Below are 115,343 nucleotides of genomic sequence, written 5' to 3'. Positions count from 1 at the left end.
TGAGGAATTCCTATGCAACCCCTGGAAACGAGCGTTAATCCGCAATCTGATGAGTTTCGCGGCAACAGCGAGGCGATGACTGCACACATCCAGACGTTCCGGGATGTAGAGCAAAAGGTGCTCGACCTGGCGGAAGCCGCAAGGGAAAAGTTCACCAAGCGCAAAAAGCTTCTGCCCCGGGATCGCATTAACCGTCTGCTGGATCGCGGCACACCCTTCCTGGAGCTTTGCTCATTGGCAGGCTACAAGATGCACGATGACAAAGACGGCAGCTTGGCGGGCGGCAACATCATCGCCGGTATCGGCACCGTCAGCGGCATCCGCTGTCTCGTAGTTGCCAGCAATAGCGCCATCAAGGGCGGGACCATCACGCCCGCGGGCCTTGATAAAACCTTGCGCCTGCAACAGATCGCCAAAGAGAACAAATTGCCGGTTGTCTCGCTGTCGGAGAGTGGCGGCGCCAACTTGAACTACGCCACGGATATTTTTGTTCAGGGCGCGAGGGGCTTCGCCAATCAGGCTCGCATGTCGGCCGCCGGGCTACCGCAGATCACTGTGGTGCACGGCAATGCTACGGCCGGCGGCGCCTACCAGCCCGGCTTGTCTGACTATGTGATTGCTATTCGTGACCAGGCAAAAATGTTCCTGGCCGGCCCACCATTGCTTAAAGCGGCTACCGGTGAAATAGCCGATGACGAAGAACTCGGCGGTGCAGAAATGCACGCCCAGGTTGCCGGCACCGCCGAATACCTGGCCGAAGACGATGCCGACGGGATCCGCCAGGCCAGAAACATCATGGAAGCCCTGCCCTGGAATGAGCAACTTCCCGTGCAGCGCGAATTAAAATGGGACGAGCCTCTTTATCCAGCTGAAGAGTTGTTGGGCGTAATACCCTCTGACTCGAAAAAACCTTACGACGTACGCGAGATATTGGCGCGCATAGCCGATGGTTCAAAGTTCATGGACTTCAAGAACGAGTTCGACGACCAGACCGTATGCGGCACCATCCGCATTGAAGGTCACTCCGTCGGCATTATCGGCAACAACGGCCCGATAACCCCGGCGGGAAGCGCAAAAGCGGCCCAGTTCATCCAGCTCTGCGACCAGGCCGGCACGCCTCTGCTGTTCCTGCACAACACCACAGGTTTCATGGTGGGCACTCACTCTGAGCAGAACGGCATCATCAAACACGGTTCGAAAATGATTCAGGCCGTTGCCAACTGCCGGGTACCCAAAGTCGCAATCGTGATCGGCGGTTCCTATGGTGCAGGTAACTACGCCATGTGTGGTCGCGGCCTGGACCCCAGATTCATCTTCGCCTGGCCCAACAGCCGAACCGCCGTAATGGGCCCAGCGCAAGCCGGCAAGGTGATGCGCATCGTAGCGGAAGACAAACAGCGCCGCGCCGGTATGGAGCCAGACGCGAAAACTCTGGAGTTTCTGGAGCAGGCCACAGCCAAAAAGCTGGAGGACGGCTCCACGGCGCTGTTCGGTACGGCAAGGTTATGGGATGACGGACTGATCGATCCAAGGGATACCCGGCGCGTAGTCGCCCTGGTTCTCGACGTATGCCGAGAAGCCGAAATTCGCCAGTTGCGGCCCAACACATTTGGCGTGGCCCGCCTTTAACTGGTCTTGGGTGAAGCCCGCCTCGTGGATTGCTTGTTTGGGTGGGGCACCGTCTGGGAGGGCGTGTCCAAAAACCGCTACAAGCACATCCGTGTGCGCTTGGCTCCGGCCATCCATGGCCTCCGACATTTTTGGACACGCCCTCCCAGACGGTTCAGCGAAACCACGAGTTAATGCTCTTACAGCACATGAATTTCAACAGCATAAATTAGAGACAACGATGCAATGAGCGGCCTGATACATCAAAGCTCAGAAACTGTTCCAGATAGCAAAAGGTCCCAGATATAAGCGAGTGTGGGGCTGGGCGTTCAGAAAATGTAGAGGGCCATGGACGGCCCGAAACAAGCGCACACGGACGTGCTCGTAGCGGTTTTCTGAACGCCCAGCCCCACACTCGCGACCCCAAGCTAAGGCACATGCACCAAAACAAAGAAAGCACGAACTAGATCCAGGAGAACAAAAAGTGAAATTCACAGCCGAACACGAAGCCCTGAGAAAAACCGTCCGCGATTTCGTGCAGAAAGAAATTAACCCCCACTGCGACGAGTGGGAAGAAGCAGGCAATTTCCCTATTCACGAACTGTTCAAAAAACTGGGCAACCTTGGCCTACTGGGCATTCAAAAGCCCGAAGAGTACGGCGGCATGGGGCTGGATTACAGCTACAACCTCGTAGCGGCAGAGGAGCTTGGTATGGCAAATTGCGGTGGCGTACCCCTGGCCATAGGCGTGCAAACCGACATGTGCACACCCGCTATATCTCGTTTCGGCTCAGACGAACTGAAGCGCACCTTCCTGGCACCGGCGATCGCCGGCGATATGGTGGGATGCATCGGCGTGAGTGAAGTGGGGGCCGGATCCGATGTCGCGGGCCTAAAAACCAACGCCAAAAAAGATGGGGATGATTACATCATCAACGGCTCCAAAATGTGGATCACCAACAGCCCACAGGCCGACTTTATCTGTCTGCTGGCAAACACCAGCGACGACAAACCGCACAAAAACAAGTCCCTCATTGTGGTGCCCATGAACACGCCGGGGATCACCTTCAGCCCGCATCTGAACAAGTTGGGCATGCGCTCGTCCGAAACCGCCCAGATCTTTTTTGACGACGTTCGCGTACCCCAACGCTACCGTATTGGCGCTGAAGGCACCGGTTTCATGATGCAAATGCTGCAGTTCCAGGAAGAACGTTTGTGGGGTGCAGCCAACGTCATCAAGGCGCTGGAAAACTGCATTGATCAGACCATCGAGTATTGCCGCGAGCGCAAAACCTTCGGCACACCGCTGATCGACAACCAGGTTATTCACTTCCGTCTGGCCGAACTGCAAACCGAAGTCGAAGCCCTGCGCGCCCTGACCTACCAGGCTTGCGAGCTCCACATCGAAGGCAAAGATGTAACCAAACTCGCCTCCATGGCCAAACTGAAAGCCGGTCGCCTGGGCCGCGAAGTTACCGACAGCTGCCTACAATACTGGGGCGGCAACGGCTTTATGTGGGACAACCCTGCATCCCGTGCGTTCCGCGATGTCCGCCTGGTGTCTATCGGCGGCGGTGCCGATGAAATCATGCTGGGGATTATTTGCAAACTGATGGGAACCTTGCCTGGCAAGCGCAAAGGCTGAACCCTGTGCAAAGCTGGCAGCCCGGTGTAGTTGTTCAGGACACGCCCATAAGTACGTCCATGTAGGGCTTGAATCGGGCCATCCATGGCCCTCTACAGTCCTGAACAACTACACCGGCCCGCCAGCTCCGGACATCATTCTTGGAGTCTTATCATGGAAACCTTGCCTCACTGCGAAACACTGCTTCTGGAAAAACAGGGGCCAGCCCTGCACGTCACCATTAACCGGCCAGACTCCCGGAACGCCATGAGCCTGCAGATGGTGGCCGAATTGTCCACGATCTTTACCGAAGTGGAATCGGATTCCAGCATACGCGCCGTGGTTATAAGAGGCTCAGGCGGCCACTTCTGTGCAGGCGGCGACATCAAAGACATGGCAGGCGCCCGCAACCAGAAAGCCAATCAAGGTGAAAAAGATCCGTTCTACCGACTCAACCGCGCCTTCGGACAGATGATTCAACAAGTAAACGAATCCTCCAAAGTTGTCATCGCCATCACCGAGGGTGCCGTCATGGGCGGCGGCTTTGGCCTTGCTTGTGTATCCGACGTAGCTATTGCCGGGCCTACCGCAAAATTCGGCATGCCGGAAACCTCCCTCGGCATCATCCCGGCCCAGATCGCGCCATTTGTGGTTGAACGCATAGGCCTGACCCAGGCCCGACGACTAGCGTTGCTCGGATTAAGAATTGGAGCGGAAGAAGCCTGTGCGCTGGGCATCGTTCACCAAGCAGCAACATCCGATACAGAGTTGGAAGACATGCTGGCACATGCAGTGGAACGCGTTCGCCACTGCGCGCCAGATGCCACGGCAAAAACCAAAGCCCTGCTCCACCGGGTCGGACACGAATCCATGGGCGGGTTACTCGACAGCGCAGCCGAAATGTTCACAGCAGCTGTCCGGGGCAGCGAGGGCACCGAAGGCACCATGGCATTCATGCAGAAGCGTGCTCCAGCCTGGGCAGACACGAAATAGATCAGAGGGAGTGAATGGGTGTGGAAGCACTTTCAGGAAATGTCGGAGGCCATGGATGGCCGGAGTCAAGCGCACATGGGTGAGGCAAGCGTTTATGAAGCGAAGCTTCATGCGCAGCCGAACGACAGCAATCTATGATTGCTGGCCGGACCCCGCAAGGGGGGCTCGTAGCGGTTTTCTGGAGACGTCTGTCCCTCCTCACTCGCGGCCTCACACAGAACAAGAGACCAGCACAATGCTAAAAAAGTTACTGATAGCGAACCGCGGAGAAATCGCAGTCCGCGTTATTCGTACCGCCAAAGCCCTCGGATACCGCACCGTCGCCGTCTACTCCGAAGCAGACGCCAACGCCATGCACACAGATCTGGCAGATGAAGCTGTTTGCATAGGCCCCGCACAAGTAGCCGCTTCCTACCTGAACGCCGACGCCATACTCGATGCCGCCCGCAAAACCGGCGCAGACTGCATCCACCCAGGTTACGGCTTCCTCTCCGAAAACGCCGGGTTTTCCAATGCTTGCAAAGAAGCCGGCATCGTATTCGTAGGCCCGCCAGCCGGCGCCATCGAACTTATGGGCAGCAAACGGCGCTCAAAAATCGCCATGCAAAAAGCTGGAGTACCTGTTGTTCCCGGCTACGAAGGCGACAACGCCAGTGACAACGAGCTCATTGCCGCCGCAGCCGACATCGGCTACCCGCTGATGATCAAAGCCTCTGCTGGTGGTGGTGGCCGGGGCATGCGCCTTGTAAACGATGAGTCCGAGCTGGCAGACAACATAAAACGCGCCCGCTCCGAATCCAAACAAGCCTTCGGCGACGACGAACTGATCCTCGAAAGAGCCGTCATCGAACCTCGCCATGTGGAAATACAGGTCTTCGCCGACCGCCACGGCAACGCCGTGTACCTTGGCGAACGGGATTGCTCGGTACAGCGTCGCCACCAGAAAGTGGTGGAAGAAGCTCCCTCACCCTTCGTGACCCCCGAACTTCGGGCCGTCATGGGCGAAGCCGCCGTTAAAGCCGCCCTGGCCTGCGACTATGAAGGCGCAGGCACCGTCGAGTTCCTCGTGGACAAAGATCGAAACTTCTACTTCCTGGAAATGAACACGCGCCTGCAGGTAGAACACCCGGTTACTGAACTGATCACCGGGCAGGATCTGGTGGCATGGCAGCTTACAGTTGCCGAAGGCTTGCCGCTCCCGCTGGTTCAGGATGAAATCAAACTCAATGGCCATGCTATTGAAGTGAGGCTCTACGCCGAAGACCCGTCCAATGGCTTCACCCCACAAACCGGCCCCCTGCATGTCTTCCAACCGGCCGAGGGCGAAGGCCTTCGCTATGACACGGGCGTGCGTTCCGGCGACGAAGTCACTCCGCATTACGACCCCATGCTTGCAAAGGTCATCGCCTGGGGCGAGAACCGGAATCAGGCCCGCCGTCGGCTGATCCGGGCGCTGGAAGATACGATTGTTTTTGGCGTCACAACCAACCGCCACTTCCTCAGCCGAATTATTGCAGACAGCACGTTTGGTGCCGGCGAGGCTACCACGGCATTCCTGCAGCAGGCCTTCAGCGAAGACCAATCATTGCAGCCAGCTAAACCGAGAATCCGCCAGCTCGCTCTTGCAGCCTGCGTTCTGGCCCATGGCAATGCTAGCCAGCAAGCCTGGAGCAACGCACCCGCTACCAATACGCCGATGAAGCTCGATACCGGCGACGAAACTGTTGAGCTGCTGGTACAAAGCAGCGGCAACAAACTTTCCTGCCGCTTTGGTGACGAATGCCATGAAATGGTTGTTACCAGCATGCAGAACGGTGTCCTATGCACTATCGACAAGGGTATCCGGCAGCGTTGCCAGTATCATCGCAGCGGAGATTCGCTATATTTACAGGCGTTCGGAGAGTCGTGGTCAGTCACTGATCTTACTCACCAGCCAGCCGCAGGTACGAACGGCCCGGGCAGCGGGCGCATTCAGGCCTCAATGGACGGCGCCATTATCGACGTACAGGTGGAGCCCGGGCAGGCAGTTCGCCAAGGGGACACCCTGGTAATACTGGAAGCCATGAAAATGGAGCACCCGGTGAAATCCGATTGCGATGGGGTTGTTGGCGAGGTTCTGACCAACAAAGGCAGCCAGGTGAAACGCAGCCAGTTGCTGGTAGAGATCACCATCGGCGAAGCACCCGAACAGGAGAGCGAGAAATGAATACCTTGAACAAGAAAACCGTATTTATTACCGGTGCCAGCCGTGGCATCGGCCGCCAGATTGCCCTCGCCTGTGCCCGTCAAGGCGCAAATGTTGTGATCGCCGCAAAGTCAGACACACCGCATCCAAAGCTACCCGGCACCATTCACACGGTCGCTGAGGAAGTTCGTGCAGCCGGAGGCCAGGCACTGCCTTTAGTACTCGACGTGCGCGACGAAGAACAGATCAAAAAACGCATTGATGAAGCAGCCGAACACTTTGGCGGCATTGATGCCCTGATCAACAACGCCGGCGCCATTCGACTGGCCGGTGTGGAGAAGCTGAAGGTCAGCCGCTTCGACCTTCTGCACCAGGTAAATGCCCGTGCAGTGATGGCATGCAGCCAGGCCGCCTTGCCCTGGCTTAAACAGTCCGAGCGTGGCCATATCCTTAGCATGTCGCCGCCATTGAATATGGATCCCAAATGGTTTGCTCACTTTGGGCCTTACACCTCAACGAAATATGCCATGACCATGATCAGCATTGGGATGGCTCAAGAGTTCAAACGGTACGGTATCGCGGTGAACACCCTTTGGCCTAAAACCGTAATAGCCACCGCAGCGATTCAGCATGAAGCGGGCGGCGAACAATTAATGGCACAAGGCCGGAAGCCGGACATCATGGCCGACGCTGCCGTAAGCATCCTGAACCGGACAGTGGACGAACTGACAGGACAGAACCTCATTGACGAAGATGTTCTCCGTGAAGGCGGCGTGACCGATTTCGAACGTTACCGGTACAAAGCCGGCGACAAGCCCCTGTTGCCCGATCTTTACCTGGACTAGCCTCACGGCGAGGTTATTCCGAGGCCCTGATTCAACTATAAAAATACCAAGGGGAAACCATGAGCCAAGACAGCGTTACCGCGATGGATATCGTGCGCAGCCTCCCGGGAATACTTAAACGATTCCCGGCGATTGCCAAAGGCTATTATTACTACTCAATCAAGGATGCGCGCAAACCCCTTACCCTCGGAACACTCATTGAGAACAACGCAGAAAAGCATGGCGAAAGACCAGCGATTCTATTCGAGGATCGCAGTATCACCTGGGGTGATTTCAATGCATGGTCAAACCGCATCGCCGGTTATTTTCAATCTCAGGGGCTAAAAAAAGGCGACTCCATCGCCGTCTTCCTGGAAAATCGCCCGGAAATTCTGGCCGTGGTTGCGGGCGCTGCCAAGATCGGCGTTGCCTGCGCCATGCTGAATACATCGCAAAAAGGCAAGGTTCTGGAACACAGTGCGAAGCTGGTCAAGCCAACAATGGTCGTGGTTGGTGAGGAGCTGGTACCTGCATTCGATACTGTAAAAGCAAGCCTTGAGCTCAACCACCCCACGCCTTTTTTGTTTCTCGCCGACACCAATACACTCAATGCCTTCGGTGACGCACCCGCGGGCTACGCCAACATGGCGCAACAGGTCAGCACCTTCAACAGCGACAACCCCGATCTGAGCGACCCGCCGAGAACCGGAGATACAGCGATTTACCTGTTCACCTCCGGTACAACCGGCTTACCGAAGGCTGCACCGGGATCCCACAACAAGTTCCTGAAAGCCTACGGTGGCTTTGGCCTGATGTCTCTTTCAATGACACCGGAGGACGTCTTCTACTGCACTCTGCCGCTATATCACGGTACTGGCCTTGTAGTTTGCTGGGGCTCAGTGTTGGCCGGCGGTTCAGCCTTTGCCCTGCGCCGAAAATTCTCCGCCAGCGCTTTCTGGGATGATGTACGCCGTTATGATGCAACGGTTTTCGGCTACATCGGCGAGCTATGCCGCTACTTGCTCAATCAACCGCCAAGCGACCAGGACCGTAACCACCGTCTGACCCGCATGCTCGGCAATGGCCTGCGGCCTTCTATCTGGAAAGAGTTCAAAGACCGCTTCGGCATTGAAACTATCGCGGAGCTTTATGCCTCCAGCGAGGGCAACATAGGCTTCAGCAACTTTTTCAACCAGAACAACACAGTCGGCCTTTCTACGGCAACTTACAAACTGGTGAAGTTCCACGATGGCACCCGAGATCCGGTTCGGGACGAAAAAGGTGTGATGCAGGAAGTAGCCAAGGGCGATCCGGGCCTGCTCATCGGCGAAATCACAAAAAAATGGTCTTTCGAAGGCTACACCCAGAAAGAAGCCACGGAAAAATCTATCCTGCGCGATGCCTTCAAACAAGGTGACGCCTGGTTCAATACTGGCGATGTGCTGAGAGAAATAGGCTGTCGCCACCTGCAGTTCGTTGATCGAATGGGGGATACCTACCGCTGGAAAGGCGAGAACGTTTCAACCAACGAGATCGAAAACATCATCGATGGCTCCGGGATGGTCGAGGAAGCCATCGTTTACGGCGTCGAGATTCCGAAGACCAATGGCAAGGCGGGCATGGTGACGCTGGTACCGAACAAGAGTAACTTCGACCTCAACAAGCTGCTGACCTACTTGCGAGATAACCTGCCAGCTTATGCGGTGCCGGTGTTTGTGCGGGTCACCCACTCCATAGAGAAAACGGGAACCTTCAAGTATCGCAAAGTGGATATCCAGAAAGCGGGTTACGCTCTGGAGCGACCCAATGAGGAAGTTTATGCGTGGCTGCCAAAGACAGAGGGCTACACACTGCTAACTCCGGAGCTGGTTTCGGATATTGATGCCGGGCAGTTTAACTTCTGACTTTGGTGTTGGGGTCTTGTTGAAGCTCTAGCCTATAACATTTGGGGCCTGCGTTGGTGGGAGCCCCCTCCCAAAAACCGCTACGAGCACATCCATGTGCGCTTGGCGTCGGCCATCCTTGGCCGCCGACATTTTTGGGAGGGGGCTCCCACCAACGCGACCAAACTTATCCATTTACCTTGAGCAACACACACTGAGACTCCAAGACAAAGCTCACGTTCAATCGGAGCAATGCCCTTAACTTCAATAATCAGAGTCATTCGGATTTTGATATATCTGAGAAGCCAGCAAGCCGTGGCTGACAGGCCTCCCCAAAAATGTTGGAGGCCATGGACGGCCGGAAACAAGCGCACACGGACGTGCTCGTAGCGGTTTTTGGGGAGGCCTGTCAGCCACAGCATTGCCCCCCCCCCAACCATCAGGCTACAATCACTAAAAAGCAGGCAACTCAAGACCCAACTTTCAGAACCACCTTCCCGGTAGCACGCCGCTCAGTCAGCGCTCCCAGAGCCTTGGCGTAATCCTCGAACTCGAAAACTTCGCTGATTTTTGGATCGATTTTACCCTCAGCATAGAGCTTCATCAGCTCCATCATATTCTGGGCACTTGCCTCCGGCTCACGCTGGGTAAAGCTGCCCCAGAACACACCAACAACGGAACAGCCTTTAAGCAGCGTCAGGTTCGCAGGCACTTTGGGAATATCACCTGCAGCAAAACCAACAATCAGGTGCCGGCCATTCCAGGCCATGGCCCGAAGTGCCTGCTCGGTGAAATCACCACCTACCGGATCGTAGATCACATCCACACCTTTACTGCTGGTCAGGCGCTTTACGGCGTCTTTCAAAGGTTCCTCGGTGTAATTGATCAGCTCATCCGCACCGGCAGCCTTGGCAATCTCCAGCTTCTCCGCTGAACTGGCAGCAGCTATCACACGAGCGCCCATCGCCTTACCCAGCTCTACCGCCGCCAGGCCAACTCCCCCACTTGCACCCAGAACCAGAAGGCTCTCGCCCGGCTGGATGTTTGCACGCTGCTTAAGAGCGTAGTACGAAGTGCCGTAAACCATCGTAAACGCAGCTGCTTTTTCGTCGCTCATACCTTCCGGCACGGGCAGCAGGTTGTGCTCAGGTACGACTACCTCTTCGGCAAAAGCTCCGTAGCCGGTCAGGCCGGCAACACGATCACCGACTTTGAAGCGGGTTACTTTATCGCCCACAGCGACAACTTCACCTGACATTTCACCACCGGGGGAGAATGGCATGGTCGGTTTGAGCTGGTACTTGCCTTCAATAATCAAGGTATCGGGGAAATTCAGACCCGCCGCTTTTACGCGAACTTTAACGCCACGGCCTTTGGCCTCGGGACTTGGTACATCCTCGATGGCCAGCGTTTCAGCCGGGCCATATTCCTTACAGAGAATCGCTTTCATGGGGGCTCCTTTAGTGAACGTCTGTTGTTATTGAATCACGCCAAGCTAAACAGAGTCGGACCATGAAGCAAATAAAGAGCTTTTATCCATATTTATAAACGGTACTTATAAACCGTTGTCTCCGCACTCCAGAGCAGAGATGAATCAGGCGCAGTTTTCAGCTATCCTTCGCGCTTCTGATCCCGGCCGCTCAGATGCTAGCCGATGTCCTTTCAGGGTTGATCATGCTCGACATTATTTACTCACTTGAAATGATTGGAATTATTGCCTTTGCAATATCGGGCATGGTGGTTGCGCGATCCAAGAATATGGACCCGGTTGGCGTTTTTACCATCGCATTCATTACCGCCCTGGGCGGCGGAACCCTGCGCGACCTGATTATGGGGAACCACCCGGTTTACTGGATTAAACATGAGGAACAACCCATCCTCATCCTCGCCATGGCGATCGTATTCAGCTACTGGAAGCGTTCAGAGCGTATTCGCGAATCCTGGATTGTTTTCCCGGACGCAATCGGGCTCGGTACTTTCTCGATATTGGGGGCGCAGCTTGCTCTCGATCTGGGCCATTCATGGTTTATCGCCTCATTGCTCGGCGTGATGACCGGCACCTTTGGAGGCGCTCTGCGGGACACTCTCTGTAACGAAGTACCCTTTATTTTCCGCAAAGACCAAATCTATGCATCCATTTCATTCGCCGGGTGCTGGCTCTATTTCGTGTGTCAATGGGTTCTGCAAAGCGAGGCCCTGTCACTGACAATTGGTTTGCTTTTCATTGTTATCGTTCGGATGGCAGCTGTACGCTTCGATATCCGCTTACAGCGTGATCCAACGCAACACTGACGGCGCCGAGACTTCAATCATTTCTTGGCCTTGGAGCCCTCAACCAGTAAGATTACCGGTTTTTCACGCAACTCTTTTTCAAGTAGCTTTTACAGCTAGGCTTTTTAATTTAACGGTACACTCCCAAACTCCACACTCTGGCATCCTGAGAGGCAGACACCCGTCATGCTTGAACGACTGTTCCAACTCCAGGCCCACGGCACCGATGTTCGTAAAGAACTGGTTGCGGGCATCACCACCTTCCTGACCATGGCGTACATTATCGTGGTCAACCCAAGTATCCTGTCTTCAACAGGTATGGATTTCGGCGCTGTTTTTGTCGCCACCTGCCTGGCAGCGGCCATCGGCACTCTGATCATGGGGCTGTGGGCAAATTATCCGATTGCTCTGGCGCCGGGCATGGGCCTGAACGCCTTTTTCTCATTCACTGTCGTGGGCAGCCTCGGGTACAGCTGGCAAGTCGCACTTGGCGCAGTTTTCCTCTCTGGCCTGATCTTCTTTTTACTGAGTGTTCTAAAAGTCCGCGAATGGATCATAAACAGCATCCCCATGTCTCTGCGCTTCGGGATTTCAGCTGGTATCGGCTTCTTCCTGGCGCTGATTGCACTGAAAAATGCAGGCATCGTAGTGGACCACCCCGCTACGCTGGTTGGCCTCGGTGAACTTAAGTCGGCCGAGAGCATGCTGTTCTTTGGCGGATTTGTTCTGATTTGCGCTTTGTCGTTCCGCCGCATAACCGGTGCCGTCATGATCGGCATTATTGCCGTAACCGTCATCGCAATGATGCTGGGCATGGTGGAATACAACGGCTTCGCTTCCGCGCCACCAAGTCTTGCGCCCACTTTCATGCAACTGGATATTGCTGGCGCTTTGAATATCGGCATGATCAGCATCGTTTTCGCGTTCCTGTTCGTGGATCTGTTCGACACCTCGGGCACGCTGATTGGTGCCGCTCAACGCGGCGGCCTTCTGGACAAGGATGGCAAGCTTCCACGGCTGGGCCGCGCACTGATGTCTGATTCAGTAGCCACCATGTCTGGCGCAGCCCTGGGCACCTCAACCACCACCAGCTACATTGAGTCCACTGCTGGCATTTCCGCTGGAGGGCGAACAGGTCTGACAGCTGTGGTTGTAGCTTTGCTGTTCCTTGCCTGCCTCCTGCTCTCACCCATCGCCAGTATCATCCCGGCCTACGCTACGGCCCCTGCGCTACTTTACGTGGCAGTATTGATGGCGAGCGGCCTGAAGCTGATAGACTGGGACGACATCACAGAAGCCGCACCGGCTGTGGTAACTGCGCTGATGATGCCCCTTACGTTCTCTATCGCTAACGGCATTGCGATGGGCTTTGTCACTTACGCTGTAATCAAAGCTTTGAGCGGGCGCTGGTCAGACCTGAACGTGAGTGTGGTGGTGATCGCCATTGTTTTCATACTGAAATTCATGTTTCTGGACGCAGGTTAAGCTGCGCCCGGAATGAGAGCCTGACTTTTTATGGATTACTTTTCTCAAAGCATCAAACAAGCCATTCGCACCGTGCCAGACTGGCCCAAGCCCGGCGTTGCTTTCCGGGATATCACCACGGTTCTGCAGGATAAGACTGCCTTCCGGAAACTGATAGATGCGTTCGTTCATCGCTACCACGGCCACGATATCGATGCCGTGGCAGCGGTCGATGCGCGCGGATTCATCATTGGCTCTGCGTTGGCTTATGAGCTCAATGCTTCACTGGTACTGGTGCGCAAGAAAGGCAAGCTGCCGTTTGACACCCTGGTGGAAGACTACGAGCTCGAATACGGAACCGCGTCCGTTGAGCTGCATCAGGATGCGTTCAAACCCGGTGACAAAGTAATACTGATAGATGATCTGATCGCCACCGGTGGCACCATGCTGGCCGCCAGTCGCTTGATTCGGCGCATTGGCGCCGAGATTGTGGAGGTCGCAGCGATGATTGACCTCCCCGACCTTGGCGGCTCCGCCAAGCTGCAGGAGGAGGGTCTGAAGGTCTATACTGTGTGTTCGTTTGAGGGCGAATAAAGGCTTCGCCCAATCAGGTGCTGGTTGAAGCACAGATGGCGTTTTGGGAGGTCACTATGGAGCAGTATCAGCATCATTGGGTTGATGGCACACCGGTGCATTTGCCATTGGGGAAAATCGTCTGCATTGGCCGAAACTACGCCGAACATGCCAAAGAACTCAATAATCCGATACCAGAAGAACCCTTGCTATTCATCAAACCGGCTACCTCAGCGGTGCATGTAACACGCCCTCTGAACTTCCCTTCGGATCGTGGCCAGATGCATTTCGAGACCGAGTTGGCGGTGCTGATTGGCAAGCCCCTCACCAACGCAACTCCCAGCGAATCCGAGGCGGCCATTCTCGGCTATGGCCTGGCTCTGGACCTGACCCTTAGGGACCTGCAGAGTCAGCTGAAGGAAAAGGGCCACCCCTGGGAAAGAGCCAAGGCGTTTGACGGTGCCTGCCCGCTGTCACCATTCGTAGCTGCTGAGCACTTCCATAAAGATCACATTACTTTTAGCCTTGATATCGATGGTCAGCGCCAGCAAAGCGGCGACACCCGGGATATGCTCTTTCCTGTCATTCCTCTGCTGGCCCATATAAGTCGCCATTTCACGCTACTGCCCGGCGATGTTGTCATCACCGGCACCCCTAAGGGCGTTGGTCCATTGCACCAGGGGCAAACGTTGGCACTGCAGCTGGAGGATAAGTTGTCTGTCTCCACCAAAGTGGTTTAACTTGGGCTGACACAATCTTTCTTTACACAGAAAACGTATAGTCAGGCATGGCAAAAAAACCAGTTACCTCACGCAGTGGTCGTTTTTTCAAGCTAGCCGGCATGACTGCCTCGGTAGCGGGGCAGTATGCGGGCCAAAAAGCCCGCAGCATGTTCAGCAGCGAAAACGACGACGGCGCCCGCAGTGAAAGCTATACCCGCATGGCTAACCGCATCACCGACACCCTCGGTGAAATGAAAGGTGCAGCCATGAAGGTGGGCCAGATTGCCTCGCAGACCCAGGACTTCCTGCCCAGGGAGTTTTCTGATGCGCTTCAGAAGCTGCAGAAAGAAGCGCCACCCATGCCCTTCGAGATTATCCTTGAGCAGATTGAGACCGAGTTGGGAAAACCGGTTGGAGAGCTGTTTGAGTACCTGCAGGAGACGCCATACGCAGCGGCATCGATTGGTCAGGTTCACCGCGCACGCCTGCACGATGGTACCGATGTGATCATAAAAGTGCAGTATCCGGGTGTTGATGAGTCCTGCGACTCCGACCTGAAGCAATTGCGTCTTGCTTTGAAGCTCGGCGGTCTGTTGAAAATGCCCAAAGAGTCAGTCGACCAGCTGTTCACGGAGATTCGCGAACGTCTGCGGGAGGAGCTGGATTACGAGAATGAGGCCCGGAACATTGAACTGTTCCGCGCGTTTCACAAAAATGATCCCTGGGTGGTTATTCCTTCCGTGGTTCCTGGTCACTCTACGCGTCATGTTCTCACTCTGGAGCTGGAAGAAGGTGACCATGTGAGTGAGGTCACACCGGAGCACTACGATCAAGCGACGATCAACCTGATCGGCCACCGTATGTTTACTGCCATGGCGGATCAGTTATTCCGCTTTCAGTGTATCCACGGTGACCCCCATGCCGGGAACTTTGCGTACCGGCGGGATGGCAGTATCGTTATGTACGATTTTGGCTGTGTTAAAAAACTGAAACCGGAAATTGTTGAAGCCTACCGCAATGCGGTTAATGCGGCACTCGAACAGGACTATAAGGCGCTGGATGCGTATCTGATTGACCTGGGAGCGCGGGTTGGAAGCCAGCCGGCCATTGATGAGGCTTACTACGCCATGTGGCGGGATATTCTTGTGGTGCCGTTTGATTCTGAGCAGCCTTACGATTTCGGCGAGTCAAGCATTCACAAAGATGTGGCCGCCAAGACGAGCACCGTGTTCAAGTATCTGGATTCGTTCAAACCGCCAGTTGAGAGCATTTTTATTGACCGGATGATTGCGGGGCATTACTGGATGCTGAAGCGGCTGGGGGTTCAGGCTGCTTTTGGTGAGGAGCTTCGGAAGTATCTTGCGGAGCCGCCCTAAGCTTCAGCTTCGCTGCTGACGGTCTTGGCGGGATGCGGCTCCCAAAACACGCTATGAATACGTCCATGTACGCTTGGCTCCGCCATCCATGGCTCCGCACAGTTTTGGGAGCCGCATCCCGCCAAGGCCTAGCGTAAAATTGAGCTTACCGCCCCGAAGAACTCACAATTCTTTTTATCTGAACACTTTCGCCAGCTATCTGGCCAAGAAGTTCGCTACCCACTCGGCAACGCCCTCTCCTGCACCTTTACGGATAACCCTTGCCCGGGAAACGCCCGCTGGCTCGCCTGGGTCTATTACCGTGATGGGTACATCTCTCTCAACCTCATGCACCAGCCCTGCTGCCGGGTAGACCTGTAACGAGGTGCCTACGATCAGTAAGTCGTCGGCAGTACGAACCAGGTCAGCTGCCGCGTCCAGCATAGGGACTTCTTCGCCAAACCAGACAATGTGTGGGCGCAGCTGTTCGCCGAGTTCACACTGCTCGCCCAGCTCGATATCCCGGTAGCCCAAATCGTAAATCAGCTCGGGGTTCAGTGAACTTCTGGCTTTGGTGAGTTCGCCGTGAAGGTGTATCACGTGGCTGGAGCCGCCTCGTTCGTGCAGGTCATCTACGTTCTGAGTGATAATGGTGACCCGGTGGCGTTTCTCCAGCTCGGCGAGCAGACGGTGGGCACGATTGGGCTGAGCCGCAGCGAGCTGTTGCCGGCGTTCATTGTAGAACCTCAGTACCAGCTCCTGATTACGCGCGAACGCCTCGGGAGTAGCAACGTCGTAAACACTGTGTTGTTCCCAGAGGCCGCCGTTGTCACGGAAGGTGGAGAGGCCACTTTCGGCGCTGATACCAGCGCCGGTGAGTACTACGATATGCCGTTCCATCAGTCGAAGATCTTGCCCGGGTTGATGATCCCATTGGGATCGAATACCTGTTTGATTCCTCTCAGGTAAGCGATTTCCGCTTCGCTGCGGGTGTATTGCAAGTAAGGCTTTTTAGTCATGCCCACGCCATGTTCGGCGGAGACGCTGCCTTTATATCGTTCGACGATTTCAAATACCCACTTGTTGACCTTCTGGCACTTTTCGAAGAAATCTTCTTTTGCCATGTCTTCCGGTTTGAGGATGTTGAGGTGCAGGTTGCCATCGCCGATATGCCCGAACCAGATGATCTCGAAATCCGGATAGTGGTCAGTCACAACCGCATCGATTTCCTGCAGGAAGCCAGGCACTTTGGAAACAACAACGGAAATATCGTTCTTGTAGGGTGTTCGGGGCGCGATGGACTCCGAGATTCGCTCGCGCAGCTGCCACAGGTTCTGCGCCTGGGTTTCACTCTGGCTTATAACACCATCCACCACCCAACCGTTTTCCATGCACTGTTCGAACAGGCTCATGGCGTTGTCCATGACCTGATCAGACGTTGCCTCAAACTCCAGCAACGCATAGTAAGGGGCCTCGGTTTCAAACGGAGCCGGCACTTGCCCATGGGCCAGGACATGCCCCATGGCTTGATGAGAAAAGAACTCATAGGCAGTCAGATCAAGGCCGCCCTGGAAGGTCTTGAGCACATCCATGGTGTTGCCAAGATCACTCAGCCCGAGCACCAGGACTGTAAGACTGTCAGGTTTACGCGACAGCTTCATGGTGGCTTCGGTGATAAAGCCCAGCGTACCCTCAGCGCCGATGAAAAGGTGGCGCAGGTCGTAGCCGGTATTGTTCTTTTCCAGATCTTTGTTCAGGTCAAGGATATCGCCTTTGCCGGTGACTACCTTGAGGCCAGCCACCCAGTCTCGGCTCATGCCGTAGCGGATAACCTTGATACCTCCGGCGTTAGTTGAAAGATTACCACCCAACTGGCTGGAGCCCGCAGATGCAAAATCCACCGGGTAATAGAGATGGTTTTCTTCGGCAAAATTCTGCAGTTGTTCAGTCACCACGCCTGCCTGGCAGCGAACCAACCGGTCGCTGGCACTGAAATCCAGAATCTGGTTCATGTTATCAAACGCAACGACGACTTCGCCGTTGGCAGCAACAGCGCCGGCACTCAGGCCGGTGCGGCCACCGGACGGAACCAGAGCAACCTGGTGCTCATTGGCGAATTTCACTAGTGCCTGAACCTGCTCGGTGGTCTTCGGGAGCACGATGGCCAAAGGATTAGGGGCGTATATGCGCGTCCAATCCTTGCCGTAGCTTTCAAGATCAGCGGCGTCAGTCAGAACCTTTCCGGGCGTCGCTCCGGTGGCCACCAGCTCTTTGAGGGAAGCAATGATCTGTTCGGATTTCATGAAGGCATCAGTCTCGTCAGGGTTGGGCAGGAAGCTATGGACAAAAGTTTCTCAGTTCAATTGATCCAGGTGAACCCGCACACTGTCAAAAGTTCCTTTTATGGTATCATACCGCCCCTGTTCTGTGAGCTAGCCCATACGATGCCTGGCCACAGGTCACTTCATGCGACGAAAGGTTCGGAAGCAAAGCCCATGTCAACGACGTCTCTCGAAAAGAGCAAAATCCGCATTCTGCTGCTGGAAGGCGTGCATCAGTCCGCACTGGATACCCTGAATGCTGCAGGCTACACCAACATTGAGTACCTCAGTCACTCTCTGGCCGAGGAAGACCTGATTGAGAAGATTGCCGACGCACACTTTGTCGGTATTCGCTCACGCACTCAGTTGACGGAAAAAGTATTCGAGGCAGCCAAGAAGCTGGTTGCGGTGGGTTGTTTCTGTATCGGTACCAACCAGGTGGATCTGCAGGCAGCGACCCGTCGCGGTATCGCAGTCTTCAATGCACCCTTCTCCAACACCCGAAGTGTTGCCGAACTGGTTCTGGCACAGGCTATCCTCCTGTTGCGCGGTGTTCCCGAGAAAAGCGCCATGGCTCACAGGGGCGAATGGCAGAAGTCTGCAAAAGACAGTTACGAGATTCGTGGTAAAAAGCTGGGGATCATCGGTTACGGTAACATCGGCACCCAGTTCAGTGTTCTGGCCGAAGCCTTGGGCATGGACGTATATTTTTACGATGTGGTTTCCAAGCTATCCATCGGCAATGCCACCCAAGTGGGCACGATGCAGGAACTGCTCAACATCGCGGATGTTGTGAGCCTGCATGTTCCGGAAACACCGGCCACCAGGTACATGTTCAAGGCTGAGCAACTGGCCCAGATGAAGCCAGGTTCTATCCTGATGAACGCATCCCGCGGCACGGTCGTTGATATTGACGCACTGGCCGACACTCTGAGAAGCGGCAAACTGCTCGGCGCGGCGATCGACGTGTTCCCTACCGAACCCAAGTCCAACAACGAAGAATTTGTTTCTCCGTTACGGGAATTCGACAACGTTATCCTGACCCCGCACGTGGGCGGCTCCACCATTGAAGCCCAGGAAAACATCGGGCGCGAAGTAGCCGAAAAACTGGCTATGTACAGCGACAATGGTACCTCTGTGTCGTCAGTAAACTTCCCGGAAGTTGCCTTGCCGTCGCACCCGAACCAGCACCGCTTGCTGCACATTCATGAAAACGTGCCGGGCGTAATGTCTGAGATTAACCAGGTCTTCTCCGAAAACGGTATCAACATTTGCGGTCAATACCTGCAAACCAAAGAAGACATTGGTTATGTCGTGGTTGATGTAGACAAGGCTTACGGTGAGCTTGCACTGGAAAAACTGCTCCAGGTCAAAGGCACAATCCGGGGTCGCGTTCTGTTCTGAACAGACGACTAGCTGCACAAAAAAACCGGAGCGATTTGCTCCGGTTTTTTTGTGCCCGGCAGAACCGGGATGCTAACCATCCATGCAGTATCTGTTTACTGCATAGGCACCAACGTCAGCTCAACACGACGATTTTGTTCACGCCCTGCGGAGGTGTCATTGGAAGCAATGGGGTAACGCTCACCGTAACCCACCGCGCGGGTACGGTTAGGCTCAATGCCCTGGTTTAGCAGGAAGTCTCGCACCGAGCCTGCACGACGCTCACTGAGCAGTTGGTTGTAACTATCTGAACCCGAGCTGTCGGTGTGACCCTCAATCTGGATAATGGTCTTATTGAACTCTTTCAACACCAGGGCGACAGATTCGAGGGTGTTAGTGAAACCACCCCGGATGGATGTCTGGTTCAGGTCAAAGGTAATATTGCCGGGCATGATGAGCTCAATCTGATCACCATTACGGACCACACGAACACCACTACCTTCCAGCTTCTGCCTCAACTGGGCTTCTTGCCGATCCATATAGTAACCAATACCACCACCAACAGCCGCACCACTTGCGGCGCCAATCAATGCTCCCTTTCCACGGTCGCTTTTGCTGGAGGTTGCAGCACCAACGGCTGCGCCACCAATTGCGCCAATGATACTGCCTTTGGTCGCATCAGAAGTCTTCTGCTCGCCGGTGTACGGATCATAAGTCATACAACCGGCAAGGCCCATGGTCGCTACTGCTACTGCTACTGCAAGCATTGTTCTCTTCAAAACATTCTCCTGTTGCTGATTGTACTGCAGACGGCTTTAAACTCTCTGGCACTCTTATCAATGAGAATCAGGAGTCTCAGCGACGCCTGCCACTGAATGATCAAATGTATCAATAATGGCATTGAAGACGGTTGCCTGTAAGTCCTTGGCTTCGTTCACCAGATGATGACGCCCGTCGATGATTCTTACTTCCTCTACCGATGCAAACTTGTTACGGATAATTCTCAAATTGTGTTGCCAGTCTACAGTCTGGTCTTTTTCGCCCTGAACGACAGTAACCGGAAAGTCTACGGGGCGAGCTGATTCTATGTGCGGTATCCAGGTGCGCAGAGCGCTTACCCAGTCCACGTGAACGGCTCTTGCCTGCAATGGGTCATGTTCGCGCAGGAAGCGTAAAAAGCGGGTGTTGCCGCTGTTCGCTGCAAATACACGCTGCCAGCGGGTAACGAAGGGCTTCACCATGGTGTGCAATACTTTAGCGCCAAGCCAACCTGCAGGCCGCACCAATGGTGCCAGCAAAACCACTTTGCGGAACTCCGATGTTTCCCGGGAGTGATGGTTCGACAAAAGGTAGTCAATCAGTATGCCCCCACCTGTACTCTGTCCAACCGCAAACCAGGGCCCCCGGATTTTATCGCGGACATGGGCCAGAACTTCTGACAGCACCCCCTGATACTCAAGAAAACTACCAATTGCAGCCGGCGTGCCGCTGGAAAGTCCATGGCCCGGCTGGTCGTAAGTCAGCACATCAAAGCCAGCCGCAAGGCAGCGCTCAATCAATTGGCTATATAAACCTACATGATCAAAGTAGCCGTGCAGGATGAACACAGTGCCACGCTCTGCACAAGACTCCGGTAGCCGGAAATAGTGCACCATTACTTCGTGCTGGCCTGCTGTCACATACCCTTGATGATACGCAACATCCGGATGCTCAACCCAGAGATCAAGTCCATAGAAACGGCAGTACGCCACCATTTCCTCGCTGAGCTCTCTCCGCTCTTCCGGGTCGAATGGCTCTAGCCGGTCCAACAGGGATTTACGATTCCAGTCCGGTATTTCTATGGTATCCGTTTTCCAGTACACGTAGAGTTAAACGCCTGTCATGAATAGATAATACGAATTAAGATGCATAATCCTAACCCATAGCGGGGGCATAACACAGATGTTGCAACATCTTCTTGAAACCGGACTGCGCCAGACCATGAATCGGCTGGTCAGGCCAGCACTTCATCCAGCAGTCCCGGTTTCGGTTCAGCGCGCTTTGATCAGCCAGGCCTACCGAAGCTCCGTACCGCCCCGCGGCTGCCGTTTCCAGACAGCTACATTAGCAGATAGACCTGTCGTGAAAAGTTCTTATGGCCAGACCTCGCGGGGCGCAGTCCTGTACCTTCATGGTGGAGGCTATATCATCGGCTCGGCGGCCACTCATAAAGGGCTTACCGGACACCTGGCCAAAACAAGCGGCTGCATGGTAATTACACCAGACTACCGTCTTGCTCCCGAGCACCCGTTCCCGGCCGCACTGGACGACGCTGAGGCCGCCTGGCTGGCGCTGATTGAAGAGGGGTTTGCACCCGGGCAAATTGCCATTGCAGGTGATTCGGCCGGCGGCGGGCTGGCCATCGCTCTAGCTATGCGCTTGCGTGACAACACTCAATCCTTGCCATCATCAATTACGGTTTTTTCACCGTGGATGGATCTGACTCAGGAAGCGCTGTATTCACCCGAATGCGAACCGGTACTACAACCACGCTGGACCGCAAAAGCCGCAAAGCTTTACGCTGGCGGAGAATCTCTACGCAACCCCCTAATCTCTCCAATTTTCGGTAAGTTTGAGGATTTGCCACCACTATTGATACAGGTCGGCAGCCAGGAAATTCTGCTCAACGATGCAGAACGGCTTGCGGATGCGGCCAGAAAAGCCGGAGTAAAAACTCACCTTGAGGTGTTTAACAGCCTTTGGCACGTGTTTCAGGTTCACAGTGGACAACTGGACAGAGCAACCGCTGCCGTGCAAACCGCTGGCGAGCACATCAGAGAACATCTGGCAGACTGAGCACTCCGAGCACTAGCGCCTCTTTACGTTGTCGTGGCCACCGCTTGATGTGCCACTCCAACTTTGATGCGTGGCTGCGGTCGCCGGCTGGTGAACTGAACACCAGCTCCAGTGGCCCCTTCCCTCTGAGGCTACGGGCGCCCTTCGGCGCGCCAGCCTGATGTTCAGCAAAGCGTCGAGGCACATCTGTGCTAATACCAGTGTAAAGCGCACCACTGGCGGTGCGTACCAGGTAAACAGACCAATCAGTCGCCATTGATCAATACCCGCTCCCTTGCTTTCACTTTTTTCTGCTGTAACCAGAGGCCAGCCATAATGAGCACCAAACCGATGTAGGTCGATGACAGGATCCGCTCTCCAAGAATCAAATAGATAAAAACGAGAGAGAGGAAAGGTGAAATGAAGATCAGGTTGCTCACTCTCGAGGTGTTTTCCGCCTTTTTCATGGCATAGGACCAGAGAACAAAGGCGATGCCCATCTCAAATGTGCCGACGTAGACCGCGGCAGCAATTGAGCCGGTTGCCGGCATGCTCAACCCTTCTGTCCACCAGCAGATCAAAGCAATAACAGGAAGCCCGAACAAAAAGTTGAGAAACAGACCGACCACAGGATCCCGGGTATCGCGGGTCGCAATAATCCAGTAAGAAGCCCAGACAAGCGTGCTGCCGATAGCCAGTGAGACGCCCAGCGGATCTGAGAAGCTGAGCGTAGTCACAGCACCACGGGTTGCGATCACTACGACCCCGGCGTAACACACCAGCCCGGCGACAATATCCAGCCTGCGCAGGCGATGCCCCAGAAATGGCACCGAGAGATAAGCCAAAACCAGCGCCCAAGTATAATTTAACGGCTGTGCTTCTTGTGCTGGCAGCCGGTCAAAAGCGCCAAACAGCAGAAAGTAATACAGGCAGGGGTTGATCAAACCCATACCAAACGACTGGATGTATTGCCTTTTACCTAGCGAAAACACCAGATGCCAACGCTTCTGCAATAACAGAATGCCGCCCATGACCAATACAGATGAAGCGCAAGCAACCAGCAGCATTTGTACGGGGGCGAGATCCGCAAGCGCCAGCTTGAAAGCGGTAGCCACAGTAGACCAGAGCAGCACCGTGCCCAGCCCATACATCATGGCTGTTTTCTGATTCGTCATTACAGCCCCCCTTTCAGCTCCCCTGCATCGGTGCCTTCAGAATGAGATTCATCACTTGTCTTGTCCGCCGCCTGATCTGCTGCCAGCCAACGGTACAAGGTACGTCGGTTAATGCCGAGAATCTGTGCTGCCCGGCGTTTGTTGCCGCTAACCGCCTGCATTACCTCGCGCACATAGTCTTGCTGAAGGTGTTCCAGCGTTGGCCATTCAGAAATGTTTCCAGCGGATCGCGCCGCTTCAGGGTTCACCGATCCGACCCGACGCTTCCTGATGCGCTCAGGCAGATGATCAGGCTGAATGGTATCGCCTTCACAGAAAGTAACCGCCCTCTCGATTGCGCTACCCAGCTCGCGGACATTCCCCGGAAACGGATAATCCATCAAAGTGCGGGAGCTTACCTCACTGAGCTTGAGAAATCCGCGTTGGTGCTTACGAGCTATCTCCCTTAAAAAGTGCATTGCCAGAAGGTCGACATCATCCCCCCGCTCTCTCAGCGGTGGAATACGCAGGCTAAGAGTTTCCAGGCGATAATAGAGGTCTTCCCGGAAGCTTCCTTCGTGCACGGCCTTTAGCAAATCCACATGGGTAGCGGCGAGGATTCGCACGTCCACTGGCTCTTCCTGATCCGCACCTACCGGTTTGACCATGCCTTCCTGCAAAACCCGGAGCAACTTCGCCTGCAACGCCAGAGGCATTTCTCCTATTTCATCAAGCAACAAGGTGCCACCATGGGCTTCTGCGAACAGGCCTTTTCGAGCCTGACGGGCGCCGGTAAACGCACCCGCCTCATGGCCGAAAAACTCACTCTCCATCAACTCGCCGGGTATGCCGGCGCAATTGACAGCTACAAAAGACCCTGAACTCCGCCCGCTAGCCTGATGGATCGCTCTCGCCACCAACTCCTTACCTGTGCCACTTTCGCCGCAGATCAGCACGGCAGCTTCGCTGCGCGCAATTTGCCGGATTTCCGAGCGGAGCCGAACCATGCTTTCATGCTCACCTATCAGGCCAAGAGACTGATCCTCGCCTTTGTGCGCAAGAAACTGCTGCAATTGCCGGGTGAGATCGGCCTGAGTCAGTAACCGGCGTATCTTCAGGCGCAGGTGGTCAGTAGATAAGGGTTTGGTCAGAAAATCATCTGCTCCGGCTTTTAGTGCATCAACGGCCTGATCCACGGTCCCGAACGCGGTAATGATGATAAAAGGCAGGCTACGGCCGTCAGCCTGAGCTGCCTTTAGTAGCTCCAGCCCATCGCCATCCGGCAGACGAAGGTCAGAGACAACCAGATCCGGTGTTTCTTCAGCAAGCAGCCTGCAGGCCTCATTTACTGTACCGGCCCGAGTTACGCTATAGCCATCCAGCTCGAGCTCTTCGCTCAACAGCAAGCTCAGGCTGACATCATCTTCCAGAAGCAGGATAGTTGCCTGTTGCTCTTTCATTCCGCTACCTCCGCGGGCCAGAACAGACTCATCCGGCACCCGCCTGTTTCATTGCTGCCGATTTCAATCCGGCCACCGTGCTCCTTCAATACACTACTGACGACCGCAAGCCCAAGCCCTGTACCCTCTCCAGCTGGCCGGGTACTGTAAAACGGCTCAAATACAGACTTCCGCTTCTCCGCCTCTATGCCTGGGCCGTCGTCGTCTACCCGTACCTCCCACTCGTTATTGCTGCAAAGCAGCGATACGATCACTTCAGAACGGGCGGCCTGGCAGGCGTTGCGGACGACATTAAGACACGCCAGTTCCAACCTCATGGGTTCTGCCCTGACCCTCGCGTTCACATCAAGGCCTTCACTCAGCAAGCGCTTGCCGCGGCATTTATCATCTTCAGTAGCGCGCTCCAGTGCGTCCCGGAGAACCGTACTGAGGCTGATTGGCCTTCTTGAATCCGGCACATGACGAAAGCAATCCAGGAGTTGCTGAATAATCGTGGTCATACGCCCAACCTGATAACCGATATCATCCAACTGCCGACGCTGATCTTCCGTAAGCGTCTGTCGTGCCATGATATTTGCGCGCCCCTGAATTACATTCAATGGGGCGCCAAGTTCGTGTGCGACGCCTCCGGCCACGCGCCCGATCATGGCAATTTTCTCCTGGTACTCAAGACGCTCGGCCAATTCGCGTTCCTTGATCACGCGCTGTTGTATTTCCTCTTCCGCCCGAGCCATGCGCTCTCCCATGTCCCGCACACCACCGTATATCTGCCGCAATTCACGGGGGCCGGACGCTTCCGCACCAAGGCGCCATTGCCCGGGAGCCAGGCTTGCCATGGTATTCAATAGCCGGCTTACATGCCGCCCCACCGCACCATAATGCCCGAGCACCACCACCAGAATGATCGTGATCGCAAGAGCCGACCAGATAGACACAGCCCACAGGCGCATTGAGGCAAGAAGGTCATGAAAGTCACTGCGCCTGCGAGTTACCTGCAGCAACCCCTGTATCCGGCCATCGTCGGCTACCAGCGGCGTGAAGTGCGAAAATACTGATTGCCCGTCGACCCAGCGAAAAGCGCCCCCCAATTCGCCGCTATTGATGACCTGTTCAGCGCTGGCACTATTACCCACATCGGTATCTGCAAGGCCCAGGCTGGAGACTCGCGCGCCATCCTTGTCAAACACCGACGCTCCTGAAACACGGCCAATCCGGAAGATCGACTTCAGGGAGTCGCTCATCACTAATTCATCTTTTTCCTGCATCGCCCGGGAGAGCGGACCGCTGGCCGCACGGGCAACCAGTTCCAGGTCTTCACGCAGGCGGTCATTCAAGGCTCGTTCAACCGCACCAAACCCCAGGTAGATGGCAAGCCCGCTGATGAGAAGCAGAGGGACAACAATGCTCAATACCAGTGTTAACTGTATCGATCCAAAAACCTGGCCGGCGTTTCTGAGTAAAGGTTTCATCCTGGCTCCCACGACATAATTGCCACACCTTTCTGCCACATGTGACATTTCGCCACAACCTTCATTACCTCAGATTAACCGGAATTTTCTCGTAAGTTTATGTTTTAAATACATAAAATAAAAACCAAAGAAGCTGGCACGGTGCTTGATACATCAACAATGAACCTACACGAAACAGGAGAAGTCGATTATGAATATGAACAAAGTACTCGTATCCATTACCGCATCCGTTGCCCTGCTGGCCGCAGCTCCCGTTATGGCAGAGCAGGCGCAGCAAAACCCGGCCGCCACAGATTCAAGCGGCTACTCAAACCCTGCAGCAACAGGTACTCAGAAGACCGATTACAACGATGCAGAACTGAAAAAGTTCATCGACGCCCAGGAAGGCATTACCGAAGTGCGCGAGGAGTATATCGATAAAATCGAATCAGCGGATTCCCAGCAGAAAGCTCAGGAACTGCAGATGGAAGCTAACGATGAGATGGTAACGGTTATCGAAGAGGCGGGCATGGACATCCCGACCTATAACGCCATCGCCACCGCTTACAGCAGTGAGCCGAAGGTACGTAACCGTATTGAAGCGCTGATGTAATCGCCGGGCGAAACCGGACAAGCTGTTCGTCAGTTTAGCCCCGCCAAGTGCGGGGCTTTTTTACAGAAATCTGACAACCCTTACTGCAAATCTCTCTGTCCATTGCCAGGTAGTCTTAGCTCAGCGTGCGAAAAGGAAATCGCTAATCCTTATCTCTTACCCAGCGGTCCCCTTCTTTATGATATTCCTGCTTTACTGCAGCCCAAGCGACTTTGTGAGCGGTTTCCTCGCGTCCTGAGTCGTCCCGGCGGTCGTCTGGATCACTGTATTCGTCCCACGCTGAGTTAAACGCTTTGCGATAGATTTCCTGAGCATGAGAGGGAAGGTTGTCGGTAACCTGTTCTGGCAACTCCGATTTACTTGAATACGGCATAAATACCTCCCTGAATGAGGGGTTGGCTACGCGCCTTGCCGGCGCACTCCGCCAACATAATTAACAATCTTTGCGACTGCCTTCAACGCGCAAATAATGACAGCAGCCTTAAGAATTATTCACAACCGCTCCTTCCAGCATTATTCACACTAGACTAACTCCGGTAACTGTCGATATCGCGAAAGGAGACATTCTATGACTCATAATTCCGATCATCCAAAACACTCCGCCGCTAAGGGCGGTGAGTGGCATCAGCTTTCTGACAAAACGCACCCGACGCTTACAACCCAACAGGGCGTACCCATTGCCGACGACCAAAACTCTCTACGCGCCGGAGCTAGAGGACCGGGGCTGCTTGAAGATCAGGTCATGCGGGAGAAGATCTTCCATTTCGATCACGAGCGGATTCCGGAGCGGGTTGTTCATGCCCGCGGCGTTGGTTTCCATGGCTACTTTGAGAACTATAAAAACCAATCGGAGCTCACGACAGCAGATCTGTTTCAGCGCCCTGGCGAACAGACCCCCGTCTTCGTAAGGTTTTCAACCGTCGCGGGAAATAAAGGCTCCGCCGACCTGCCTCGTGATGTCCGTGGGTTTGCGACCAAATTCTATACCCAACAAGGCAACTGGGACCTGGTAGGCAATAACATTCCGGTCTTCTTTATTCAGGACGCAATGAAGTTTCCGGATCTGGTCCACGCCGTAAAGGAAGCACCGGATCGCGGTTTTCCGCAAGCCCAATCCGCCCACGACAATTTTTGGGATTTTGTCAGCCTGATGCCCGAAAGTACTCATATGCTGATGTGGGCCATGTCCGACCGGGCAATACCCCGCTCTCCCCGATTTATGGAAGGCTTCGGCGTACACAGCTTCCGCTTTATTAATGCTCGGGGGGAGTCGCGCTTCGTGAAGTTTCACTGGAAACCGAAACTGGGGCTTCAATCAGTTGTCTGGAACGAAGCTGTGAAGATCAACGGTGCAGATCCCGACTTTCATCGCCGGGACATGTGGGAGGCCATCCAACGCGGCGATTACCCTGAATGGGAATTAGGGGTACAGATTTTTGACGACGCCTTTGCGGACGAGTTCGAGTTCGACATATTAGATCCCACAAAACTTATTCCGGAGGAACAGGTTCCGGTAACACCACTTGGCAAAATGGTGTTGAACCGCGTGGTCGATAATTTTTTTGCTGAAACGGAGCAAGTTGCCTTCTGCACGCAAAATATCGTCCCAGGTATGGATCATTCAAATGACCCTCTCCTTCAGGGCCGCAACTTCTCCTATCTGGATACCCAGACCAAACGCCTGGGCGGGCCAAACTTTACGCACATTCCGATAAATGCACCCAAATGCCCGATGCATCACTTTCAGCAAGATGGCCACATGGCGATGACCAACCCCAGAGGCCGGGCAAATTACGAACCCAACAGCTGGGATGACAACCCAGGGCCCCGGGAAAACCCTGAGCTAGGGTTTCAGAGCTTTCCTGAGGAGATATCTGGCACCAAAGTGCGCGAGAGATCCCCCACTTTTGCCGATCACTATAGCCAGGCGTGGCAGTTCTATATCAGTCAGACCGAAACGGAGCAAAATCATATTGCCGATGCGTTCGTATTCGAGTTGAGCAAGGTGGAGAGGGAGGATATACGTAACAGGATGGTGAGCCACTTGTTAAACGTGGATGACACCCTTGCCAACAAAGTTGCCGACGGACTCGGGCTGGAATCGCTGCCAGACGCAGCTGCCGCCGCGGTAGAGCCGAGAAAAGACCTTGCCCCCTCTGACGCCCTGAGCATTTTAAAGAGCGGACCCTCGAGTTTTGCTGGCCGCAAGCTTGGAGTGTTTGTCAGTGAAGGCACGGATGCAAAGATCTTCGATGCCCTGAAGGCTGCAGTAGAGCATGAGGGCGCAGTGCTTGCTGTAATTGCGCCGGTCATTGGTGGCGTAACCGATAGCAGTGGCCGAAAAATCAGCGCGAACGAGAAAATTGATGGAGGACCGTCTGTGCTTTTCGATGCCGTCGCTCTCTTGCCTGGCGACAAGGGCATTCAAAAACTCGCACGCCACAGCCCGGTTCGCGATTTCATCAGTGATGCTTTTGCCCACTGCAAGTTCATTGGCTATAACACAGCCGCTGAGCCTTTACTGGAAAGCGCTGGCCTTGCTGAGAGTAAAGATGACGGATGCATAGAGATCGATATCATCGAGGACTCTTGTGCACGTTTCATCGAACGCTGCCGTGATTTACGTTACTGGCCACGTGAAGATGCAGTTAACAAAGTATGAAAACCTGACACTCAGGGCGAAGTGATTAAAGTTGGCCGGGTTTCGCGGCCAACTTTAATCTACAGCGACCGGCACCGAGACAAACTTGACGCCCTGGCGCGCCAATTCAGCAGAACCACGTGCCGTAAGTTCGGAGATAAACTGAAACTGCTCTTTAGGGGCGAACGGGTAAGCCTTCAATCGATAATGCATACCCCACGGCTTGTTGAATACAATCACGACCACAGGCTGCCAGGTTTTTGTTCTCGGGCTAGTAAAAGCCACATCTCTGAGCAACTCACGCACCCGGCCGACATCATGGTTCGACTCAAGATGAAAATCGGCCACGCACATCAAGTTGTCGGTGCCATCGTTACCGTTGGCAATCAATGAGTTCCACAATTTGTTATGAGGGATAATCACAACCGTGTCATCCGGAGTAACAATCTCCGCCGCACGCGTTCCTATGGCCCGCACTTCACCGTACTGCCCGTCTACCTCAATCCAATCACCTGGCCGGTAAGGCATCTCATAGAGGGTCACAATGCCAGCGATCAGGCTGTTCGCATAATCCTTGAAAGCAAAGCCCAGAGCCAACGCCAGGGCGCCAAAAATAGCCACCATATTTTCAAACGATGGCTCCACCAGAATCGGAACCACGACCACAATCGTGGCGAGAATGATTAACAGCCGAAGCAGTGGCACAGACGCCAGCAGGTAAAGGCGCGCCTTGCCACCCAGCTTTTGCGCAACCCGCGGAAGCACCTTCTGAATCGCTACGGTTAACAGGGAGGCGAGAGCAATAACAAGCACAGCCTCCAACAGCGCCTGCCCGGTTATGGAGGCAAAGGCGTCCTTGATACCAAGGTCATCGATCATGGTCGCTCCTAAAACTGATCAAGCGGGAATCCCCAACTCTGCAGGTGGCGCCTGACCGTGGGATACCCGATGGGTGTTACTCGCCAGCGCTCGCCGGGCTGTTCACAGATCACCAGTTCAGCACGCTTCAACCGTGACAGCACCAGGCTCAGCTCATAGGCGGAAACACCAGTGACCACCTCCAAAGAGGCTATATCGAGGCTGTTGTGCAGCAACAACCCATGCAGCACGAAACCGGTGACACTCTCCTTGCTCTGCGGCATGGTCGGAAGGCTCAACCGCTCCAGCGGCACAACCCAGCAGTCCGCCGCCCGGCTTTGTTTCTCCGACATTTCGCCGTCACCTTCCAGCTTGGCGTCATCATCTGGCTGTGCACGCAAGGATCTCTGCCAGATGGCCAGGGCCACGCCGGGATTGCCGCGAGATGTCGCCGCCAGGTCACGCAAAAAATTACTGTATTTGCGCTTCTTACTTCTCTTCTTTTTTTCAATATCATCTGGCTCAGGCTGGGGCAGCACGTAATGACCATCACCGGTCATCCTTACGACCACCGACGATTTTCTGCCTTTCGAAGCCAGATAAGTAAACCAGACACCCAATCGCTCAGAGTTCATTGGCGCAGGCGTCCAGGGTGACATTTGGGCGTTTTCAAGATAGTGCCCCCAATATCGCCAACACCAACTTGAGCACCCCACAATACCTGCACCCGCATTGCCATTTGCGATCCTGCGAAACAGCTCCTTGACCAAGGCCAGACCTGAAAGACGTCTCAACCAGAATTCTGCAAGCTCAGTGATTACCCAGGGGCGAGACAAATCCTGGTTGTCCCACCATTCACTGGCTTCCTGATCGCTGAACGCCAAGGTCTCAGGCGGCGCAATAATAGTCCATTCGCCAGTCCCACCAGGGATAAAGCCCGACGGCCCAGACTCAGAAAAACAAGCTAGCGACTGCTGCACTCCAGAAAAAGGCGGCGCCACCAGGCAGACAACTTCGCGGCTGAGCGCGCCTTCGGAGCGTGCGTGATCAAGACTGGAGGCAATAACGACCGCCTGGCGTGCATAATCCGGCTCCGGGGCGAGCCGATGTTGCTGGGCGATGGAAAGTTCGGGTAGGTCGTCCATGCTCTCAAAAGGCTCTTCGGCCTGAGACACACCGGCCCGCAGCTGTGTAAGTGCATGGCTAATTGCATCTTTTAGCGAACGCCGCACAGAGGTCTCAGGCAACGCCCACTGCTCAGCAGACATCAAACCACCAGGAAGACACGGGTCAGCATTATTCTCGTTGGTTGTTTCCTTCAAAAACAGCTCCTCCATGGCGAGCGGCTACCCGGTCTACTCAGGCAGCAACCAGCCCTGTTCGTGGGAAAGACCCAGCACAGACTCTCCGGCGATATCCCCAATCATGGCAGAAAATCGTTTATCAAACCCCCAAGGCGGGTTGACCACCAACATGCCGGAACCGGTCATGCCCCGCTCCGGAGGCGTTTTCAGATGGACCTCGCTGCACCACACTTTACTCATCGGGCTGTTTTCCAATGACTGCTTCAACGCAGTATGCAAACCACTGGTAAGAATCGGATACCAGACAAGATAGACCCCATGACGGCATTTTTGCCATGCTTTCTGCAAAGTGGTGGCAACATCAAGATACTCGGATTTGATTTCGTAAGAGGGGTCAATCAACGTGATCAGCCTGGGTTGAGCGGGCGGCAGGTTCCGCAACAGGCCTTTCAAGCCATCTTCATGCAGAACCCGCACACTCTTACCCTGCCCCCGGTCCGCAGCCCAGCCTTCAAGCTGGCCGCTTTCAGAAGGGTGAAGCTCAAACGCCGTCAACGAATCACCCCGGCGCAGGGCATGACGAAGCCAGGCCGGGGAGCCCGGATAAACTGTCAGTGGGCCTTCGCCGGCATTGAAATGCGACAACAGATCCACAACTGGCTGCCAGTCTTCAGAAGTAAAAGCGTTCCGACTGGTCCAGAATTTTTGCACGCCCGAATCCGCTTCTGCAGTTTTCCGTGCGCGCTCACTCTTGAGGTCATAGACGGCGCTACCCGCGTGGGTATCAAAGCAGGCAATGGCAGAGGGCTTCGCCTGCATCATGGAGATGGCAAGCATTAATGCACCGTGCTTTTGCACATCCGCAAAATTCCCGGCGTGAAAAGCGTGAAGATAACTCAACATAAATCAGCTCCCTGTAAACAGGAGCTATTAGGCCCGAGCGCGCACTCGCTGTGCAAGCTAACGCCTGCAAAAGCCTCGCAAAGTGAACAGAAAAATGGGGATTCTGCCGGATGTCAGCCAGAACGGCTCCCACTTGAGGAGGCCTGACCTGAACCACAGCACTCGGGCCGACCCTGCGCAACATTGCCTTTATCGACCGACTTACGGAGCGATTGCCACGCAGAGAACACACTTTTTGAGGAGCCTGCTAGTCGAACCACTGATCCACTCATGCTTTTCTCCAAATTAAGAGCACGTTTGAATCAGAATTTAGCATCACAAATTGTAATTGCAAATGATTATCATTAAAAATTGATATCGAGCAGGTTTTTGTCCTACCTTGGCCCGCGCTAAAGCATGCTTGCGTTAAGACACTTTAACAAACATAATTACGAACGATAATGCCTCCCATTTACATAGCCGCTTCTCAACTTTCGGAGTTCTCAATGAAAGCAATGTTCCGACCAGCCCCTCTGGCACTTACCGTCGCAGCGGTTTTAACCGCTGGTTGCGCCAACACTACCCAGACAGATTCTGCTGCGTCCCAACCAGCCACGAAAGCATCGGTTGTTGAACACTATGCCGATCTTGCACATGCAGGGTACGAAGACGCACTGATCACAGCAAAAACACTGAACAAAGCCACAGACCGTTTACTCGCAAACCCTACAGAGGCCAATTTGCAAGCAGCTAAAGAAGCCTGGCTTGCAGCCCGCGTACCCTATCAGCAAACAGAAGTGTTCCGCTTCGGCAACACGATTGTAGATGACTGGGAAGGCCAGCTGAATGCGTGGCCTCTGGATGAGGGCCTGATCGACTACGTGCAGGCAGACGATTATCAGTATGAGCTGGGCAACGCAGGCGCAACTGCCAATATCATTGGAAGCGACAGCCTCAACGTTGGTGGTGAAACCCTTGATGTAACAAATCTTTCTGCCGAACTCCTTGCCGACCTGAATGAAATTGGCGGCTCGGAAGCCAACGTTGCAACCGGCTACCACGCCATCGAATTTCTGCTATGGGGCCAGGATTTGCACGGCTTTGAGCCTGGCAGTGGCGAACGCCCGGTAACCGACTACGCCACCGGTGCCGACTGCACCAACGGCAACTGCGAACGCCGGGGTGAATACCTCGATGCCGCCACGGACCTTTTGATTTCTGATCTGGAGTGGATGGTCGCACAGTGGGCGCCAGGCGCCTCAGACAACTACCGCAGCCAGCTTGTAAATGCAGACGCCAACGAAGGCGTGCAGAAAATGCTGTTCGGAATGGGTTCTTTGTCGCTGGGAGAGCTCGCTGGCGAACGCATGAAAGTGGCCCTTGAAGCCAACTCCTATGAAGATGAACACGACTGTTTCAGCGACAACACCCACAATTCCCACTATTACAATGGTCAGGGCATCCAGAACGTATACACTGGCACCTATCGGCGCGTAGACGGAAGCCTGGTAACAGGCCCATCGCTGTCTGATCTTGTAAAACAGGGCAATCCCGAGCTGGATGCACGCCTGAATGCACAACTGGATGCTTCAATGAAGGCGCTGGGCGTAATGAAATCCAAGGCCGAATCGAGCCAGAACCCCATGCCATTTGATAGAATGATTGCACCGGGCAACACCAGTGGCGCAACCGTTGTTAATGGCGCAATCATGGCGCTGGTTGAACAGACTGGCTCCATAGAGCAGGCTGCTCGTCAACTGGGCCTTGAGGCTCTGTCGCCAGACGACGCCGGCCACTCTTTCTGACGGGAAATCAGTAGGGTATAGATATCCGGGGGCAAAACTTGCCCCCGGTCATCAAGGAACCGGAACAAGCCATGGAAAGCCTGCTTTGAGATGAGCAGATTTTCCATGGCTTCTTCAATTGTGTGGTAAGAAATAATGAACAGAAACAAATTAATGACTGCATTGCTGCCCTTGCTGCTCGGCTTCGCGTTACCAGTTAATGCCGACACCCATGCTGGCTTTCCGTTGCAGAAGTCACCAGGCACCGGAGGAGAGGGTACTGTGGAGCAGTTTGATACCAACGCCTACTCCCTGCCCCAGAGCAACCTGTCGATGACCAAGCGCCTGGACTTCAGCGTTGGCAACAGCTTCTTCCGCAACCCATGGGTAGAAGCACCATCCAGCACCGTAGCACGGGACGGTTTGGGCCCCCTGTTCAACACCAACTCCTGCCAGGGCTGTCACATAAAAGACGGCCGCGGACACCCCCCCGGAATTGATGAACCGTCGGTATCCTTGTTTCTGCGCCTGGCTGTTCCGGCAGACCCCGACGCTGACGCCGAAATGTTGCTTACCCATGGATTCAAACCTGCGCCTGTCTATGGCAGCCAGTTGCAGACGGCTGCCCTGCCCGGTGCGCAACCAGAGGCAGATTTGGTGTTAACATGGAAAAAATTGACCAAAACTCTGGCTGACGGCACCAAAGTGGAGCTGCGGGAGCCCGTGTACCAGATAGAGAACCCCAATTACGGTCCCTTGCCCGACGGCCTTCTGGTCTCCCCTCGTGTCGCACCACCTATGATCGGCATGGGGCTTCTGGAAACCATTCCAATTACCGATATTGAGGCCCTGGCTGACCCGGAGGACGCAGACGGAGATGGCATTTCCGGCAAACTGAATCAGGTATGGGATCTGGCAACTAACCAGACAAAACCGGGTCGGTTTGGCTGGAAAGCTGCCGAACCAGACGTACACCAACAGAGCATGGGCGCGTTTGCCGGCGATATGGGTCTGACCTCCAGCCTGAAACCCACTACGGATTGCACACCAGAACAGGAATGTGATCGCTTTCCCGACGGCGGCCAACCGGAAGTCAGCGACAAGATCGCAAACTTTGTAACCTTCTATGCCAAGAGTCTGGCTGTGCCGGCACGGCGTAATATGGAAGAGCCATCTGTGCAAAAAGGCGCACAGCTATTTAACGACACCGGGTGCGCCGGATGTCACACTCCCCGGCACACCACAGGAACAGATCCGGAACGGCCAGACTTGAGCAAGCAGACCATCTGGCCCTATTCCGACATGCTTTTACACGACATGGGCCCTGCCCTTGCCGATGGCCGTGATGAGTTTTTGGCCAATGGCAACGAGTGGCGCACACAACCTCTGTGGGGCATTGGTCTGGCCCAGACCGTCAATCCGCAAGCAGGATTCCTGCATGACGGGCGAGCGCGAACCCTGGAAGAAGCCATACTTTGGCATGGTGGTGAAGCCGCACCAGCCGTAGCACGCTTCAGCCAGTTCAGCGCCGACAACCGTCGGGCTCTGCTCGATTTCCTGAACTCACTTTAAAAGGAGCCTGTTATGAAGCGACTGACACTAACGCTTTGCCTCGCCTCAACTCTGGCCACCGCGCCGTTGATGGCTGCGAGCACCAAGAGTACCGATACGGACTATCGAACGCAGTGGCACAGCGACATTCTCACAGGCTACGAGAGCTTGTCGACACAAAGCCAAGCCCTGGCAGAACAGGCCGAGACATATTGCCAGAGCCCAACATCCGAAGGGCTTGAGAAGACCAAACAGGCCTGGCTGGAAGCGTTCCTCGCCTGGCAGCAGGTTCGATTCGTAGACTTTGGCCCTGTAGAGCATGGAAACCGCGCCTGGCAATTCCAGTTCTGGCCGGATCCCAAAAACCTGGTGGCTCGCAAAGCTTCCTACCTGCTGAAAGATAATGCTGCGATCACACCTGAGGCAATCAACGAATCCGGCGTTGCAGTTCAGGGCTTTCCCATGGCTGAGTACCTGTTGTACGACCAGACCTTCAACAGCAGCGAAAGAGCGCTGCCAGTAGACCATACCTGTGAGCTACTGGTGGCCGTAACCCGTCATATCGCTGGTAATGGTGAAACCCTGGCTCATGACTGGAATAGCTTTCAGAGCGACTACCTTGGCAATGACCAGTACACAGACACAACGATTCGTGCTGCCATGGCCGGGCTGGAGATCCTTGAAGAGCGCCGCCTGGCCACCCCTATGGGGTTGCGCGGCAACGGCAAACGCTCGGTATACAGCGCCGATGCATGGCGCAGTGGAGCCAGCCTGATTGCTGCTGACGCGAGCGTTCAAGGGCTTAAAAACCTCTTTCTTCCGGGCTTTTCTATACTCCTCAAAGAGAAGGGGCAAGCCGACCTGGCTGAGGATATAAATCAGCAGTTTAACGAAGTTCTCGAAAACTTCCCGGAACTCGACCGCCCAATGGCTCCATTACTGGCTGACGACAATGCCTTCCGGTCCTTGCAAAGCCTCTATATTGACGTGACTCAGCTAACCGCACTGGTGAACGACAGGGCAGCCGTTGAACTAGGCGTAGTGCGCGGCTTTAATTCCAGCGATGGAGACTGAGACAAAGCCATGCCTGAACTGACCCGCAGAAGCCTGATCAAACTAGCCTTCACAGGCAGCGCCGCGCTCACACTATCCGGTTGCAACATCTTGCCCCGAAAAGCCGGCAGTGACGGCCCGCATCAGTACACAGGTGCGGTTGGCCTGGCCGACGGCAGTTTTGCTGTGAGTGCCATAAAGCCGAATGGGAAAATACTCTGGCAATCTCCTGTACGAACCCGCTGCCACAGCGGCTGTAAACGCCCGGGTACAGCGGAGGTGTTGTTTTTTGAACGACGGCCCGGCTGGGCGTTCTACGCCATCAACAGCAAAACAGGCGAACAGCTCCATCGTATTGAAGCCGCTGAAGGCGAGCATTTCGTGGGCCACGGTGTGTTTTCACCGGACGGTCGATTCCTGTACGCCCCCGCTAATCGCTACGAGCCCGGAGAAGGCATCATCGCGGTTTACGACAGTCATCAGCAGTACCAGCGAGTCAATACCTTTGATCTGAAAGGTATAGGCCCACATCAAATCACACTGCACCCGGATGGCCAGACATTGGTCGTCGGGCTGGGTGGTATTCTCACCCACCCGGATTACGACCGTATCAAGCTCAATCTTGACACCATGGAGCCAGCGCTGATCTTGATGGACAGGCATTCCGGTGAGATTCTTGCCAGATTCCAGCCAACCCATCATCAACTGAGCACGCGGCACGTGGATGTGGCGCCAGATGGCACCATTTATGCCGCCTATCAATATCAGGGAGCGGCCCATGAACTGCCACCGCTGGTAGCAAGATACCGCAACGGGCGCTATGAAGAGATAGCCTTTGATGAGGCCGTTCACCGGGAACTCGGTAATTACATCGCCAGCATAGTCGCACACCCGGAAAACGATCTGGTTGCCATTGCCTCACCGATTGGAGGCACAGCGCTGATCTTTAACAGCCGCACAGGCGCGGTTGTCGAGAAGGCCGCCATCGCAGACTGTGCCGGCGTTGAAGCGCTGGCAGGGGGCGACTTTCTGATATCTTCAGGCCGTGGCAAATTGGTTCGCTTGGGCCAGCGCACGCCCGCCAAAGAAATTGCCAGCTTGCCGGTTCAGTGGGACCATCATCTGGTGTAAAGGAAACGCTGATCTGCATTCCGAGGTTCAGGGGTGCCGGCCCGGCTGGTATCCTTGGCTATCCATTTCCCGGAGGACTGCGGCTTGTCCCAGCAACAGACACCCTTACAGAACAACACTTCGTCACCAGAGCGCGCCCAAACAACCGGCGCACTCGATCGATCGGTTGACCGGCTATACGGCCTGATTGCAAACGAGGAAGATGCCCGAGTCTGCAAAGACATTCCGGCGGAAGCCTGCCAAGTTGTGCCGCGCAACTTTTTTCTGATTCTGGCCGCCAACGTACTGACCAAGCTGGGCGATCTCCTGATTAGCCCCAAAACGGTACTGGCGTGGCTGATGAGTGCCATTGGAGCACCGGCACTGGTGGCCTGGCTTGTCCCCATCCGGGAGTCCGGCTCCATGGTACCCCAGATGATGATTGCAGCCTGGGTTCGCCGCAAACCTGTGCGTAAATGGTTCTGGACCCTCGGCAGTTTTGGTCAGGCGATCAGTGTTACAGCCATGGCTGCGTGCGTCTGGTTTCTTGAAGGCTATATCGCAGGTGGCGGCATCATAGCCGCGCTGGTGGCATTCTCCCTGTCACGGGGCTTCTGCTCTGTCGCCATGAAAGACGTTCAGGGAAAGTGCGTTCCGAAAACCCGGCGAGGCAGGCTTTCAGGCCTTGCGGCCACCATCGGCGGCACGGCGACCGTTATATTAACGGTTTTGCTGTTCCGGGATCAGGGCGATCCGACCCTCGCATTTTACAGCTTGCTACTCTTGCTTGCTGCCGCCCTCTGGATCATTGCAGGTTTTTTGTTTGCTGGTGTGGATGAGTATGAAGGCGAAACCGGCGGCGGTGGCAACGCCCTCAAAGAAGCAATCGATAGCCTGTCGCTTTTGCGCGATGATGTGCCTTTTCGCAACTTCGTTATTACCCGGGCGCTTCTGCTGTGCTCAGCCCTGGCATCTCCTTATTTCGTGGTGTTGGCCCAGAAAGAATCAGAAACGGGCTTGATGCTTGGAGTATTTCTTCTGGCAAGCAGTCTCGCCAGTTCAGTGTCCGCAAGCTTCTGGGGCTGGATGGCTGATTCATCAAGCCGTCGGGTGATGATTCGCGGTGCCGCTATGGCCAGTGCTGTATGCCTTGGTGTCGGGCTGACAGCCATGCTTGCAGGTACAGGGGTAGGCAACGGCTGGTTTTACCCACTCGCCTTCTTCGTGCTCAGCATTGCCCATGCAGGCGTGAGACTGGGTCGAAAAACCTATCTGGTAGATATGGCAGGAGGCAATAAACGTACAGATTACACGGCCGTCAGCAACACTGTTATCGGCTTTTTGCTGCTTGCGACCGGTGGACTAACGGCCCTGCTCTCACTGATATCAAACTCTGCCGTGATTGTCGTGCTCGGATTGATGGGGTTGGCTGGAACCTTCAGTGCCATTCAGCTAAAGGAGGTAACTGACGACTGATTCCCCAGTCGTCAGACTGCCACTTCAGACAGGTGCCTTGCCATCATTCAACGCCAGGGCACCTTTCACGATGCGATAAATAACCCATATCGAAATCCCCAGCAGTATGAGCCACCCGATAATCAGGAAGGTGGTTACAACCCCGATAACTGTCCACAACAACCCTATCCAGAAAGTGCGGATCTGCCACCGAAAATGAGGTTCCACCCAGGTGCCGCGAACATCGTCCTGTTTTACGTAATTGATGATCACGCCAACCAGCCCGGTGATGCCTCCCAGGAAAAAAGACAGGCCTTGAAGAATATAGACCACAACCGCCAGGTTACGAGCGGGGTCGGAGCGACGGGACAGCTCATCCGCCTGTGCGTTGGCAGGAATGAATTCCGAATCAGCCAAGTCGTATCTCCTTTTTCTGCATGAGCCACCAGTTTAACACAGGCTCTGACGGCGCTTTCAGGCTTCGGTAGTCAGTGTTTATCCGGACGATACCCAAGCCGGAACCCGCCCCAGTGTCGGCCATTTACATAGATCGGCACAGAGAGGTCGTGCATGATTTCACCTGTGTCGCGGCGATAGGTTTGCAACAACATCTTCTCTTTGTGGTTACCACAGCGAATAGCCGTGCGATCATTAAACAGGCGTTTGCTTCTGCTGCGCATGAGATCAACTTCTGGCTCGCCAGTGGGCGGGTGGGCGAATTCACGGTTATGAGTGGGTATATAACCATCCGGTGACTGCGCAGCGGCATACACCAGAGAGGGATGTGAATCTTTTACCCGCTCCTGAACAGCAGGTAAATTGTTGTCAGTAAACGAATCAAAGCTGCTTGTATATTTGGGCGGCTGAGTACCCTGGATTGGCGTTCTGGTTTTGTCAAACAGTTTACTTTCAGCCAGCTTGCCATCGCGGATCGCCTTTTCAAGTAACTGGCCGATCTGCACAGCTCCATCACGCGCCTGATCGTAGAAGAACCTGTGGTAACTGGAACCACTGTTCAATGCAAACGCCGCGTTGGCAACTTCCGCAAGCTCCATCAGTGTACTCGCTTGCTCTGCAAGCGACGTAACGCTGTTATCGCTCTCAGAGATCTGATCCCTGACAGTTTCGATAGCTGAGAATACGTGGGTGAGGCTAACCTCGTTAGCCTGATCTATCTCGGCAATGCGCGCCACCTGCTGCTGCACCCGGTCTGACTGATCACGGATCTGATCGAGCCGTTCGCCGACAGTCTCCACAGAAGCAAGCCCCTCCTCGACACTGCGTGCAAGGTCTTCAATACGGGTGACGATCAATGCAGTATCGGAACGAATCTCGTGCAAAGTCTCCGCGACCTCACCCGTAGCTTGAGCGGTGCGACCAGCCAGTTGCCTGACTTCATCCGCAACCACCGCAAAACCGCGACCCTGGTCTCCAGCCCGGGCGGCTTCAATCGCCGCGTTGAGTGCCAGCAGGTTAGTCTGCTCTGCAATACTCTGGATGGTGGTGGTCACACCCTGAATCTTGTTGGACTTCTCGTTCAGCTCCTGGATCAGGCGCAGGTTTTCACCGGATTGCCCATGCACCACCCGTATGCTGTCAATTGCGGTTGTCAGCGCCTCGCGCCCTTCAGTACTGGCATTTCGGTTCTGCAAGGCCATTGCAGCGGCATCGGTAGCTTGCTGAGAGGATTCCCTAACGGTTTCAGTGATCTGGCCGGCGTAATCTGCCATCTGAGCAGTTTCCTGCACCTGAAGATCCAGACGCAGCTTGAGTTGGTCAGCGGCATAAGATACCTGAGCTGCGGAGATTGCATTCCTGTCGGCGCTTCCGGAGAGGGTTTCTGTCAGGGAGCGCCCGGCCTTGGCATCGGATAACAGTTGTTGGCATTGCGACTGGAGCGGATGACCCTCGGCCAGGGAGCCATCATTCAAAGCCTTGAGACCGCGCTCCGCAGGCTCCAACACCCGAACGATCATAAATCCGCTTGCGGTCACCAGGCCGACCACAAGCCCGATCAGGATTGACGCAGGCTCTAATCCTAGCACCATCGCCACCACTGTACAGGCGACAGCAACAATGGCGGCAACTGCCGCCCCCCATAAAATTGAAGTTCGGTCCAGTAACGCCATAAAAACCTCTGCTTTATCGTTGCTTCCGCAATCATTTTGTTATTCAAGGCCACGATGAACTAGAGAAGTCTAAAGAATGAGTATGAATTAATAACCCATACTTTAGGTTAGTTGTTTTGCTTATCGGCAGAGGAAGGTGTTTCTGAAACAAAAAAACCGCAAACCCGACTCACACAATGACCATGTGAGCCGGGTTTACGGTTTTCAGGCAACCTGAAAGCGGAGAATCAGGCTCCCACTACACCATTGTCGTCACGAGTGACAATCACGGTGGCGTCACGAGGGCGATCCTCACTGGCAGTCGGCCAGTTGCCACGTGGATGCTGGATATTCACGAACATGGTTTTGCTGTCCGGAGTGGTTACAACACCGGTTACTTCGCAACCAGACGGGCCCACGAAGAATCGACGGATCTCGCGCGTCTCCGGATGTGCTGCCAGCATCATCTGGTTACCAAAGGTGTCGTTGCTGTAGCCGTCAGTCTGGATCCAGAGCACACCATTGTAATCAAACCAAAGACCGTCCGGGCTGTTGAAGATGTTGTCGTCTGTAAGGGAAACGACCACTTCACCATCGGCAACGGTTTCCATGCCCTGTTCACCGGCAAACACGAAAATATCCCACTCAAAAGTGGTTGCCGTGTGATCGTTACCCGCTTCCGCCCAACGAATAATGTGTCCGTTGCGGTTCTCTACAATCGGGTTCGCAGCGTCAGTTTCCTCGTCAGTCCGCTGGCTGTTATTCGTGAGGGTGAAATACACCTCGCCAGAGTTGGGATCGACAGCGCCCCATTCCGGGCGATCCATCGGAGTCGCGCCGGCAATATCAGCGGCAAGACGAGTATTGACGGATATGTCAGCCTGGCTCTCAAAGCCATCAAACAGAATTCCACTGCGTCCCACTTCTGTACCTTCGGCAGCGGCCACTTTGGCGGCGAAGTCAGCGTCATCCAGTGACAGAGGCAACCATTCGCCAGAACCATCGTCATTGAACCTGGCAACATACAGGGTACCCTCGTCCAACAGCGATCCATTCGCCGTGGCAGCACTATAGGGCTGGGCAGTGACAAACTTGTAGATGTATTCGAATCGGGAATCATCGCCGGAATAGCAGACAACCGGCTGGCCTTCCGTAACAGGCGCAAAGATCACACCTTCGTGGCCAAAACGGCCAAGAGCAGTGCGTTTCTGAGGTTTGCTCTCTGGTGCAAACGGGTCAATCTCGACCATGTAACCGAAGGTGTTGGCCTCGTTCCGGTAGTCAGTCTCGGCTGAGCCTCCGTCGTTTGGAGTCACGTTGAAACGCTTATACTGGTCCAGACCGCTATCCGCCAGCTCCCAATCATAACGTGAACTGCTTCCTACACCGTGGCGAACGTATTCACGGGGACGCTCTGCTGCACTGGTGGCGAAATATCCGTGCCAGTTTTCTTCAGCAGTCAGATAAGTGCCCCAAGGTGTTGGTCCCATGGCGCAATTGTTCAGCGTACCGCGGGTTTCAGTGGCGTTCAGGCTGTACGGTGTTACCAGTTTGCTGTATCCGCGAGCGGGCCCCCGTATATCCATGGCCGTGCCGCCGGTAATACGCCGGTTGTAAGCGCTGCCGAAAACGACGTCCCACTTGCCGTTGCTGTCTTGCTTGATGTGCACGACAGAAACGCCGTGAGCCGCAATTTCCTTGCGAACCTCATCCGCGGGGCGAACGCCACCGTTATCTGCTGAACGAGTCGGACCATTGGCGTGCAAGGCGCCCTGGTTGATGTACTCATGGTTCATCACCAGAAGACCTTCGGTAGAAGAGTTCCCACCACTCTTCTGATCGATCGGGTAGAAATGCAAGCCATCATGATGCATACCTACCTGCTGTTCTTGCTCAGCGCCGGTATTGGTGCCGTCGGCACGGTATTCGGGGTAGGAGCCTGTAATCGGAGTTCCCCAGGGAAGGAAAGTCTCGGAGCTGTAGCCCTCAGGAACAACTACACTGTTTTCGCTGGAAACCGGAACCGCCTTGAAGCCCAGCTCGGGTGTCTGTGAGCTATTGCCTGAAGTTGACCCAGAGCTATCGCTGTCACTATCGCTATCACTTCCACAACCAGCAAGACTAACGCCCATAAGGCTAGCCAGCGCAGCACCCACGCTACCTTTCATAACAGTGCGTCGCTGCATGCGAGCCGCAAGAATTTCATTGAAAGGGGTATTGCCAGAGTGGTTAACTACCGGCTCGTAGTTGGGGTCCAGATAATTTGAATCAAGGTCGTGCTTAGCCATTTTTTATCTCTCTCTCGATGCGAATCAAACGGGTAAAACCGAAAGGGCAGTGTCGGAGAGAAGCATGACAATGTGGAGACAACTAAAAGACAGGGTTATTAAGGCTTTATGACAGCGCAAAGTTCACTCTGCTCTATACGGAGATAGTACCCGCGAAGAGCTAAAAACAAAAAAGGCGGCCTGAAAATTCATGGCCGCCCTCATACTCAAGGAAAGAGACTATATAACCTTATTGGGTTATTTCGTCATAACCTTCTTCCATAGCGTCGCCTGCGTCGTCTGCGGCGTCACCGATTTCTTCACCAGCGTTTTCGGCACCTTCTTCCATTTCGCCCATTACGCCTTCATCCTGACCAGTGGCCTCCTCGTAAGTCTCTTCAACCGAGTTGCCAGCATCGTCCACCATTTCTTCAGCGTTGTCAGCGGCCTGATCAAAATCAGCTCCCTCATTATCCTCGGAGCTGCAAGCAGCAAGACCCAAAGTCAAAAACATAAGAAGCGCGCTGAGAGTAAATTTATTCATAACATGTCCCTCTGTCGGTAAACGTTTGTAACCCTGCACAGGGTACGGCCATGTCCTGCACCATACAATTACCTACCGGTTACCCTTTGTTTAATCAACCGAGCCAGAGATCTGGCCACCGTCAAGCATGAGGACCCGCTCGAATGGCAACATGGTACCTCGACCAAGAAGAATAAAATCCTGCCCTGCACGGCTGAAAATATCCCGCACGACATCATGAACAGCGCAGACCTGCCCTGCGCTATCACGGTATACAATTTCAACAAGCCGCGCATGAGACACGTATTCCTGAAGCCTGTTTAAAACCTCCCCAGGCGCGGCAGAAGGCAAAGCGCTGGAAGCTGTCATAACCGTCCATCCCTGTTTTTATCTTTTTTGTGCTGAAAGTCTGGTCCAGATTTGCGGACTCCGCCAATTAATTGCTTTTTGTCATTTCGAGCCAACCTCCAAAGCCGTCACTTATAATTGTTGTATTGTCAGATTGTCCGACATAAATTTGAAGTGCACGCACAACAATGGAGAGACGCCGTGAACGCCAAAACCCGTGACCGTCTGGACCCGCAAACCAAAACAGATGCGGTCGATAGCCTTGCAACGCCTACCCGTCGCATCGAAAAGTGGAAAGATCCAAAACGCTACCTCTGGCTGTTGGGGCCGGCCTTACCCGGCATTGGTCTGGCAGCTCTGACAGGTTATGCAGTGGCACCAAAAAAACTCAAAGCCCTCGCCTGGACGGGCCCAACGCTGGTGCACGGTATTATCCCGGCTCTGGATCGGGCCATTGGTGAGGACAAGAGCAATCCGCCGGAATCTGCGGTTGGCCCACTGGAGCAAGACAAGTATTACAGCCGCATAGTAAAGGCATTTATACCCACCCAGTATGCAATGACAGCCCTGGGAGCATGGCTGGCTAGTCGCAAGAACACGCCGGTCGAGGACAAGATCGGTTTGACGCTGACGGTTGGCGCCATCAATGGCGTTGGTATCAACACGGCCCATGAACTGGGGCACAAATCCAACAAGTTCAACAAACTGATGGCTATGGCCGCCCTGGCACCAACGGGCTACACCCACTTTGTTGTCGAGCATAATTTTGGCCACCACAAACGGGTAGCGACCCCGGAAGATCCGGCGAGCAGTCGCATGGGTGAGAGCTTCTGGAAATTTTTACCCCGCACCGTGTTCGGTGGCATGAAATCCTCCGTGAAGATCGAGCGGGCTCGTCTGGCACGGAAGGGAAAAAGCTTCTGGAGCCTCGAAAACGAGCTGTTGCAAGGCTGGGCGATGAGTGCGGGCTTTTTCGGGGCGACAACGCTGGTTTGCGGGCCACGGGCTCTGCCTTTTCTCGCGGCGCAAGCGGTTTATGGCGCCAGCTTGCTGGAGAGCGTGAACTACATTGAGCACTACGGACTACTACGACAGAAAGACGCTAACGGCAAGTATGTGCGAACACAGCCGGAGCACAGCTGGAACAGTAATCATATTGTGACGAATTTGTTCCTGTATCAGCTACAGCGCCATTCCGATCACCACGCCCACCCGCAGCGCAGTTATCAGGCTTTACGTCACTTCGAGAAGGCGCCCCAGCTGCCTGGCGGCTACGCCTCCATGTTAGCGCCTGCTTATGTGCCGCAGTGGTGGTACGAGACTATGGATAAGCGGGTGATTGATCATTACGAAGGCGATCTGAGCAAGATCAACTGGGATCCGGACCGCAAGGCGGAGCTGATGGCGAAGTATGCGGATTACGCGGCTGAAGTGGCTGCCAAGGCTGAGGCTCGCCGGGAGAAAGAGGCTGGTACCGCTTCGGAGAAGGCCGCTTAGTAATAACCATCAAAACTCTTGAGCCTATAGCCTTCAGATTCAGGTGCAGGCCGCCGGTGGGCCAAGGTTCTCAGGACACGCTGTAAATACATCCCTGTACGCTTGACCGCAGCATCCATGCTGCCGACAGCGCTGAGAACCTTGGCCCACCGGCAGCTTGGAGCTTGGTAGGGGCTGCCCTATTTTCCTTTGAAAACTGCACTTCTCCGCTCGAGAAAAGACTGAATACCTTCCTTTACATCCTCGCTAGCCATCACGGGTTGCAGATCCGGGAACAAGCGCTGTTTAGCTGCTTCCTGGCCCTCGCTTACTGCGATTTTGGAGGACTTCAAACTACCCCGCACACCCAGGGGTGCGGCACTTGCGATCTTCTCAGCGATTTCCAGTGCTGCGTTGAATTGCTCACCCGGCTCAACGAGTTCCTGTATCAGGCCCCATTTATATGCCTGGTCAGCAGTCCATTCGTCACCGGTCAGCAGATAACGCTGGGCATTGCCCCACCCGATTTCCCGTTGCAGCCGGATGGTCGCACCACCGCAGGCGAAGATGCCGCGTTTTACTTCCAGTTGCGCGAAGCGAGTGCCTTTGGCCGCTACGCGGATGTCTGTATTCAACATCATTTCGACACCGCAGGTAAAACAAATGCCTTGAGCGGCAAAGACTACCGGTTTGTTGAGGCCGTCTCCGGTTATATGAAACGGATCCAACTCGCCTTCACCCGGTTCTATACCTTTACCCCTGGCGAACACGTCTGCCCAGTCGTCCAGCTGCAAACCGCTGGTGAAGTGGTCGCCCTCCGCGTACATCAGGCCCACTCTTAAATCGTCATCGTGTTCCAGCTGGTAATAAGCCGCAGCGATTTCATGATACATGGCCCGATTCATGGCGTTCATTTTTTCCGGGCGGTTTAATCCAATGAGCAGGATGTGGCCGTTCTTTTTAACATTAACCAAGCCCATCAGAACCACTCCGTCTTCATGTTCAGACAGGTGTCATCCATATTCCGCAACAACACCAAATCCTGCGCCACTGTCGGCAGCTCCCAGTGGAAGAAATACTGAGCCGCCTGCAGCTTGCCCTGATAGAAATTACGTTCCTCGTCACTGTTAGCGGACGCCAGTGCTTGAGCTGCCGCATTGGCTTGGCGCAGCCACATCCAGGCAACAATGATGTGTCCGAACAGGTGCAAATAGCAGGACGCGTTGGCGAGGGTTTTATCCACTTCACCGCTCATCAGGGATTTACCCAGGTTCTGGGTCACTTTCACGGCCTGCTGCAAAGTCTCGCTGAGGGACAGGGCCCATTGCTGGCAACGGTCGGTAGTTGCAGCTTCCAGATCCACCTGCATTTCCTTCATCAGCAGCTGTAAGCCATGGCTTTGGTCCTGCCAGATTTTGCGGCCCAGAAGGTCCAGACCCTGAATACCAGTGGTGCCTTCATGGATCGGGTTCAGGCGATTGTCACGCCAGCACTGCTCCACCGGGTACTCTCGGGTGTAACCGGCGCCGCCGTATACCTGAATAGCCAGATCGTTGGCTTTCGGGCCATGTTCAGAAGGCCAGGTTTTGATAACCGGCGTAAGCAGATCGAGTAATTTTCCAGCTTCCGCGCGTTTCTGTTCGTCCGGGTGGGTGTGCTGGTCGTCCATCAGGCGAGCGCCGTATAGGCAAAGAGCCAAGCCACCTTCACTGTAAGCCTTCTGCGCCAGTAGCATCCGACGTACGTCTGCGTGGTCGATGATGGGTACCTGGGGGCTTTCCGGGTTCTTTTCGGAGGCCTTGCGACCCTGCAACCGGTCTTTGGCGTATTCCAGGCTGTGCATGTAACCGCGATAGCCGATCACCGCGGCCCCAAAACCGACACCAACACGGGCTTCGTTCATCATCTGGAACATGTACTTCAGGCCCTGGTGCGGCTCTCCCACCAGATATCCGTGGCAGGGTGCATCGTCGCCAAAGCTGAGTGCCGTTGAGGTAGTGCCGCGATAACCGAGCTTGTGGATGAGGCCTGCGAGACTGACTCCGTTGCGGTCCGTCGGATTGCCTTCGCTATCTACGCGGAACTTGGGAACGACGAACAGGGAGATACCCTTTACACCAGCCGGAGCGCCTTTGATTTTGGCCAGCACCATGTGAACAATGTTTTCAGTGATGCTCTGTTCACCACCGGAGATATAAATTTTCGCGCCTTTGATCAGGTAATGGCCATCATCCGTTGGCGTGGCGGAAGTACGAATATCTGCCAGCGATGAGCCAGCATGGGGCTCGGTAAGCGCCATGGTTCCGGAATAACGGCCGCTGAGCATGTTAGGAAGAAAGCGGGTTTTCTGTGATTCGTCACCGAAAACCCGAATAAGGTTGGCGGCCGCTGTGGTTAAAAACGGATAGCCAGCCGTGCCCGGATTGGCTGCGGTAAAGAAGCCGTTGCAAGCAGCCATAACCGATTCCGGTAACTGCATACCCCCCAGCTCGTAGTCATAACGCCCTGCGATAAAGCCGGCTTCCGCGTAGGCATCAAAAGCTTCTTTCACTTCCGGCAGCATTTCGACCTGGCCGTTAACGAATTTGGGCTCGTCTTTATCCGCCGCGCTGTTATGGCTCGCAAATTTTTCCCGGGCCATTTTGTCTGCGGTTTCAATAACAGCGTCGAAAGTATCACGATTATGTTCGTTAAAGCGGTCACGGCTGAGCAGGCTTTCGGTATCAAGCACTTCGTAGAGTTGGAACGCCAGATCGCGGCGGTCTATCAGGGTATCGGTCATCTATGCAGCTTCCTGGTGATTGGCTGGAGCCATCTTTTGGTTACCTACAGGCTCTCATAACAGGGTTTTCGTGGGAACCGGCGTTTATGACATAATTATGGTTATATTCGCCACTTTGCCGACTGATGCCAGGGCGATGCTGGTGCCACTGCCCAGGACTGTCGGCAGCATGGATGCTGCCGTCAAGCCTACAGGTATGTATTCACAGCGTGTCCTGGGCAGTGGCACCCGCATTGCCCAACTCCAGAGCTACAGTCCGGAGGCTTCATGCAAAAAGTTTCAATCATTGGGTTTGACGGCGCTTTGGCCAGCGCCATCACCGGTGTGATCGATTTGTTTCGTTTGGCCGGCGTGACCTGGGCGCGGATTCATGGTGAGCAACCAGTGCCGCACTTTACTACTCGACTGCTAACACGCAACGGCGATCCCTGCCGGTGCATTAATGGCATCACCCTGCTGTCAGACGGCAGTTGGGACGAGCTGGATACGGACAATGCTGATCTGGTCATCGTGCCGACTATCGGTGCGCCGATTGATCAGGTGCTTTCTTCCAATAACGACCTGATTGCCTGGCTTGGCCAATTCAACAATCAGAACAATAGCTCTGCAGGACAGGTTCGTGTGGCCAGTAACTGCACCGGCGCCTTCCTTCTGGCAGAGGCGGGATTGCTCAATGGCAAGGAGGCTACAACCCACTGGGGCTTCAGCAACGGTTTTCGCCAGCGGTACCCACTGGTAAACCTGCACCCGGACAAGCTGGTAACCGTAGACGGGGATATTGCCTGTGCCGGAGGCGGCATGGCGTGGTGGGATCTGGGGATACATCTGATCGAACGCCATGCAGGCGCTCAGGTTGCCAGGGAGTTGGCGAAGGCGTTTGTTATCGACGCAGGACGTAACAGTCAGGCACCCTACAGCGCACTTCAGAGCAAGCGGTATCATTCAGACCCGATAATCCTGGACCTCCAGGACTGGCTAGAGACGCACTATAGCGAAACCATTACCCTGGCTTTTCTGGCCACTTTGAGCGGCCTGACATCGCGCTCGCTAATGCGACGATTCAAGCTTGCCACCGGGGACACGCCAACCGGGTATCTTCAGGCCATTCGAATAGAAGCAGCACGTGCCCATCTGGAAAACTCTCGCGTGCCAGTAGAGGAGGTCACCCGCCTGGTGGGTTACGAGGATGTCAGTTCGTTCAGCCGTCTATTTCGCAAGCACACAGGGCTCTCTCCCGGGGCTTATCGTTCACGGTTTGGACGTTGATGGGAGCAGACATCATTTGGCCCGGGTTATGCATCGGATCGACTTAACGGCCTCTGGCCGGATGTTTCTGTAAACAATACTGACAGGTGTCATATGGGAGAAAACGCCATGAACGCACCCGTTCAAAAAACTCAGGTTGAAGTTCTTAACCGGCTGTACACCATGAAACTTGAGCAGATCGAAGCGGCCAGCAGACAAGGCAATAGTTTGCGCAGCCAAGTGCTGGAGGCCGAAGCCGAGGCCATTTTTAATGCTCTCAAATCAGCCCGGTGATACTCCAACAACCGTGAGGCGTTGGCAGAAAGCGGCCGAATAGTGCCGCTCCACGTCACTTTTAAATGCAATTTCTGCACTTGATCCATCACAAGTTGACTTGACCTGCGAGCCCGGGCACGTATCATCGGTTTCCAGGTTTTACTAACGGAGCAACCATGACCGCCAGGTCCGTCGGCTGCATGCAGATCAATCGCCCCCCAATTACCGCTGACATCGCGCGGCATCGCGGGCGTTTACCGTACTTCCCAGACCCACCAGCACTCTGCTGACCCTAGCCCAGGCACCCATCACGACGGTCTAGAAGAGACGTGTGCAGGGTGGCCAACCGGAGACTAGACTCAGGTTCAAACGCTATCTCCATTCATAAGAACAGAAAACCGCTAACGAGGTTGCGATGTCGCTACCGCTGGTTGTACTACTGCCATTTTTGGGGGCCATAGCCGCCCCCCTGTTTGCCCAGGGCGGGCGAACCGCTATTGCGATAGCATCATCCGTTCCTGCACTGATCGCACTGGCAGCGCTGTTTCCCCACTGGTCCGTTCTTTCCGCAGGTGGCACGGTATTGCACAACTACGAGTGGCTTCCTGTGCTTGGGCTATCGTTCAGTTTTCGACTCGACGGCTTGGCGCTCCTTTTTGCGCTGTTGATACTGGTCATCGGCCTGCTGATCATTATCTATTCCCACTACTACCTTAAAGCCAGTGAGAATGTAGCCAAGTTTTACTCCCTGCTCCTTTGTTTCAAGGGCTCGATGCTGGGCATAGTGCTCTCCGGCAACCTGTTGCTGATGCTTATTTTCTGGGAATTAACCAGCCTGACTTCGTTCCTGCTGATCAGTTTCTGGACGCACAAACAGGATGCGCGGCGCGGTGCACGAATGGCTCTGGCAGTTACTGGCGGCGGTGGGTTGGCTCTGCTGGCCGGCATTCTTCTGATCGGCAACATTGTTGGCAGCTTCGAACTTGATGATGTGCTTGCCGCCGGCGATCTGATCAAGGCCCACGCTTTGTACCCGGTTGCACTGACACTCATTTTGCTCGGCGCCTTTACGAAGTCGGCTCAGTTCCCGTTTCACTTCTGGCTGCCGCACGCCATGCAGGCGCCGACACCAATTTCTGCCTACCTGCACTCTGCCACCATGGTCAAAGCGGGGATATTTCTCATGGCCCGCCTTTATCCGGCGTTGGCGGGAACTGAGCAATGGTTTTACATGGTCAGCTTCACCGGCATGGCCACGCTGCTTCTTGGCGCCTATATCGCCATGTTCAAGCATGACCTGAAAGGTCTGCTCGCTTATTCAACCGTAAGCCACCTGGGCCTGATCACCCTGCTACTAGGCATGGGAACTCAGTTGGCCGCCGTCGCTGCAATATTCCACGTTATCAACCATGCCACTTTCAAGGCCTCTCTGTTCATGGCCGCCGGCATCATTGATCACGAAACCGGTACCCGCGATATGCGCCGGATTAACGGCCTTTGGCGTTACATGCCCCATACTGCCACTCTGGCGATGGTTGCTGCCTCATCCATGGCTGGCGTTCCTTTGCTGAACGGATTCCTCAGCAAGGAAATGTTTTTTGCCGAGTCCCTGGAACTTAACCTGCCCGGTCTCTGGGCCTGGCTACCTCCGATTATTGCCACCTTGGCAGGCATCTTCGCCGTTGCCTACTCGGCTCGCTTCGTTCACGACGTTTTCTTTAACGGCAAGCCTGTCGACCTGCCTAAATTCCCGCCCCATGAACCTCCCAGGTATATGAAATTTCCGGTGGAGATCCTGGTATTCGCGTGCATCATGGTGGGCGTATTCCCTACCATCGCCGTCGGCCCACTGCTTTTCGCGGCAGCGTCTGCAACCCTTGGCGGTGATGTTCCTGACTATCAGTTGGCGGTAATCCATGGCTTTAACCTGCCGCTGCTGATGAGTTTTATGGCTTTCTTCGGTGGTCTTCTGATGTACAGCCAACGTCAGCGCTTTTTCGATTTCCATGCCCGGTTCCGGGAGATTGACGAGAAAGCGGTGTTTGAGGCCGTGGTCTCAAAATTCGTACTTCTGGCAAACCGCTGTACCAGCTGGCTTGAAAATGGCTCCCTCCAGCGCTACGCCATGCTTCTTATTGTGAGCGTCATCGCTGTTACTGTGATGCCTCTGGCTGACATCGGCTTTGATATCGGCGAGAACGGGCTTAGCGCCGTTGACGGGGCCACGGCACTCGCCGCGGTCATACTCATACTCTCTGCACTGGCAACGGCCACCTGGCACAGAGAACGCTTTTACGCGCTGGTACTGCTGAGCGTTGTAGGCCTGATAGTGGCGCTCACATTTGCACGATTCTCCGCGCCGGATTTGGCCATGACACAGTTGTCGGTGGAAGTTGTGACCATCGTTCTGCTGATGCTGGCACTTTTCTATATGCCTTCCTGGACACCGCTGGAGAGCTCAAAAGCCCAGCGCACGCGCGACATTCTCATAGCCCTTGCCGCGGGCGCCGGGATGACACTGATCACACTGGCCATTCTCACCCAGCCGTTCAGCTCCATTTCCGACTTCTTCCTGGCAAACAGCAAGCCCGGCGGCGGCGGAACCAATGTGGTTAACGTGATTCTGGTCGACTTCCGTGGTTTCGATACCTTGGGCGAAATAACGGTACTCGCCATAGCAGCGCTCGGCATATACGCCATGCTTAAAGACACTGCCCTGACTCCTCCCCCGGGAGACGGCTTGGGCCATGCGTGGACGCGGGATCATTACCCGCTGATGCTGAGACAGATTGCCCGGCCCATGCTACCGCTGGCGCTGATGGTGTCTGCCTATATTTTCCTGCGCGGGCATAACCTGCCCGGCGGCGGTTTTATCGCCGGCCTGATCACCTCTGTAGCGCTGATTCTTCAGTATATTGCCAGCGGCATGATCTGGACCCAGGATCGCATTCGGTTCCGGTACCATAATGTTATTGGTCTCGGCCTTCTGTTTGCGACCATTGCCGGTTCCGGCAGCCTGGCCTTCGGCTACCCCTTCCTGACGACCACATTTGGCTATATTACCTGGCCCATTGTTGGCAAATTCGAAGTTGCGTCGGCTCTGGTGTTTGACCTGGGTGTATATATGGCGGTGATCGGCGCCACGCTGCTGGCACTTGTGAGCATTGGCCGGTTATCACCTCACTCCGCCATCAAGAGTAAAAAGGAGGGCGTGTAATGGAACTGTTATTTGCACTGGTTATCGGTGCCTTGACTGCATCCGGCGTATATCTTCTGCTGCGCGCCCGCACTTTTCCCGTTGTTATGGGTCTGACTTTGCTGTCTTACGGCGTCAACCTCTTCCTGTTCGCCACCGGGCGCCTCGCAACCGGTGAGCAGCCGGTCATCGGAACTGCCGCAGGCTATTCAGACCCGTTGCCACAGGCTCTGGTGCTCACAGCTATCGTTATCGGCTTTGCGATGACGGCATTTCTGGTTGTTCTGGCTCTGCGTAATCTGGCAGACAATGAAAACGACCATGTGGATGGACAACACGAAACACCTTCCGAGCAAACACAGGACCAGGAGGTAACCAGCAAATGACCCACTGGCTTATTGCTCCGATTCTGATACCGCTGCTCGGCGGCATTCTTCAGGTTTTCATGGGATATGCTCCTATCAGCCTGCGCCGAACCCTGGCCATCGCCACCACTGTGCTTATGCTGGTTTCAGCTGTGGTGTTGCTAATGCTCGCCAATGATGACAGCTACCGCATCTATGCGTTCGGCAACTGGCAACCACCCTTCGGCATTGTGTTGGTTCTTGACCGGCTAGCCGCACTGATGCTGGTTTTGACAGCTATTCTCGGATTGTTCTGTCACATCTATGCCTGCGGGGGTGCCGATGAGGGGAACCGGCAGTTCCATACCCTGTTTCTGTTCCAGTTGATGGGCCTGAACATTGCGTTTCTGACCGGCGACCTGTTCAACCTGTTCGTTGCCTTTGAAGTTCTGCTGATCGCCTCCTACGGTCTGCTCATGCACGGTGGAGGCAGTACACGAACCGTCCCCGGGCTTCACTACGTCGTTCTCAACCTGACGGGTTCAGCGCTGTTTCTGATCGGTGTGGGCATGATCTACAGCGCTACAGGAACACTGAACATGGCAGATCTGGCGGTGAAAATCCCACAGGTATCTGGCAGTAACGTGAACCTTGTAAAGGCTGGTGGCATGATGCTTCTGGTGGTGTTCTGCCTGAAAGCGGCGCTTCTTCCGCTATGTTTCTGGCTGCCCAAAGCCTACGCGAAAGCAACTGCACCGGTTGCAGCACTTTTTGCCGTTATGACCAAGGTGGGCATCTATGCAATTGTCAGAATTTACCCACTCATCTTCGGAGAGGGCGCAGGAGAGTTAGCATACCTGGGCATGGACTGGCTATTCCCTCTGGCCCTGGTAACTCTGGGCATGGGAGTTATCGGGGCCCTTGGAGCAGACAACCTGAAAACTCTGGTCGCCTGGCAGGTTATTATTTCCGTTGGGACACTACTTGCACCTATCGCACTCGGCTCTGAGGCTGGCTTGTCGGCAGCGCTGTTTTATCTGATTAGTACAACATGGACGGTCGCGGCTCTGTTCCTGGTTTCCGAGTTGGTCGCAAGCCAACGAGGCCAGGCCGGAGACAGTATCGTCACTGCACCAAAAATGCGCCACAGGACGTTCCTGAGCGTGCTGTTTCTTATCGGTGCTGTGGCCGCCGCCGGCCTGCCTCCCCTGAGCGGCTTTTTCGGCAAACTGCTTATTCTCCAGTCGGTTGAGCCTGGAGCCGAAATGGCCTGGCTATGGGGTGTACTACTCGTTGGCAGCTTTCTCACCCTGATAGCCTACAGCCGTGCAGGAAGCATTGTCTTCTGGTGGAACGTAGATGGCCAAATTGAAAAACCGGAACCAATGAGTAACAGAGCATCCATTTCCACCGGGATGCTTACCTGCCTTACTATGGCGATCGTTGTGCTGGCAGGACCGGTGAGTGACTACACCCGTGCCACCGCCGAGCAGTTGTACGACAATCGAGGCTACATCAATATTCTTCAGACGCCCATGCATGTCCCACAGAGCCCATTAGTTGGGGAGGCAAACTGATGTTTGATCGCCTGAGTTTTCCTCAACCCTGGCTTAGCCTGGTTCTGTTCACGACTTGGCAGATACTCAGTGATGGTGTATCCGGTGGCAGTGTCGTTCTCGGGTTCATTCTGGCCTGGCTGATCCCCCAGATGACCCACGGTTTCTGGCCAGAGCGCCCGGCCTTTGTAAAAACCTGGCGCATGCCCTGGTATATCCTGCGGGTACTGAATGACATCATAGCCGCCAGCTTTTCGGTGGCGTGGCTAATACTCAGCCCCCGCAAGCCGCAACCGGCTTTCATCAGCTACCCCCTGAAGCTTGAACACCCGCTCGCCATATCGATTCTGGCGAGCACCATCTCACTCACTCCCGGAACTGTGAGTGCCGATGTCAGCGATGACAACAAGACCCTGTTAATCCACGCATTGGACTCCTCAAGCGATGAGGAGATTATTGACGCTATATTCAACCGCTACGAAAAACCGCTGATGGAGATGTTCCAATGATTACAGTTGCACTGTATCTCACCATCGCCATGGTGACCTTGGCGGCTCTGCTCAACGTATATCGCCTGATCCGGGGGCCGGATGAACCAGACCGGGTTCTGGCGATAGATACACTCTATATCAACGCCATCGCTCTCATCATCTTGCTTGGTATCACTCTGAACACACGCATGTATCTTGAGTCCGGTCTGTTGATCGCAGTCATGGGGTTCGTAAGCACTGTGGCCATGGCCAAGTATCTGAAACGAGGTAGTGTCATTGAATAACTACCTCACCCAACTAACCAGCCCCCATCAGCCCTTTCGCAGAGGAGAGAACTCATGAGCCCGTTTGCGGAATACGCTATCTCCGCCCTGTTACTTTTTGGGGGAGCATTTACACTTGTAGGCGCCATCGGCCTGGCCCGGCTGCCAGACTTTTATACCCGACTGCATGGGCCTACCAAGGCAACCACCGTCGGGGTGGGAGCCATCATGCTCAGCTCGGTCATCTACTTCAGTGCCATCGGCGAAGGCATAGGTATTTCTGAAGTCCTCATCACGGTATTCCTGCTGATGACCGCACCGGTGAGTGCCAACATGCTGGCCAAAGCGGCCATGCATATTGGCGTGGAAACAGTGAAAGACACCAAAGGCAAACCCTGGGAGCAGTAGGTGGCATCACCTTACTGTTCTTGCAAGTGTTAGTAACGGCGTGCCCCAAGCTTTCGATTTCGCTCGTTTTATGTCAGATTTCGTCAACCTCTCAGACAAAACCAACAATCGTTATAGAGGATTCCAGACATGGTACAAACACGAATTTTACCTGCAGCTGAAAATGCCCATCAATACCCACTCCTGATCAAACAGCTACTGCGCTCGGGGCCGAGGTATTCTCCGGATCAAGAGATCGTTTACGCCAACCGGAGCAAGTACACATACACAGATCTGGTAGAACGCATTCATCGCCTTGCCAATGCGCTCACCGATGCCGGCGTTAAACCGGGCGATACAGTTGCGGTTATGGATTGGGATACGCCCCGCTATCTTGAATGTTTTTTCGCGATTCCCATGATGGGAGCTGTTCTGCACACGGTAAACGTGCGCCTGTCACCGGAGCAGATCGTCTACACCATGAATCATGCGGAAGACGACGTGGTGCTGGTACATGACGATTTCATACCTATCCTGGAGGGCGTTCAGGACGAAATTAAAACAGTCAAAACCTACATCCAGCTTACCGACGAAAAAACCGCCAAGGATACAAAGCTCGAAACCAGCGGCGAATACGAAGAGCTGCTCGCGAGCGCATCGGCAGAATTCGATTTCCCGGATTTCGACGAAAACAGCGTCGCAACTACCTTCTACACCACAGGCACTACCGGCAATCCAAAAGGTGTTTTCTTCAGCCACCGCCAGCTGGTGCTGCACACTCTGGCCATGACCGGCTCGCTTTCCGCCTACGATGAAGTGCCACTGTTGCGTTCGTCTTCGGTGTATATGCCGGTAACGCCCATGTTCCACGTTCACGCCTGGGGTGTTCCTTACGCAGCCACCATGATGGGCATAAAACAGGTGTACCCTGGCCGCTACGAGCCGGAGTTGCTGGTTGATCTCATCAAGGAACACAACGTCTCCTTCTCGCACTGTGTTCCGACCGTCATGCAGATGATGATGGGCACAGAGTCCATAAAAACAGCGGATCTCAGCAACTGGCAGGTATTGATTGGCGGCAGCGCACTGACCAAGGGTCTGTGTGATGCGGGCGCGAAACTTGGCATCCGCATGTACACAGGCTACGGCATGTCCGAAACCTGTCCTTTGCTCAGCGCAACCCATCTCAAGCAAGAAGATCTGGAGCTACCGCTCGAGCAGCAAACCGCTAAGCGGATCAAAACCGGCATCGCAGTCCCCATGGTGGAACTGGAAATTGTTGACCCATCCGGTAAACCTGTCGCTCACGACGGTGAAGCCAAAGGCGAAGTTGTTGCCCGGGCCCCCTGGCTTACTCAAAGCTACTTCAAAGAACCGAAAAAAGGCGAGGAACTCTGGGAAGGTGGCTGGTTGCATACGGGTGACGTTGCCTCCATGGAGCCTGACAACACGCTGACGATCAAGGATCGCATCAAGGATGTCATCAAGACCGGTGGTGAATGGCTGTCATCCCTGGACCTGGAAAATCTGATCAGCCAGCATTCCGCGGTAGCAGGTGCTGCTGTAGTGGGCATTCCGGATGAGAAATGGGGCGAGCGGCCCTATGCCCTGGTCACCCTCAGACCTGGCGAGCAGGCCAATCTGGAAGATATACAGCGCCACCTGCAAGAATATGTCGATCGAGGCGAGATCAATAAATGGGCGATACCGGCACAGATCGATTTTGTTGAAGACATTCCGAAAACAAGTGTCGGCAAGATCAATAAAAAACTGATTCGTGACCAGCTTCAGTAAATAGACCGGATACTAAAATGGCCCGCAAGGCTTTCCTGCGGGCCATTTCAGGTTTTCGTGCACAATTCTAGTTAAAGACTTTTCCCACCAAATGCTGCGTAAGAGCTCCAACAACATCAGCTTCAGCCACCTGAACGCTTAACAACCCAGCCCTTTTGCTCGAGAAGGGGCACGAGCAGATCACGTTGATCACCCTGTATCTCCACCACACCGCCCTTAACCGTGCCGCCGGTGCCGCATTTGGCTTTAAGCACTTTTGCGTAGGCTTTGAGTTCTTTCTCATCCATGGGGATGCCGGTAATCAGGGTGACACCTTTCCCCTTCCGCCCTTTGGTCTCACGGCTTACACGCACAATACCATCACCTTCCGGGCGCATTGCCTGGCCGCAGGTACAACTGGCAACCGGATTACGGCACTCAGGGCACATCCGCCCCTGCTCGGTTGAAAACACTAGGCCGCCTGTAGATCGCTTCGCCATTAATCCTCCATATGCAGGGCCGTTGGGACTATGCCATCGAAACGGCCCTGGTTTTTCAATCCAGATCGGGAGGATACTTGGTAAACATCTCTTCAACCACTTCGTCGATCAGCTTCCCGCGTTTTTCAGGAGACTGATCTTCATTGAGGTAGCGGCGGCTGGCTGCACGCCAAACAACTTCCTTCGAACTACTACTTGCCAGCTCGACCACCAACTTGCCTTCTTTGACTTCACGCACAGGAGGTGGTGCCGAAAGCCCCCAGCCAAAATTCCCTGTACCAAAGCCAATGCCAAGCCCGACGCCTGATTGCTCAAGTCGCTCCTCTTCCACAATTCGCCAGCTCACTAGAAGGTCAGCCTCCGACTCTTCCACCTTACTTAAGGATTTAAGGCTCAGTTCCCGCTCAATCGCGCCCTGTACACGACTTCCATCCAGAGAAATGAACGAGGAATCACCTGCACTGGGCGCGAAGGCCCAGGATGAATAGTCGCTAAAAGCCGCGGTTGAATTGTAATCAGTCACTACATTACTGGCGCACCCGGTCATTGCTATTGTCACCAGCGCTACCATCAGAAAACGAGCCATAACCTACCCCTTAATTTCCGGAATCCTTAACCCAAGTATACGCACAAGACACTTATCCGATGCGTTTTTGTCCTTTCATGTTTCAAAACGGTAATCCAGTTTGTGAGCGTCACAAAACGCCGTAAACGCTTCAGACTGGTCTTCCGGAACGAGAACCCGTGCAGTTACCGAAGTGCCATAGGTGATTGCATCCAGCTCGGCCGCATGGGTGTCGCACCAGTGTCGCAATGGCTGCTCATCCGCAAACCCCATTATGACGTTTGCAGCACTGACAGGCTTGTGGAATACCCTGCCGACTTCTGACAGTACACTCTCGGCTGCACCGGCATAGGCTCTCACCAGACCTCCTGCACCAAGTTTGATGCCACCAAAATAACGGATGACCATCACAAGGACATCCCCCATATCCTTGTGCTGAATCACGTTTAAAATCGGCTTACCTGCGGTTCCGGCCGGCTCACCATCATCGTTCATGGCGGCTTCCGCCGCTGAGCCCGGGCGTCCGATCTGGTAGGCCCAGCAGATATGGCGAGCATCGGGGTGATCCTGATGTGCTTTTTCTAGCCAGCCTTTCACATCGTCCCGGGAAGCCACAGGCGCAATTCTGGCAATAAAGCGGCTTTTCTTCACGTCTGTCTCGCGCTCAAGGAAGCCGGCAGGTACTGGATAGTCTTTTTTCATGAGGTGGCCTGTGTGGTCATCAGTCGACCGCAAATACCGGGAGCCGGACCAGAATCTGCAAACCGCCGCGCTGACTATTGTTTGCAGTGATTTCTCCGTCATGGGCCAGAATGATGTCTTTGGCGATCGCCAGCCCTAGCCCCCAGCCTTCGCCGCCCCGGGATTTGTCGCCCCGAAAAAACGGCTCGAAGAGATGATCGAGAATCTCACCTGGGACGCCAGGCCCTTCATCCTCAATCGCCAGGCTTATCCAACCTGAAGACACCTTCAAAGCTATATGCACCACTTTCCCTGGCGGGGTATGATCCAGAGCATTCTGCAAGATATTGTCAAACGCTCTCTGCAACAGTCCGGCGTCGCCTAACACAGAAACACCAGTGCTCTCAGGCATTGAATCCAGCTTACAATCTACTCGCTGATGCTCGGCATAGTCTGCGGCATCCCGCAAAACCTGATTCACCAGATCCACAGGTCGCACTGGCTCCCGCGCGATATCACCACCCTGTTCGGTAACCCGATACAGGGTCAGGATCTGACCAGTCATTGAATCAAGACGTTCATTCTGACGTAGAATGCTGGCCATTAAATCGTCTTCTACCCCGCCTTCGCTGGCCAACTCAATAGCAATGCGTTGACGTGCCAGCGGCGTACGTAAATCATGGGAAATATCCCTCAACAGATGTTTCTGGCGATCCAGCAGTTTACACAGCTGGTCGGTCATTCCATTAAATGCCGTTGCCAACTGCCCGACCTCATCCCGGCGGTTAGCTATGCGCTCATCGACCCGCAATTCCGTGTTGCCGCCCGCGATAGCCCGAGCCGTCCTTTCCATATGCCTCATGGGCCGCGACACAAAGCGCGCGATCAGCCAGCAAGCCAGAGTGATCAGAACAAACGCCAACCCCATCTCCATAAACCGGAAAACCCGGGGTTCCAACCAGCCCTCTCCATGCATTTTAGGCCAGGCGATCAGGCGATAACCGTCGCCCAAATCCACAATGGCAGGCTTTTGCCGATACCATCCGGATTCAATTCGGGATCGAATGGCAGGCGGTAAACGCTCGCCGCTATCCGCACTGATCATCATCAGATGCAGCCCCAGTTCATCCCCCTGGGAACTGAGAAACCTGTGAGCCTCCCGGCGCCCCTGGCGCTCCCTAATCGCGGCCACGTCGAACCCGAGATCCCGTAACTCGAGCTGCCGCTCAATGGCAGCTCGCTCGCGATCGAGCAACACCTGGGAGGCAAGATTACTCACCACAACGGTTACGGCCATGGCCAGCCAGATCAACAGGAAAATCCGCCAGAATAGTGGAAACGTTACCCGCCGATTCATGCTGGCACCCGGTAACTGTAGCCAAGACCACGCACCGTTTCGATCCTGGGCGGATCATCGCTACCCAGTTTCTTCCGGAGATTGCTGATATGCATGTCCAGGGTACGGTCGAAGGCTTCAAGGCGGCGCCCCAGGGCCCATTGCATCAGATCCGTCTTACGGACCACACTTCCGGCATGTGCAAGCAACACCTGCAGAATTTCGTACTCGGTGGCTGTCAGCTCAAGTGGCTCACCATGATGGTATATACGGCGGTGGTCAGGTTCGACGCGTAAATCTCCATAATGCCTTTCTGTCGTCACTTCCGCTTTCTGATCCCAGGCCACCCGACGCAGGATCGCCTGGAGCCGTGCCACCAGTTCACGGGGGTTGCACGGCTTGGGTATATAGTCGTCAGCACCCACCTCAAAGCCAACAATGCGGTCTGTTTCATCGCCTCGAGCTGTCAGCAGCACCACCGGTAAGTGCGTGGCCGCACGTAATTCCCGCAACACCTCAAGGCCACTGATATCCGGCAGCATAATATCCAGCACCACAATATCGCAGTGCTGCCCGAGTGCCAGCGCCAAGCCATCTTTACCATTGGCCGCTTCGCGTATGGTGAACCCCTGTCCACTCAAATAGCGGGCAAGCAGTTCGCGTAGCTCGTCGTCATCTTCTACCAGCAAGACTCTGTTCTGCATCGTTTGTCTCTATCCGGGCTTGTTCAGTCATCGTGTGCATGGTGTGATGCCCTGAAGTTTAACACGCCCCCCTGAAACTGACGGCGCCACTCAGTATTCCTTTGCAGAACCTTTACATACCCTTGACGCTCATTTACCAAGATTCGCCTTACTATGGGGGCGAATCATGCTTATGCCGAAACCGGCCAAGCAGCTAATCAACTGTACGAGGAATTATCATGAGCAAACGCAGAACCTCTATTATCGCCGCCAGCCTTTTGGCCACGACTCTTTTTGCAGCCAGCCCTGCAGTATTTGCCGACAAGCATTCCGATCATCGCGGCGACGGCCCCCGTGATATGACCGAAATGTGCGAGAACATGCGCGAAGGCAAAGGGCCTTTCAACAAAGCTGAACGCCAGGAAAAGATGGCCGAAAAGCGCGATGCTATGGCCGAGCGCCTTAAGCTGAACGATGAGCAACGCAAAATCTGGAACGATATTCATGAAGAAAGGCGCGAAGAGCAGGAAAAGCGCGCAGAAAAAATGATGGAGAAGATGAAAAAACGCTGCGATCAGCAGAAGAAGTGATCAAAAGCCGGGTTTTGACGTAAGGTAACGGGAGCGATCAAGGAGTACGCCCCAGCCATGCCAGAACCCGCAGTATCAAATATTACGATCGAGGCCTGCCATTCCCTTTCCGACATTCCCAGGGAGACCTGGGATCGGCTGGCAGGCACCGATAACCCGTTTCTCCGGTACGAGTTTTTTGAAGCGCTGGAAACCTCCCGCTGCACCAGCGAAGAAACCGGTTGGAAACCCTGCCACCTTGTCTTCCGGCTAAAAGGTGAGATTGCTGGCGTCGCTCCGGCCTACCTTAAATCCCACTCAATGGGCGAATATGTGTTTGACTGGGCCTGGGCAGACGCCTACCGTCGCTATGGTCTGGATTATTACCCGAAGCTTCTGATCGCCATTCCCTTTACGCCTTCCCAGGGGCCCAGGCTACTTCTTGATCCACGGCTGCGTGACACTCTGGACGCTCTTCAGGCTCATGACCTTCTTGATACGCTGGCAGCCCGTCTTGGCGCGCATTCATGGCACATTCTGTTTCCGAACACTGAAGATCAGCAACTATTAAACCATGACAAACAGCTGCACCGGATTGGCTGCCAGTTTCACTGGCGAAACCGCGGCTATGGATGCTTCGAGGATTTTCTGGGCGAGCTGACTTCCCGCAAACGCAAATCCATACGCAAGGAACGCCGACAGATTTCGGAGCAAAGCATCAGCTTCCGCCGCTTTCACGGTCGGGAGATTCCCGGTCACGTTCTTGCTGCATTTTATGTTTTTTACCAGGCAACCTATCTGAAACGTGGGCAAAGGCCTTATCTGACCCAGCAGTTCTTTGAGCAGCTGCGTGAGAAAATGCCTGATCACCTGCATGTCATCATGGCGGTGAAAGACGGCGAAATGATTGCAGGGGCCCTGTTTCTCAAGGGAAAAGACACACTCTACGGTCGCTACTGGGGCTGTCTTGAAGAGTACAACCACCTTCACTTTGAAACCTGCTATTACCAGGGCATTGAACTAGCCATAGAGCTGGAGCTTCAGACCTTTGATGCCGGTGCACAGGGCGAACATAAGCTCGTTCGCGGCTTTGAACCTGAACTCACGCATTCATGGCATGGGGTCGCCCATTCCGGGTTTCGAGAGGCCATTGCAGAATTTACACAGGAGGAGGCAGAGCAGGTGTTGGCTTATTTTGACGACGCCAAAACGGCGCTTCCGTTCCGGCAGAACGACGGAGCCTGACAAGAGGCGCCTTTGCGCCCCAGGCTCCGAATACAGGTCAGCTCTCCTTGATCCGGAAACCTATGCTCAGCGACACCTGGTAGTGGCCAACCTTGCCATCAACAATGTGCCCGCGGGTTTCCGTAACCTCAAACCATTCCATATTGCGGATAGTCTTCGCAGATTCCGCGAGCGCATTTTCAATCGCACCCTCAATGCTGGTTTCTGACGAACCGACAATTTCGACTTTTTTGTACACGTGATTATTGGACATAGTAAAGCTCCTGATATTCGGTGGCTTTCACAAAAAGCCTATAAGGCTCGTTGCGGTCTGGCAAATCACGATCTTGTAATCTTGAGGAAGTCCCATGAAACCTCCTTAAATCCAGCAACCATTCATTCAAGTCAGGCGATGACGACCCGATTGCGGCCGCGGCTCTTCGCCTGATACAGGGCGTCGTCTGCTTTTCTGATCAAGCGCTGATAATCCGGGTGACCGTCGAAGCAGGATACCCCTGCACTGATGGTCACTCTCAACGTGTTCTCCTCGGGCAGCCGGAACAACTCCCGCTCAACACTCACCCTGAGCTTTTCCACAAGGCGCTGGACCTGCTCTTTGTTGATGTCTACCGCAACCAACAGGAACTCTTCTCCTCCCATTCGGAACAAATAGTCACCAGACCGGCTGTTATTCAGAAGAATCAGGGCAAGCTGCTGCAAAACGACATCTCCAGCCTGGTGGCCGTATGTGTCATTAACCTGCTTGAAGTGATCAATATCCAAAGCTACAACACCAAAGCAGGTATCCTGTTTTCTCGCCTGGTCAATCTGTCTGGTGAGAACCACTGGCATGAACTTTCGGTTAAGTAAACGTGTCAGTACGTCCCGCCCGGATTCCAGCTCATTGCTTTGCTCAAACAGACTGTCCAGATGAAACAAAATGCTTCTTACATTGTCCCGCAGGTCATGCAACAAGGACACACGCTTCGCCTGGCCCTCCAGGTCGTGGCCGCCGGCACCAAACAATGGGAGCACCGTATGGTCAATAGCATCCATGGCATCCAGAATTGCAGTAGCCTCAACCGATCCTTCGAATGCATGAGCCCCTTTATGACGAAACCAAAGCCCGAACTCGGATGTCTGAATACGAGGCAGCTCTGAACACTTTTTGCCAACAGCCTGGCCAAACATCAGCTGGTTTTCCCAATGAAGCACAGCTGCTCGTTGCTGATCTTTCTCGTTTGCAATATTTTGGGTAATCGCAAAGAGCCGATAAGCCTCTTCAGCTCGAGAATTTCGGTCGTGGGAGAGAGAATAAGCCTGCCCCATGACTTCCATAGCAAGATCGATCGTGTCAGAAGCCAGGTGGATTGCCAGAACCCGCTGCTTATCACTCAATAACCCATCATCAATCAGGGCTGTAAATTGATTCTTCAGGCAGCGCGCTCCCCTCAATACCAGATGGAGGGGAATATCGATTCTGGCGTGCACCTCACCAATTTTGCGCTGCTCTGCAATCAATTTAAAAACAGAGTCCTGATCCGAAGACCCAAATAGCCCGGACAACCAGCGCTGCATGGAATTCCCGAGCCGTTGCTGAACATCCTCATTCGATAAGAATTTTGAGGCCTCTGGATTGGAAAGCATCACCTGATAGAAATATTCAGAGAGTATGCTCGCGTTGTTCTGAAAAAAACCTCGAACAAATTGGTGAGTTTCTGACGGAAATTTCTCGTTGAGCGCAAGCCACTCTGAGGAAACGAATTCAAGGGACAAGTGAGGCATGGTCTTACCAGTTTCAATAACAGCGGTGCGTTAGCTATTGCGTTGATTACATATAAACATACGCAATAAGCGACACATTCTATGGCAAGGCCAAACACGAGAAATAGGTATATTCCCCGGAAACCTACAGGTAGCGAGCATGTTCAGGGCGAAACTGACAGATTCACTTGCCGAAACACTGAAAGTCGAGGGCAGTTCAATAGGCGACTGTACGCAGCTTGATCGTGTGCGGTATGAGGAGCATGATTATTGAGCTTTAAATGCAGGCGGAACCATCAATGTTCCTGCCAGCATAAACTTGCCATTTATGTAACCTAAACAAGGAGTCACAAATGGAACGTCTGGGAAACAAGGTCGCTTTAGTTACAGGTGCAGGACAAGGGATTGGTCGAGCAATCGCATTGCGACTCGCACGCGATGGCGCCGACATTGCCGTTGTTGACCTTAATGACGAGAACATGCAGGCCGTTGCCGACGAGGTTCGAGCACTGGGGCGCAAGGCCACAATCTTCAAAGCCGATGTCTCCAAACGCGACGAAGTTTATGCTGCGATCGATCACGCAGAGAAAGAGCTGGGCGGCTTTGACATCATCGTCAATAACGCGGGCATCGCCAACATTCAATCCATCGCCAATGTTACACCGGAAGAAGTCGATAAAATCTTCAAAGTGAACGTTGAAGGTGTTTTGTGGGGCACTCAGGCGGCAGCCGCGAAATTCAAACAACACGGAACCAAAGGCAAGATCATCAATGCGTCGTCCATTGCCGGCCACGAAGGTTTCCCGTTGTTGAGCATATATTCGGCCACGAAGTTTGCAGTGCGGGCTCTGACACAGGCATCTGCCAAAGAGTTCGCGAGCGACGGCATAACGGTCAACGCCTACTGCCCAGGGGTGGTCGGCACCGATATGTGGGTTGAGATTGATAAGCGCATGGCGGAGATCACTGGTGCTAAAATCGGCGAAAGCTATGACAAGTTCGTCGGCGGCATAGCTCTTGGTCGCGCCCAGACGCCCGAAGATGTGGCGGCTTTCGTCTCGTTTCTCGCAGGACCCGACGCCGACTACATGACGGGGCAGGCCCCACTGATCGATGGCGGCCTTGTTTATCGGTAGGAAAAGCCCGACATTTCTGCCATTCAATAAGGGCGGTTGCGGTGGTTAAGGTTATCGGCCTGCCAACAACCAGTTTTCGGGGTTGGCAGGCTAAGGCAATTACGACGCAATCGCCCGGCAATTCAATATAGACTCTTTCATACGAGAGGCGGCTCTCCGCCGCAGACGTACAATCTCATCCTGTCCTACCCTGTGCAGGATTACACCCTGGCAAACTCAAGGTACCGACTCGCGGCCTGCTTTTTCTCATCCTGGCTGTTCAGCAGTTCAAGCCGCAACTGGTTGATGATATTCATGTACTCATCCAGAGGGGATTTTGCTTCCCCCAAGTTCTTGGTCTCTTCGATAAAAGCTTGTTGTTTTACCCGAATGTCATTGAGCTTCTCCAATGCACCTCGAATGGCCTCAATCCGTGCGCCCAAAAGCCCGCCGACTTCGTTGCCGTCTCTATCAGGTCCACCGCTGCCACCGAGACTCTGCATTGCGGGTGGAACTTGCTCCGTATTCTGTTCAGCCAAAGTAATTTCCTCGAGCGTGCGAACTTCGCCGTCGGTGGTCAGGTAAATGCCTGAAGCCTGAATCTGTCCCAAAGGAATGCCCTGGCTATTCGTGAGGGTAAAGCTATCCTCAGCGCTGCCTACATATAACGCCTGTACCCCAACGTCTTCCAGCGACCTCAAATCCTGCGAGCCGTCAGCAGTCTGCACCCAGACCGATAGCGATGAGAAGACTTCATCGCTGACATCAATCCACTGGTTACCGTCATCATCAAACGTTGCCAGTTCGCTGAATCCAGAACCGCTTTTGGGGCCAAACAGCTCAGTGCCGTCATCCACCTCGCCGTTCTCATTGCGATCGAATACCAGATAACCACTGCCGCTACCCAAGGTAGCAAACTGCCCGGATTCGCCGTTTCCGTTCAGGTCGAACTCGAACAGAGTGTCGTTAAGCTGAGCCGTTGCACTGCCGAAGTTGATAACCAGTGGATCGGTCATCGGGCGTTCCTCTATGCGAAGACTTTCAGAGTATTCATATGTCCGGGACTGTGATTGACGAAGTGACAAGGTGAAATCAATGGTCTCGCCGTTCTCCAGAGAAATACTTCCGGTCGAGGCAAAGGAGCGGGTTTCACTCTCGGAATAGAACATGTAGCGGTTGGCCTCAACGGACATACTGCCTTGCGTCTGGGTGCCAGAGTCGCCAGCCAAAGCAGCACGGCCTACGCTGATGGCCTGCTGGCCCCGAAGAAACAGTTCTGCGGTTTTCTCCGCCAGCTCCGCGCTGGAAAATACCGCACTACGATCAGCGCCGCTGACGGTGCTGGAACCGGAGTAGCTCAGGCGCTCCTGACTCGTGTAACGATAGGCTGCATCGCGCGTTATATTGACTTGCGCCCCACCCGGCTGATCGCTTGCCGGGGCGCCGGATAGCGGTTGTTGGTTAATCCGGAGCTGGCTCTGGTCGAAGGCCGTTTCCTGACGGGAACTTCCCTGAAGAAAGGAAATCTGACTGGACACGATCATGGCGCGGGTTTACCTCTCAATAACTCGAATCTCTATCCGTTTATCGGCTTAGAAAAGGCGAACTTGAGAGGGGTTACGCAAAATACCGGACAAGAGCAGCCGCGAGGATACCCGACGCAATGGCTGGCAGCGGCTTCTTGGTAGCAAGCATGACAACGGCAGTCACAGACAGGGCCGCAATCGCGCCGGCATCACCACCAAACGCCATGGGCACGATAATGGCAATGAGCACGGAGCTGGCCATGGTATTGATAAAGCTTTCAATACGCGGGCTTATCCGCACATAAGACATGATAAACACGCCCCCGAACCGGGTTGCCAGGGTTACCAGTGTCATGATCAGTATCAGCGCCAGAACGCCGGTTGTGGTTGTTTCAATAGTCATGCCGGCTCCTCGACATGCTCGTCAACCGGCTTTTTTTCTAGCCAGAAGAAGCCAACCACACCACCGGCAAGGGCGCCGGCAACCACATGGGTATTGGCCGGCAGCCACTTCCATGCCGCAAAGGAAGCAATCGCGGCAAGCGACCATGCAACCAGTACTCGAGGGTTTTTCTTTCCGCCCAGCGCCATAGCCAACAAAAAGCAGCCCAGCACCATGTCCATCCCCAGGCTTTTCGGATCCTGCAAAAGCCCACCGAAGTACACACCAAGCCAGGTCCCGACAATCCATGCCAGCCAAAGAGCCAGGCCGCCGCCCAGAATCACCTCAAGGTTACGCCTGCCACTTTGGTATTCCTGAGCAGATACCGCCCAGTTCGCGTCGGTGAGAAGCAACATAAGACCATAACGTTTAGCGGGAGAAACATCTTTCAGCATGGGGTACAGCGAAGCCCCCATCAACAGGTGTCGGGAGTTGATGGCAAATACCACGACCATAACGGGAAGCACGGAGACTTCAGCTCCCCACATATCAATTGCCGCAAACTGCGAGGCACCGGCAAACACCAGAGTGCTCATCAGAATGGATTCAAGAGGCCCCAGCCCTTTCTGCACAGCCGCCAGACCAAAGGCAGCGCCGAACGCTACCACGAACAATGAGATAGGAAACATCCGGATAAGCTCGGAACGAACCTTTGCGGACTGAAATTGGTAGGGATATAGGGTGTTTATCATCTACGCAAGCTAAGGAAATTTTCCGGCCACGCGAATAAGTAGTTTCCGCAGGCGTGAGTTGTTGATCTGCCAACAAGTTTTGTAAATGCAACTAACTGCAAGGAGGCTAAAGACTGCATTCGGGACAAGCCCCACGATTGACCTGCCCGGTTACAGCGATTAGTTTAACTCCAGTCCGGCCCCACAAGGGCAATCCCCTTCGGGAAACCCGGACACCTGAAATCAAACCGCCGGCCACAAGCCGGACGACAAAAACAACACCGCCACTGCCGCCGAGATCCGGCCAGGTGGAGAGGATTTCAAAATGTCTATATCTGCACGCCCCCAGGGCGCCGTTTGCAATGTGCAAACGTGTCCTTCGTTTGAGTTCGTCACCTCAGCTTCCGAAAAACGGCGCCCACCAGGGCCAGGAAAAAGAGGTGAACCGCAATGAACGTATTCAGCCATCCCGAGTTCGATAACCACGAACATTTATCGTTTTTCTGCGATCCCGAAACCGGGCTAAAAGCCATTGTTGCCATACACAACACCTCCCGCGGACCAGCTCTTGGCGGCTGCAGGATGTTCCCCTATGCCAGCGATGAGGAAGCTCTGCGCGACGTATTGCGTTTGTCTCGGGGCATGACATACAAATCCGCACTTGCCAACCTGGACCTCGGCGGCGGCAAATCGGTCATCATCGGGGATCCACGAAAGCAAAAAAGCGAAGCCTTGCTGGAAGCGATGGGCAAGCACCTTGAGGGACTTGGCGGCCAGTACATAGCGGCCGAAGACTCCGGAACCAGCGTGCCAGACCTGAAAGTCATGGGGCGGCACACCAAACACGTTGCCGGCATAATCGAGCGCACGGCTTTTGATGGTCAGCGCAGCAATGGTGACCCCTCCCCCACCACCGCTTACGGCACGTTCGTAGGTCTGAAGGCCGCGGTGAAACACAAGCTCGATCGCGACGATCTGACCGGTTTGAAGGTTGCCATCCAGGGCATTGGCAACGTGGGCTATCGACTAGCCCGCCACCTGAAAGAAGCCGGCGCTGAACTCTGGGTGTATGACATTCACCAGGAGAATATGCAGCGTGCTATGGATGAACTGGGCGCTCATGCCGCATCGGCTGAAGACATTCTGTTTCTACCGGTAGATGTGGTGGCACCATGCGCCATGGGTGCCGTGCTGAATGACGACAGCATTACCCGCCTGAAAACAACGATCGTTGCAGGCGCAGCCAATAACCTCCTGCAACGTCCGGATCACGACCAGGCGCTCAAAGACCGGGGCATCCTCTATGCCCCGGACTTTGCCATCAACGCCGGCGGCATCATCGATGTTTTCTACGAACGCACAGGCGCGTCCCCGGAAACCGTGCGAGCCCACGTAGAGAGCATTGGCCAAACACTTACAGAGATTTTCAAGCGTTCGGACCGCAGCGGCATGCCAACTGGCGCAGTCGCCAACACACTCGCCGAAGAGCGCTTCCTGAAACACTCTGGCGCAAATGGGCCCGCGCGTGAGCGGCACACTGGTACAGGTTAACCAACGACAGCCCGATTTCGGGGGCCGTGATCAATTCACGGCTTCCGCTCTTACCAACAAAAACAAGTATCTGTCAGGAGACAGTCATGTCTGAATCAAATGCGCCCTATTCCGGGGCTTTAGAAGGCTCAAACGCCAAACGGGGACTCTGGTCATCTCGCCTGGCTTTTATTCTTGCGGCTACCGGCTCTGCCGTTGGCCTGGGTAATATCTGGAAATTCCCCTACGTCACCGGTGAAAATGGTGGTGGTGCTTTTGTGCTCGTGTACCTTCTGTGCATCGCGGCAATTGGCTTGCCTATCATGATGGCCGAGGTACTTATCGGCCGCCGTGGCGGGCACAGCCCGGTTAACAGCCTGAAAGCCATCGTCAGGCACGACAAACTGAACCCCGCCTGGTGGATTGTCGGTGCAATCGGTGTCGTCGCGGGTTTCCTCATTCTGTCGTTCTACTCGGTGATTGGCGGCTGGGCTGTGTCCTATGTTGGTACAGCGGCGAGCGGACAACTCACAGGCCAGTCCGCTGACGCCATTGGCACCATCTTTTCTGATCTGCTTGGCGACCCTGCAACCTTATTGATGTGGCACACTCTGTTTATGGGTCTGGTAATGCTGGTGGTAGCGAAGGGCGTTCGTTCCGGGCTTGAGCGCGCGGTCAGCATCCTGATGCCCGCTCTTTTTCTGTTGCTTCTGATCGTCGTTGGTTACGCCATGACGACCGGCGAATTCGGACGGGCGATGACTTTCCTGTTCCAGCCAGACTTCTCCAGACTCACCACTTCCGGCATTCTGGTGGCCCTGGGCCACGCCTTCTTCACTCTGAGTCTCGGCATGGCGGTAATGATGGCTTACGGCTCCTACTTGCCCAAAAACGTATCCATAGCCAAAACCTCCATAGCGGTTTGCGTTATCGATACAGGCGTGGCTCTGCTTGCGGGCCTGGCGATTTTCCCCATTGTATTCGCAAACGGCCTTGAGCCCGGCGCCGGCCCCGGCCTGATCTTCCAGACCCTGCCGCTCGCTTTCGGCCAGATGCCTATGGGCAGCCTGTTCGGAACCCTGTTCTTCGTGTTGCTGATATTCGCTGCATGGACGTCAGGCATTTCCCTGCTGGAACCCATTGTGGAATGGCTGGAAGAGCAAAAAGGCATGAATCGCACCATCAGTACATTGGGTGCCGGTTTTGTATGTTGGGCTCTGGGTATTGCATCGATTCTTTCCCTGAACCTGTGGTCAGATTTTGCACCCCTGGGCTGGATCGGCATGCTTGAAGGCAAAACCATCTTTGACCTGCTGGACTTCTTTACCGCCAACATTCTGTTGCCTCTGGGCGGCCTGCTGGTTGCAATATTGGCTGGCTGGGTAATGTCACGCAAGGCAATGGAAGAGGAGCTGGCGCTGTCGGAGCCCATGTTCCGTCTCTGGTACGTCACTGTGCGCTACATTACACCGGTAGCTGTGGGCGCGGTATTTGTCTACAACCTGTTCGGATCTTGAGCTATATCAAATCGGAGGATGAGGGGTAAAAATCCGGGAATTTTGACGTCGACTTCAAATATATTTGAGCTATATCGACGTGTATGATGGGCCTGTGTTGATCTAAGGAGAGGCCCAATGACCCGTCGCCCCGTCAAGGATCCATCTGGCCCCAAGTGGTTTGCACTTGGGGAGGACGAGGTTTTCAGGAATGTGGGCTCAGGCCTTGATGGCCTGAGCTCCAAAGACGCAGCAGACAGGCTCAACAGTACCGGACCAAACCGTCTACCCGAAGTTCAGCCTGACGGCCCGCTACGCCGGTTCCTCAGGCAATTCCGCAACCTTCTTATCTATGTACTGCTGGCCGCAGCAGCCGTAACGGCCGCACTTGGGCATTTGGTCGATACCGGTGTGATTCTGGCCGTCGTGCTTGTCAACTCAGTAATCGGCTTCGTGCAGGAGGGGCGAGCCGAGCAGGCTCTATCGGCAATCCGCGACATGCTGGCTCCAGAGGCAGAAGTACTGCGTAACGGGCGCCGCGCGACAGTGCCTGCCGAAGAACTGGTGCCCGGGGATATCGTGCTTCTTGACGCCGGCGACAAGGTCCCCGCCGACCTTCGATTGGTTGCCGCCAGGGGCCTGCGAATTCAGGAAGCGGTTCTGACCGGTGAATCCGTCCCGGTCGACAAGGCGACAGATCCCGTCGCATCAGACGCACCCATTGGCGACCGACGCTCAATGGCCTACAGCGGTACTTTGGTCGCCGCTGGCACCGGGCGTGGTGTTATTGTCGCAACAGGGGCCGAGACCGAAATCGGGCGAATCAGCGGGCTGCTGACCAGCGTCGAGACAACAACCACGCCACTTCTCCTGCAGATGGAAGTATTCGCCCGCCGCATTACCGGCGTCATTCTAGTGCTGGCAGCTATGATCCTCGCCTTCGGGTATGGCGTGGCCGGCATGGGCTTCGGTGAGGTGTTTGTTGCCGTGGTGGGTCTGTCGGTTGCGGCGATTCCCGAGGGACTGCCGGCAATTCTCACCGTAACACTCGCCATCGGCGTGCAAGCTATGGCTCGACGCAACGCGATCGTGCGTCGGCTTCCCGCCATCGAGGCTTTGGGCTCTGTCTCAGTCATCTGTACGGACAAAACAGGCACCCTGACCCGCAACGAAATGACAGTGACCAGGGTCGCCACCGCCAGACAAAGTTTTTCTGTAACCGGCACAGGGTATACACCCGATGGTTTCATTATGCTCGACTCCCAGGAGATCGAACCGGGAACCCATCCGCTCCTGAGTGACCTTGCCCTTGGCGCCATGCTTTGCAACGATGCAGAACTGAAGCAAACGGAAGCTGGCTGGACCGTGCAAGGCGACCCAATGGAGGGTGCACTGGTCGCCTTTGCCTGCAAAGCCGGCCTGATGACAGGCGACACCCGATCCGCCAATCCGCAAACTGACGCGATTCCCTTCGACGCCCAGCACCGGTTTATGGCGACACTGCATCATGATCACAACGGCCAGGCAACCATGCACGTGAAGGGAGCTCCCGAGCGCATCCTGGCCATGTGCACCTGCCAGCACGAGGACGAAAACGGAGCCACACCTTTAGATACCGAATACTGGAGGCGCACGGCGTCGGAGATAGCGGCTGAAGGCCAGCGGGTTTTGGCCATCGCCACAAAGCGTGCACCGGAAGGAGCTCAGACACTGTCCTTCAGTGAAGTGGAAAGCGGGCTGACCATTCTTGGGCTCGTCGGCCTGATCGATCCACCCCGTGAAGAAGCCATTGCCGCCGTGGCCGAGTGTCAGGCCGCAAGCATCCGGGTCAAAATGATTACCGGAGATCACGGAGGTACGGCCCTGGCGATTGCTCGACAACTGGGGCTTGAGAATACCGAGGAGGTGCTGGAAGGGTCTCAGATCGACGGGCTGAGTGCCACAGAACTGCAGGAGAGCGCCGCCCGCATCGACGTGTTTGCGCGCACCAGCCCCGAGCACAAGCTGCGGCTGGTCGAAGCATTGCAGGCTGATGGACTCGTCGTGGCCATGACCGGCGACGGGGTAAACGATGCACCATCGCTGAAACGCGCTGATATTGGCATCGCGATGGGTAAAACCGGAACCGAAGCGGCGAAGGAAGCGGCCGAGATAGTGCTGGCGGACGATAATTTTGCCACCATTGCAGCCGCCGTTCGAGCCGGCCGAACCGTTTACGATAACCTGCAAAAAGCCGTTGTCTTTCTACTGCCCGTCAACGGCGGCGAAGCCATGGCACTGATCGCAGCGCTTCTGCTGGGCCTGACATTGCCAATTACCCCGGTGCAGATCCTTTGGGTTAACATGGTCAGCTCGGTCGTTCTGGCCATGGCTCTGGCGTTTGAAGGGCCAGAACCTGGCATCATGCAGCGCCCGCCTCGTTCTTCCGCCGAAAGCCTTCTGTCCCGCTTCGTGATATGGCGCGTGGCATTCGTGTCGGTTCTCTTATGCTCGGGTATCTTCGGGATGTTTATCTGGGCGCAACAGCAAGGTGCACGTATTGAAGAGGCACGCACGATCGCAGTCAACACCCTGGTGGTGATGGAGATCTTCTATCTTTTTTCTGTACGCTTCCTCAATACCACGTCGCTGTCGCTCAAGGCCGCACTCGGGACGCGACCGGTGCTTATCGCCATAACCGCAGTCACCGCATTACAGTTCCTGTTTACCTACGCTCCGTTTATGGAGGCTTTCTTCGATACCCGGCCTTTAACCATTTCCCAGGGCCTGGCTGTCGTTGCCGTAGGGCCAGCACTGCTAGTAATTCTGGAAATAGAAAAGCGGGCTCTGCGCTACAGGACAAAACGTCCGGGCACCGCAGGGCAACCATCAAAAACCGAAAATAAAAGCGAGACATTGTGACCGAAGCGCTTCAGGGCTACATGTTCTACGAGTTCGCAGCACTGCTGGTGCTGGCCGCCGGCGTAGGCTTTATCGGACTTCTTCTGCGCCAACCATTGATCGTAAGCTTCATTGCAGTAGGTATCGTAGCCGGCCCTTCGGTGCTGGATATCGCGCGCTCTGACGAACAGATAGACCTCCTGGCCGAGCTGGGCATCGCGGTTCTATTATTCCTAGTCGGCCTGAAGCTTGATTTCAATTTGGTGCGCACGCTGGGACCCGTGGCACTGGTCACGGGGCTGGGACAGGTGATTTTCACAACGGTCTTCGGCTTCGTCATCAGCCTCGTGCTTGGGCTGGATGCGTTGACGGCGGTTTATGTGGCGGTTGCATTGACGTTTTCGTCGACCATCATCGTCGTCAAACTCTTGTCTGATAAGCGCGAGATCGACTCACTCCATGGCCGCATCGCGCTTGGCTTCCTGATCGTACAGGATGTGGTTGTTGTGGTTGCAATGATCGTGCTGTCTGCCATCGGCGTGGGAACCGGTGAAGATGCAGCATTGACCGATGTGCTGGTCGTTCTTGGTTATGGCCTGGCCATGCTTTTTGCCGTGGCGCTGTTCATCCGCTATGCCGCCAACCCACTGGTCGACCGGCTGTCGCAGGCTCCGGAATTGCTGGTGTCATTTACCATCGCCTGGGCCGCACTGTTGGCGGCGATTGGCCACTACCTGGGCTTCGGAAAAGAACTCGGCGGGCTTCTCGCGGGTGTTTCACTGGCATCCACGGCCTACCGCGAGGCAATTGCAGCACGTCTCACGTCGCTAAGGGACTTCCTGCTACTCTTTTTCTTCATAGCGCTCGGAGCTTCTCTTGACCTGTCAGTTCTCGGCGCCAGCGTAGGGCCGGCCGTTGTTCTGTCGCTTTTCGTGCTGATCGGCAACCCCCTGATTGTACTGATCATCATGGTAACTATGGGCTACCGAAAGCGCACAGGCTTTCTTGCAGGCCTTACGGTGGCGCAGATCAGCGAGTTCTCCCTGATATTCATGGCAATGGGCGTAACCATAGGCCATGTCAACGATCAGGCACTTGGCCTGGTGACCCTGGTGGGACTTATCACCATCGCTGCCTCAACTTACATGATCACCTATTCACATCAGATCTATGACCGGTTGGAACCACTTCTGAGAATCTTTGACCGGCGAATGGCTTCAACTCCGCGCGAAGATGCACCATCAAGCTCGCAGGGGCACGATGTCATCCTGTTCGGGATGGGGCGTTACGGCCTTGGCATTGCGTGTGTGTTGAGAGAGGCTGGTCTGAGAGTGCTTGGTGTCGACTTCAGCCCCACAGCGGTTCGCCATGCCCGGATGGATGGATACGATGTCATTTTCGGAGATGCAACCGACCCGGAATTTCTCGCACACCTGCCACTTGGGGCGGCAAAATGGCTGGTACTGGCTGTACCCGAACACGAAACCGGACTGACCCATGACGATCCGCGACGTGCGCTGCTCAGATCTGTGCAGGACCTTGGTTATCATGGCAAGGTCGCCGTTGCTGCACACAGCATACAAACGGCGTCCGCGCTCACGCACGCAAAAGCCGACATAGTGCTAATGCCCTACCGCGATGCGGCTATTGCTGCGGCGCGTATGATACTGAGCGGAGGAAATTCAGCGGACGTTGCCATGGAAGACCCGACTGGTCAGAAGGAGTTAGTCGGCTGAAAGACCAGTTGATCGATGCCATAGGGCCAAAGATAAGTCACTAGTCTGGGAGAGACCTTTGATGGAGTTTGTTTAACGTGTCAATCCCACCGACCGAAGGCTGGACTCTATTGCAGGGTGGCCTGGTATTTTGTGTATGTGCGGCCATCATCGCGATCGCCGGAACACGCATTACCCGAGTAGTCGACCAACTGGCTGACCGCACCGGAATTGGTGAGGCAGCCGCAGGTGCGGTGCTGCTGGGCGCATCAACGTCTCTGGGCGGCTCGGTTCTCTCGGTCACGGCAGCCTGGAATGGCCATGTCGAGCTGGCCGTCAGCAACGCGCTGGGCGGTATCGCAGTACAAACCTTTTTCCTGGCGGTTGCCGATATGGTCTATCGCAGGGCCAATCTGGAACATGCCGCCGCATCGGTTCCGAATATGATGCAGAACGGGCTGCTGATCTGCCTGCTGGCACTGATTCTGTTTGCACCCTACTTGCCAGATGTGACCATTGGCGGCGTCCACCCTGTAACGCCAGTGCTGCTTGTAGCCTATTTTTACGGCATTTATCTGGTTCGTACGGCATCAGAATCCCCCATGTGGTTGCCATCCATGACCCGGGATACCCGCGAAGACAAGCCCGATGATGTAACGGCCATGCCTCCCATGTCGCAATTATGGGGCGAGTTTCTGGTGTTGATGGCCATCCTGGGTATCGCCGGCTGGATGCTGGAACCTGCTGCTACGGTCATTGCCACCGAAACCAACATGACTCAGACAGTGGTCGGTGTACTGCTTACCGCCATCAGTACCTCGATTCCTGAACTGGTCACTTCGGTTGCTGCGGTTCGCCGTGGAGCACTCACGCTTGCAGTGGGCGGGATCATTGGCGGCAATGCGTTTGACACGCTGTTTACCGCTGCATCGGATATTGCCTACAGGAACGGTTCGATCTACCACGCAATGCCCGAAGACTCGAAATTCTGGGCAGCTCTCACCTTGCTGATGTCGGGCGTGCTGATGATGGGGCTGATCCGTCGCGAACGCCACGGCATCGGTAGGATCGGCACAGAAAGTGCGGTTATTATGGTGTTGTATATTTTTGGGGTCGTGTTGCTGTTTGATGGCATTCCGGCTTGATGGAGCCCTGGCCCCTGCCTACAACCGAGTGAGGGTCGCCTGCAAGGTCTCCCCGATTCTGGCGTTCAGTTTCAGATCCGCCAATTCCTCCGCACGAGTGCGGCCCAGGTTCAGGGTGGCAACCGGCTTGCCAAATTCCTGGGCGTAGCGGCAGAAGCGAAAACCCGAGTAAACCATCAGCGACGACCCGATTACCAGCAGCCCATCACTGGCCTTGAGTGCATCCAAAGCTGAGTGCACTCTTTGCTTGGGCACATAATCTCCAAAAAACACCACATCCGGCTTCAGAATACCACTGCATTTAGGGCAGTCTGCCAGCTGAAATTCGGAGAAATCGATATCCAGGTCTGCATCGCCATCCGGTGCTGTATCGGCTTTATACTGCCCGAAACCTGGATTAAGGTCAGCACAGCGTTCGTGAACGTCATCCCTTGGGCAACGGTAGCCGCAGCTCATGCACAGAACTTCGTCTGCACGTCCATGCAGGTCACTCACAGCGTGAGTGCCGGCTTTCTGGTGCAGGCGATCCACATTCTGGGTAACGACAAGGCTGGAGTGGTTACGCAACTCCAGATCAGCAATGTGATAATGGGAGGGGTTGGGCGCGGCATTTCGCATCACAGGCCAGCCAATCAGGCTTCGCCCCCAATAACGCTGGCGGGTTTCGAAGCTTTCCATGAACTCACGGTGCTGAACCGGCTGTTTGCGCTTCCAGGCACCTTCGCCATCACGATAATCCGGAATACCTGAGTCCGTACTCACACCAGCGCCGGTCAGAATCAGCAGTTTGGGGTAGCGATGGATAAAATCCGACAGCAAATCACCCGCCTGTTCAGGTTCGTGCAGAATCATCGGCCCATCCCGTTCCGGGAGGCGCTGGTTTGAACTGAAAGGACGAGTGCGATGGGTCGTCACTGGCATACAAGCTCCGGCAAATTCAGCCCGGTTTTCGGGCCACGTAGACGGTGTTGAAAGATTCTCTGTTCTGGAACGGATTGTAGAAGCTTACAACATGGCAGACGACTTCGGTAAACGCGTCCCGCAGTACTTCCATGAATACGGCGTCTTCGCCCTCATTGGACCACATGGCAAAAATCCCACGAGGTTTGAGCTGCCCGGCCATGCGACGGATATTATCGGTGGTGTAAAAGCTGGCGTTCGAGTCGCTCAGCAAGGCTCGGGGCGAGTGGTCGATGTCGAGCAGAATGGCATCAAACTTTCTGCCCGGCGCGTCGGGATCAAAGCCGCCGCTGTTTGGGTCGGCAACGGCCAGGTCAAAAAAGCTGCCGTGAATGTAGCGGCTGCGGGCGTCGGCGTTAATGTCTTTGCCAAGGGGGACGTGTTCTTGCTGGTGCCAGCGAATGACGGGCTCAAGGTATTCGACAATCAGCAACTCCCCTACCCGCTCATGCTTGAGCGCGGCCACGGCCGTATAACCAAGCCCGAGGCCACCCACGACAACGCTGAGGTTGTCGCCTTCGGTTTCACCTAGCCCGAGATCAGAGAGAGCGACTTCGGCGTCCACAAACATGCTGGACATCAGAAATTCTTCGCCGAGCTTTACCTCGAAAATGTCTCTCTCGCCCAGTGCCGGGATGCGGCGACGGCGGAGTGTGATTTCGCCGATTTCGGAGGGTTGGCTATCTAGTTGCTCGAATAGTCGTGCCACTGTGGTGCCTCTTTAACGTCGTTAAATTGTCTATCGTCGGGCCTGCGACAATCCTGGCTAAGTGCAGTCGCCGGTGGGTAACCCTCTCCCAAAAACCGCTGTGAATACTTCCCTGTACGCTTGGCTCCGCCATCCATGGCTCCGCACATTTTTGGGAGAGGGTTACCCACCGGCTCTTTGGCCTACTCCCCTGCTTCAGGCGAATTCTGATGACAAGCGAAAACCACTTCTCGCATCTTCTCTACACCGAGCTTATTCATCAGCTCAATATTACGCGGTGGTATCCCGTCTACATCCGGATGACTATCGATCGCAGCTTCCAAACTGGCTTCCCGCAACAGGTGGAGCATGGGGAACGGGGAACGGTTGGTGTAGTTCTCAGCTGCATCCGGTTCAGCGTCCGAAAACTGGTAATCCGGATGGAAACTGGCGATCTGGTATACGCCTTCCATATCCAGATACGCGAGCAGACCATCGGCTGCATCCAGAAACTCGTTGTAGTCCGCGAAGCTCTGTAGAGCATGAGGGTGAATCAGAAGCGTGGTTTCGGTTTCTGGTTCATCATCCAGCCGCAGGAGTTCAGTTTGCAGGGCCTGAAGCAGTGAGTCTTCGTTATCAGCGTCAGAAACCACAAATCGAACGCGATCTCTGACCAGTTCCCGTTTGGCGAACGGGCAAAGGTTGTAGCCAACAACGACGTCTTCGACCCATTTACGGGTTGCTTCAATTACTGATAGCTCTTCCAAAGCAGTTTCCTTCACTGAATCGAGGCCACCCCAAAGTTCGGGCGGGGGCGCGGGTGGGGCGCTCCAAAAATGTGCGGAGCCATGGATGGCGGAGCCAAGCGTACACGGACGTATTCACAGCGGTTTTTGGAGCGCCCCACCCGCGCCCCCGCTTCTCACAAGTAACCTTGGCTGCGGAGATAGTCATCGTAGGTACCACTAAAGTCAGTAACACCCTCAGGCGTCAGCTCTATAATCCGAGTCGCCAATGAAGACACAAACTCACGGTCGTGGCTCACGAAAATCAGTGTACCGGGATAGTTCTCCAGCGCCAGGTTCAAAGCCTCGATGGACTCCATATCGAGGTGGTTGGTGGGCTCATCCAGCAGCATCACGTTAGGCTTCTGCAGAATCAGCTTGCCGAACAGCATGCGCCCCTGCTCACCACCGGAAATCACCCGCACCGATTTACCAATATCATCGCCAGAGAACAACATACGCCCCAAGGTGCCGCGAACCAGTTGTTCGCCACCCGTCGTCCACTGAGCCATCCACTCCGACAACGTGTCGTCGTCAGCAAAATCATCCGTGTGATCCTGGGCGTAGTAGCCCACTTCCGCGCTGTCCGTCCACTTCACCTCACCACTGTCTGGCTCATAAGCACCTGCCAAACACTGTAACAGCGTGGTTTTACCAATTCCGTTAGGGCCAATCACAGCCACTCGCTCGCCGGCCTCAACCTGCAGGTTCAACTTGTTGAACAGCGTATTCCCGTCAAAGCCTTTTGTCAGATCCCGAATGGTGACCGCCTGACGGTGCAATTTTTTGCCCTGCTCAAAACGAATGAAAGGGCTCACACGGCTGGAGGGCTTCACTTCGTCCAGCTGAATCTTGTCGATCTGGCGTGCGCGGGAGGTGGCTTGTTTGGCTTTCGAAGCATTGGCAGAGAAGCGGCTAACGAACTGCTGCAATTCCGCAATCTGAGCCTTTTTCTTGGCGTTATCCGATAGCATACGCTCACGGGCCTGGGTGGCGGCCGTCATATACTCATCATAGTTACCCGGGAACAGCTTCAGTTCACCGTAGTCCAGATCCGCCATGTGGGTGCACACGCTGTTCAGGAAGTGACGGTCATGCGAAATGATGATCATGGTGCTGCTGCGCGCTACCAGAATATTTTCCAGCCAGCGGATGGTGTTGATATCCAGGTGGTTGGTGGGCTCATCCAACAGCAAGACATCCGGGTCCGAGAACAGGGCCTGTGCCAACAGAACACGCAGCTTCCAGCCAGGCGCGAGGTTGCTCATCGGCCCATCGTGCTGTTCCAGGGGGATATCCAGGCCAAGGAGCAGTTCGCCCGCCCGGGATTCGGCGGTATAGCCGTCCATCTCGGCAAACTGAACCTCCAGGTCCGCCACCGCCATACCATCTTCTTCAGTCATCTCAGCCAGCGAATAGATGCGATCGCGCTCTTTTTTTACGTTCCACAGTTCTTCATGGCCCATGATCACAGTGTCCATGACAGAACAGGTCTCATAGGCGAACTGATCCTGACGCAGCTTACCCAGGCGAACGTTCGGCTCAAGCATAACCTGCCCTGCGGAAGGCTCAAGGTCACCACCGAGGATCTTCATCAGGGTGGATTTGCCGCACCCATTAGCCCCGATCAGGCCGTAGCGATTGCCGTTACCGAACTTGGCGGAAACATTTTCAAAAAGGGGTTTAGCCCCGAATTGCATGGTGATATTGGCAGTAGAGATCAAGAAACAAACCTATAGATGTGAGGGCCGACGCTGCGCCAGCTAAATAAAGCGGGCATTGTACAGGTTTGCAGTGACAATCGTGAGGCCGCAGAAACACCGATAAAAAGGCTTGCCTCCGGCGATAGGGACGGGCAGCATTCCCTCTCTGAAGTATCCATTCATTCTAGTTAAGGATCGTTACCATGACACAGGCAACCGCGCGCCATATTCTGGTAGACAGCGAAGCAAAGTGTGAAGAACTGAAGAAAGAGATTGAAGGCGGTAAAGATTTCGCTGAAGTTGCAAAGCAGCACTCTTCTTGCCCGTCTGGCCGCAACGGCGGCGACCTGGGCTCATTCGGCCCCGGCCAGATGGTTCCTGAGTTTGACAAAGTGGTCTTTAGTGGCGAAGTGAACAAGGTTCTCGGGCCAGTAAAAACCCAGTTTGGCTACCACCTTCTGGAAGTAACCAGCCGCAGTTAAGAGCCTTCAGCCGCATGTGGAGGAACCTTTACTCATAAGCCGAAGGTTCTCCCGCCGCGGGCTGCAGATTGGCTCCTGATTGCATCGGGAGCCAATCCTGCCAGCGCTGACTATTCTTCTAGCTAATTCCCTACTTCTTCGGGGCAAGAAAGCGTGCCATCTGGTTTCCGATGGACTCAATCGGATCCGTAATAGCCTGCTGAATACTCTGGGTAACGGTTTTAGAAAATGCAGTGCCCGGGCCACTTTCCAGAAAATCAATATACAGCCCCATTTCTTGAGAGCTGATGTTTTCATAGGTGTGCAAGTAGCTGTCGTACACCTGCTGTTCAACGATGCCCCGGATTTTGCCGCGCTGGTTTTCTATGCTTTGTTTAAGCTCATCGTAATTCACCGAGTCACTGCTGAATGCAGCCATGGCGGTTGCCAACCCAAGCTGCACGGCAATGGTCGTATCCACCGTGCTTTCAGTCGCGCGGGCTGCACGATCAAACCGCTCAAACATTTTTGCGCGATCCGTACCCTTATATTTCTCGTTCAAATCCGATGCTCTGGCCTGAATCTGCTTCCAGACAACTGGGTCCGAAGCCGCGATTTCTGCCGCCGAGATTTTCTGGGCAACCGGGGTCGTGTACCAACTCTCTACCGCTTCAAGCTGTTTCCCGGAGAGGTCGCGCTCCAGGTTGTTCACGATTTCCTGTTCTATGTCTGCAGCGCGAAAACTGTTAGTCACCACATAGCCAATGGTATCTGCCACCATAGGCGGTAGTTGCTGACTGCGCTTCATACCCTCGCGAATACCTTCACTCATCATGGCAGGGTAACGATCTACAATATCGTCTATGGGCGATGCATCTAAAACCTGCTGAGCACTAGGCGTTGCCATAACGGGGCCAGCCAGGAACAGGCCGGTGATTAAAAGAGGTTTAACTAGGGTGCCAAGCTTCATTTAATTATCATCCTGTTTGATGGGTGCTGCGTTTATGACACGCGCACCCTTCCCTGAGCAAGCAATCCATGGGTTCCGGAGATGACAGTTTGGTAGGAAAATTCTGGAGACCGGCGCGCCCACGTAAAAGACGGCGCCAGACACGCCGTAACCTGTGGAGATTCCGACTGAAATGGTACGGCCTTCCGGTACTGGGGCTGCTTATCGGCACCTGGGCAACCTTGAGGTTCAGCCTGCTGGCCCCGGAACCACCAGTTAATCCCGACAATGTATGTGAGATTTTTCGTGAGCATACCGTTTGGTATGACTATGCAAAAAACTCTCAGGACCGCTGGGGCACGCCCATCGCCACCCAAATGGCGTTCGTTTATTACGAATCTTCATTCCGCAGCCACGCCAAACCTCCCAGGACTCTGCTATGGGGGTTTATTCCCTGGAGCCGGCCAACCACAGCCTATGGCTACGCCCAAGCCCTGGACCCGGCGTGGGGAGAGTATCTGATGGCCAACGGCGATGGTCTGTTTACCGTTCGTACCGATATGGAGCACGCACTGGATTTCGTGGGTTGGTACAACCACCTCACCCACCAACAACTTGGCATTGCTTTCCACAGCCCGCGCCAACTTTACCTGGCTTATCATGAGGGTCGGGGCGGCTACGCCCGCAAAACATATAACCGCAAGCCCGCAGTTACGGCTCTGGCTTCACGGGTTCAGAACCGCGCCTTTCTTTACGATAATCAGCTCAAATCCTGTGAGCAGGAATTTCAGTGCTGGCGCTGGTATCAATTCTGGCCATTCTGCGGTTGAGATTGCGAATTATCATGCGGTCGGGTTGAACTCGATGATCGCGGCCTGGGCACGCAGTCGGTCCACCAGAAACTCCATCACAATACGAACTCTCGCCATTTGCTGAGTGTCCTGGCTTACGTGCACCCACAGGTCGACACTTTCACCCTCGATAGGATCTGACAGCCGGCGCAGCTCTTTAGTGCCTTCGCCCAGGAAGCACGGCAATACAGCCAGGCCTGCGCCGGAGCGCGCCAACGCATGCATGGCGTGCAGACTGTTACACCGGATGACCGACGTAGCGTTTTTCAGGTGTTTGCGATACCAGCGGCCCGTAGCCAAGTGGCTGAAGGTTTCGTCCGGGATAATCCAGAGACAGTCTTCGGGCTGGTTTTCAATATCCATATTACGGTTGCGCCGGCAGTAGCTGGCTGAACCATAAACAGCCGATTCGATTGCGGCTATCCGCTCACCCTCGAGTGTTGCCTGAGGTTTATTTTCAGGGCGAAGTGTAAGGTCCGCCTCCCTGTGTGTGAGGTTGGTTACGTCATTATCTGTAAGAACTTCCAGTTCAATATCCGGAAACTCGCGCACCAGTTCTGCCAGAACCGACCCGAGCAATTCGCTCATCATCGTATCCTCAGCGGCCAGCCGCACCTTGCCTACGGGTGCAGAGTCCTGCCCGACCAGCTTGCGCTCGAGATTTTCCATCTCAACCGATAGCTTTTCGGCGTTACGAAAGGCGGTTTCTCCAACCGGCGTCAGCTGCAAGCCATCCCGGTTGCGCTCGAAAAACTGCACCCCCAGCGACTCTTCCATCTGGTCCAGACGGCGTAAAACCGTGGTTTGGTGCACTCCCAGTATTTCTCCGGCTTTTGCGAGTGTTCCGCCTATTGCCAAAGCATGTATATATCGAAGATAATCCCAGTCCATAGCTACTGCATATTTGCAACGTGAGTACGGAGTTTAACGTATTTAAGCTGCAAAAAAATACCTTTAGTATTCATCGTAAATTCGGGTCAAACCCTTTATTCACTCATTAATTGTTAATCACCAGCCAAGGAGGAAGTCGCTATGGCTCATAAGCACATTGCAACCGTTCACCCGCTACCGTCCAGTATCCTCCACAACAGTGCTGGAGTAAGAAGTCATCACACCCGTGCAGCTGCAAAGATCGCGGTACAGTTCATGAGCAGAAAAATGCGCTCGTTTAACCGTAAGGCTGTAGCAGTAACTGATATCACCCAAATGCAGGGTGGTCACTGATTCCAGTCGAACATACGTAAAAAGCTGCGCCATACAGCGCAGCTTTTTACGGGAAAACCAGACTGAAAACGCCGACGATTCTGAACAGAGTCGTCGGCGTTTTGCATTACACGCTCAGAACTCCCAGATTACTTTCTTCTTCTGCTCAAACCACTCGTCCATTTTGCGGTTATATACATCCTCGATAATGTTGCGTTTGATCTTCATGGTAGGCGTCAGCATCCCGTTCTCCATCGTCCAGGGCTCTTTCACCGCAACCACAAACGCAATTTTCTCGTGGGCCTCGCAGTCTTTGTTCACCGCCTCCAGTTCCTCCGCCAACTCCCGTTCCAGCGCCTCCCGGCTGGAGCCGGTTTCCAGAGAATCCCTGACATCTTCTGAAAGCAACAACATAAGGCAGGGCTGGGGCTGATTGGCCCCAGCCACGCAGACCACTTCCACCGAAGGGTGATTGAACCTGTTTTCGATGGGCACCGGCACTACGTACTTGCCTTTGGACGTTTTGAACAGGTCTTTTACCCGGCCTGTAATCTGCAGATACCCATCAGCGTTGATTTCCCCCATGTCGCCGGTTTTGAGGAAACCATCGGTAGTGACATCTTCCCGGGTTTTTTCCTCATTCTGATAGTAACCCAGCATCATTCCAGGGCTCTTGACCTGTATCTCGCCACCTTCACCAATACGATGTTCAACACCTGGATTGGCTACGCCCACATAGCCGATCCTGGCCTCCCCGGGGCGGCTGGCGTGGGAGTAACCGAAGTTTTCTGTCATGCCGTAGACTTCCAGCAGCTCCAGCCCGAGGTTGCGGTACCAGGTGATGATCTCTTCCGACAAGGGAGCGGCACCGGTCAGAGCGGCCCGACAATGATCCAGACCCAGTTGCTTCAGTACCTTCTTTTTCACCATTGAGCCTATAAACGGAATACTGAACAGCAACTTCTGTTTTTTAGGCGGCAGTTTGGCGTTAATCCCCAGGTAGAACTTCATCCACAGGCGTGGGACCGAAAAGAAAAGGGTTGGCCGGGCGCGCTGCAAGTCCTGCTGAAAAGTTTCCAGGGTATTGGCAAAGTACAGGTGAAAGCCGAAATACAGGGATTGGGTTTCCACCGCAGCCCGCTCAGCCACGTGTGCCAGTGGCAAATAGGACAGCATACGGTCATCGGATGATGCGGTGAACATCTGTTGCAAACCGTCGGCGACTGACATCATGGCGCGGAAGCTGTGCATTACCCCTTTGGGGCGACCGGTGCTGCCGGAGGTATATTTAATCGTTGCCAGGCTATCCGGGTCGGGTAGCTTTGGTGAAGCCGGCTCATACTCCGCAATAATGTCCAGCCACTTTGGCGTATCATTCCGCGGCGACATCGGCAGGGATATGATCGGAAGATCGGAAGGAAGATGCCCTTTTATATCGTTCCATCCATCCGCCGTTCCATCAAGTTTCCCCAGAAACAACAACTTAACCCCGCTGTGTTCAAGGATATAGGCGGCAGCTTCCCCGTTCAGGGTTGGATAGAGCGGCACAGATACATGCCCTGCAGCCCAGATGGCCAGGTCTGACAGTATCCAGTGGGCACTGTTTTTACCCAGAACTGCGATATTGCTAGGTTCTGGTAGCTCAAGACTGTTGAGGTGGGCCGCCATTCGCGACACCTGATCGGCGGCTTGCTTCCAGGTGATGTCTTCCACCGTGCCGTCGGGATAGGGTTGAGTCAGATAGATTTTTTCCGGGTTGTGCTCCGCCCAGAAATATAAGCAGTGCAAGGATGTCTGCCTACGGGGGTCCATTGCCATGAACAACTCCTTATTGTTTTTATCGTTTGTTGAACCTGTACCAATTCTTAAGAATCGAAATCAAGATCAGACTCATCTTAACCTGATTTCTGAAGAGCTCAATGGCATTAGACACCCTGTCTGGTGACAAAACGCACTGCATGACGTCAGGGAGGCTAAAGAAATTGATTATATTTTTGTGACATTAATCAAGATTGGTCTAGAGTGGAAAATGAAGCGTATCGAATCCCATCACTCATAGGAGACTGCCATGAGACAATCGAGTCGCTCTTTTCTGATTTTTCCAGCCTGGGGATTTATTCTGCTTGGCTCAGCCGCTTTCTTGTACAGCGCTTACGCAGGCATGTTGGGTTCTTGATACTCACCGTTTGAACAATAGCATTCGGAAAGCGTCTAACGCCGGAAACGGGTTTCCAGAACCACCGCCGAGTTAGTGCGCTCAACACCGTCAAGGTTTCCAATTTCGTCCAGCACCGCACTCAACTCCTCCAGAGACTGAGCCTGCACGATCGCTATAAGGTCGTATTCCCCGCTGACTGAGAACAATTGCGCTACCTGGCTGATACCCTCAAGCGCGGTATTCGTTCGTGCAGTCAGTTTCTGCACAACTTTTATCGAAACATGAGCCTCTACCTGGCTACTTGAAAAAGCCCCTCCCAACTGCACCGAATACCCGGCAATTACTCCACTGCTTTCCAGGCGAGCTATCCGGTTTTGAACCGTTGTGCGTGACAGGTTTAAAGCTCTGGCAAGTTCACTGATGCTGGTTCTGGCGTTCTGACGGAGCAGCATAAGTAGCTTCTGGTCTTTGGTTCCGATCACTTTGATCACCTGATTGGTCATTTTGATAAAATAACAACTCATTTAGATCAAATTATACCTGCAACCTGTTAGTACATCACTTCATACTGTTCCAAAACACTGTCAGGTTGCAGCCCATGGTCATTCGCCCGATTACCGACACAGATCTGGACACTCTTGCTCAGATAGCCAAGGAGTCCGGCCCGGGGTTTACCTCCCTGATGCCAGACAGAGATGCTCTGGCGCGAAAAATCGCCCACTCCATGGCCAGTTTCGAGCGCCGGGTGACCAGCCCGGGCGACGAACATTATCTGTTCGTGCTGGAAGATGAGAGCACCGGTGATATTCTCGGCACCTCTGGCATAGAAGCAAATGCGGGGCACACCCGGCCGCTTTATCATTTTCGACGCAATACGGTTACCCATCACTCCCGAGACCTTGGTCTTCGTCGAAGTGTGGAAACTCTCACCCGCTGCAACCATTACACAGGCTATTCCGAGATTTGCTCGCTCTATTTACGGCCTGAACTCCGCCGGGCCCATGCTGGCAAACTCCTATCCAGAGTGCGCTTCCTGTTTATGGCACAGCACCCGGAACGCTTTTCAGACAAAGTGATTGCTGAGATGCGAGGTGTATCCAATGGCGCTGGCCAGTCGCCATTCTGGAACTGGTTGAAGGCACATTTTGTGGATCTGGAGTTCGGCCGGGCGACACATCTGGTAGGTAGCGGCTACACTGAATTTATAGATGAGTTGATGCCATCGCATCCTCTTTACACATGCCTCATGAGCGAAGAGGCCCGTGCAGTTCTCAGTCAGGTACACGAGAACACGCGGCCGGCTCTGAAGATACTGGAAGCCGAAGGGTTTCAACACAAAGGGCTCATAGACCTGTTTGACGCGGGCCCAACAGTTGAGTGCGCTCTGGCTGACATCGCCAGCGTAAGGTCTTCTTCAGCCTGCCCCATCATTATTAGTGAAACGGGTAAAAGAACTGGCAACGGCCATGAACACAACAGATACCAGCCTGATGAGCCGATCCTGATTGCAAATACAGGTACGGCAGACTTTCGGGCCACAGTCTCATCCGAGGTGTCCGCCCAGCCTGATAAGCTGACTGTTCCCCTGGCCCTCGCTGAAAAGCTGCACCTGAGGAATGGCAACTTCGCGCGCACTTTGCCCTTGGGTCAGTCAACGCCAACACAAACGCGAAATACGGCCCCGGAGTTAAGTTATGCATACTGATCGCAACGCGTTGTTCGAAAAGCTCTGGCAGAACTACCGAGACGTCACGCCTTCTGCGGTAAAAATCCACAAGATTCTGGGTGCCGAAGAAGGGCATGGAATAATCAACGATCATATCGCTCTGAGAACCTTCAACCTCGCCCCCGTTGGCCTGGAGTCTCTGGCAAAGCATTTCCTTTCTCTTGGCTATCGCGAGGGCGGCGAGTATCACTTTAAAGGCAAAAACCTCTATGCGCGCCACTATGAACACACAGATCCTGAGGCTCCGAGGGTATTCATTTCAGAGTTGTTGACGGAACAATGCTCCCCGGAACTTCAGGGCATAGTAAAAACTCTGGTCAAGAAGGTAGGAAAAGAACAGATCGCGGCAGACGACTTTCTATACTCCGGCCGGCACTGGGATATCGATTACGAGACCTACCGAAAGCTGCTGGATGAGAGCGAATATGCGGCCTGGCTAGCGGCTTGGGGCTACCGGGCAAATCATTTCACTGTGAGCGTTAATCATCTGCAGAACTTTCAGACAGTTGCTGACATCAACCAGCTTCTGAAAGACAAGGGTTTTACGGTGAACGTTTCCGGCGGCGAAGTGAAAGGGTCTCCCGAGGACCTTCTTGAACAGTCATCCACCATGGCTGACCGAGTTCCTGTTCAGTTTAGCGATCGGGAAATGACGATTCCCAGTTGCTTCTATGAGTTTGCACTGCGCTATCCAAAGCCAGATGGCAGTCTATACAACGGGTTTGTCGCTGCCTCCGCGGATAAAATCTTCGAAAGCACCCACGCCGGTATGTAACGGCCTGGGTGTGTCCTACCTGGTTAAACCGCTTACCCGCTGTTACAAAGAAATAACCTTTTTACAACGGCGCCACTGAGCGTCATTGTCTACTTTTTAGACACGAACACCATTCCAATAAAGCCACCCGGGCAAACCCGGGATCGGCATAACAACAATAATAGGCTGGCAGGCCCCCAGATTCCTGCCACCACCGAGGAGAGCATATGTCTGCATCAGTCAATCATCTCGACGAGCGTACCCGGGATTCGGGCGAGCTTCTTGAGAGCATCATGCCGTCAGCAATAACCCTTGCAATGATGCTACGGCACAAAAAAATGGCTGCATGGCTACGCTCCGAATTCGACGGTTATCAGGACCGCGATGCGGCGCCACCCTATCGCCTGGATTTGCCCGGACACATTGTCGCGAAATCCCCGCAATACGGATGGATACCCGCTCCCGTGGTGACCGAGCAGCAGAAGCTCGAGTTCGGACATATCGACCTTATCGAGGGCACCAAATCTCTGGAAAAAATCTGCGTCAACAGCAAAAAAGGCGACGGCAACCGGCTATTACTGGACGAGGAGGACATGGCTGTTCTGCAGAAACAAATCAACCTCAGTGCAGAGCTCGCGATCAATCTCAGCCGCGACGTATACTCTCACCTGCTAAGAACAGTGAGGGGTGCGGTTTACCTCTGGACGCAGGCGCTGATGGAAAAAGGGCTTGCGGGAGAGCATAACCACTACAGCCCCGATGAGCGCGCACAAGTTGCGGAGCTGGATAACCCGGAACACTTCTGGCGCAAGGCCATGGATGAGTTAGACAGCCTGCCTATTCCGGATGTGCGTTCAGCAGGTTTTTTCGAGCGGATGTTTGGGCGGGCAAGCTAAGCTGAGCGTTTATATATACCCCAACGGGTACCCAGGCATCCCGGATCTGATCTAAACTGACTCCTTGTTTGTTCCCGAACGATCCCCTGTTGTTCAACATAACGAGGAGTAACGATGAAACCTGTCGTCACACTTCTGCTGGCCAGCGTGCTTTTCGTTGCAGGCTGCCAGTCGTTGCCCGATCAACCGTCAGGCACAAAGAATGTGTCCGCAATCCCGGAAAGCACAAGTAGCGGCACAGTCTTTCTCAGCGCTCAACACTGTCTGAGCGAATATGTTCGTGATCTGGCGAAGGTTCATTACGGGCCCTGCCTCAAAATCATCAGTGTGGACGGAGAACCCCCACAAGTTTCGAGTGACGGTTTTATTGAGTTACCCGTTGCTACTTCTGCGACGATTGGCACCAGCTGTGTTTATCGTCATGCCGACGGCTCGCCTATCCCCGCCACGATGGAAACAACCGATTTCCGTATCACGCCGCAGACATTCAGAAAACCCGGCGAGCGCTGGTACCTGCATGCCCACAAGCAGGCAAGACAGATCATTGGCTGCGAGCCAACCCTGTCGCGCTCGAAAAGTCCAACCTACAAAACAGACTGACAGCATGAAACAGCTTCGGCAACGTTTACCCGGCATAACACCGTCCATGAAAATCAGGTCTTTATGACAACAGATATCAACATTGTATGGCTTGGCGCACTGGCGAGTCTGCTGGCAGGCCTTGCAACCGGTATCGGTGCCTTGGCGGTTTTCTTCGTCAAAACCCTGTCTGACCGACTGCAAGACAGCATGCTTGCGGGTGCTGCGGGCGTGATGCTTGCAGCCTCTTTTTTCTCTTTGCTGCTTCCGGGGCTCGAGCACGGGGAGGCACTGCTGGGTTCAACATGGGCGGCAGCCCTGCTGGTGATATTCGGCATATTGTCCGGCGCAGGGGCTCTTTACTTCATCCATCAGAGACTGCCCCATGAACACTTCAACCTGGGACCGGAGGGACCGAATGCGGCCCACATACGCCGTATATGGTTGTTTATAATTGCCATAACACTGCATAACTTCCCGGAAGGCATGGCGGTGGGCGTCGGTTTTGCCGGGGGAGACGTGCGCAACGGCTATGTACTGGCAATGGGCATAGGTATCCAGAACATTCCCGAAGGCCTCGCCGTTGCTCTCTCATTGATGGCCATTCAATACTCGCGGGTAAAGGCATTCACCATAGCCCTGATGAGCGGCCTTGCCGAACCCATCGGCGGTGTATTCGGCGCTGCCATGGTGTGGCTGGCAGAGCCGATTATGCCCTGGACTCTGGGTTTTGCTGCAGGAGCCATGCTATTCATTATCAGCAACGAGATCATTCCGGAAACCCACAGGAACAGCTATAAAACGCTGGCGACTTTCTCACTGCTGGTCGGTTTTGTCGTCATGATGTTCCTGGACGCAACATTGGGGTAGCGTAACGGAAGACCGCTGTTAAATCAGGCCTCTATCTACAACAGGCCTCTACGGAGATAACACCTTGCCCGATAAAAATAAAACGCCGGGTCAGTTTGAATTTGACTACATCATAGCCGGCGCCGGAACAGCCGGCTGCCTACTGGCCAATCGTCTGAGCGCCAACCCGGAGAACCGGGTACTGCTGATCGAGGCCGGAGGGCAGGACAATTACCACTGGATTCACATTCCGGTGGGTTACCTCTACTGCATCAACAATCCACGCACCGACTGGTGCTTTCGCACCGAGCCGGCACCGGGGCTCAACAACCGATCGCTGATTTACCCGCGCGGCAAAACCCTGGGCGGCTGCTCCAGCATCAATGGGATGCTGTATATCCGCGGCCAGGAACGGGACTACAACCGATGGGCTGAAATAACCGGAGATGACGCCTGGACCTGGGAAAATTGCCTGCCGGACTTCATGCGACATGAGGACCATCACGGCCTGGACGCCGGTGACCCTGACGATAGCAAGCTAAACCACTTCCACGGCCATGGCGGTGAATGGCGGGTAGAGCGCCAGCGCCTAAAATGGCAAGTACTTGAAGATTTTGCTGAAGCAGCAGTTCAGGCGGGCGTTCCCCGCACCTATGATTTCAACCGGGGGGATAATGAAGGCGTTGATTATTTCGAGGTAAACCAGCGTGCCGGCTGGCGCTGGAATACGTCAAAAGCCTTTTTGCGAAGCGCTGCAAAAAGGCCGAATCTCACCGTGTGGCACTCCACTCAGGTAGTGAGCCTGGAGATGGGCATGGATGGCAAACAGCCAAGGTGCACCGGCGTGCGCGTGGCAGGCACTGGCTTTCAAGATGCAACCCTGGCGACGGCCAGCCGCGAAGTTATTCTATCGGCCGGCTCGATCGGCTCCCCGCAACTTTTGCAGCTGTCTGGAATAGGGCCATCCGACCTGCTGCAGGCATTGAACATTCCGGTAGTTGCAGACTTGCCGGGGGTCGGCGAAAACCTTCAGGATCACTTACAAATCCGCTCCGTCTACAAAGTGACGAACGCGCTTACCCTGAACACCATGGCCAACTCTCTTTGGGGCAAGGCCCGGATTGGTCTTGAGTATTTGCTTAAACGCTCTGGCCCAATGAGCATGGCTCCGTCACAACTGTGCGCATTTACCCGCAGCTCGGATGAATACGACCACGCCAACATCCAGTACCACATCCAGCCCCTGAGCCTGGATGCCTTCGGCCAGCCCCTGCACAATTTCCCGGCCATTACCGCCAGCGTGTGCAACCTCAATCCCACTAGCCGGGGCACCGTGCGCATCCGCAGCCGCAATCCTCTGGAGGCCCCGGCCATCTCGCCAAACTACCTGAGCACCCCGGAGGACCTGAAAGTTGCGGCAGACTCATTGCGGGTAACACGCCGCATTGCGCAACAGCCAGCCTTTTCAAAGTACATGCCAGAGGAATACAAGCCCGGGGCACAGTATCAGACCGACGAGGATCTCAGCCGCCTGGCCGGCGACATAGGCACCACTATTTTCCATCCCGTGGGAACAACCCGCATGGGGCAGCCCGATGATGCAATGGCCGTGGTGGACTCTCACCTGAGAGTAAGAGGTGTAACCGGGTTGCGTGTGGTGGACGCTGGTGTGATGCCCGTGATTACCAGCGGCAACACCAATTCACCCACATTGATGATTGCCGAGAAAGCAGCAGGCTGGATTCTGGCAGGCAATTAAGCTGTCTGGGCAGACAGCCTGACGATATCCTGGTATTCCCGAATCTGAACCACCTGCTCGGCTGCAGATTCGCATGCCAGGTTACAAACCTCATTAACCATCGCACTGGCAACTGTCGCCGCTTCGATAGCACGGTATTTTTCCAGCGGGCCAACAAGAGCCCGATTGATCAGTGGCATGGCTTTGACACCTACAGCCTCTCCCAGGCGATGTTCATTCCTGGCACCCAGTAGCAGGCTGGGGTGGTAAATTGAAAGATAAGGGTACTCCAGGCCCTTAACGCCATCCTCCAGTTCACCTTTTACCCGGTTGTAGAATATGGTTGATGAAGAAGATGAACCTATAGCCGACATCAGAATAAATGCTTTAGCGCCCTCAACCCGGCCTAGTTCAGCGGCTTTCAGCCCATAACCAAAATCCACTTTACGAAACTGTTCCTGGGAGCCCGCCTTTTTGATCGTTGTACCCAGACAACAGATAATCGCATCCACCTGAAAGAGCCCGGTGTAGTCGCCCATGTGGTCAAAATCAATTTCCTCCTGGTGCAGCTTGCTGTGTTCAAGCCTTAACTTGCGCCTCAGTGGCACATTCACCAGTTCAACCTCATCACGGCCCAGCAACTCACTCAATACAAGTCCCCCGGTAAGCCCGGTAGCACCCAGTAATAGCACTCTCATAGCATTCTCTTCTCTCAGCGCAGGCGCCCATAGTATCAAAGACACCGACAGACCGGAGCCCGCCTTTGGTATCTAGAGCCCTTTCAGGTACTGCAAACCCGACAGCTGGTCCATCTGTCCGCGAATCCAGAATACCCGATCCCGGACATAGGGTGATGGAGAATTCACGCTCAGCACTTTCGGATTCGGCAAAACTGCGGCTAACCGTGCCGCCTGCTGCGCTGATAGTTGACGAGCAGGTATCCCGAAGTAAACCCGACTGGCGGCCTCAACCCCATATATTCCGGGGCCAAATTCGGCAATATTGAGGTAGACCTCCAGAATTCTCCGTTTAGGCCAAAGCCCGTCGACAGCCAGAGCAAGCCCCGCTTCCATCGCCTTACGCACGAAGCTGCGACCATTCCACAGAAACAGGTTCTTTGCGGTTTGCTGGGTGATCGTGCTTGCACCTCTGAGACCCTCACCGGCGTGATATTCGGCCAGGGCTTTGCGAATCGCCGCAAAGTCGACCCCCCAGTGATCCGGAAACCGCTGATCCTCACTGGCCACTACGGCAAGTGACATCCACGGCGAAATATCCGAATAGCTGACCCATTGCTGGCGTACCTCCTGGTCCGGATTTGCAATACTGTAACTAACGATGAACGCAGAGGTTGGCGGATTTACGTACCGGAAAAGAAGTAACAGGGAAACAAATACCAACACCAGAGGGAGGAACACCCAGGCGGCTGCACGGAAAAACCGCGTAACCATTGATCTGCGGGCCATAAGCGCGTTACCCAAGCCCCAGGCGGTCACTATCAGCCGTTCCCGTGCCCACCACTGACGCACCGATGACCCGGAGACAATGCTTGCGACAGGTTACGTGCAGCGGCGTCTTGCCCGCTTCATCACCATCTACGGTAACAGTCTGTGGACGGGAGGTAAGAACATCACAATGCTTACCTTTCAGGTGCACTACGGTACTGGTGCGGTCAGGAGACCTGCCGCTAAACCTGACCATGAGAAACGTCAGAATCAGTTGTATCAGAGGGCGTGGTTTTACGGCAATAACGTCCAGAAGACCATCGTCGGCAGTCGCTTGCGGAACCTCATTCCCTCCGCCGAAAAAGGCACCACTGGCTACGGCAATGGATAGCCAACGACCGCTCACAAAGGCCTGATCACATTTTATTTCTGCGTGAAAGCCTCGTTTGACTCTCGCACTACGTAACAGTTCAATGCCGTAGCTGAAGCGCCCGAGGAGTTTTTTGGCCGAGCCCTGCGATTCCCGAGCAGGAATCGTACCCAGGCCAATGTGGGCAACATTCAGGAATAGCCCATCACCAAACTCGGCAACATCAACCGTTTGCGTAATACCCTGCTGTACTAATTCACACACAGCCTCGGGTTCCTGGGGTAGCGCGAGGTTGCGAGCAAAATCGTTGGCAGTACCTGATGGCAAAACAGCCAGCGTGGCATTACGTTCAAGGCAGAGTCTGGCGCCAGCATTAACCGAACCATCACCACCGGCAACCATAACTACGTCATCAGGCTGTACCCGCTCAGCCCAGGTCTGCTCGCTGAAATCACAACACTCCGGGCCGGTGATACCGGCGTTTTCAAGCTTTTCAAGCCAGAACGCCCGGCCTCTTTGGCCATCGCCTGCTTCTGGATTTGCAACCAGCCAATAGGTCATATCATTCGCTTCTCTTTACCTGCGCCCATACATATTCCGGAAAACGATCGCATCCAACATACCTCAAACACGTCGCTACTGGGGTTACGATCAGGAAACCGGCGCCATATCTCCAGACAACAGATTGTCAGCCTATAGTTCAGTGTGTCCCTTAGGCTGGGCGTCTCTGCGATACCACCAGCGCAACGCCGGTTATAGAAACAATGCCTCCGACAATCGCCAGCACACCGAGGCGCTCATCAAACAGCCAGAAGGCCTCCAGAGCGGTCACCGGGGGGACAAGATAGAACAGGCTGGCAACCTGGGATGCCGCACCACGGCGAATCAACCACATGAGCAACAGAATTGCACCAATAGAAACGCCCAGGACCAACCAGGCCATGGAAAGCTGCAATTGCAAAGACCAGACCACCTCCCGGGTCTCCAGCGTCAGCGCGCCAACCGCGAAAAACGTGGCTGCAGCGCCGTACTGGATAATGGTGCCCGCAACAAGATCTGCACCCGTACCATTGCGTTTCTGATAAACCGTACCCAATGAAATGCCAGCCAGGGCGAACAGAGCCCAGACAAGCGTCCAGAGGGGAAAGCCGGTACCCGGATTGCCTGCCCCGCCAAACTTCTCCAACAAAACCAGCGTTACGCCCAACAACCCTAACCCAAGCCCGAGCCACTGTTTGCCTGAGACCGATTCCTTCAATACAAAAACCGCCACAGCAGCCGTTACCAATGGCTGCAGACCGACCACCAGAGACACTATACCGGAAGGCATTCCGTCCTGAATCGCGTAGTAAACACCGCCAAGATAACACCCGTGAACCAGCAGCCCGGTAACTGCCAGATGCCCGGCAGCTCGCAAGCCCGGCCAGCGGGTTTTAAGCAACAATGCCAGCACGAAAAGCAGCGCCAGTGTCAGCAGCATACGGATTAAAAGAAGTGTAAATGGCTCGGCATAGGGCAAGCCATATTTGGCACCGATAAAACCAGTGCTCCACAACCATACAAAAAGGGCGGGGACGAAAAAGGAATAGAACATCTTGCGCATAGCGAGTAGCCGGAATGAGGTGTTTAGGCGGTCACCCAGTATAGAAGCTCATGCACATACATAACAGATACAGACGCCCAGCCAGAAGACCATCACAGATGGCCACCCGGCCGGAAAACTCACTGTTTATGTTGTAAGGATAGATTGCAGTTTCTGCGTCAACTCAACAGCCTCACTGCCCATAGGCGTGAGATAGCCGCCGTCATCGCGAGTAATCAACCCCTTGGAAAAAAGCCGCTCAGCGGCCTGCACTGTCTCAGGTGCTGCATCATGCTGATGCACCTTGATACCAGCCTGGCCTGAGGAGGACTCAAACTGTGATAGCAGGTTAAGCTCGGCAATATGGTCTGGAGAAAATGGCATTGTGTTTCCTTGTCTCGTTTTGTTTTGATGATCAGATACTGTCGGATCTCTTGTCCTGATCCAGAGTCAATTCCCGCTCGGTTTCATTCCACTGCTCGGAAAATGTTTCATACGCGTCGGAGAAGCCTTTTTTAGCCCGCTCCCATGCCGATGCAGAACTGGCTTTGAGTTCGTTATACCAGACTTGCACCCGTTCACGCTGTTCTCGAAGAGACGCCAGGCTTTCCTGTGAACGCTCCCGGGCAGTGCTGCTCATGTCGTCCCAGTTTTCGGAAAGCTCTCTTTCTAGCTCCGCAATACGTCTGTCCAGAGCTGACAGTGTTCGATTGATAGAGTCCTCAGCCTGGTCTTTCTGGTCGGCACCGTATTCCTGTAGTGACTCGCCAAGCTCTCGGGTTTCCTGCTTGAGCTTGTCTACCGTTGAATCATTTGATTCCGCATACAAAGGCGCCGCAAGCGTGCATGAGGCTGCGACGAGCAAAGCACAGGTAATGCGTTTCAAATTCATAAAATACTCCTGAGCTACGTTCAATAAGAATAGCAGTAGCGCCACGATAACAATATCCCGCCCAACAACTTATCTTATAAAAGCTTAATCAACTGACAATAAAGTCTGTTTATCGCAGATAAAACATACTGTTAAAACTGAAAAGACTCCTCGGAAATGGCGCTTTGGTGTCCCCGGGGCTGCTTGAGATTTGTGCATTCCGGATGTGTGTGCCACGTTTACATGGAAGTTAAACAAGGAGGAAAGACTATGCTTTATTGGGCTGTCATTTGTCTCATCATCGCCATCATTGCTGGCGTTCTCGGTTTCGGGGGCATTGCAGGCACAGCGGCAGGTATCGCCAAAGTACTGTTCTTTATCTTTCTCATTCTGCTGGTGATTTCTCTGGTCGCCAATGCAGTTCGCGGGCGGGGGCCAAAGGTCTAGCGTTCTCAGTTAATTTGCTCAGCATTTCTGCCCTGGCACCTCTCAATGCCGTGCCAGGGCAGCTCTCCCGTTAACATTTTTCCGACAAGACTTTATGTCATTTCTGCGTGGTAGCGCCGTATAATCCCGGCTGTGTCTGTTTTACTATAACTTCAAGCACATATGTGGATTACGCTTTCCGCGAGTAGCCAATGATACGTCACCAACACATCGCCCTACCCTTCCTCACCTTGCTGATCTGGTTTTCTGCACCGGTCACAGCGGACAACATCAAGCGTATTGTGCACCCCGACGGCCGAGTTGAGTTTACCAATGTAAAGAGCAACAGCCCTGGTAGAGCCTCCAGCAAAAGCGAGACTGTTTTCCGGTATCAGGACGAAAATGGCATCATCGCTTACAGTGGAACCCGGCCCTCAGTTTCAGATTTCGATGTAATCAGCTTCCACTGTTACGCCTGCGACCCCGACTCAAGCGTCAACTGGCGCACAACGCCGTTGTTTTCTGGCCGTTACGAGACCGAAATTAAAACGGCTGCCAGCGAATATGGCGTTGATCCAGCGCTGGTACGCGCGGTTATCCATGCGGAATCTGCATTCAACGAGAAGGCGCTTTCCCCGGTGGGGGCGCAAGGGCTTATGCAATTGATGCCGGGAACAGCTCTGGAGGTCGGCGTTCAAAACGCCATGGTAGCAGCAGAGAACATCCGCGGCGGAGTCACCTATCTTGCCAAAATGCTCGATCGCTTCCAAGGCGACACGAGGCTGGCAACCGCGGCCTATAACGCTGGCCCGGGTGCCGTTAGCCGTTACGGTGGGATCCCTCCCTATGCCGAAACCAAAGCTTACGTTGAACGCGTAGGCATACTGCACGAGCGATACGCCAGCAACTAATCAATAAACCGGCCGACCCGTCCTTGGGTCCAAGTTCTGCCGGCTTTTACAGTAACTTTACTCAGATGCCGCAATCAGACTGGCGTTGCCACCGGCCGCAGTTGTGTCTACGCAAAGATGACGCTCAATCACAAAGCGCTGATCGAGAGTGTGCTCTGTGATCAAAGGCAGCAGCGCACCATCACGTTTGGCCAGAGCCAGGCGATATTTCCGCAGGAGTGGCTGTTCAGCGCAGCTTACAACCGCCTCAAAGCCGCTGGCACTGCCCAGTGCCTCCGGCTCAAGATTACCCTCAACGCCTACAATGGGCAGCCCGGCTTGCGCAGCGCGATTTACAGATTCTGCGACACCGGGCGCAACCACAATCACTTTGTTGCCCTGTGACAACGCCATAGCTGCCTGTGCCAACGCCGTTTCCTTGTCAGGCCCAAGGCATAGCACAACCCCACGGGCATGATTGCTAAGGCGGTTCAGTTCACCCGTTGGTCCCGGCAATTCTTCAACATGGGCATCCAAAGGCTCGGGCACCTTGCCGAAAATCGGTTCCAGGGCTTCAATTCTGGCTTTTGGAGCGGGCACTTCAAACTTGCGCAGATTAGCTGCCAAGCCTTCCAACTTCTTGCCTTCGACTGTTTTAGCACCCGATTCGGCCGGACGTTCTGCCTTGGGCCCTTTCAGGAAACGACGAACATATTGCGGGCCGCCGGCCTTAGGACCGGTTCCGGAAAGCCCTTCACCACCAAATGGCTGAGAACCAACGATTGCACCAATCTGGTTACGGTTAACGTAGGTATTGCCGACCTTGATCCGGCTGGAAATCCGGTCAACCCGGTTATCAACCCGGCTGTGGATGCCGAACGTCAGTCCGTAGCCCCTGGCGTTTATGTCATCAACAACCTTGTCGATGTCCTTGGCCTCAAAGGTAGCCACATGCAGTACCGGGCCGAAGATCTCCTCTTCCATATCCTCAATGCCGCTGACTTTCAGCACAGCCGGCGAGACGAACAGACCTTTTTCCGGCACGGGAAGCTTTTTCAGCAAGCGACCTTCGCGCTCAAACTTGTCGCAATGGTCCACGATCTTCTTGCGGGCGGCTTCGTCAATGACCGGACCCACATCCGTGGAAAGCGCCCAGGGATCTCCAATCCCCAGTTCTTCCATGGCACCGTAGAGCATTTCCAACAGGTTATCCGCAATGTCTTTTTGCACATACAGCATGCGTAGCGCAGAACAGCGCTGGCCTGCACTCTGGAACGACGAGGCCAGTACATCCCGAACCACTTGTTCAGGCAGGGCCGTCGAATCCACAATCATGGCGTTAAGACCGCCGGTTTCTGCCACCAACGGTGCGTCCGGAGCAACGTTCTCAGCCATCACCTTGTTGATACGCTGAGCGGTCGCTGTGGAGCCGGTAAAGCACACTCCGGCTATACGGGGGTCAGAGGTGAGCGCGGTGCCCACCGTCGCGCCAGAACCCGGCAGAAGCTGAATGGCATCCTTTGGAATACCCGCTTCGTACATCAATTCAACAGCGCGCGCCGCAAGCAATGAGGTTTGCTCCGCCGGTTTGGCGAGGACTACGTTGCCGGCAGCCAGGTTCGCCAGAATCTGACCTGCAAAGATCGCCAACGGAAAGTTCCAGGGCGAGATACAAGTGACAACGCCGCGAGCCTCACCTTGATCGCTATTGCGTACACCTTCATTGGCGTAAAACTGCGAGAAATCAACCGCCTCACGAATTTCGGCGATGGCATCCAGTAGAGATTTTCCAGCTTCCCGCGTTGTCAGTGCAAACAGCTCGTAGGCATTCTCCTCCAGCAGGTCGCCGACTTTGCGAACGCAGGCTGCGCGGTCTTCTGCCGACATGGCGGACCAGCGAGTGAAACCTTGCTCGGCAGCGGTAATGGCAGCATCGACATCGGCTTCATTAGCCTGAGTCATCTGCCCGACCAGGTCATCCGGATTAGCTGGATTTTTAACGTCCAGCACTTCATTGCCGGTGATGTCCGCGGCAATAAGCGGGCCGCCAGTCCAGTGGTGACTGCGGAACGCATCGCGACCTTCGTTGATGCGCGCAACCGTAACAGGGTCAGTAATATCCCACCCTTTGGAGTTGCGGCGATTGGGGCGAAACAGGTCTGCAGGCTGCACAATCACTTTGCTCGAAAGGTTCTCACCAAGCTCCTGGACTGCATCAATCGGGTCCTTGGCGATCTCCTCAGGCGTGATGCTGGTATCTACAATCTGGTTAACGAACGAGCTATTAGCGCCATTTTCAAGCAATCGACGTACAAGGTAAGCCAGCAAATCGGCGTGCTTGCCTACAGGTGCATATATCCTGCAAGGCACACCACTCTCCTTGAGGACCTGGTTATGCAATGATTCGCCCATGCCATGCAGGCGCTGGAACTCATAACTTTTCAGACCAGCAGTTTTAACCAGCTCCAGAATGGCCGAAACCGAATGCGCATTGTGGGTGGCGAACTGTGAATAAATGCGGTCGCTCATGCCCACCAGCTTTTTGGCGCATGAGAGGTAAGCCACATCGCTGCATGCTTTACGTGTAAATACAGGAAAATCACTCAGACCCATTACCTGGGCGCGCTTGATCTCGGCATCCCAATAGGCGCCTTTGACCAGACGGACCATGATGCGGCGGTCGAGCTTTTCGGAGAGAGCGTATAGCCAGTCAAGGGTATGTGAAGCACGCTTGGCAAAAGCCTGAACAACTACGCCAAAGCCATCCCAGCCCGCCAGTTCCGGGTCAGACAATATCCCTTCGATGACATCCAGTGAAAGGTCGAGGCGGTCCTGTTCCTCGGCGTCAATATTGAACCCCATATTCGCAGCCGCCGCTTTCTTGGCCAGCATCAGGGCCCGGGGCAACAGCTCAGTCATAACCCGGTCTTTCTGGCCATATTCGTAACGGGCCAGCAGTGCAGACAGTTTGACGGAAATTCCGGGATTTGTGCGCACATCGTCTTTGCAGTTTTTGGCGATGCTATCAATGGCGTGGGAGTAGGACTCAAAATAACGACGGGCATCAGCATCGGTACGAGCGGCTTCGCCAAGCATGTCGTAGGAATAGGTATAGCCCTTGGCCATGTAGGACTTGGCCTCGCTCTGGGCTTCTTCAATGTCGCGGCCCAGAACAAACTGACGGCCCATTTCCTTCATAGCCTGGCCTGCAACAGTACGAACCACCGGCTCACCCAGGCGCTTGACCAACTTGCGAAGGGTTTCCCCCACTGTGTGGCGTTCGGAGTCCTTCAGCAGGTTGCTGGTCATCAAGAGCGCAACGGTCGTGGAGTTGATGAACGATGACGACGCCTTGCCAACGTGAGCTCCCCAGTTGCCAGAGGTAATCTTGTCTTCAATCAGCGCACTTATGGTCGTGTTGTCCGGCACACGCAACAGCGCCTCAGCCAGACACATAAGCGCAACGCCCTCTTTAGTGGTGAGGCCGTATTCGGCAAGAAATTTTTCCATGATCGTGGATTTCGCGTTTGCACGGACGCTGCGCACCAGGTCCGCCGCTCGCGCCGAAATCGCTTCACGCTCTTCCCGGGACAACTGAGCGTCAGCAATCATCTCGTGAATGACTTTATACTCATCTTCGAGATAATAATCGCGAACCCCTTGCCGACTTTGGGCAAGTTCGGGAGTAACTGATTGCTGCGATGACATAGCTGTACCTCTCAGTTGTTTGTCTTTTTCGCATTCTACCTACAACGACAAAGACTATTTCACTGTATAGACCAAAAACACATATCATTTCGGCTTTATTGACCAACAAAAATACAGAAATTTCCCTTTATTAAGTGCCTTTTCAGGCAAATTAACTTATGCTAACGAAGCCTCTTTCCCGGGAGCCAATGGGCCATCTGGTACTTTCAACCTACAGCATAGTGCCCCAATCGCGGACTTGCCCAAAAGTGACGGTTTGGACATATACAGCAGGTTTACGACTGTTGGAACGGGAGAGATCAGATGACTGCAGCCACGCGGGGGCCATCACAATATGAGCGAACTTGACCGGATAGATCATTCCATTATTCGTGAACTGCAAAAGAATGCACGGATCACAATCACCGACCTTGCCTCCCGTGTTGGACTATCCAAAACCCCATGCCAAGTGCGTATGCGGCGGCTTGAGGAACAAGGTTTTATTACCGGCTACACGGTGCTGGTAAACCATACCAAGTTAGGACAAAGCCACATCGCCTTCGCCCAGATAACTCTGAGCGACACCAGCAGCGATGCACTCAGGGCTTTCAACAAAGCGGCGAAAGAAATTGCGGCCGTTGAGCAGTGCCACATGATTGCGGCCAACTTCGATTATCTGCTGAAGGTGCGTACCCGTAACATGGCAGAGTACCGGCAGGTGCTGGGCGAGCAAATTTCTGCCTTGCCCCATGTACTGCAAACGAGCACATTTGTGGTGATGGAAAACGTAAAAGATGTGGGGCTTTGAAGCATCTGATCGCGCAAAGCGACTACTTGTTGACCCTCGCCAGCCCCAGAGAAGATACATGCAGGCCAAGCTCACTTCGATAAAGCGCATTGCCGATGCCCAGTACAATATTCTCTACCGTAAAGTTGGAGGACACGGCACTGGCGCCGCCAGTGGCGCGGGACTCCAGTACGAGCACCAAGCGCAGTAAATCCAGCAACCGAATGACCAGATCAAGAATACCAAAATCACTCGGCGCATCATCGATACGGGATATAACGTAAGCTCTGGCCGCCTCTACCACAAAGGCTTCGTGACCCGTAAGGTGCTCGGTCCCCATACATTTGATCGACTCAACGCGCTGCTCTCGCTCACGTCTGATAGCCTCCATACAAACATCGCCGGAGTTCTCCTGCGTTTTACCTCCACGCAGAATACCTGCGAGGCGAAAATCCACTTTGCCCTCGCTGCGCATCTGATCGTACTCGTTCTTCAGACTCTCTTTGGCGTGAGGAAAATACCGGCGGATTGCCGTCTCGCGGGCCCGCTCGAGATCTTCGGTCGTCGCCAGACTCACCAGCGAACTCATCACGCGAACACAGTGCAGCAGATGCTGCCAGCGAGCCGATTCGATCGAAAGCGGGTTATCCGGAAGCACACGTTTGGCTGAAACAAACTCGAAGTACAGAGCAGTCACCTCCTGCTCCGAAAAATCAGACGTACGAATAATTCGCCGCAAACCCAACTTTTCAATATCCCGCAAAAGACTGGGAATCAGCATCAGAACGTAATGTTGCGCGCCTTCTGATATCGACATATCTCATTACTGCTCCGGTTAACAACTGCTCTTACCATAGCACCAAGCCCCCGCAACCGCTGCCCCCATTTTACCTCGCCCACCCCGTGCTTAACTGACCGAATCCTCTGTTCTGATAGCCTTTGGCGGCCGATATCAGTTAATTTGGCTACCAAAGACAGTTCCAGAATCCGTCCACTAATAACAACAGGTCACCATGAAACCAAAACTCGTTTACCCACAGCGAATCATTTTGCCGATAATTGTTGCCCTGTTGGGGGTCGTAGGCTGCGACTCAGGGCCAGCTCAGGAATCCGGCGCCAACGCCACCGGCCATACAGCGCCAACAGACATTACCAGCCGGATTAACACCGAAGTACTCGAACAGCGCCCCTTCAGCAATCGCGAAGACTTCGATAACGCCCGCCGAGGACTGATTGCCCAGGACCCGAGCCTGGTGGTAGAGGGAGAAAACGGCGCTGCTATCTGGAATATGCCGGAATACGGCTTTGTTGATGAACATGGTGAAAACGCCCCCGCCTCGGTTAACCCCAGCCTCTGGCGGCAGGCTTCACTCAATAATATTCATGGGTTGTTCAAAGTGACTGAGGGACTCTACCAGCTCCGGGGCTTTGATCTGGCAAATATGTCCATCATTGAAGGCGACACCGGCTGGATTCTGGTGGACCCACTGACCTCCCGTGAGACTGCAAGCAAGGCCTTCCTGTTCGCCCAGGAACATCTCGGCAAGAAGCCCCTGAAAGCGATCATCTTTACCCATAGCCACATCGATCATTTTGGCGGTGTAATGGGTGTACTCCAGCACCTTTCAGACGAAGAGAAGCGCGAACTGAAAATCATCGCGCCCGAAGGTTTTGAGGAAGAAGCCACCAGCGAAAATATCATCGCAGGCCCTGCAATGACGAGGCGTGCCATGTACATGTATGGCAAACGGCTGGAACGCGACGAGCGCGGTCACGTGGGGACGGGACTTGGTAAAGGGCCGGCGTTCGGTACCTTCGGGTTTGCAGAACCGACACAACTGGTCAGCAAGACAGGCAGTGAACTGACCGTCGATGGCGTCCGGATGGTCTTCCAGATCGTTTCCGGCTCCGAAGCGCCCTCTGAGTTCACCTTCTATCTGCCCGAGCTCAAGGCTTTCTGCGGTGCCGAACTGGTCAGCAGAAACATGCATAACCTCTACACCCTGCGAGGCGCCAAGGTACGGGATGCCCGCATCTGGAGCGCGTTCATCGACGAGGCCCGAAGCCGGTTTTCCGATGCAGACGTCTATTTTGCCAGCCATCACTGGCCGCTGTGGGGGCAAGACAACATTCAGGACTTCCTGGTGAAACAGCGGGACACCTATAAATTCATCCACGACCAGAGTGTTCGCCTTATGAACCGCGGTTTCACCCCCAACGAAATCGCCGACAATTTGCAGCTCCCGGCGGCCCTGAATCAAGACTTCCACAACCAGGGTTACTATGGGACCGTTTCCCACAATGCAAAAGCGGTGTATCAGAACTATATGGGGTGGTATACGGCAAACCCTGCAAAGCTTGATCCCTTGCCTGAAGCTGAATCCGCTGAGCGTTATGTAAAGATGATGGGTGGTGCAGACAGCATCCTGGAAAAAGCACAGAGCGACTTTGACGCTGCTGCTGAGATGAGCACAGTTGAAGGCAAGAAAGCCTACCGGTGGCTGGCAGAACTCCTGAATCATGTTGTCTTTGCCGATCCGGGCAATCAACAAGCCTTGTCCCTGCTGGCGCAGGTGTACGACCAACTCGGGTATCAGGCAGAATCAGCACCCTGGCGTGACTTCTATCTTACCGGCGCTTATGAGCTTCGCCATGGAGGACCTGACGAAGGTCTCAAGCCCGCAGCCATGACGGACGTCTTACTCAATACCCCAGTCTCGCTGTTCTTCGACAGCATGGCAGTGCGGCTGAATGCCGATGATGCGGAAGGTGAGTCCCTGAGGATCAAGGTTACCTTCACGGACCTTGGCGAAAGCTACCTGTTAACGCTGGACAACTCCGTTCTGCACAACCGGGAGACCAGCAGCGACACACCAGCAGATGCGACTCTGAAACTGACCCGCCCTCTGTTCGTGGACATTCTGACCGGCGAGGCAGGATTAAAGGACATGCTGTTCAGCGACGACATCAGTTTTGAAGGGAGCAAACTCGACCTCCTAGGCTTCTTCAGCATGCTGGACAAACCGGAGGGTAAATTCAACATCGTGACACCCTGAAGCACCATGAACCCAGCTCTCCCTGAATCAACCGGAGAGAGCTGTGTTCGTTTCACTGCCCTTGGTCCGACGCGCCAGGTGCAGCACCCCGACACCAAGCGCCATCACCAACAGCGTAAGCCATAGGCCATTGGTGTAATTACCCTCGACATCGGCAAGGTAACCAACAACGGCAGGCGCCAGCATCTGGGCGATACCATAGCTGAAGGTGAGCCGGCTCATGGGCCGGGAGGGATTTTCCGGGAATACCCGGCCAACCATCGCCAGCATCATGCTGACAATGCCGATAAAGCTGGCACCATAGATAACGGCGCTGAGCATTACACTGAGCATGCTGGTATTGATGATCAGCATCAGAATACTGACCGCATTAAGTGTGTAAGCAAGATAGAGCGCTGTCCACTGCCCCCACCGGCGTGTAAATACGTCCCATAGCCAGCAGGCAGGTGTGGCAGAAAGTCCGGCAACAAGCCAGATCAGCCAACCATGGCCGCTGAGTGCCGGTATTGACTCGGCAATGGCCACCAGAAACGTTGCCGTTACTACGTACCCGACGCCGGCACAGAAGTAAGCCAACTGCAAAATCACGATAAATCGGCTGCGCTCCTCATTGGCCCCCGCGTTGCCCGTTCGCGGCAAAGCACAGGCACGATAATCCGGCATCCAGCGCCAGGCGGGAACCAGCAGCGCCAGCCCCACAAGCCCGTATATTACCCACTGTTGATCCCAGCTGAAGGGCCCTTTGATTAGCTCCGCGATAACTGCCGTCAGAACAATCCCGAGCCCGATGCCCGAAAAGAACACGCCGAGCTCGGATTTTTCGTTGTTTTTTATCAGCCAGCTCATCAACAGGCCGGCGCCGAGCAACATGCCCGCCGACGTACTGAGACCGGAGACAAAACGCAAGACAAACCACAGCCAGGTCTCTGTGGTGTACCCCATGAGAACAGTAGAGGCGACCGCAACCACAAGCCCAAGCTGATACAGCTTTACCTTGAGCCCCAGATCACTGATCCGGGTGATGAGGAGCGCGCCCGTCAGGTAACCGGCGTAGTTTACAGTCGCGAGCATGCCCACTACGGACTGGCTAAGCCCGAGCGCTTCCATCATCTCGGGGATCATTGGCGTATATGAGAACCGCGCAACCCCGACCGTGACCACAACTGTGATCACGCTGGCTGCCAGCACCCTTATTGTTTCTATTGTTTTCACGGGGCTTCCCTAATTCAGAACAACTTCGGATCAGGCGCGGCTAAGGAACTTGCGCTCCTCCACGTTGATTTTGATCCGGTCTCCAGTAGAAATGTGTTCCGGAACCTGGACGATCAGCCCGGTGGTCAGTTTCGCAGGCTTGGTGCGAGCGGTGGCAGATCCACCCTTTACAGACGGATCTGTTTCTTCGATATCAAGTTCTACGGTTGGAGGCAGTGCCAGGGCTACAGGCGCGTCACTGACCAGAACAACCATAACACCCTGAGTGTCTTCACTGATAAAGAGCAATTCGTCAGCGATAGCTTCGCCATTCAGGCTGTACTGAGTGAAATCTTCGCTATCCATGAAGACGTATTCGTCGCCATCAGAATAAGAGAAGGTCGCAGGCCTGCGCACGAGGTCGGCAAGGTTCAGCATGTCGGAATCCTTGAACGTCTCGTCGATCTTGGCTCCTGTTACCACGTCATACATACGCATACGGTAAAGGCTTCCGCCGGCCCGCCCCTGAGGAACGGAGCGCTCGATGTCCTTTACAAAATAGACCCGACCTTCGTATTCAACCGCGGAATTTTTCTTGATTTCATTTGCTCTAGGCATTGTTTAAAGCTCCAAAACAATATCGTAAACGCGTTCATACCGGGTATAAGCCGGCGTGTTTCAACCCCGGCAATTCTACCCGCAGATCAGCCCCGCCGATACGGGGCAAGCGGACACTATAGGCCATTCCGCAAAAAGCTTCCCGACCCTATAACCGGATTCGCATAAGAAATAGCATTTTGATGTAAGCTATGATTCATTGTGGCCATCGCACGTGCCCTCACCTGATACCAGGATGAAGCATATGCATGGTCGGTGCGCTTACGGCTAAATTGAAAGGTTCTATGAAAGTACCCAAGAGATTACAGCCCCTGGTCGACGACGGCCTGGTGGATGAAGTGCTTTACCAGCTCATGAGCGGCAAAGAAGCACAGGTTTACGTTGTAAGGTGCGGTGAGCAGGTGCGCTGCGCCAAGGTGTTCAAAGAAGCGCAGAAGCGGAGTTTCAAGCAGGCTGTTGAGTATCAGGAAGGCAGAAAGGTACGCAACAGTCGCCGCGCCCGGGCGATGAGCAAAAAAACCCGCTACGGCCAGAAAGAACAGGAAGATGCCTGGCTTAATGCAGAAGTGGACGCCCTGTACCGGCTGGCTGAGGCTGGTGTGCGCGTACCAGCCCCCATGGGTTTTGTTGACGGCGTGCTACTGATGGAACTGATTGCCGACGCCGATGGTAAAGCTGCTCCACGCCTGGATGACGTGACTCTCACGCCAGAACAGGCCCGGGATTACCATGGGCGGGTGATAGCAGAAATTGTGCGAATGCTGAGCGCCGGCCTTATACATGGTGACCTGTCAGAATTTAACGTTCTGGTAGACAGCAACGGACCCGTGATCATCGATCTGCCACAGGCGGTGAACGCCGCAGGCAACAACAACGCCGAACGTATGCTGGAGCGGGATGTAGACAACATGCGCCGCTATTTTGCCAAGTTCGCACCCGACCTGCTTGTTACGGATTACGGCAAGGAGATCTGGGCTCTGTACGAAAGCGGCGACCTGCATCCTGACAGTAAACTCACCGGGTGTTTCGAGCACGATACCCACAGCGCCGATGTCGCCGAGCTTATGGCCGTAATTGACGCGGCGAAAGAGGAAGAACGAGAGCGGCTGGAACGCATGCAGGACGACGACGAGGATTAGTACGCCTCGTCACCGTAACTACCAGGCCAGCCAGATAACGTGCTTTGCCCCTTTGCCGGGGCGGTGGGCTCTTACGGTTACAGCCTCAGCCGAAAGGCCGGCACGCTTCAGGCGTTCGGTAAACGCCGGGTCCTGCCCGGCTGACCAGTAGGCCAGAACCCCCTCTGGCCGCAATGCTTCCTGCGCTGCAGCAATGCCCGCAGAAGAATACAGCCAGTCATTTTCTTTACGTGTAAGGCCCTCCGGGCCATTATCGATATCCAGCATAATGGCATCGTAACCGCCCGGAGAATCCTTGATCAGTTGCACAACATCACCAATGTGCACCCGTGCACGTGAGTCTTTCAGCGGATAGCCGGAAGCGCTGCCCAAAGGGCCCAGATTCCACTGCTCTACCTCGGGCACCAGTTCTGCAACAGTCACTTCTGCAGCATCTCCCAGAGACTGCAAGGCCGCCGCAAGGGTAAACCCCATGCCCAGCCCTCCGATCAACACCTTCGGGGCAGAATGATCCGCAATGCGTTCACACGCCAGGGTTGCAAGCGCATCCTCAGACCCATGCAGCCGAGTGTTCATCAACTCACCGCTTGTGCCGGCAATACGAATGGAGAACTCATCGTTACGCTGCAACAGGCGCAGTTCTGTGCCCTTGCCAGGGATAATTGCCGTGCCTAGCAACTCGAAGCGAGCCATAAAAACCTCTGTAAATGGAAATCCCGGGGGTGCGGGTGGGAGATAAAATAGCTCAGATTTGAGCGAGAATATTTCGTTCCGTTTGACCAGGTAATACCCCCGTCAACCAGGCCTCAGTAACAACTTCGCTATGTTGATTGGAGAGCACTGCTTCCGCCTTTGCACGGTTGCGCTCATCCACTTCGGTAATGGTGAAGACGCAGGTGATGGTATCGCCAAAATAGACGGGCCGGCGGAACCGGAAGTTCATACCGGATGCAAGCCAGCCAACCTGGCCACCGACCTCGGTGATCATGCCACCGACCAGCAAACCATGGCAGATTTTACCCCGGAACCCCTTGGCAGCAGCAAAGTGTTCATCAAAATGAATCGGGTTTGCATCACCGCTGATTTCGCCGAAGGCTATGGTGTCACTCTCGGAAAAGGTACGGGTAACCGTAAAAACGTCACCAGCCGTGAGACCCCGAATGGCCTGCTCTCGAATTTGCGTCACTCAGGTCTCTCCGGGATCTCGGTTTAAGGTTCAGGCTCGCGCTAGGCGGCACTTTAACACATTCAGCCACCCGACTTTGTTCAGCTAGCGGCCATCACTCTGCAATTGGCGCGCATCAGCCAAAAACTGATCAAACCTGATGAAACATCCGCGCGGTTCGCTCAAACGTCAGGGCCATGCGCTCGAACATACCCTCAATAGTTGCCGTTTGCGCATCCGGCTCTTTGGCATCGTAGATAGCCCTGAGCAGCCCTGCGCTCGCCTCCCTGAAGCGGGCGTTCACAATGCCACGGGAACTCAGCAAATATGTGTCAGCCAGCACCTGCTGCCACTCAGCAAGTTTTGCATCCACTTCAGCACTTCGATGATTCTTGATCCGCCGCCGCAAACGAATGGACATATGACCGATGTTCAGCCCGGTAAAGCCCAGGTCGGTCATATTGCGGTTCGAGCTGCCCGAGCTCTGGTCATAATTAGCGAGCCGCAACAAGCGCTCTCCCATGCGGCCGTTGAACCAGTTTTCAGGACGGCGATGAAAATCGATACCCGTAAGGTCTCGCGCTGTTGCTTCAAGCAAACGGCGCTGCATTAACTGGCCGTCCGGTGGAGTAATGAGCTTGAATACCCAGTACAGAATACTGATACCCACGAAGAGCCCCAGCGCGTTGCTGGTGGCAACTTCCATGTTGAATGTCATATGGTTGCCCGGCTGCACAATAAGCGTGAAAGGAATGCACAGGCCCAGGCCATAAGGCAGGGTTTCCCGGTTTGCCAGGGCCAGCAACGCGACGAAATAAGGGCCGGCCAGTACAAGCGCCAGCAACTCGAAGTCTCCGCTACTCGTTGACAAAAGCCCCATACCAAAAAGCAGTGCCACTGGAATTGCGACCACAACACCGAGCAGCAAGCGTCGTAAGATAGACGTCAATACTACCCGGGAAAAACGGGCAAACATCACGGAGAATACAACCGGCATGATCATCAGCATTATGGCTGCAAGGCTGCCGGTGCTTAACCATACTGCTGCCCCGATCAGGAACACCACAGCGGTCCGGAAGCCGTTAACGGCACCAACCAGCGGGTCACGGTGAGTTTTCAAACTAGACGCTTTCAGCAGTGTCTGATCACGGTTCTCAAGCGCGTTATAGGCCCGCAATACCATAGCCAGGTCCGCAACCAGCTCTGCAGCTGTCTGGGTGAGGCGAATCACAATAGCGGATTCATTTACATACGCGGCCCGATGTTCAAGTAACGCGCGCCTCAACGCCTGGGCCTCAATGTAGGATTCCTCAAAGCTATCCACTTCAGCGACTTTTATGAAGTGGGCTCGCATATCTTCCAATAACTTGCTGAACGCCGGCGAAACCAGATCCGGGTGGTTTCGTGGAAAACGCCCCATAATTTGCGTAACGGCCAGCAACGACAACACTTTGTTGCAGAGCAGATTTGCCGCCCTGCTCCGCCCCGGCCCCTCTGGCCCTTCATAGGCGACCGCACTGGAATCGTCATTCAGCACAACCAGGGTTTCCAGGATCTGGTCCGCGTGCTGATGACGCTGTTCATGAGTACTGTTCGGGTCCAGCTCCAGCGAGAGATATTCAAGCGTGTCGTTGATAACAACACGGGCATGGCGTCGAAGACTGGCTTTCACCGTGACGGGCCATAACAACTGGCTGACCAACATCGCACAGAGAGCACCCACAGTAATTTCGCTGATGCGCGACTGGGCGATATCAAACACCGCACGACTATCTGCCAGGTTGGGGGTAATCATCACCAACAGAACCACCAGCCCGGCCGTCATTCCTGACATGGCAAAGGCGTAAATAAAGTTGATGTTGTGCACCATGGACGAGGCGGCAGAATTCAGACCAATCCAGAGCGTGAGACAGGCCAGGGCCAATAAGGGGTATGGCATGAAAAACGCCAGAATCAGAATCCCGACGCCACCACCCAGTACTGACCCCAGAATCTGACATGCGGCCTTTTCCGTCACCAACCCGCTTTCCGGCCGGATTTGCAAAAAGATGGCAGATACCAGTGCCCAATAGGGGCGGTCAAGCTGCAAGAACATAGCGACATACAATGCCAGTACTACGGACACCACCCCTTTGAGGGCAAAAATCACAGAACTTCTGTCAGGCATCAGAAGTTGGGCCAGGAGCGGGTGGAGCGTCATGCAGGCTACTCCGTTACTCGGTTTCCAGGTATATGGAAGCCGTCATGCCCGCACTGATATTTACACCTTCAGGTATCGGGTCGAGCGCTATATCGACAGGAATGCGCTGGGCGAGCCGCACCCAGTTAAACGCTTGTTGTACCTGAGGTAACATCTGGCTATCACTGCGGGTATTCGAATCCGCTATGCCCCGGGCAATACTGACGACCTTTCCGGTAAGCTTCTCATTGCCCGAAAGCAGCGTAATTCGCGCCGCTTGCCCCACCTTGACCCTCTGCATCTTGGTTTCTTCGAAGTACCCGGTCACGTAAAAAGAATCACTTCTGATCAGCGATAATGCAGCATTTCCCCGCGAGGCATAATTGCCCTGGCGCAATGCAAAGTTATTCACTATGCCGCTTTCTGGCGCAAAGACCCTTGTCCGCTCAAGGTCGATTCGTGCGGTATCGAGCTCGGCCTGTGCAAGTTGAAAACTGGCTTCTGCAGATTCGGCGCGAATACGGAATGTTTCCAGGCTTCCGAGGCTGACGGTCTGGCGATCGGCTACCTTTTGCCGGTTTTCATACTGATGCCTGGCAAGCTCCATGGCGATACGTTCCTGAACAAGTCGGGCACTCGCCTCGGCAGATTTCGCTCGGTATCGGGTATCATCAATGGTAAAAAGCAGATCACCCCTGCTGACAGCCTGATTGTTTTTCACATTCAGCCCCGTTACCCAGCCAGAAACGTCCGGAGCGATGGTGATAACATCCGCCCGAATCCGGCCGTCCCGCGTCCAGGGTGAATAGAGATAGTAATTCCAGACCCAGACTCCAGCTGCAACTGCAGCCGCCACCACCAGCAAAGTAATCCCGATACGCCCCGGTTTTCCCATGAGAGTCTCTTAATCCCCGAACAAATAAACGATAGCCGCCAGATAACAAACGAAGACACCCACATCAAACCAGGCTTCCTTCCAGATGTACCGGCGCAGTCCCAGATAATGCAGCAGCAGTCGCGTAGCGGCCGTAAGAATAAACGCAAGAGGCGCAATCACCAGCAACGGGCTGAACAGCATCCCGCCAATACTCATCTCATGAAGCATATAGAACACGGGCCTTTTGAAGAAATACCGAACGACTTGCCCCAAGCGATTGATCATAGTTGCCGCAGAGGCAATTGGCCAATCCGTATATGCTAGAGTGACGGCTATATTTATAATGCGAGCTCTGAAAAATGTCGTCCGCAACTGTATTTGCTGTGTTCGCCGTTGCCTTCATCGCTTCGGCCGTCTTCTATCTGTTCTTCTACAGATCCTGGCGGCGGGAGCGGGAACTGCAGCAACCCTTTCCGCAAGCCTGGCGAAAGCACCTGCGATCAACCGTGCCTCTATATCGCCAGTTACCGAAGCAGCTACAGAAAACTCT

Annotated in this window: 107 protein-coding genes (2 of these 107 only partly in view); 54 read left to right on the top strand and 53 right to left on the bottom strand. The window is 54.6% G+C overall.

The window, feature by feature from the left end; all coding sequences use genetic code 11:
• The 7 genes from Q4606_RS05295 to Q4606_RS05265 all read left to right on the top strand — a co-directional run.
• On the top strand, positions 1-3 hold the final stretch of the coding sequence (locus tag Q4606_RS05295) for an SDR family oxidoreductase (RefSeq protein WP_303606884.1). Its footprint begins 864 nt before the window's first position; 3 of the gene's 867 nt are visible here — the last part of the coding sequence; the start codon falls outside the window, past its left edge; it ends in the stop codon at positions 1-3.
• Between the two features lie 9 nt (positions 4-12).
• Positions 13-1,629: an acyl-CoA carboxylase subunit beta gene (locus tag Q4606_RS05290; RefSeq protein ID WP_303606883.1), complete on the top strand. Its 1,617-nt coding sequence runs from the start codon at positions 13-15 to the stop codon at positions 1,627-1,629.
• 463 nt (positions 1,630-2,092) lie between these two features.
• Positions 2,093-3,253: a citronellyl-CoA dehydrogenase gene (atuD, locus tag Q4606_RS05285; protein WP_303606882.1), complete on the top strand. Its 1,161-nt coding sequence runs from the start codon at positions 2,093-2,095 to the stop codon at positions 3,251-3,253.
• 153 nt (positions 3,254-3,406) lie between these two features.
• Complete coding sequence (locus Q4606_RS05280; protein ID WP_303606881.1) at positions 3,407-4,225, top strand: enoyl-CoA hydratase/isomerase family protein; 819 nt, start codon at positions 3,407-3,409, stop codon at positions 4,223-4,225.
• A gap of 235 nt (positions 4,226-4,460) precedes the next feature.
• Entirely contained in the window at positions 4,461-6,431 is a 1,971-nt protein-coding gene (locus tag Q4606_RS05275; protein WP_303606880.1) for an acetyl/propionyl/methylcrotonyl-CoA carboxylase subunit alpha, read from the top strand.
• Positions 6,428-7,255 carry an NAD(P)-dependent oxidoreductase gene (locus tag Q4606_RS05270; RefSeq protein ID WP_303606879.1) on the top strand — a complete coding sequence of 276 codons (828 nt, stop codon included), beginning with the start codon at positions 6,428-6,430 and terminating at the stop codon, positions 7,253-7,255. Before Q4606_RS05275 ends, Q4606_RS05270 begins: the two co-directional genes overlap by 4 nt.
• Before the next feature lie 59 nt (positions 7,256-7,314).
• Entirely contained in the window at positions 7,315-9,138 is a 1,824-nt protein-coding gene (locus Q4606_RS05265) for a long-chain-acyl-CoA synthetase (RefSeq protein WP_303606878.1), read from the top strand.
• A 448-nt stretch (positions 9,139-9,586) separates the two neighbouring features.
• On the opposite strand, the gene Q4606_RS05260 is transcribed toward Q4606_RS05265, so the two are convergent.
• The gene (locus Q4606_RS05260) at positions 9,587-10,567 is read right to left on the bottom strand and encodes an NADPH:quinone oxidoreductase family protein (RefSeq protein WP_303606877.1); all 981 of its coding nucleotides are present in this window, start codon (positions 10,565-10,567) and stop codon (positions 9,587-9,589) included.
• A 194-nt stretch (positions 10,568-10,761) separates the two neighbouring features.
• Here Q4606_RS05260 and Q4606_RS05255 point away from each other — a divergent pair, with 194 nt between their 5' ends.
• From Q4606_RS05255 to Q4606_RS05235, 5 genes are all read left to right on the top strand, one after another.
• Entirely contained in the window at positions 10,762-11,409 is a 648-nt protein-coding gene (locus Q4606_RS05255; RefSeq protein ID WP_303606876.1) for a trimeric intracellular cation channel family protein, read from the top strand.
• Between the two features lie 165 nt (positions 11,410-11,574).
• Entirely contained in the window at positions 11,575-12,873 is a 1,299-nt protein-coding gene (locus Q4606_RS05250) for an NCS2 family permease (RefSeq protein WP_303606875.1), read from the top strand.
• A 30-nt stretch (positions 12,874-12,903) separates the two neighbouring features.
• Complete coding sequence (locus Q4606_RS05245; RefSeq protein ID WP_303606874.1) at positions 12,904-13,446, top strand: adenine phosphoribosyltransferase; 543 nt, start codon at positions 12,904-12,906, stop codon at positions 13,444-13,446.
• A gap of 56 nt (positions 13,447-13,502) precedes the next feature.
• Positions 13,503-14,165 (top strand): fumarylacetoacetate hydrolase family protein, encoded by a 663-nt coding sequence (locus Q4606_RS05240; RefSeq protein WP_303607016.1) that lies wholly within the window; start codon positions 13,503-13,505, stop codon positions 14,163-14,165.
• 47 nt (positions 14,166-14,212) lie between these two features.
• A complete protein-coding gene (locus tag Q4606_RS05235; protein WP_303606873.1) occupies positions 14,213-15,523 on the top strand; it encodes an AarF/ABC1/UbiB kinase family protein in 1,311 nt (436 codons plus the stop codon).
• 195 nt (positions 15,524-15,718) lie between these two features.
• Here Q4606_RS05235 and Q4606_RS05230 read toward each other — a convergent pair whose 3' ends face one another.
• Positions 15,719-16,402, bottom strand: coding sequence for an NAD-dependent deacylase (locus Q4606_RS05230; protein WP_303606872.1), 684 nt, complete (start codon positions 16,400-16,402; stop codon positions 15,719-15,721).
• Positions 16,402-17,805, bottom strand: a complete 1,404-nt coding sequence (locus tag Q4606_RS05225; protein WP_303606871.1) for an FAD-binding oxidoreductase — start codon at positions 17,803-17,805, stop codon at positions 16,402-16,404. Before Q4606_RS05225 ends, Q4606_RS05230 begins: the two co-directional genes overlap by 1 nt.
• A gap of 192 nt (positions 17,806-17,997) precedes the next feature.
• Here Q4606_RS05225 and serA point away from each other — a divergent pair, with 192 nt between their 5' ends.
• Positions 17,998-19,227: a phosphoglycerate dehydrogenase gene (gene serA, locus Q4606_RS05220; protein WP_303596241.1), complete on the top strand. Its 1,230-nt coding sequence runs from the start codon at positions 17,998-18,000 to the stop codon at positions 19,225-19,227.
• 95 nt (positions 19,228-19,322) lie between these two features.
• Here serA and Q4606_RS05215 read toward each other — a convergent pair whose 3' ends face one another.
• Positions 19,323-19,985, bottom strand: a complete 663-nt coding sequence (locus Q4606_RS05215) for an OmpA family protein (RefSeq protein ID WP_303606870.1) — start codon at positions 19,983-19,985, stop codon at positions 19,323-19,325.
• A gap of 57 nt (positions 19,986-20,042) precedes the next feature.
• Positions 20,043-21,068 carry an alpha/beta hydrolase gene (locus Q4606_RS05210; RefSeq protein ID WP_303596243.1) on the bottom strand — a complete coding sequence of 342 codons (1,026 nt, stop codon included), beginning with the start codon at positions 21,066-21,068 and terminating at the stop codon, positions 20,043-20,045.
• A 79-nt stretch (positions 21,069-21,147) separates the two neighbouring features.
• On the opposite strand from Q4606_RS05210, the gene Q4606_RS05205 reads away from it, so the two are divergent.
• Positions 21,148-22,041, top strand: coding sequence for an alpha/beta hydrolase (locus Q4606_RS05205; protein WP_303606869.1), 894 nt, complete (start codon positions 21,148-21,150; stop codon positions 22,039-22,041).
• On the opposite strand, the gene Q4606_RS05200 is transcribed toward Q4606_RS05205, so the two are convergent.
• From Q4606_RS05200 to Q4606_RS05185, 4 genes are read right to left on the bottom strand one after another with little or no spacing between them, the layout of a single operon-like run.
• Positions 22,019-22,297 carry a GIY-YIG nuclease family protein gene (locus Q4606_RS05200; RefSeq protein WP_303596245.1) on the bottom strand — a complete coding sequence of 93 codons (279 nt, stop codon included), beginning with the start codon at positions 22,295-22,297 and terminating at the stop codon, positions 22,019-22,021. The genes Q4606_RS05205 and Q4606_RS05200 overlap by 23 nt on opposite strands.
• Entirely contained in the window at positions 22,287-23,195 is a 909-nt protein-coding gene (locus Q4606_RS05195) for a DMT family transporter (protein ID WP_303606868.1), read from the bottom strand. Before Q4606_RS05195 ends, Q4606_RS05200 begins: the two co-directional genes overlap by 11 nt.
• Positions 23,195-24,634 carry a sigma-54 dependent transcriptional regulator gene (locus Q4606_RS05190; protein WP_303596247.1) on the bottom strand — a complete coding sequence of 480 codons (1,440 nt, stop codon included), beginning with the start codon at positions 24,632-24,634 and terminating at the stop codon, positions 23,195-23,197. Before Q4606_RS05190 ends, Q4606_RS05195 begins: the two co-directional genes overlap by 1 nt.
• Positions 24,631-26,103, bottom strand: coding sequence for a sensor histidine kinase (locus tag Q4606_RS05185; protein ID WP_303596248.1), 1,473 nt, complete (start codon positions 26,101-26,103; stop codon positions 24,631-24,633). Before Q4606_RS05185 ends, Q4606_RS05190 begins: the two co-directional genes overlap by 4 nt.
• A gap of 190 nt (positions 26,104-26,293) precedes the next feature.
• Between Q4606_RS05185 and Q4606_RS05180 the strand changes: the two genes are divergently transcribed.
• Complete coding sequence (locus Q4606_RS05180) at positions 26,294-26,695, top strand: DUF4168 domain-containing protein (protein WP_303596249.1); 402 nt, start codon at positions 26,294-26,296, stop codon at positions 26,693-26,695.
• 142 nt (positions 26,696-26,837) lie between these two features.
• Here Q4606_RS05180 and chaB read toward each other — a convergent pair whose 3' ends face one another.
• Complete coding sequence (gene chaB / locus Q4606_RS05175; RefSeq protein ID WP_303596250.1) at positions 26,838-27,068, bottom strand: putative cation transport regulator ChaB; 231 nt, start codon at positions 27,066-27,068, stop codon at positions 26,838-26,840.
• 195 nt (positions 27,069-27,263) lie between these two features.
• On the opposite strand from chaB, the gene Q4606_RS05170 reads away from it, so the two are divergent.
• Positions 27,264-29,357, top strand: coding sequence for a catalase (locus Q4606_RS05170; RefSeq protein ID WP_303606867.1), 2,094 nt, complete (start codon positions 27,264-27,266; stop codon positions 29,355-29,357).
• Between the two features lie 54 nt (positions 29,358-29,411).
• Here Q4606_RS05170 and Q4606_RS05165 read toward each other — a convergent pair whose 3' ends face one another.
• From Q4606_RS05165 to Q4606_RS05155, 3 genes are read right to left on the bottom strand one after another with little or no spacing between them, the layout of a single operon-like run.
• Positions 29,412-30,215 (bottom strand): mechanosensitive ion channel family protein, encoded by an 804-nt coding sequence (locus Q4606_RS05165; RefSeq protein WP_303596252.1) that lies wholly within the window; start codon positions 30,213-30,215, stop codon positions 29,412-29,414.
• A gap of 8 nt (positions 30,216-30,223) precedes the next feature.
• A complete protein-coding gene (locus Q4606_RS05160) occupies positions 30,224-31,516 on the bottom strand; it encodes a hypothetical protein (protein ID WP_303606866.1) in 1,293 nt (430 codons plus the stop codon).
• 33 nt (positions 31,517-31,549) lie between these two features.
• A complete protein-coding gene (locus Q4606_RS05155; protein WP_303606865.1) occupies positions 31,550-32,401 on the bottom strand; it encodes a 23S rRNA (adenine(2030)-N(6))-methyltransferase RlmJ in 852 nt (283 codons plus the stop codon).
• A 485-nt stretch (positions 32,402-32,886) separates the two neighbouring features.
• Here Q4606_RS05155 and Q4606_RS05150 point away from each other — a divergent pair, with 485 nt between their 5' ends.
• The 5 genes from Q4606_RS05150 (at position 32,887) to Q4606_RS05130 (ending at position 39,354) form a co-directional block, all read left to right on the top strand.
• Entirely contained in the window at positions 32,887-34,185 is a 1,299-nt protein-coding gene (locus tag Q4606_RS05150) for an imelysin family protein (protein ID WP_303596255.1), read from the top strand.
• Positions 34,186-34,338: 153 nt separating this feature from the next.
• A complete protein-coding gene (locus Q4606_RS05145) occupies positions 34,339-35,736 on the top strand; it encodes a di-heme oxidoredictase family protein (protein WP_303607015.1) in 1,398 nt (465 codons plus the stop codon).
• Positions 35,737-35,748: 12 nt separating this feature from the next.
• Positions 35,749-36,789 carry an imelysin family protein gene (locus tag Q4606_RS05140; protein ID WP_303606864.1) on the top strand — a complete coding sequence of 347 codons (1,041 nt, stop codon included), beginning with the start codon at positions 35,749-35,751 and terminating at the stop codon, positions 36,787-36,789.
• 9 nt (positions 36,790-36,798) lie between these two features.
• Positions 36,799-37,899, top strand: a complete 1,101-nt coding sequence (locus Q4606_RS05135; RefSeq protein ID WP_303606863.1) for a DUF1513 domain-containing protein — start codon at positions 36,799-36,801, stop codon at positions 37,897-37,899.
• A 183-nt stretch (positions 37,900-38,082) separates the two neighbouring features.
• Positions 38,083-39,354, top strand: a complete 1,272-nt coding sequence (locus tag Q4606_RS05130) for an MFS transporter (protein WP_303607014.1) — start codon at positions 38,083-38,085, stop codon at positions 39,352-39,354.
• A 24-nt stretch (positions 39,355-39,378) separates the two neighbouring features.
• Here Q4606_RS05130 and Q4606_RS05125 read toward each other — a convergent pair whose 3' ends face one another.
• The 5 genes from Q4606_RS05125 to Q4606_RS05105 form a co-directional block, all read right to left on the bottom strand.
• Positions 39,379-39,750 carry a hypothetical protein gene (locus Q4606_RS05125; protein WP_303596258.1) on the bottom strand — a complete coding sequence of 124 codons (372 nt, stop codon included), beginning with the start codon at positions 39,748-39,750 and terminating at the stop codon, positions 39,379-39,381.
• Positions 39,751-39,821: 71 nt separating this feature from the next.
• Entirely contained in the window at positions 39,822-41,462 is a 1,641-nt protein-coding gene (locus Q4606_RS05120; protein WP_303596259.1) for a methyl-accepting chemotaxis protein, read from the bottom strand.
• A 227-nt stretch (positions 41,463-41,689) separates the two neighbouring features.
• Complete coding sequence (locus tag Q4606_RS05115) at positions 41,690-43,729, bottom strand: PhoX family phosphatase (protein WP_303596260.1); 2,040 nt, start codon at positions 43,727-43,729, stop codon at positions 41,690-41,692.
• Between the two features lie 229 nt (positions 43,730-43,958).
• On the bottom strand, positions 43,959-44,252 hold the full coding sequence (locus Q4606_RS05110) for a hypothetical protein (RefSeq protein ID WP_303596261.1): 294 nt from the start codon (positions 44,250-44,252) through the stop codon (positions 43,959-43,961).
• A 90-nt stretch (positions 44,253-44,342) separates the two neighbouring features.
• Entirely contained in the window at positions 44,343-44,600 is a 258-nt protein-coding gene (locus Q4606_RS05105; protein ID WP_303596262.1) for a hypothetical protein, read from the bottom strand.
• A gap of 180 nt (positions 44,601-44,780) precedes the next feature.
• Between Q4606_RS05105 and Q4606_RS05100 the strand changes: the two genes are divergently transcribed.
• On the top strand, positions 44,781-46,076 hold the full coding sequence (locus tag Q4606_RS05100; protein WP_303606862.1) for an alkane 1-monooxygenase: 1,296 nt from the start codon (positions 44,781-44,783) through the stop codon (positions 46,074-46,076).
• Positions 46,077-46,255: 179 nt separating this feature from the next.
• Here Q4606_RS05100 and Q4606_RS05095 read toward each other — a convergent pair whose 3' ends face one another.
• Together Q4606_RS05095 and Q4606_RS05090 are read right to left on the bottom strand one after the other, a co-directional pair.
• Positions 46,256-47,035, bottom strand: a complete 780-nt coding sequence (locus Q4606_RS05095; protein ID WP_303596264.1) for a crotonase/enoyl-CoA hydratase family protein — start codon at positions 47,033-47,035, stop codon at positions 46,256-46,258.
• Positions 47,035-48,837, bottom strand: a complete 1,803-nt coding sequence (locus Q4606_RS05090) for an acyl-CoA dehydrogenase (RefSeq protein ID WP_303596265.1) — start codon at positions 48,835-48,837, stop codon at positions 47,035-47,037. Before Q4606_RS05090 ends, Q4606_RS05095 begins: the two co-directional genes overlap by 1 nt.
• 267 nt (positions 48,838-49,104) lie before the next feature.
• Between Q4606_RS05090 and Q4606_RS05085 the strand changes: the two genes are divergently transcribed.
• The 9 genes from Q4606_RS05085 to Q4606_RS05045 all read left to right on the top strand — a co-directional run bounded on the left by Q4606_RS05085 (position 49,105) and on the right by Q4606_RS05045 (position 58,389).
• Complete coding sequence (locus Q4606_RS05085) at positions 49,105-50,103, top strand: GlxA family transcriptional regulator (protein WP_303606861.1); 999 nt, start codon at positions 49,105-49,107, stop codon at positions 50,101-50,103.
• A 108-nt stretch (positions 50,104-50,211) separates the two neighbouring features.
• Complete coding sequence (locus Q4606_RS05080; protein ID WP_303596267.1) at positions 50,212-50,376, top strand: hypothetical protein; 165 nt, start codon at positions 50,212-50,214, stop codon at positions 50,374-50,376.
• Between the two features lie 397 nt (positions 50,377-50,773).
• Entirely contained in the window at positions 50,774-53,575 is a 2,802-nt protein-coding gene (locus Q4606_RS05075) for a monovalent cation/H+ antiporter subunit A (protein WP_303606860.1), read from the top strand.
• Entirely contained in the window at positions 53,575-53,940 is a 366-nt protein-coding gene (locus tag Q4606_RS05070; RefSeq protein ID WP_303606859.1) for a Na+/H+ antiporter subunit C, read from the top strand. Before Q4606_RS05075 ends, Q4606_RS05070 begins: the two co-directional genes overlap by 1 nt.
• On the top strand, positions 53,937-55,475 hold the full coding sequence (locus Q4606_RS05065; protein ID WP_303596270.1) for a monovalent cation/H+ antiporter subunit D: 1,539 nt from the start codon (positions 53,937-53,939) through the stop codon (positions 55,473-55,475). Before Q4606_RS05070 ends, Q4606_RS05065 begins: the two co-directional genes overlap by 4 nt.
• Positions 55,475-55,963, top strand: a complete 489-nt coding sequence (locus Q4606_RS05060) for a Na+/H+ antiporter subunit E (RefSeq protein ID WP_303606858.1) — start codon at positions 55,475-55,477, stop codon at positions 55,961-55,963. Before Q4606_RS05065 ends, Q4606_RS05060 begins: the two co-directional genes overlap by 1 nt.
• The gene (locus Q4606_RS05055; protein ID WP_303596272.1) at positions 55,960-56,229 is read left to right on the top strand and encodes a K+/H+ antiporter subunit F; all 270 of its coding nucleotides are present in this window, start codon (positions 55,960-55,962) and stop codon (positions 56,227-56,229) included. The genes Q4606_RS05060 and Q4606_RS05055 overlap by 4 nt, the downstream gene beginning before the upstream one ends.
• Before the next feature lie 54 nt (positions 56,230-56,283).
• The gene (locus tag Q4606_RS05050) at positions 56,284-56,616 is read left to right on the top strand and encodes a Na+/H+ antiporter subunit G (protein ID WP_303596273.1); all 333 of its coding nucleotides are present in this window, start codon (positions 56,284-56,286) and stop codon (positions 56,614-56,616) included.
• Positions 56,617-56,745: 129 nt separating this feature from the next.
• A complete protein-coding gene (locus Q4606_RS05045) occupies positions 56,746-58,389 on the top strand; it encodes a fatty acid--CoA ligase (RefSeq protein ID WP_303606857.1) in 1,644 nt (547 codons plus the stop codon).
• Between the two features lie 122 nt (positions 58,390-58,511).
• On the opposite strand, the gene Q4606_RS05040 is transcribed toward Q4606_RS05045, so the two are convergent.
• The 5 genes from Q4606_RS05040 to Q4606_RS05020 all read right to left on the bottom strand — a co-directional run bounded on the left by Q4606_RS05040 (position 58,512) and on the right by Q4606_RS05020 (position 62,154).
• Positions 58,512-58,868: a translation initiation factor Sui1 gene (locus Q4606_RS05040; protein WP_303596275.1), complete on the bottom strand. Its 357-nt coding sequence runs from the start codon at positions 58,866-58,868 to the stop codon at positions 58,512-58,514.
• 55 nt (positions 58,869-58,923) lie between these two features.
• Positions 58,924-59,454, bottom strand: coding sequence for a DUF4136 domain-containing protein (locus Q4606_RS05035; protein WP_303596276.1), 531 nt, complete (start codon positions 59,452-59,454; stop codon positions 58,924-58,926).
• Positions 59,455-59,529: 75 nt separating this feature from the next.
• A complete protein-coding gene (locus Q4606_RS05030) occupies positions 59,530-60,135 on the bottom strand; it encodes a YigZ family protein (RefSeq protein WP_303596277.1) in 606 nt (201 codons plus the stop codon).
• Positions 60,136-60,154: 19 nt separating this feature from the next.
• Positions 60,155-61,471 (bottom strand): HAMP domain-containing sensor histidine kinase, encoded by a 1,317-nt coding sequence (locus tag Q4606_RS05025; protein WP_303606856.1) that lies wholly within the window; start codon positions 61,469-61,471, stop codon positions 60,155-60,157.
• Positions 61,468-62,154, bottom strand: coding sequence for a response regulator transcription factor (locus Q4606_RS05020; RefSeq protein ID WP_303606855.1), 687 nt, complete (start codon positions 62,152-62,154; stop codon positions 61,468-61,470). The genes Q4606_RS05025 and Q4606_RS05020 overlap by 4 nt, the downstream gene beginning before the upstream one ends.
• Before the next feature lie 218 nt (positions 62,155-62,372).
• Between Q4606_RS05020 and Q4606_RS05015 the strand changes: the two genes are divergently transcribed.
• Both Q4606_RS05015 and Q4606_RS05010 read left to right on the top strand, forming a co-directional pair.
• A complete protein-coding gene (locus Q4606_RS05015) occupies positions 62,373-62,723 on the top strand; it encodes a hypothetical protein (RefSeq protein ID WP_303596280.1) in 351 nt (116 codons plus the stop codon).
• 57 nt (positions 62,724-62,780) lie between these two features.
• Complete coding sequence (locus Q4606_RS05010) at positions 62,781-63,947, top strand: GNAT family N-acetyltransferase (protein WP_303606854.1); 1,167 nt, start codon at positions 62,781-62,783, stop codon at positions 63,945-63,947.
• 37 nt (positions 63,948-63,984) lie between these two features.
• Here Q4606_RS05010 and Q4606_RS05005 read toward each other — a convergent pair whose 3' ends face one another.
• Both Q4606_RS05005 and Q4606_RS05000 read right to left on the bottom strand, forming a co-directional pair.
• Positions 63,985-64,200, bottom strand: a complete 216-nt coding sequence (locus tag Q4606_RS05005) for a dodecin (RefSeq protein WP_303596282.1) — start codon at positions 64,198-64,200, stop codon at positions 63,985-63,987.
• Positions 64,201-64,331: 131 nt separating this feature from the next.
• Positions 64,332-65,711 (bottom strand): diguanylate cyclase, encoded by a 1,380-nt coding sequence (locus Q4606_RS05000; RefSeq protein WP_303606853.1) that lies wholly within the window; start codon positions 65,709-65,711, stop codon positions 64,332-64,334.
• A gap of 332 nt (positions 65,712-66,043) precedes the next feature.
• Between Q4606_RS05000 and Q4606_RS04995 the strand changes: the two genes are divergently transcribed.
• Entirely contained in the window at positions 66,044-66,826 is a 783-nt protein-coding gene (locus tag Q4606_RS04995) for an acetoin reductase (RefSeq protein ID WP_303596284.1), read from the top strand.
• A gap of 200 nt (positions 66,827-67,026) precedes the next feature.
• Here Q4606_RS04995 and Q4606_RS04990 read toward each other — a convergent pair whose 3' ends face one another.
• From Q4606_RS04990 to Q4606_RS04980, 3 genes are all read right to left on the bottom strand, one after another.
• The gene (locus Q4606_RS04990) at positions 67,027-68,349 is read right to left on the bottom strand and encodes a hypothetical protein (RefSeq protein WP_303596285.1); all 1,323 of its coding nucleotides are present in this window, start codon (positions 68,347-68,349) and stop codon (positions 67,027-67,029) included.
• 73 nt (positions 68,350-68,422) lie between these two features.
• Positions 68,423-68,734, bottom strand: a complete 312-nt coding sequence (locus Q4606_RS04985) for an AzlD family protein (protein WP_303596286.1) — start codon at positions 68,732-68,734, stop codon at positions 68,423-68,425.
• On the bottom strand, positions 68,731-69,402 hold the full coding sequence (locus Q4606_RS04980; RefSeq protein WP_368497543.1) for an AzlC family ABC transporter permease: 672 nt from the start codon (positions 69,400-69,402) through the stop codon (positions 68,731-68,733). Before Q4606_RS04980 ends, Q4606_RS04985 begins: the two co-directional genes overlap by 4 nt.
• 492 nt (positions 69,403-69,894) lie before the next feature.
• Between Q4606_RS04980 and Q4606_RS04975 the strand changes: the two genes are divergently transcribed.
• From Q4606_RS04975 to Q4606_RS04955, 5 genes are all read left to right on the top strand, one after another.
• Entirely contained in the window at positions 69,895-70,995 is a 1,101-nt protein-coding gene (locus tag Q4606_RS04975; RefSeq protein ID WP_303606851.1) for a Glu/Leu/Phe/Val dehydrogenase dimerization domain-containing protein, read from the top strand.
• A gap of 86 nt (positions 70,996-71,081) precedes the next feature.
• Positions 71,082-72,491 (top strand): sodium-dependent transporter, encoded by a 1,410-nt coding sequence (locus Q4606_RS04970; protein WP_303606850.1) that lies wholly within the window; start codon positions 71,082-71,084, stop codon positions 72,489-72,491.
• 117 nt (positions 72,492-72,608) lie between these two features.
• Positions 72,609-75,371: a cation-transporting P-type ATPase gene (locus tag Q4606_RS04965; RefSeq protein WP_303606849.1), complete on the top strand. Its 2,763-nt coding sequence runs from the start codon at positions 72,609-72,611 to the stop codon at positions 75,369-75,371.
• Positions 75,368-77,086: a cation:proton antiporter gene (locus tag Q4606_RS04960; protein WP_303596291.1), complete on the top strand. Its 1,719-nt coding sequence runs from the start codon at positions 75,368-75,370 to the stop codon at positions 77,084-77,086. The genes Q4606_RS04965 and Q4606_RS04960 overlap by 4 nt, the downstream gene beginning before the upstream one ends.
• A 77-nt stretch (positions 77,087-77,163) precedes the next feature.
• On the top strand, positions 77,164-78,210 hold the full coding sequence (locus Q4606_RS04955) for a sodium:calcium antiporter (RefSeq protein ID WP_303606848.1): 1,047 nt from the start codon (positions 77,164-77,166) through the stop codon (positions 78,208-78,210).
• Between the two features lie 18 nt (positions 78,211-78,228).
• On the opposite strand, the gene Q4606_RS04950 is transcribed toward Q4606_RS04955, so the two are convergent.
• The 4 genes from Q4606_RS04950 to Q4606_RS04935 all read right to left on the bottom strand — a co-directional run bounded on the left by Q4606_RS04950 (position 78,229) and on the right by Q4606_RS04935 (position 82,367).
• Positions 78,229-79,131 (bottom strand): NAD-dependent protein deacetylase, encoded by a 903-nt coding sequence (locus Q4606_RS04950; RefSeq protein WP_303606847.1) that lies wholly within the window; start codon positions 79,129-79,131, stop codon positions 78,229-78,231.
• Positions 79,132-79,147: 16 nt separating this feature from the next.
• Complete coding sequence (locus Q4606_RS04945; protein ID WP_303606846.1) at positions 79,148-79,879, bottom strand: spermidine synthase; 732 nt, start codon at positions 79,877-79,879, stop codon at positions 79,148-79,150.
• 182 nt (positions 79,880-80,061) lie between these two features.
• Positions 80,062-80,625 carry a DUF1415 domain-containing protein gene (locus Q4606_RS04940; RefSeq protein ID WP_303606845.1) on the bottom strand — a complete coding sequence of 188 codons (564 nt, stop codon included), beginning with the start codon at positions 80,623-80,625 and terminating at the stop codon, positions 80,062-80,064.
• A 155-nt stretch (positions 80,626-80,780) separates the two neighbouring features.
• On the bottom strand, positions 80,781-82,367 hold the full coding sequence (locus Q4606_RS04935; RefSeq protein ID WP_303606844.1) for an ABC-F family ATPase: 1,587 nt from the start codon (positions 82,365-82,367) through the stop codon (positions 80,781-80,783).
• A gap of 182 nt (positions 82,368-82,549) precedes the next feature.
• Between Q4606_RS04935 and Q4606_RS04930 the strand changes: the two genes are divergently transcribed.
• Positions 82,550-82,828 (top strand): peptidylprolyl isomerase, encoded by a 279-nt coding sequence (locus Q4606_RS04930; protein ID WP_303596297.1) that lies wholly within the window; start codon positions 82,550-82,552, stop codon positions 82,826-82,828.
• A gap of 130 nt (positions 82,829-82,958) precedes the next feature.
• Here the strand turns inward: Q4606_RS04930 and Q4606_RS04925 are convergent, their stop codons facing one another.
• A complete protein-coding gene (locus Q4606_RS04925) occupies positions 82,959-83,777 on the bottom strand; it encodes a DUF2059 domain-containing protein (protein ID WP_303606843.1) in 819 nt (272 codons plus the stop codon).
• 167 nt (positions 83,778-83,944) lie between these two features.
• Here Q4606_RS04925 and Q4606_RS04920 point away from each other — a divergent pair, with 167 nt between their 5' ends.
• Positions 83,945-84,586, top strand: a complete 642-nt coding sequence (locus Q4606_RS04920) for a lysozyme-like domain containing protein (RefSeq protein WP_303607013.1) — start codon at positions 83,945-83,947, stop codon at positions 84,584-84,586.
• Between the two features lie 12 nt (positions 84,587-84,598).
• Here Q4606_RS04920 and Q4606_RS04915 read toward each other — a convergent pair whose 3' ends face one another.
• The gene (locus Q4606_RS04915; protein WP_303596299.1) at positions 84,599-85,498 is read right to left on the bottom strand and encodes a LysR family transcriptional regulator; all 900 of its coding nucleotides are present in this window, start codon (positions 85,496-85,498) and stop codon (positions 84,599-84,601) included.
• A 141-nt stretch (positions 85,499-85,639) separates the two neighbouring features.
• On the opposite strand from Q4606_RS04915, the gene Q4606_RS04910 reads away from it, so the two are divergent.
• Positions 85,640-85,831: a hypothetical protein gene (locus tag Q4606_RS04910; protein WP_303596300.1), complete on the top strand. Its 192-nt coding sequence runs from the start codon at positions 85,640-85,642 to the stop codon at positions 85,829-85,831.
• Positions 85,832-85,945: 114 nt separating this feature from the next.
• On the opposite strand, the gene Q4606_RS04905 is transcribed toward Q4606_RS04910, so the two are convergent.
• Together Q4606_RS04905 and Q4606_RS04900 are read right to left on the bottom strand one after the other, a co-directional pair.
• The gene (locus Q4606_RS04905; RefSeq protein WP_303596301.1) at positions 85,946-87,628 is read right to left on the bottom strand and encodes an AMP-binding protein; all 1,683 of its coding nucleotides are present in this window, start codon (positions 87,626-87,628) and stop codon (positions 85,946-85,948) included.
• Between the two features lie 393 nt (positions 87,629-88,021).
• Complete coding sequence (locus Q4606_RS04900) at positions 88,022-88,450, bottom strand: Lrp/AsnC family transcriptional regulator (RefSeq protein WP_303596303.1); 429 nt, start codon at positions 88,448-88,450, stop codon at positions 88,022-88,024.
• A 116-nt stretch (positions 88,451-88,566) separates the two neighbouring features.
• On the opposite strand from Q4606_RS04900, the gene Q4606_RS04895 reads away from it, so the two are divergent.
• The 6 genes from Q4606_RS04895 (at position 88,567) to Q4606_RS04870 (ending at position 94,531) form a co-directional block, all read left to right on the top strand.
• Complete coding sequence (locus Q4606_RS04895) at positions 88,567-89,673, top strand: arginine N-succinyltransferase (RefSeq protein ID WP_303606842.1); 1,107 nt, start codon at positions 88,567-88,569, stop codon at positions 89,671-89,673.
• The gene (locus Q4606_RS04890) at positions 89,663-90,469 is read left to right on the top strand and encodes a DUF1338 domain-containing protein (RefSeq protein WP_303606841.1); all 807 of its coding nucleotides are present in this window, start codon (positions 89,663-89,665) and stop codon (positions 90,467-90,469) included. The genes Q4606_RS04895 and Q4606_RS04890 overlap by 11 nt, the downstream gene beginning before the upstream one ends.
• A gap of 206 nt (positions 90,470-90,675) precedes the next feature.
• On the top strand, positions 90,676-91,344 hold the full coding sequence (locus Q4606_RS04885) for a hypothetical protein (protein ID WP_303606840.1): 669 nt from the start codon (positions 90,676-90,678) through the stop codon (positions 91,342-91,344).
• A gap of 114 nt (positions 91,345-91,458) precedes the next feature.
• A complete protein-coding gene (locus Q4606_RS04880; RefSeq protein ID WP_303606839.1) occupies positions 91,459-91,944 on the top strand; it encodes a hypothetical protein in 486 nt (161 codons plus the stop codon).
• Between the two features lie 63 nt (positions 91,945-92,007).
• Entirely contained in the window at positions 92,008-92,793 is a 786-nt protein-coding gene (locus tag Q4606_RS04875) for a ZIP family metal transporter (protein ID WP_303596308.1), read from the top strand.
• A gap of 64 nt (positions 92,794-92,857) precedes the next feature.
• On the top strand, positions 92,858-94,531 hold the full coding sequence (locus tag Q4606_RS04870; RefSeq protein ID WP_303606838.1) for a GMC family oxidoreductase: 1,674 nt from the start codon (positions 92,858-92,860) through the stop codon (positions 94,529-94,531).
• Here the strand turns inward: Q4606_RS04870 and Q4606_RS04865 are convergent.
• From Q4606_RS04865 to Q4606_RS04840, 6 genes are all read right to left on the bottom strand, one after another.
• The gene (locus tag Q4606_RS04865) at positions 94,528-95,208 is read right to left on the bottom strand and encodes an NAD-dependent epimerase/dehydratase family protein (RefSeq protein WP_303596310.1); all 681 of its coding nucleotides are present in this window, start codon (positions 95,206-95,208) and stop codon (positions 94,528-94,530) included. The two genes, Q4606_RS04870 and Q4606_RS04865, sit on opposite strands and share 4 nt — an antisense overlap.
• A 72-nt stretch (positions 95,209-95,280) precedes the next feature.
• Positions 95,281-95,976 (bottom strand): monofunctional biosynthetic peptidoglycan transglycosylase, encoded by a 696-nt coding sequence (mtgA, locus tag Q4606_RS04860; RefSeq protein ID WP_303606837.1) that lies wholly within the window; start codon positions 95,974-95,976, stop codon positions 95,281-95,283.
• A 7-nt stretch (positions 95,977-95,983) separates the two neighbouring features.
• Complete coding sequence (locus Q4606_RS04855) at positions 95,984-96,886, bottom strand: diacylglycerol kinase family protein (RefSeq protein WP_303606836.1); 903 nt, start codon at positions 96,884-96,886, stop codon at positions 95,984-95,986.
• A gap of 151 nt (positions 96,887-97,037) precedes the next feature.
• Positions 97,038-97,928 (bottom strand): DMT family transporter, encoded by an 891-nt coding sequence (locus Q4606_RS04850; RefSeq protein WP_303596313.1) that lies wholly within the window; start codon positions 97,926-97,928, stop codon positions 97,038-97,040.
• Positions 97,929-98,054: 126 nt separating this feature from the next.
• Positions 98,055-98,291 carry a TIGR02647 family protein gene (locus tag Q4606_RS04845; RefSeq protein ID WP_303606835.1) on the bottom strand — a complete coding sequence of 79 codons (237 nt, stop codon included), beginning with the start codon at positions 98,289-98,291 and terminating at the stop codon, positions 98,055-98,057.
• A 31-nt stretch (positions 98,292-98,322) separates the two neighbouring features.
• Positions 98,323-98,799, bottom strand: a complete 477-nt coding sequence (locus Q4606_RS04840; protein ID WP_303606834.1) for a hypothetical protein — start codon at positions 98,797-98,799, stop codon at positions 98,323-98,325.
• Between the two features lie 249 nt (positions 98,800-99,048).
• Between Q4606_RS04840 and Q4606_RS04835 the strand changes: the two genes are divergently transcribed.
• The gene (locus tag Q4606_RS04835) at positions 99,049-99,225 is read left to right on the top strand and encodes a DUF1328 domain-containing protein (protein WP_303596316.1); all 177 of its coding nucleotides are present in this window, start codon (positions 99,049-99,051) and stop codon (positions 99,223-99,225) included.
• Between the two features lie 191 nt (positions 99,226-99,416).
• Positions 99,417-100,115, top strand: a complete 699-nt coding sequence (locus tag Q4606_RS04830) for a lytic transglycosylase domain-containing protein (protein ID WP_303606833.1) — start codon at positions 99,417-99,419, stop codon at positions 100,113-100,115.
• A gap of 57 nt (positions 100,116-100,172) precedes the next feature.
• Here the strand turns inward: Q4606_RS04830 and putA are convergent, their stop codons facing one another.
• Positions 100,173-103,802 carry a bifunctional proline dehydrogenase/L-glutamate gamma-semialdehyde dehydrogenase PutA gene (putA, locus tag Q4606_RS04825; RefSeq protein ID WP_303606832.1) on the bottom strand — a complete coding sequence of 1,210 codons (3,630 nt, stop codon included), beginning with the start codon at positions 103,800-103,802 and terminating at the stop codon, positions 100,173-100,175.
• Positions 103,803-104,136: 334 nt separating this feature from the next.
• Between putA and Q4606_RS04820 the strand changes: the two genes are divergently transcribed.
• A complete protein-coding gene (locus Q4606_RS04820; RefSeq protein WP_303596319.1) occupies positions 104,137-104,589 on the top strand; it encodes a winged helix-turn-helix transcriptional regulator in 453 nt (150 codons plus the stop codon).
• Between the two features lie 22 nt (positions 104,590-104,611).
• Here Q4606_RS04820 and Q4606_RS04815 read toward each other — a convergent pair whose 3' ends face one another.
• Positions 104,612-105,385, bottom strand: coding sequence for a hypothetical protein (locus Q4606_RS04815; RefSeq protein ID WP_303606831.1), 774 nt, complete (start codon positions 105,383-105,385; stop codon positions 104,612-104,614).
• Between the two features lie 196 nt (positions 105,386-105,581).
• Between Q4606_RS04815 and Q4606_RS04810 the strand changes: the two genes are divergently transcribed.
• Positions 105,582-107,624, top strand: a complete 2,043-nt coding sequence (locus Q4606_RS04810) for an alkyl/aryl-sulfatase (RefSeq protein ID WP_303606830.1) — start codon at positions 105,582-105,584, stop codon at positions 107,622-107,624.
• Between the two features lie 27 nt (positions 107,625-107,651).
• On the opposite strand, the gene Q4606_RS04805 is transcribed toward Q4606_RS04810, so the two are convergent.
• Both Q4606_RS04805 and yeiP read right to left on the bottom strand, forming a co-directional pair.
• A complete protein-coding gene (locus Q4606_RS04805) occupies positions 107,652-108,836 on the bottom strand; it encodes a YbfB/YjiJ family MFS transporter (RefSeq protein WP_303606829.1) in 1,185 nt (394 codons plus the stop codon).
• A 30-nt stretch (positions 108,837-108,866) separates the two neighbouring features.
• A complete protein-coding gene (yeiP, locus tag Q4606_RS04800; RefSeq protein WP_303596323.1) occupies positions 108,867-109,433 on the bottom strand; it encodes an elongation factor P-like protein YeiP in 567 nt (188 codons plus the stop codon).
• A gap of 284 nt (positions 109,434-109,717) precedes the next feature.
• Between yeiP and Q4606_RS04795 the strand changes: the two genes are divergently transcribed.
• On the top strand, positions 109,718-110,572 hold the full coding sequence (locus Q4606_RS04795; RefSeq protein WP_303606828.1) for a PA4780 family RIO1-like protein kinase: 855 nt from the start codon (positions 109,718-109,720) through the stop codon (positions 110,570-110,572).
• A gap of 18 nt (positions 110,573-110,590) precedes the next feature.
• Here the strand turns inward: Q4606_RS04795 and Q4606_RS04790 are convergent, their stop codons facing one another.
• The 5 genes from Q4606_RS04790 to Q4606_RS04770 all read right to left on the bottom strand — a co-directional run bounded on the left by Q4606_RS04790 (position 110,591) and on the right by Q4606_RS04770 (position 115,021).
• Complete coding sequence (locus Q4606_RS04790) at positions 110,591-111,265, bottom strand: spermidine synthase (protein WP_303596325.1); 675 nt, start codon at positions 111,263-111,265, stop codon at positions 110,591-110,593.
• 52 nt (positions 111,266-111,317) lie between these two features.
• A complete protein-coding gene (locus Q4606_RS04785) occupies positions 111,318-111,758 on the bottom strand; it encodes a MaoC family dehydratase (RefSeq protein WP_303606827.1) in 441 nt (146 codons plus the stop codon).
• 130 nt (positions 111,759-111,888) lie between these two features.
• Positions 111,889-113,937, bottom strand: a complete 2,049-nt coding sequence (locus Q4606_RS04780) for an FUSC family protein (RefSeq protein WP_303596327.1) — start codon at positions 113,935-113,937, stop codon at positions 111,889-111,891.
• A 13-nt stretch (positions 113,938-113,950) separates the two neighbouring features.
• Positions 113,951-114,811: an HlyD family secretion protein gene (locus Q4606_RS04775; protein WP_303596328.1), complete on the bottom strand. Its 861-nt coding sequence runs from the start codon at positions 114,809-114,811 to the stop codon at positions 113,951-113,953.
• Between the two features lie 9 nt (positions 114,812-114,820).
• Positions 114,821-115,021, bottom strand: a complete 201-nt coding sequence (locus tag Q4606_RS04770) for a DUF1656 domain-containing protein (RefSeq protein ID WP_303596823.1) — start codon at positions 115,019-115,021, stop codon at positions 114,821-114,823.
• Positions 115,022-115,152: 131 nt separating this feature from the next.
• Here Q4606_RS04770 and Q4606_RS04765 point away from each other — a divergent pair, with 131 nt between their 5' ends.
• A protein-coding gene (locus Q4606_RS04765; protein ID WP_303606826.1) for a zinc-dependent peptidase crosses the window boundary here: on the top strand, positions 115,153-115,343 show its 5' portion. The gene runs 637 nt beyond the window's last position; only the first 191 of its 828 coding nucleotides appear in the window; its start codon is at positions 115,153-115,155; the stop codon falls past the right edge of the window.

The organism is Marinobacter sp. 1_MG-2023 (genome assembly GCF_030549045.1).
Taxonomy (GTDB): domain Bacteria; phylum Pseudomonadota; class Gammaproteobacteria; order Pseudomonadales; family Oleiphilaceae; genus Marinobacter.
The sequence above is the reverse complement of the archived record's forward strand: the minus strand, read 5'-3'. Positions and strand labels throughout refer to the sequence as shown.

Excerpts from the sequence above, each read along its gene's own strand:
- Q4606_RS04790 (WP_303596325.1), bottom strand. The coding sequence starts at position 111,265 with ATGGCTCGCTTCGAGTTGCTAGGCACGGCAATTATCCCTGGCAAGGGC.
- Q4606_RS05065 (WP_303596270.1), top strand. The coding sequence starts at position 53,937 with ATGACCCACTGGCTTATTGCTCCGATTCTGATACCGCTGCTCGGCGGC.
- Q4606_RS05235 (WP_303606873.1), top strand. The coding sequence starts at position 14,213 with ATGGCAAAAAAACCAGTTACCTCACGCAGTGGTCGTTTTTTCAAGCTA.
- Q4606_RS05095 (WP_303596264.1), bottom strand. The coding sequence starts at position 47,035 with ATGGGCTTGGTTAATGTTAAAAAGAACGGCCACATCCTGCTCATTGGA.
- Q4606_RS04975 (WP_303606851.1), top strand. The coding sequence starts at position 69,895 with ATGAACGTATTCAGCCATCCCGAGTTCGATAACCACGAACATTTATCG.
- Q4606_RS05180 (WP_303596249.1), top strand. The coding sequence starts at position 26,294 with ATGAATATGAACAAAGTACTCGTATCCATTACCGCATCCGTTGCCCTG.
- Q4606_RS04915 (WP_303596299.1), bottom strand. The coding sequence starts at position 85,498 with ATGGACTGGGATTATCTTCGATATATACATGCTTTGGCAATAGGCGGA.
- Q4606_RS04840 (WP_303606834.1), bottom strand. The coding sequence starts at position 98,799 with ATGAATTTGAAACGCATTACCTGTGCTTTGCTCGTCGCAGCCTCATGC.
- Q4606_RS04865 (WP_303596310.1), bottom strand. The coding sequence starts at position 95,208 with ATGAGAGTGCTATTACTGGGTGCTACCGGGCTTACCGGGGGACTTGTA.
- Q4606_RS04815 (WP_303606831.1), bottom strand. The coding sequence starts at position 105,385 with ATGTCGATATCAGAAGGCGCGCAACATTACGTTCTGATGCTGATTCCC.
- Q4606_RS04925 (WP_303606843.1), bottom strand. The coding sequence starts at position 83,777 with ATGAAGCTTGGCACCCTAGTTAAACCTCTTTTAATCACCGGCCTGTTC.
- Q4606_RS05190 (WP_303596247.1), bottom strand. The coding sequence starts at position 24,634 with ATGAAAGAGCAACAGGCAACTATCCTGCTTCTGGAAGATGATGTCAGC.
- Q4606_RS05050 (WP_303596273.1), top strand. The coding sequence starts at position 56,284 with ATGAGCCCGTTTGCGGAATACGCTATCTCCGCCCTGTTACTTTTTGGG.
- Q4606_RS05040 (WP_303596275.1), bottom strand. The coding sequence starts at position 58,868 with ATGGCGAAGCGATCTACAGGCGGCCTAGTGTTTTCAACCGAGCAGGGG.
- Q4606_RS05055 (WP_303596272.1), top strand. The coding sequence starts at position 55,960 with ATGATTACAGTTGCACTGTATCTCACCATCGCCATGGTGACCTTGGCG.
- Q4606_RS04950 (WP_303606847.1), bottom strand. The coding sequence starts at position 79,131 with ATGCCAGTGACGACCCATCGCACTCGTCCTTTCAGTTCAAACCAGCGC.
- Q4606_RS04970 (WP_303606850.1), top strand. The coding sequence starts at position 71,082 with ATGTCTGAATCAAATGCGCCCTATTCCGGGGCTTTAGAAGGCTCAAAC.
- Q4606_RS04795 (WP_303606828.1), top strand. The coding sequence starts at position 109,718 with ATGAAAGTACCCAAGAGATTACAGCCCCTGGTCGACGACGGCCTGGTG.
- Q4606_RS05075 (WP_303606860.1), top strand. The coding sequence starts at position 50,774 with ATGTCGCTACCGCTGGTTGTACTACTGCCATTTTTGGGGGCCATAGCC.
- Q4606_RS04905 (WP_303596301.1), bottom strand. The coding sequence starts at position 87,628 with ATGGCAATGGACCCCCGTAGGCAGACATCCTTGCACTGCTTATATTTC.
- Q4606_RS05135 (WP_303606863.1), top strand. The coding sequence starts at position 36,799 with ATGCCTGAACTGACCCGCAGAAGCCTGATCAAACTAGCCTTCACAGGC.
- Q4606_RS05110 (WP_303596261.1), bottom strand. The coding sequence starts at position 44,252 with ATGAATAAATTTACTCTCAGCGCGCTTCTTATGTTTTTGACTTTGGGT.
- Q4606_RS05115 (WP_303596260.1), bottom strand. The coding sequence starts at position 43,729 with ATGGCTAAGCACGACCTTGATTCAAATTATCTGGACCCCAACTACGAG.
- Q4606_RS05280 (WP_303606881.1), top strand. The coding sequence starts at position 3,407 with ATGGAAACCTTGCCTCACTGCGAAACACTGCTTCTGGAAAAACAGGGG.
- Q4606_RS05155 (WP_303606865.1), bottom strand. The coding sequence starts at position 32,401 with ATGTTGAGTTATCTTCACGCTTTTCACGCCGGGAATTTTGCGGATGTG.
- Q4606_RS05290 (WP_303606883.1), top strand. The coding sequence starts at position 13 with ATGCAACCCCTGGAAACGAGCGTTAATCCGCAATCTGATGAGTTTCGC.
- Q4606_RS05185 (WP_303596248.1), bottom strand. The coding sequence starts at position 26,103 with ATGAAACCTTTACTCAGAAACGCCGGCCAGGTTTTTGGATCGATACAG.
- Q4606_RS04880 (WP_303606839.1), top strand. The coding sequence starts at position 91,459 with ATGAAACCTGTCGTCACACTTCTGCTGGCCAGCGTGCTTTTCGTTGCA.
- Q4606_RS05085 (WP_303606861.1), top strand. The coding sequence starts at position 49,105 with ATGCAAAAAGTTTCAATCATTGGGTTTGACGGCGCTTTGGCCAGCGCC.
- Q4606_RS05005 (WP_303596282.1), bottom strand. The coding sequence starts at position 64,200 with ATGTCCAATAATCACGTGTACAAAAAAGTCGAAATTGTCGGTTCGTCA.
- Q4606_RS05270 (WP_303606879.1), top strand. The coding sequence starts at position 6,428 with ATGAATACCTTGAACAAGAAAACCGTATTTATTACCGGTGCCAGCCGT.
- Q4606_RS04855 (WP_303606836.1), bottom strand. The coding sequence starts at position 96,886 with ATGACCTATTGGCTGGTTGCAAATCCAGAAGCAGGCGATGGCCAAAGA.
- Q4606_RS05240 (WP_303607016.1), top strand. The coding sequence starts at position 13,503 with ATGGAGCAGTATCAGCATCATTGGGTTGATGGCACACCGGTGCATTTG.
- Q4606_RS05250 (WP_303606875.1), top strand. The coding sequence starts at position 11,575 with ATGCTTGAACGACTGTTCCAACTCCAGGCCCACGGCACCGATGTTCGT.
- Q4606_RS04850 (WP_303596313.1), bottom strand. The coding sequence starts at position 97,928 with ATGCGCAAGATGTTCTATTCCTTTTTCGTCCCCGCCCTTTTTGTATGG.
- Q4606_RS05025 (WP_303606856.1), bottom strand. The coding sequence starts at position 61,471 with ATGAATCGGCGGGTAACGTTTCCACTATTCTGGCGGATTTTCCTGTTG.
- Q4606_RS05145 (WP_303607015.1), top strand. The coding sequence starts at position 34,339 with ATGACTGCATTGCTGCCCTTGCTGCTCGGCTTCGCGTTACCAGTTAAT.
- Q4606_RS05260 (WP_303606877.1), bottom strand. The coding sequence starts at position 10,567 with ATGAAAGCGATTCTCTGTAAGGAATATGGCCCGGCTGAAACGCTGGCC.
- Q4606_RS05070 (WP_303606859.1), top strand. The coding sequence starts at position 53,575 with ATGGAACTGTTATTTGCACTGGTTATCGGTGCCTTGACTGCATCCGGC.
- Q4606_RS05245 (WP_303606874.1), top strand. The coding sequence starts at position 12,904 with ATGGATTACTTTTCTCAAAGCATCAAACAAGCCATTCGCACCGTGCCA.
- Q4606_RS05230 (WP_303606872.1), bottom strand. The coding sequence starts at position 16,402 with ATGGAACGGCATATCGTAGTACTCACCGGCGCTGGTATCAGCGCCGAA.
- serA (WP_303596241.1), top strand. The coding sequence starts at position 17,998 with ATGTCAACGACGTCTCTCGAAAAGAGCAAAATCCGCATTCTGCTGCTG.
- Q4606_RS05120 (WP_303596259.1), bottom strand. The coding sequence starts at position 41,462 with ATGGCGTTACTGGACCGAACTTCAATTTTATGGGGGGCGGCAGTTGCC.
- Q4606_RS05045 (WP_303606857.1), top strand. The coding sequence starts at position 56,746 with ATGGTACAAACACGAATTTTACCTGCAGCTGAAAATGCCCATCAATAC.
- Q4606_RS04845 (WP_303606835.1), bottom strand. The coding sequence starts at position 98,291 with ATGCCATTTTCTCCAGACCATATTGCCGAGCTTAACCTGCTATCACAG.
- putA (WP_303606832.1), bottom strand. The coding sequence starts at position 103,802 with ATGTCATCGCAGCAATCAGTTACTCCCGAACTTGCCCAAAGTCGGCAA.
- Q4606_RS05200 (WP_303596245.1), bottom strand. The coding sequence starts at position 22,297 with ATGGCGACTGATTGGTCTGTTTACCTGGTACGCACCGCCAGTGGTGCG.
- Q4606_RS05205 (WP_303606869.1), top strand. The coding sequence starts at position 21,148 with ATGTTGCAACATCTTCTTGAAACCGGACTGCGCCAGACCATGAATCGG.
- Q4606_RS05170 (WP_303606867.1), top strand. The coding sequence starts at position 27,264 with ATGACTCATAATTCCGATCATCCAAAACACTCCGCCGCTAAGGGCGGT.
- Q4606_RS05035 (WP_303596276.1), bottom strand. The coding sequence starts at position 59,454 with ATGGCTCGTTTTCTGATGGTAGCGCTGGTGACAATAGCAATGACCGGG.
- Q4606_RS05255 (WP_303606876.1), top strand. The coding sequence starts at position 10,762 with ATGCTAGCCGATGTCCTTTCAGGGTTGATCATGCTCGACATTATTTAC.
- Q4606_RS04895 (WP_303606842.1), top strand. The coding sequence starts at position 88,567 with ATGGTCATTCGCCCGATTACCGACACAGATCTGGACACTCTTGCTCAG.
- Q4606_RS04830 (WP_303606833.1), top strand. The coding sequence starts at position 99,417 with ATGATACGTCACCAACACATCGCCCTACCCTTCCTCACCTTGCTGATC.
- Q4606_RS04990 (WP_303596285.1), bottom strand. The coding sequence starts at position 68,349 with ATGATCGTGTCCAGTCAGATTTCCTTTCTTCAGGGAAGTTCCCGTCAG.
- Q4606_RS05105 (WP_303596262.1), bottom strand. The coding sequence starts at position 44,600 with ATGACAGCTTCCAGCGCTTTGCCTTCTGCCGCGCCTGGGGAGGTTTTA.
- Q4606_RS04890 (WP_303606841.1), top strand. The coding sequence starts at position 89,663 with ATGCATACTGATCGCAACGCGTTGTTCGAAAAGCTCTGGCAGAACTAC.
- Q4606_RS05020 (WP_303606855.1), bottom strand. The coding sequence starts at position 62,154 with ATGCAGAACAGAGTCTTGCTGGTAGAAGATGACGACGAGCTACGCGAA.
- yeiP (WP_303596323.1), bottom strand. The coding sequence starts at position 109,433 with ATGCCTAGAGCAAATGAAATCAAGAAAAATTCCGCGGTTGAATACGAA.
- Q4606_RS04770 (WP_303596823.1), bottom strand. The coding sequence starts at position 115,021 with ATGCTTCATGAGATGAGTATTGGCGGGATGCTGTTCAGCCCGTTGCTG.
- mtgA (WP_303606837.1), bottom strand. The coding sequence starts at position 95,976 with ATGGCCCGCAGATCAATGGTTACGCGGTTTTTCCGTGCAGCCGCCTGG.
- Q4606_RS04965 (WP_303606849.1), top strand. The coding sequence starts at position 72,609 with ATGACCCGTCGCCCCGTCAAGGATCCATCTGGCCCCAAGTGGTTTGCA.
- Q4606_RS05090 (WP_303596265.1), bottom strand. The coding sequence starts at position 48,837 with ATGACCGATACCCTGATAGACCGCCGCGATCTGGCGTTCCAACTCTAC.
- Q4606_RS05010 (WP_303606854.1), top strand. The coding sequence starts at position 62,781 with ATGCCAGAACCCGCAGTATCAAATATTACGATCGAGGCCTGCCATTCC.
- Q4606_RS05165 (WP_303596252.1), bottom strand. The coding sequence starts at position 30,215 with ATGATCGATGACCTTGGTATCAAGGACGCCTTTGCCTCCATAACCGGG.
- Q4606_RS04835 (WP_303596316.1), top strand. The coding sequence starts at position 99,049 with ATGCTTTATTGGGCTGTCATTTGTCTCATCATCGCCATCATTGCTGGC.
- Q4606_RS04980 (WP_368497543.1), bottom strand. The coding sequence starts at position 69,402 with ATGTTTCCTATCTCATTGTTCGTGGTAGCGTTCGGCGCTGCCTTTGGT.
- Q4606_RS04985 (WP_303596286.1), bottom strand. The coding sequence starts at position 68,734 with ATGACTATTGAAACAACCACAACCGGCGTTCTGGCGCTGATACTGATC.
- Q4606_RS04810 (WP_303606830.1), top strand. The coding sequence starts at position 105,582 with ATGAAACCAAAACTCGTTTACCCACAGCGAATCATTTTGCCGATAATT.
- Q4606_RS05195 (WP_303606868.1), bottom strand. The coding sequence starts at position 23,195 with ATGACGAATCAGAAAACAGCCATGATGTATGGGCTGGGCACGGTGCTG.
- Q4606_RS05140 (WP_303606864.1), top strand. The coding sequence starts at position 35,749 with ATGAAGCGACTGACACTAACGCTTTGCCTCGCCTCAACTCTGGCCACC.
- Q4606_RS04875 (WP_303596308.1), top strand. The coding sequence starts at position 92,008 with ATGACAACAGATATCAACATTGTATGGCTTGGCGCACTGGCGAGTCTG.
- Q4606_RS04930 (WP_303596297.1), top strand. The coding sequence starts at position 82,550 with ATGACACAGGCAACCGCGCGCCATATTCTGGTAGACAGCGAAGCAAAG.
- Q4606_RS05000 (WP_303606853.1), bottom strand. The coding sequence starts at position 65,711 with ATGCCTCACTTGTCCCTTGAATTCGTTTCCTCAGAGTGGCTTGCGCTC.
- Q4606_RS04775 (WP_303596328.1), bottom strand. The coding sequence starts at position 114,811 with ATGGGAAAACCGGGGCGTATCGGGATTACTTTGCTGGTGGTGGCGGCT.
- Q4606_RS04910 (WP_303596300.1), top strand. The coding sequence starts at position 85,640 with ATGGCTCATAAGCACATTGCAACCGTTCACCCGCTACCGTCCAGTATC.
- Q4606_RS05265 (WP_303606878.1), top strand. The coding sequence starts at position 7,315 with ATGAGCCAAGACAGCGTTACCGCGATGGATATCGTGCGCAGCCTCCCG.
- Q4606_RS04780 (WP_303596327.1), bottom strand. The coding sequence starts at position 113,937 with ATGACGCTCCACCCGCTCCTGGCCCAACTTCTGATGCCTGACAGAAGT.
- Q4606_RS05275 (WP_303606880.1), top strand. The coding sequence starts at position 4,461 with ATGCTAAAAAAGTTACTGATAGCGAACCGCGGAGAAATCGCAGTCCGC.
- Q4606_RS04820 (WP_303596319.1), top strand. The coding sequence starts at position 104,137 with ATGAGCGAACTTGACCGGATAGATCATTCCATTATTCGTGAACTGCAA.
- chaB (WP_303596250.1), bottom strand. The coding sequence starts at position 27,068 with ATGCCGTATTCAAGTAAATCGGAGTTGCCAGAACAGGTTACCGACAAC.
- Q4606_RS05015 (WP_303596280.1), top strand. The coding sequence starts at position 62,373 with ATGAGCAAACGCAGAACCTCTATTATCGCCGCCAGCCTTTTGGCCACG.
- Q4606_RS05060 (WP_303606858.1), top strand. The coding sequence starts at position 55,475 with ATGTTTGATCGCCTGAGTTTTCCTCAACCCTGGCTTAGCCTGGTTCTG.
- Q4606_RS04885 (WP_303606840.1), top strand. The coding sequence starts at position 90,676 with ATGTCTGCATCAGTCAATCATCTCGACGAGCGTACCCGGGATTCGGGC.
- Q4606_RS04995 (WP_303596284.1), top strand. The coding sequence starts at position 66,044 with ATGGAACGTCTGGGAAACAAGGTCGCTTTAGTTACAGGTGCAGGACAA.
- Q4606_RS05150 (WP_303596255.1), top strand. The coding sequence starts at position 32,887 with ATGAAAGCAATGTTCCGACCAGCCCCTCTGGCACTTACCGTCGCAGCG.
- Q4606_RS05080 (WP_303596267.1), top strand. The coding sequence starts at position 50,212 with ATGAACGCACCCGTTCAAAAAACTCAGGTTGAAGTTCTTAACCGGCTG.
- Q4606_RS05225 (WP_303606871.1), bottom strand. The coding sequence starts at position 17,805 with ATGAAATCCGAACAGATCATTGCTTCCCTCAAAGAGCTGGTGGCCACC.
- Q4606_RS05030 (WP_303596277.1), bottom strand. The coding sequence starts at position 60,135 with ATGAAAAAAGACTATCCAGTACCTGCCGGCTTCCTTGAGCGCGAGACA.